Below are 115,343 nucleotides of genomic sequence, written 5' to 3' on the forward strand. Positions count from 1 at the left end.
CCTTACGAATCTACACAAGGAAATTGGAACAGCTAAAGATAATAGAACAAGTCCGATACACGATTGGTATAGATTTACGGCAGGATTCTCGTACAAGTTAGTAGATAAGATAATTTTAGAAGAGAAGCTAAATAGCAAATCTGTTATATTTGAGAGTTTTGCAGGATGCGGAACAACTTTGGTATCTGCTCAGAAACATAGTATACCTGCGGTAGGAAATGAGGGCCAAGAATTATTGATTGACATTATAAATGCAAAATTAAATTGGAATGTTTCTCTGGATAATCTGGATTTTCACTTTCGTGAGTTATTCAAACTTATAAACGATTTTTCTAAGAGTTATACTTATCATAAACTTTTAGAATCTCTGTACACAAAAGAAAATTTATTTCAACTTTATGTTATTAAAGATTACATAAATTCTATTGATTCAGATGTAAGAATTTTTCTTAAGTTGGCACTTACTCAAACCTTACATAAGGTTAGTATTCATCCAATAGCAATACCTTATATTTCAAGGAGCAAATATCTTAAAAGTGAGCTAAACGCATACGCGACGTTTTGTATAACTGCTCAGAAAATGATAGTCGACCTTGAAAAGTTTAGAGGTATCGAAAGGAGTTCGTTCGTGTATCACCAAGATTCGAGATTATTAAACCCAAGTATACCTGATAATCATTGCTCAATTTGTATAACGTCTCCTCCTTACCTAAATAATTTGGACTATGGGGAGGTATCTAAAGTTTGTTCACATTTTTATGGAATTACAGATACATGGAATGATATTACAGAAAATGTCAGAAAAAATCTAGTAACAGGTGCGACAACACACTATAAAGACGATGATTTTGAATTTGCAAAATGGATTGAGCAAGATTTTTATCTTCAGAATAAGCAAATTGTAGATGAGTTATTGCCTGATATTCAAAGAATAAAAGAAATTAGTTATACTAAGAAAGGTAAAAAATCATTTGATTTACTAGCTCTGTATTATTTTGAGGATATGTATAGGGTTTTGGTGGAAATGAGGCGTGTTTTAAAGCCTAGAAGTAAGGCTTTTTTGGTTTTGGGTGACTCTGCTCCTTACGGTATTTATATTGATACCACTAAAATTCTAGGAGAGATTGCTTTGAATATAGGTTTTGAAAACTATGAAATTGTTAAAATTAGAGAAAGAGGTACAAAATGGACATCTCTAAAACACAGGCACAGTTTGACTTTATCGGAAAATATATTGATTTTACGCTAGGTTTATGAATATTACACAACGAATGATAATACCATTGCTATCTGATGAGGATGCAGGCAGAGATTATTATAAATGGTCTTTCGTATTTGTATATTCTTTAGAGAGCATCAAAGATTTATATTTACTTGTAAGAGAATATCCTAATGAAAACCTCAAACAAATCACAATTAGATTTAATGAAAAGCTGACAACATCTGATAAGTGGAATGAACGTAAAGTACTGGAGTACTTAAATGCACTTGTAAAATTTGATTTAGTAATAAAGGATGAGAGTGGATATAGCTTAGCCTCAAACTTATTTATAAACTCTAAGCTTTTCGAGCCACTTACTGAAAGTGATTTTAATGATTTACGTTCGGTTTTTTTTTCCTATTTTCGATTTAGAGAGTGTTCCTCTTTTTTTACTAATATTGGTAATTTAGAATGGTTTAATTTTGAATTATTTTCCAAAAAAAACTTTTTAAATGATTCCAAGCCCTTGTATTACTTTAGTGATAAGCATAAGGCAACCAATTGTTTCTTATCAGACGTAAATGGAAATGTTTTAAGTTATGTTCTGGAAAATGAAGCTGCGATGAGATTTTGGGATGTTTTTGTAAAATGGGGTGTATCTCTAAGGGTTCTAGAGCGTTTCAATATTAATAACATCATAAATCATGGGATGCCAAATGAGGTATCGATTTGCTATTTTATTAATGAACCTGTTAATTTTAATTTATGTGAATTTATTATTAATAATTTTACGAGTAGACATATTTGGATACCTGAATTGATATATAAGGTTGCTCTGAATTACAGATTTTCTGTCGAAAAAATTAAAGAGTTAATAATCAGAGAGATTACAAGTAATAAAGATTTAACTTTTGAAAGAACATCTGAAATTTTTCTGATAAAAGGGAAAAATAATATTAAGCGAATAAATTCTGCGACTTATTTATTCCCCAAATTAAATAATAGTTTTATTTCACATCTAATTATACGAAAATGATAGACTTTCTTCAACAAAAACGTGAATTAAACACCGAAGATAAATATAAGGTTTTTAATTTAGAGTCAAATCCTTTTCCAAAATCTGGGACAGCTAATATAAATGAATCAACCGAAAGAACAATAGGGCTAATGCCCGTTGATAAAAATGTTCTGAATAAGCTTATAGATTTTATCGGAGATTCTCTGTATTCTGAAGACACAGAAGACCAGAAACTTATCGGGACGATTTCTGGAGATTATGGTACAGGAAAAACTCAGCTTTTACTTTTTGCTAGGTCATTGATTTTAAATGAACCCAAAAAATCATATGTGCTCTACATTAATAATCCTGGCACTAAGCTTTCTGAATTAGTGGGTTCTGTAATTGAAAATATAGGTCATGAACAATTTAAGAAATTTATTTGGGGCCAAATATTAGAGTCAATTAGTAAAAATGAAGAATATATTAAAAAATTAAATGTACTTCCTCTGAGTAAACAACAATCACTTTTCGAAGACAATAATAATGCAATAAATCAGCTTGATATAGAGAGTACCGTAAGTTATAAATTATTTATAGATAGATTTATTGGGCTAGTTGAGAATAAGAGTACAAGGAAATTATTTGAAGAAACACTAAAGCCTATTGTTTTGGAAATTCTTCGAGTTAAGAATGGAGATGATGCAGTTATTGCAAATTATTTTTACCAACTAATTGTTGATGAGTTTGGAGTTAACAAAACTTGGGAAAGTTTAACTTCTGGAAGTGGCATAGGCCTTGATAAGAAAGTTGTAAAGTTATTGAATGCTATAATATCTATTGTGAGAGACCAAGGATTTCAGAGGTTTTATTTATTGGTAGATGAATTTGAAGATATCACTTCTGGTCGATTAAGCAAAAAGGAACAAGATAACTATACCCAGAACTTAAGAACATTGATTGACAAAGAGAGACGTTGGTGTGTACTTTTTGCTATGACAAGTAATGCACTTGAAGATATTGCCAGATTATCTCCTCCTTTATATGATAGATTAACTGATAGGAAAATTCTAATTCAAAGGATAACAAATGAGCAAGCTAGAGTTATTACATATAGTTATTTAAGTACGGCACGGAAAGATGAAGCAGACTCTATAGTTGACTCCAATATGAATTTGTATCCATTTACAATTGATGCTATTGATGAGGTGAACAATAAGTCTCTGGGTTCTCCAAGAATTTTCCTAAGAAGTATGTATCAAATACTTGAAAGAGCCGTAGAGTTTAAAAGTACTATTAAGCTAATTGATAAAGATTTTATAACAAAACACCTAGACTGGATATAGAATGATACCTGAAGACTTTAAAATTAAAGTAGCATTAGATACAAATGTGTTAGCATATTTAATTGATAATACCTATCCCAATTTAACTAAATTCATTAAGAAGTTGTCTGAATCTGATTTTATTGAGTTAATCTGCTCAAGATTCTCGATATATGAATTTATAGGTGTTAGAAAGCTTGAAAACTATCTCCGAGAATTCGTTGCTCATAGTCATCAACAAAATGGTGTTGTTAATTTTAGCTCAGCTTTAAAATATAAAAATGATTTCAATTTCCCAGAATTACCATATTCTTCTGTTTCAAATACTGTAAGGGATAGTGTTGAAAATGAATTAAATAAGCTTTTGGATGACTTTGGAATAACCTATGAGAACGTCGACATTCATGCAGGACTATGGAATCCACATAAAGATTTGGTACTACTATCTAAAATATCAAAAGAAGATAGTCTATTGATTCTTTCATGCTGTTATCCTGAATTAATGAAGAAACAAGATTATGTTGTTTTTTTTACAAATGATAATCAGATGAAGAGAGCAATCGATGAAAATATTGTCACTGATGTTTTTGAGAGTAACGCTATAGCTCGACCACAAACTATATTATTAAGTAATATCGTAAGTGGAATAGATAGTGATTTAACTAAGACTACAGAAAACGATGGGTTACAAATCGATGATATAATAAAGTCATTCATCATAGAACATGTACAAAAAAAATGTAAAAATCTTTTTCTAGGTTCTATTACAAAGCCATCCAGTAGGTTTAACGGAGAACTTCTATGCTTTAAAATATCCTCGGATACTATTACCTTACCTAATGATGTATTTTTATCGATATTGGATGTTGAAAACTTAAAGTTTTATCATCATAACCAAAAATTTAAAGATTTTCATTGTGACGGAAAATCGATTGATAATTATCCTGCAACTTTGAATAATAATAGTATTGTATCAGTTAAATATATTATTCCACAAGTCAATACTGATAATCAACAAGGCAATACTTATAATCAATATGTAAAAACAGGAAATTATGTTTTTCTACATCCAGACAATTGATTTTTGTAATTTAATTGGAAAAAAATAATAATACACAATTCTATTCTAATAATAGAAATTAGAGATGTGTCAATCCTTTTATTTTAAGTTAACTCTAAATGAAGTGATTGACACATTTCTTGGTTCAAGAGAAATAAGAAAATTTATTTTACCCTATTCGAAATACAATTTTTAAAAACTATATCTATTTTTAAAGTTTTGATGATTTCTATTTCTTTCAAAATATCTTACATCATCTTGGTAAAGCTGATGATTTCAGAATGTAAGGTACTACTGTCCTAGCGCAGCTACCATTGATAGTTATCCCCCCATTTATAAACAAGTCTACCATCATACAAGTAACCATACTCAGTGGTCTTATTGGTATCTATTTTATAAGCGTAAATATCGTTCCCTGCATAAACAGCTAAAACCGTATTGGTATCTACTCCATATTCATTGTAATTGTACATATATGATGCAGAAAATGGTTTTGTATCGTATACCCAGACACCATCCGATCGATATTTATATACGATTGTACCGTCCTCTAAAAAACCTATTGCCATAGGATGTGATACAAACTCTTGAGCAGACTTACCATCTTTTTGACCATATACACTTCTACCTTGATTACAAATACCATATCAGAGGTGGGCTAAAAGGCATCAACCTCGATGCCAATAACAACCTAACCAATAGCCTATTTAGCTATAAGCTCGACTACGAAGAAGACGGTACATACTACGACGGAAATATCAGAAACCAATATTGGAAAAGTAATATCGACGGTATCCAAAGAGCCTATCAATACAACTACGACGGAGCTTCTCGTATCACCGCTGCCACTTATGGAAGTACCAAAGCAGGAGAAAACTATGCCCTAAACAATGTAAATTATGATGCCAATGGCAATATCAAAACTCTTTCAAGAAATGGAGCAACGAATACCAATTATACCAGTTTTGGCAATGTCGATAACCTAACTTACACCTATCAAACCAATTCTAATAAGCTCCTAAAAATTCAAGATGCCACCATTGGCAATCCAGACTTAGGCGATTTTAGAGATGGTACTAATACCGATAATGATTATGAATATTGGGAAGATGGTAGTCTGAAAAAGGATAAGAACAAAAAGATAGCCTCTATCACTTACAATTACCTCAAACTCCCAAAAACAATAACATTCGACAACGGAAGAACTATTACCACCCAGTATGATGCACAAGGCTCAAAACTCAAAAAAATAGATTCTAATGGCGAAACAACCGATTATGAAGAAGATGAGATTTATGTAAATGGCAGTCTCTACCAGATTTCGCACGACGAAGGACGTATCAACGCACAAGGACAGTATGAGTATAATATCACAGACCATTTAGGTAATCTAAGAGTATCACTCAAAGATTCCGCAGGCATTGCCGTACCTCTTCAAAGCCTATTCTACGACCCGTGGGGCTTGTCGATGAAAGGGATGGCAATTACACGAAATCCTGCTAATTTCAATAAATTTCAATTCTTAAATAGGGAAACGCAATTTGAAACAGGCTATATAGACTTGATGCACAGGCAATTTGCCCCCCAAACGGGACGTTTTACCTCTCAAGACCCCGTAATAGAAGGACAAGAACACTTATCATTGTATCAATATAGTTACAATAATCCGATTTTACGGTCTGACCCTGATGGTGATTGTCCTTTTTGTCCTGCTATTCCTTTCTTACCTGAAATTGGTGCAGGTGCAATTGCTGTAGGAGAATATATAGCAGGCTCTACTTTAGGTTTAGGAGTGGGAGCAGGTTTAACCAAGTTAGCAAACTCTGGTGTATTAGCATGGCGGAAATAGTGTTGTGCCATATTATGCTCAAATGAAGGCTAAACAAGCCGACAAAGGTGTGCATACGTCACATTTGCAGACTGTGCCAAAGCTTGGAACTTGTCAATGTCGTAAAACAAAGCTCTCTTCTAAATATTACTGATATGCAAACGCCCGCCAATTGCGAATTGGTGGGCGTTTTTGTATTACTAAAGGTAAATAAATTAAAAACTTAATAAACTAAAAGCTACCATTGACTAACCTTCAAAATATACTTTTAAAAGAGAAGAGGACTTAATCTCAAACAATTTATTAATGCTAATAGGTTTTTGGATAAAATCTATAACACATGGATATATTTGGGCTCTGAGTTTATCGCTTTCATCAATAGAAGACGATACAATTATTACATATATTTTACATGATAAATTATTATGTGTGATGTACTCTAAAACACCCCATCCATCTAACTCGGGCATATTTAAGTCCAAGAAGATAATATGTATATCCTCAGAGTGGTTATTTTCTGATATGTACTCTACAATACCTTTTCCGTTTAAAAATTGATTAGGTGATGGAGTAATTTCAGCTTTTTTCAATAGTAATTTATGAAGAAGTTGAATGGCACTATCATCGTCGACAATTGAAAAATGTATTTTAGTAGAAATAGTGTTGAAGTTTGGAGTGGTATTACGCTCCATATCTTGAATTATGTACGTTTTTTGTGTAATGTCCTTAATTATTTGATCTATCTCAAAAGCTGAAGATACAATGTGTTCAAGACATTTGTTTAGCTCTCTTGGATTATCGAAACCATCCTGAATCAACATGGCTAATCCCATCAGTCTAGAAAGTGGTGCTCTTACTACATGAGATTGAATCCAAGCAATTTCTTTTAGTGATTTATTTTGAATTTCGACAGCCTTAAAATACTTATTCCGTTCTGTGATATTGTGTGCAATTTCAAATATTAGGTTTTGCCCACCTACATTCAACATACAACAATATACCTCCATATCGAATATTTGACCAGTAGACGTTCGATGTTGTACCTCAAATTTTTGACGTTCTAATCTACTTAGTACTTCAAATTTACGTGTAAGATCATCGTGTGAAATATTTACATCAAGGATATTAAGTTTCAGAAAATCATCTTTCCCCCAACCGTAAAATTGAACGCAGGCCTCGTTGGCGTCGATAAACTGTCCGTTGTCTGGATTAATCAGATACATTATCGATGCACTATCTTGAAAGATGCTTCTGAAGCGATTTTCACTCTCTAATAATGCTCTCTCAGTATTTTTCCGCTCAGTAATATCTACAATTATGGCAATAAAAATTGGACTACCGTCGATTTCGATGTATTGTAAATGAACCTCTACATCATACTTAGTCCTATTTTTTCTCAAGTGTATTGTTTCAAAGATAAGTTTATCTTTTTGATGGTTTTTTAATGGCTCTATCAAGGAAAGAAACTGCTCATGACTTATCAGAGGTTTTAGATCAATAGGAGTTAGTTTTCTTAGCTCTTCTAATGTATAGCCTATATTGGCTTGAGCAGCTTGATTGACATCAATAAACTTTAAAGTATTCGCATCAAAAATAAAAATTTCATTTAGTAGATTTTCAAAAATATAGCTAAACTTAGAAATCTCATTTTGAGCAAATTTTTCTTTTGTTATGTTTTTACTAAACACAGCAACACCGACAACCTCTCCATTCACAATAATTGGGTTCATGGAAATTTCTAAGTAGAAGATTTTATCAATGGTAGGAACTGTGTCGTTAAAGTGTAAAACCTTATTTTGTAAAACTTGATAATACCTATCTCGCCAAAGATTTTTAAGGCTCTCAGGCAAGCAATCTAAGATATTAGTTCCTTTCTCTAAACGATATCCAAATGAGTAGAGAAAATCTCTATAAACAATCTCATTGGCATAGATTATTTCGTAGTCTTTGTTAATTGACCAGATACTTTCAGACGAACTATCAAGTATTGCTTTCAAATTAGCCTCACTATCTTTAAGAGCCTTTTCAGTTAATTTTAAATGCGTTATCTCAGTACTTTGACCACCTATTCCAACTATTAGGTTATTTGCATCTCTTATAGGAAATTTGACTGTCAAAAAAAGTTTATGATTCTCGCCTTGAGTAACAATGTCTTGAACACTCAGTGTTTTTTGTTCATCAATCACTAGTTTATCTAATTCAGAAAATTTCTTGGCTGTTTCATGAGGAAAAAAATCAAAGACAGTACGTCCTAAAGACTCTTCTTTTTTTAGACCAGTAAGTAACTCCCAATTTTTATTAACATTTATGTATCTACCCTCTAAATCTTTTACGTAAATAACAGAACCACTATTTTCTATTATACTTTCTAAAAGTAATTGTCCTTCTTTGATTGTGTCTAGGTCAAATTGTCTGTGTTTTATGTTCTTTAACATTTCGCCTATCAAGGTGAGTATTTGAAAGTCAAAGTCCTTAGTTCGATTAGTAGTATTGAGAAATGTAAGTCCAACAAAACCAATACATGATTCTTCAGCATATATTGGAACAGTAAAGATATTTACGTTATTATAGTTTGTGAAATATGAGTCTCCTATTTGATGCTTCTGAAAATATGATTCTATTTCGCTTATGTTACCATTTTCACCAATATTATAACTATCTAAAGGACGGTCTCCCTTTCTCCAGTGATATTGCTTTCGATAAGTACCATTTTTCGTGTCATAATAAACAACAAATAAACATTCAGCCCTCATAAATTCTCCAACTTTAGCCAATGATTCCTTAATCTTCTCTTCGACAGTATCCAATGAAATATTGATAAATGTTAAGAAGATGTGCATTAGCATCTCTTGGAGTTTATTCGAAAAGTTAAGTTTATCTATCATGACCTTTATTTCAGTAACGTCACGACGGATGCCTTCTATAGCAATAAGATTTCCTTCACTATCTCTTACTGGAACATTTCTTTGCTCTACCCAGATAATACGACCATCCTTTCTTTTCCAGCGAACAGTAACTGGGGATTGTAAATTAATATTTCCATTAATCAATGACTGAATGATTGACTTATCATCCTCATGGACGATTTTTAAACCGAGATTGGGGTCATCATAGTACTCTTTTGGAGTGTAGCCTGTGATTACAGTTACTGATGGGCTTATGTAAGAAAATTTTCTTTCAGGTAAGAGTTCATACCTGTAAATGACGTCTTGTAGATTTTCAGTGAGTCTTCGATATTTATATTCACTTTCACTAAGTGTATCAATAAATTCTTTTCGCTCAGAAATATCTGTTAATGTTGCAAATACCCTATAATCATCCTTGTCATCTGTTAAATACTCTATTTGTGTAGATATGCTCATCCATCTAATTTCTGAGCTTTCTTTGTTTTGTAGCCCAACTACTTTCTCTCGAATTTCTTGTTTTTTAACAACTGCCTGTATGATTGGAAGTTGATTAAAATCAAGTAATTGAAACGTTTCATCTACTATGTTGACATTCAAAACAAGCTCAGTCCAATATTTTATACCTTTGTTCTCTAACCCAAAAAACTTAAATGCACTTTGATTAGCCTTCAGGATCTCAGCGTTCTTATTAAGATATACTACTCCATCTGTCATGCTTTCAAAAATGTTATGATACTCTTGTTCACTAGTTCTGAGTTGATACTCCATTTGATGCCTAACTTTGACATTTTGAATTAAATCTTTCGTCAAACGGAGTAATGCAATTTCATCTGTTTCATAGACCTTTTTTTTCTTATCCGATAGCATAGACAGAAAACCAACAAGACTTGTATCTTTCTTTATAGGAAGTATTAGAATATTCTCAATTTCTAAAAGCTGTAGGCTCTTAATAAGTTCTGTATTAAAGTTAAGAGTTTCTATGTCTTCAACAAATAACAAATCCTCTTCTAATGCTTTCGGAATAAGATGTTCAATGTCAGAAACTTTAAAGGTATCAAGAATCGTGAGGTTTGTATGTTTTTCAATAACTGTTGAGGATGTCCAAGCATTGACCTCTCTGTAGTGTAACTGTGTGTTATCTATTTCGTAAAGTAATACTTGTAGGCAACCTACATAATTACCAATTGTCTCCAAAATCAAATCAACCCCATCATTATTAGAAAAAGGATAATTCATGAATTTATTCGATAACTCAATTATCGTTGTCTGAAAAAGTTCATTGCGTTTTTGTTTCTCTGCAAATTGTATTTGAATTGTAATATCTTTGGCAAGACCAACATGTCTATAAACATTTCCTGCTTGGTCATGTAATGGAAATTTTTTCAAGTTAAACCAACGTTCATTCTTTTGGACTTTAACCCTGAAGGTTTGATTGAATGGAATATAACTAGTTTTAAGGTAATTCTCTTGAGCTTCTTTTAGGGGAGGTATATCATCTGGATAAATGTATTGAGATATATGTAATAACTTACTCTCATGATTATTGATATCTTCAAAGATGTCTTTGAATTTCTTGTTACTATACAGCAACTTATCATCGTTTTCATCTCTTATCCATAAGATGTCGTTCACATTGTCTGAAATCTCTCTAAAATTCTGGAGACTTTCTAAATAAGAATTTTGAATTTTTATCCGCTCCGTTACATCTAAAAATGTGATAATACAAGTATTCATCGCAAGCATAAAGCTTACCTCACATATCTTTATCTCTTTATTTTTACAAGTTATCTGACATTCAAACGGTTGAACAATATGTTCTTTATTCAGTGTTGGATAAATATTTTCATACCAGTTTAGGTCTGCAAAATTGCGGTCAGTATCCGATGGAAAAGCACAATTCAACCAATCTGTGACACTCGAAATATCATCAGAATTATAGCCGAAAAAATTAATGAATTGATCGTTAAAAAAAAGATTATTACTTTCAAGGTTGGAGACAAGCATTGCGACTGGTGCTTGCTGAAAGAGCTGTTTACAGTCGGAAATTGTAAGCTTGTCGGAAAATTGTAATTCCTCATTATGTGGAGAGCGCATTCCTAAATCTTTAACAAATAGAGCGTAGTTCTCCTCAAATTTGTGTAGATATATTTCATGAACTCTTCCTGTGAGAATATACACTGACTCTGGAATATGAATGCATGATTTTGAGGCTATTTCAGAATTTATTTCATCAAAATTAATTCCTCTATAATCCTCAATGAGTTCGTGAAGGTTTTTGTAGTCCTCTTTATTTTTCCAAGCATTAATTTGGAAAAAACTTGACCTATCTTCAATGATTAAGTTCTTATTAAACTCTACGTACTCATAATTTAATATACTCAATTGTTGTCTATAAAAATGGTTAGTCATAACAAAATGGCGGTTTTATTATATATATGCTGAAATTATGTTGTAATTTATAATAAATATAAAATAAGTATAATTAGTGATAGGTGAAAAATTACTGATTGTTGTCATTGAATGGATATGTTCGGAAGATTTCAAAGAAGATTTCTGACTTCCAATTTAAAGCCTACCTGAGTTATTAAGTATCCATCGAACTGACCCGATATTTTATAGAGAGTACATGAAGAGGGTTTGCCAGACTCAAATTTCTTCAAAAGCTTAGCAAATTACGATTACTGTAAATTTGTGATCTTTTTAAAATAAACTTTAAGTGAAAAATATTACGTTTTTAAACGTTTAATCTGTACATATAGTCAAAACAAAAATGTAAAGTCATGCTAACCATTTCAAAAAATCAGCAAAAATTTATTGATTTATTCATACTTGATACATATCATTCATTTTCAGATGAAGAACAGCTTGAACTTGACGATAGTGAAGATGCAGGGGAGAGTAAAATAATCAAACGATAATTAGAAAGTTTTCATAAGCTTAACTTTTCTGAGGAATTACATTATTTAATGAAATCTTGGAATTGGGACGATGGTAATGAAATCCCGACTTTGGTATTAAACCATTCAAAATGCGATTATGGAACGGCTTTAATGGTTTATTGGATGTGTGACCCCGACTACTATTTAGAACATGAGGCTAAAAACAATATTCCTGATTATCAACAAGAGGATTTTGAATTATTGAAAACAATAGAGAATCGATTGCTTAATGGATATTTTATGATTTCAAAAATCAAATTTGACCCAGCTTCTTATGCTTCCGAAAGAGGGCTAGGACATTCTTTGATTCCCAGAGAATTAAAAAAGCCATCAAATGGAGAAGAGTTTGAAAACTTGATAACATTCTCGCTTTTTTAATTTTTTGCTTAACCTACATTGTAAGCAGTATCAGCTTTTAAGTGGTTACACGCTGAATATTCCTACTTGTCAGGACTATTTTTTAGCCTCACTTTCAAATTGTTTGCCAATATTGGCATAATGTTCCGAATTATTTCTTTATTACTTTTCAGGTCTAGGGCTGAGCTTGTGGCTTAAAAACTAGGTTTCCGAAAAATTTTGCTTGTATAGTTTGATTTTGCAGGTTTCATCCAAATATATATTTACTTTGTACTAATATTATGGAGATAAAAACATTTGATACCGACCAAGAAATTCTTACATCGCTTGCTGCAAGTGATGCAAGAGCCTTTGATTTTTTGTATCAAAAGTTTTTTTCAAAATTGTACGCTGCAGCTTATAAACGATTACAAAATCGAGAACTGACCGAAGAAGTCATTCAAGATTTGTTTATTTCCTTGTGGGAACGCAGAAAAAAACTTGAAATCAATACGACTATCGAAGCCTATCTGTTTTCTTCGGTCAAGTATTTAGTCATTGCACAGTACAAAAAGAACAACTTGTTTGAACAGTACTCAAATACCATTTTTCCTGCCGAGGATAGTAATTTTACCGAGCAAATGGTTGCTTTTGATGAATTAAATGAAGCTTATCAACAAGCCTTACAAGCTTTACCTGAAAGATGCAGAGAAATATTTTTGATGAAAAGAACGGGACTATCGCAAAAAGAAATCTCTGAGCGTTTAGACATTTCAGAGAAAACCGTTGAAAACCAAATGACTAAAGCCTTAAAAATTTTGAGAGAAGCCTTGAGCGATTATACAGCTCTTTCTATTTTTTTAATACCTGTATTGCATTAACTTCAAATAGATAAAGCGATTATGTTTTATTGAAAATGTCCCCAAACAAGCTCAAAAGGCTTGTTTTTTGTTTTTTAGCCAACTGATATTTCTCACTTGATTCATAGAAGAAAAATTATTCTTAAAAAAATATTATTTCTGCATAGGGGAAAAAGGTGTGTTGTTTCACTTAGTATTTGAAAGCAAGAATAAAATGAGAATAAACCAAGAAATAATAGAACGTTACTTGAGCGACGAAGCCTCTGAGGGCGAAAGATTCTTTGTTGAAAGATGGTACGCTTCGTTTGAAAATAAACCTGACGGCTTGAGTGATTTAACCGAAGAAGAGCGAGCCGAACTTAAAAATAAAATCAAGGAGGCAATCCAAGAGCAAATTAAACACAAGGAAAAATACCATCCTCCTCGTTGGGTTTGGGCAGTGGCAAGTATGGCGGCTGTATTGGTGATTGTAGTTGGGCTATCGTTTTATTTCCTGCCAAATGACAAGGAAAAAATCAGTAAAATCAAATCGGATATTCCAATTTCCGATTGGGCAAAGTATGAAAACTCTTCTGCTAAAATTCTCAAAGTTGTTTTACCCGATGGAAGTATCGTTTTATTACAGCCCAAAACTCAATTGAGCTACAATCAATCAGACCGACTGTACAGACAAGTAAACCTAAAGGGAGAAGCTTTTTTTGATGTTAAACGAGATGAAACTCGTCCATTTTTGATTTACTCAGGCAAAATGACAACCACCGTTTTAGGTACTAGCTTCAACGTAAAGGCTTACCCAAAAATGGAAACTTTTGAGGTGTCGGTCGTTACAGGAAAAGTATCAGTGAAAAATGAAACAGAAAAAGAGATTATTCTACTACCGAAGCAACAAGTTGTGTTAGAAACCAAAACAGATGAAATGCAAGTAAATGTTTTGCCACCAGATAAAACCTTTTATTGGGAATTGTCATCGCTACAATTTGACGATACCAATATGGAAGATGTCGTAAAAAGCATTGAACACAATTTTAATGTACAGATTGAGCTATCACCAAAACTCCAAAAATGCCGTTTGAGCGGAAATTTTGATAACGTACATCTCTCTACGATTCTTGAAGTCATTTGCCGTTCCATAGAAGCGGAGTACGTAATTGATGGGCAAAATATTTCCCTGAAAGGAAACGGATGTCCATAACCTAGCAAACAACAAATCTATAAAAACCCCTACTGCACTCAAATCAACTTGAGTGAGCTGGGAAAACTATGTCCCAAAAAAAATTAAACAATCTAAATTTAATTAACCAATGAAAAAAATTTTAGCTTTAAAGCATAAGATGCTAACCATTATGAAAATTACGATTAGTCAATGTTTTTTATTTGCTATCTTTTCGGTGATTGCTTTAGGTACTCCGAGCAAAGCCCAGCAAATTCTTAGCAGAGAAGTATCTATCAAACTAACAAATGCAAGCTTAAAGACTGTTTTAGTAGAAATAGAAAAACAGTCGGGCGTACGTTTTGTGTATAGCAATAATACGATTCAACTTGATAAGGATGTAAGTATAGAGGTCAACCGTGAGGCCTTACATTCAGTTTTACCTAAACTTCTTTTCCCTAATCAGATTCGTTATGAAGTGGTAGAAGAGCAAATTATTTTGAAGAAAAACAAAGAACAAGCCAATGTTTTTCCCAGTGAAAAAGAAGTGGTGGTGGAAGACGAAAAAGTATCAGGCAAAATTAGCAGTGAAAAAGGCGAAGCGTTAGTGGGCGTAAGTATTTTGGTAAAAGGCACAGCAAGAGGTACTGTTACCGATGCTGAAGGAAAGTTTAGTATTGTTGCCAATGAGGGAGATGTACTTGTGTTTTCCTTTATTGGATATAAAAAAGAAGAAATCAAAGTTAGTGCCAAACAAGTAATCGCCCTGACATTGAAAGAAGATAATGCACAATTGAGTGAAGTTGTAGTCATTGGTTCACGCTCTACGGTGGCTCGTACCAATGTTGAACGTCCCGTTCCCGTAGATGTGATTAGTGCCAAAGAATTGCAATCGACTGGGCAAACAGAATTGTCGCAACAAGTACAATTTATGTCACCTTCGTTCAATTCAGCCAAAAATGGTATCAATGGCGTTGCCAATTATGCCGACCCTGCATCTTTAAAAGGCTTATCTCCCGACCAAATGTTGGTACTCATCGACGGCAAAAGACATCACCAGTTTGCGGCACTCAACAACAACGTAACCGTTGGGAAAGGAACAGTCGTAACAGATTTAAACGCAGTACCTTCTTTGGCTTTGGAAAGAATGGAAATTTTACGAGATGGTGCCGCAGCACAATACGGCTCAGATGCCATTGCAGGTATTGCCAATTTGGTCTTGAAAAAATCTGTAAACAATGGTACAGCACAAATCCAGTATGGCGTTACTGGCGAAGGGGACGGCGGAGGCTATTCTGTGGGTTTAAACTACGGTTTTGCTTTAGGAAAAAGAGCCTCATTAAATATTACGGGTAATTATCAGGATGTAGCAGGAACAGACCGCTCAGACCCTTACAATCCTCAACCCGTCGCTGGCGGAGCTTATACGGGGATTTATACCAATGTAAAAGCAACGGATGAAGCAGCTTTAAAATCAAGAGGATATTGGGGCAATGGTACTTATGGTTCGTTTCGCCCAACAGCTTATGGAAGTAATGCCATGAAATCGGGACAAGTATTTTATAACCTCGATATTCCTTTAAAAACTGATTGGACGCTGTATTCTTTTGGTGGGTTTTCTCAGAAAGATGTATTTGCTCGTGCTTTTCTTCGTACAGCTTTGCCCACAAGTGCTACGTCTAATGTTGATTTGTATCCCGATGGTTATGTGCCAGAACTGCCCGGTACTTCGGTCGATTACTCTTCTTTTGTAGGCATAAAACGCAAAACTTTTACAGGTTGGAATTGGGATTTTAGTACAGGTTATGGTAGAAACTATTTAGACCAATCGGCTAAAAACTCTTCAAATGCTTCGATGGGGGCGGCTTCTCCCAAAGATTTTTATATCGGTAGAATTTCTTTTGGACAAAGTTTGACCGAAATCAACGCTTCTAAAACGGTGCTGGGTTTATGGAATACCAAATCTGTCAACTTTGCTTTTGGAGCACAATACCGAGTTGATAATTTTGCACTTAGTGCAGGTGATGAAGCATCGTACTTAGTTGGGCCATTAGCCGCTACCAAAAACAAAACGCCTGGTTCTCAAGGAAGGGTAGGGATTGATAAAACAGATGCGAAAAGCGTAAATCGTTCAAATATTGGGGTGTATGCCGATGTAGAAAGTGATATTACCAATCGTTTGTTGGTTGCTGCTGCTTTACGCTATGAAAATTATAGTGATTTTGGTAGTAATATTTCTGGAAAATTGGCTTCAAGATTGAAAATTACAGAAGCATTTTCAATCAGAGGTTCGATTAACAAAGGTTTCAGAGCACCGCTATTGCAACAAATTGCCAATGCTGCTACAACCTCTACGGTGCAGAATGGAATTATTAGAAGTACCAAACAATTGCCTTCTGACGACTCACGCTTAAAACAAATTGGCATTGAAGACCCCAAACCAGAAACTTCTTGGAACTATAATTTAGGTCTTACGGCTACTTTGGGCAAAAATCTTTTATTGACAATTGATGCTTATCAAATAGATATTTCTGATAGAATTATCATTACCGAAAACCTAAATGTAAACAATATTACCGCTTTAAAGAACCTGTTTCCTAATTTTCAAGAAATCACGTTTTTTACCAACGCCATCAACACAGGAACAAAAGGGATAGATGTAGTAGCTTCATACAAACAAAACATTGGTGCTAAAAGTAAGTTTACCGCCAGTGTTGCCCTTACGGTCAATAAAACAGAAATTACCAACATCAAAGCAACGCCTACGGCTTTGCAACAAGATACCAAAGCAACAGTGGTGCTAATTGACACGGTAAGTAGAGCTTTGATTGAAACCAGTCAGCCACATAGCAAAGTATTGGTATCGTTGGGCTATCAAGTAGGAAAATGGAACATCAACTTTAGAAGTTCATATTTCGGAGAAGTGACAGCTTGGGAAAAACCATCTGGACAAAACCACCGCAGCCAAACTTTTGGTGGTAAAAACCTTTTCGATGCCTCGGTTGTCTATAATTTCAACAAGCATTTAAGCCTTACTTTGGGAGGAAACAATTTTACCAATGTGTATCCAGATAAAGTGTTTAGCAATTACGCTTCGTATGCCAACGGGCAAGTACCATATACCAGAAATGCGAATCAGTTTGGATTCAACGGTGCATATTATTATGGTAGCTTAACGATTAGGCTTTAAAAATTGTAGTTTAGACAAAATTCAAAATTTGTCTAAACTACCAACTCATCACTCACCATTCGCAACTTTAACTTACCGAGTACAACTAATATATAAATATTTATCATTTGACTAATCTATTATTACTTTTTATCTGCCTAACCATTGGCGTGCTCCTCAGAAGGCTGAAAAGTTTTTCTGAGGATGCTCCAACCGTTTTAAACACCATTATTATTTATGTTTGCTTACCAGCCATTACACTTCTAAATACTACCGAAATTCATTTTAGTAGCAATTTATTCTTACCGATTTTAATGCCTTATCTTATTTATGCGGGTGCTTTTGTGTTTTTTAACCTGATAGCACCTTTGATAAATATAGATTCAAATACCAAGGGAGCATTGATTTTGACGGCAGGCATCAGCAGTATTTCATTTGTCGGTTTTCCGATTTTCGAGGTGCTTTTTGGCAAAGAAGGTTTACAAACGGGTATTTTAATGAGCCAAGCAGGTTCTTTTGTGGTGTGCGGAACATTGGGGATTTTTACGGCATCTTATTACTCTTCGGCCGATTTTTCGATGAAAGCCGTTGTGTTGAATATTTTTAAGTTTCCTCCCTTTTTGGCTTTTTGTGTAGCAATAATCTTAAATATTTCAAATTGGCATTTTCCTTTATGGAGTCAACAGCTTTTAGATAAAATCGGAAATCCTTTTGGCTTTTTAGCTTTACTCTCTATTGGTTTACAAATCAATTTTCAGAAAAAACAATTAGACTTGAATGCTCTTTTTTATGGGTTGTTATACAAATTAATTTTGGCTCCTCTTATCATTTTTTTAGTTTATATCATCATTCTGGGCGAATACACGCCTTTGGGAAAGCTTTGTGTAATTGGAGCAACGTTAGGTTCGATGAATACCGCCACTATTGTAGCAATAACTTATAAGCTCAATCCAACTTTAGCCATACAAATGGTCAGTATAAGCATCCCACTATCGTTGATTAATGTCGCTATTTGGTATGGACTAATGCTTTATTTTTAATCACTCAATTTCTAATTGTAATAATCATTGTCAAACAATAGATAATTTCCATGAAAAAAATATTTCAAAACTTAACTTTTTGGGTACTTACCGCAATAACAGTTGGGGTCTTGCTGGGGCATTTTGCTCCTGCCATTGCCTTGCAACCTATTTTAGAAAAGCCAATCAAATTCAGTTTATATTTATCTGAATTTGAAATCAAAACCACCTTTAGCGAGTTTCTGAGCAGTATTTTTATCAGTATTGTCAAAATCTTCATTTGTCCTATCATTTTTATCACCATCATGTTGGGGATTATCTCGATGGGCGATTTGAAAAAAGTAGGCAAAGTAGGAGCGAAGGCTCTTTTGTATTTTGAGGTCGTAACAACACTAGCTCTTTTTGTAGGTATTATAACGGCCAATATTATTCGTCCTGGCGATGGTGTGGTGACTTCTGAAATTAAAGGCGGTGACATTTCTAAATATACCAAATCGGCAGAGGCTTTTAGTTGGTTGAAATTCCTTTTGGATAACGCTACCTTACAAGTGCTGATTGTCGCTATTATTTTGGGGGTGGCTTTTAGTAATTACTCAAAACGCAGTGACATTGTAGCTTTTTTGCAACCCATTTCTAAAAAAATATTTTGGGCTTTGCACAAAGTAATGCTTTTTGCTCCAGTCGGTGCTTTTGGCGGCATGGCATTTACCATTGCCAAGTACGGCGTGCATACGCTTTTACCTTTGGGAAAACTGATGGTAACGGTTTACAGTACTATGGCGATATTTGTTTTTGTGGTATTGTACTTTATTCTCAGGATGTACAAAATTAATCTTTTGAAATTCTTGAAATACATTCGTGAAGAGCTTTTGATTGTGTTGGGTACTTCTTCGTCTGAGGCAGCTTTACCTTCTTTGATGGAGAAATTAGAAAAAATGGGGTGCTCAAAGTCCGTTGTGGGCTTGGTCGTTCCTGCAGGTTATTCCTTTAATTTAGACGGTACGACCATTTATTTATCGATGGCGGTACTTTTTTTAGCACAAGTATTTAATGTTCACTTAGATTTGCAACAAATCTTAACGATAATCGGTATTCTTATGATTACTTCAAAAGGTGCGGCTGGTGTTACAGGAAGCGGTTTTATCGTTTTGGCGTCTACACTTTCGGCAGTAAAAGTTATACCTGTGGAAGGGCTAGCCTTACTTTTGGGTGTCGATAGATTTATGTCGGAAGCAAGAGCCATCACCAATTTTATCGGAAATGGTGTAGCAACAATATGGTTAGCCAACAATGAAGGCGAATTTGACCGTGAACAAATGGAAAAAGTGTTTTGAGTTAAGAATTTTTTATAAACCGTAGCGGCAATCCCTTGCGGTTGCCTTTGGTATTGTAATGATTTTCTGGGGCAGTAACCGTAAAGGATTGCCGCTACGAGATATTTATTTTACGAAAATAAAATTACAAACTGGTATATATCAATAAATTATTGATAATCAATTTCTAAAAGGCAATCCCTTGCGGTTGCCGTTGGTATTGTAAAGATTTTCTGATGCGGTAACCGTAAAGGATTGCCGCTACGAACAGACCAATATATTCTTGCGTGCTTGGTCGGTATTAGTTCGATAATATTTTATTTTGAAATGTTTCGACGATGGTTTTTCTAATCGAAGAACTATCTTTATTTTTCGTCGGGTCTCAATACTCAACGATTGCCTTAGCTTATCAAATACTTAGCTTACAGTTTTGAAAACCAATCATTGTTGTACCAATCATTATGAGTCATCAATCCTCGATTAGAAAACAAGATGCTTTAGATTATCACGCTAAAGGTCGCCCAGGCAAGATTGCCGTTATCCCTACCAAAGAAACCGAAACGCAAAGAGACCTTTCTTTAGCATATTCTCCGGGTGTAGCAGAGCCATGTTTGGCTATTGCCGCAAACCGTGAAGATGTTTATAAATATACAGCAAAAGGAAACTTGGTAGCTGTAATTTCAAACGGAACAGCCGTGTTAGGACTCGGAAATATCGGGGCAGAAGCTTCAAAACCTGTGATGGAAGGGAAAGGCGTTTTGTTTAAAATTTTTGCGGATATTGATGTTTTTGATATTGAATTAAACACCGAAGACCCCGAAGAAATTATCCGTACTGTAAAAATCTTAGAACCAACTTTTGGTGGCGTAAACCTCGAAGATATTAAATCGCCAGAGTGTTTCGAGATTGAAGAAAGATTAAGAAAAGACCTTCATATTCCTATCATGCACGACGACCAACACGGTACGGCCATCATTTCGGCAGCGGCTTTGTTGAACGCCTTGGAATTGGTAGGCAAACGCATCGAAGAATGTAAATTTACCATTTCGGGTGCTGGTGCTGCCGCTCTTTCTTGTGCCAAGTTATACTTAGGTTTGGGTGCGAAAGTAGAAAATGTATTGATGTTCGATAAAGACGGTTTGGTATCGAAACAAAGAACAGATTTGAACAAGTACGTTCAGCCTTTTGCCACCGACCGCACAGATATTCACAACCTCAAAGAAGCGATGGTTGGAGCAGATGTATTTTTAGGTTTATCGGTTGGTAATATCGTTTCACAAGAAATGATTAAGTCGATGGCGAAAGATGCTATCGTTTTTGCGATGGCAAACCCAACGCCTGAAATTTCGTATGAAGATGCCGTAGCCGCTCGTGAAGATATTATTATGGCGACTGGTCGCTCGGATTATCCCAACCAAGTAAATAACGTATTGGGTTTTCCCTACATTTTTAGAGGAGCGTTGGACGTGCGTGCTATCGAAATCGACGAAACCATGAAACTGGCAGCCGCAAAAGCCTTGGCAGAATTAGCGAAGAAACCAGTGCCAGACATCGTAAACTTGGCTTATAACGAAAAGAACCTTTCGTTCGGAAGAAATTATATTATTCCAAAACCCGTTGACCCACGTTTAATTACTACCGTAGCTCCTGCAGTGGCACGTGCGGCAATGGGAGCAGGTTTGGCACAAAAACCTATTACCGATTGGGACGCTTACGAATTGGAACTAAGCAAACGTTTGGGCTTGGATAATCAATTGATGAAGTACATTTTCAACCGTGCAAAACGTGCTCCGAAACGGGTAGTTTTTGCTGATGCCGAAAATTTAAAGGTATTAAAATCTGTTCAGCAATCGAAAGACGAAGGTATTTGTATTCCGATTTTGTTGGGCGATAAAAATAAAATCAGAAGAATTATCGAAGAAAATAACCTTGATTTGAACGAAGTACAAATCATTGATACTCGTGCGGCTGAAAACCTTGAACGTTTGAAAGAGTACGGCGATATTTTCTTCAACAAAAGAAAACGTAAAGGTTACAATCAGTACGAAGCCCATAAACAAATGCAAGTACGCAGTTACTTCGCTTCGATGATGGTAGAAACGGGCGATGCCGACTGCGTGATTTCAGGTCTTACTCGTAATTATCCAGATGCTATTCGTCCAGCTTTACAGATTATTGGTCGTGAAGATGGCGTGAAGAAAGTAGCGGGTATGTACATTTTATTGACGAAAAAAGGCCCAGTATTTTTCTCAGATACAACTGTGAATTTCAACCCAACCGTTGAAGACATTGTTGAAATTACAGAATTAACTGCCAAAGCCGTTGAGCGTTTCAACTTGAAACCAAGAATTGCTTTATTGACCTACTCAAACTTTGGCACAGCCAATGGAGAAGATGCCGTAAAAATGCGTGAAGCGACGGCTATTTTACAGAAAAAACATCCAGAAATGATTGTAGAAGGTGAAATGCAAGCACACTTAGCCTTTGATAATGAGTTGATTAAAGAAAATTATCCATTCTCTAAATTAGCGGAAGAAGGAGCAAATACCTTAATTTTCCCTAACCTTTCTGCTGCCAATATTGCTTGTAATTTATTGAAAGAAACCAGTGATATAGAGTACATCGGGCCAATCCTTTTAGGATTACGTAAACCTGTACACGTATTACAATTAGGTTCATCAGTACGCGAGATCGTAAACATGGTAGCCATTGCTGTGGTTGAGGCACAAGGGTAAATAATTATCAAAATTGAGAGGAAGCGTTATGTATCTTAATATTTTTTAACGAAAGCCCACTTTTCGATGTAATGACTATATTTCTTGTAGGGAATTTTTAGTAATTCGTATAATTGAATAGCTTCTACTTGATTGCACATGATTACTTGAGATTGAAGTCAAAAATAAATTCAGTATTATACGATAAAGCGTTTACGTATAGTAGTTATAGTAAAGCCTAATTATACAGAGTAAGATTGTATAATTAGGCTTCACGAAAGTACCACTTCAAAAGAAGTGGTGCTTTTTGTTTGTAATGTTACCTCCAGTTGTGCAGAGTAGTTACTTCTACAAAGTTCTATTAGATGAAATAGATGTATTCTAATAGCATTTGAGGAAACTGTAGTTTAAGGGATTAACTAATTGTTATTCAGTATATTATTTTTAATATCTACTTTTTAATTCTTTATTTATAGCACTGACCTGCTTATAACAAATAATCAAAATGGGGACAAAAGCAAATGGAACAGCAAGGAAAGGAGTAACCCCATCATTGATTGTCTGAAATATAGTAATAATAAACAGCCCAATCAAAGCTCCTGCCAATACTCCTGTACTAAGCGTTATCGTTTTTTTCTTTTTAATTAAGTCTTCTGTCGAAAGCTCGCTAAAATTCTCTTTTGTCATTTTTTTTCTATTTTAACTGTAGTTGTTTTTTATGTTTATTACCACTAGCCACAGCCGCCACTTATTGGATAGGTGTTGCTGCCGTTCTATTATGAATACAAAACGGTGTTTGTCCCAATTTACTACTTAATGTTATTGAGGAAGGATTTAAGCGGTTCACCCAGTTGGCTGTTGAGTAAATAATTGATGTCGGCTTCAACTCCTTCCAATTGCGAAGTATCACTTTGCCATTGTAAAATGTCGTCTTTTGAATTGAGAAATGAATTGTCATCTCCTATAATTTCGTCTTCGTTAAAATGGGTCAATGAGTGACGAACATTGTTGATACCTACCTTTATTATATCGCCAATTCTCTCTTTCATGTGTTCAAACCAATATGATTGATAATGCCAAAAAGCAGACTGCAAAATAATATCCTCTTGGCTGTCTCTTAGCAGGTTGGCAAAGTCAGATAAAAACTGAATATATTTGATGAAACCCCATAAAGCACTATTCAAGGGATGATTGTTACTACTGTCTAACTTATATTTGATACTATTCCTGTCAGAAAGAATATTCCAAAAGTCGACTATTGAGTAGCCGTCTGTCCAACCATCATCAAAAAACCAAAGAAGCTGGTCGATATCCTCATCGTTTTTTACTATTTGATTTAACATGAGAAACCTGTCAAACAAAGACGCAGAATTACTCAGGCTATCACGAAAAAAATATTTTTCGTTTCCATTTTTTGAAACCTGTCGTAATAAAAGTTGCGGTAACGTAAGTGGATAATATTCTGTAAAATACTTATTTACAAACGGATTATGTAAGATAAAATCAATTTCTTTTTCGGTTTCCAGAGGGAGTGGGTTAGGAAAATAATTGGCGATAAGTCCAATTTCTAGAATGCTAAAATAGTCAATTAGAAAATCTATGTTGTCTCGTTCTTCAACTTCAAAAGAGGACTCAATCGGACTGTCCATGTGATTCCTAAGTAAAATTTGTAAACTGACAAACTCATTGTTTTTAATAAGAGTATTTAAAGTTCTAAAACCTTTTGCAGCAGCCCCCTTTTTACGATACTGCTCTATAATAACCTCAAGGTTGATGTCTCTGTTGTCCATGGTAGAATAATTATAAAGCGTTAATTACGATTTGATAAGGGTCAAGATAATCTGCTTTTGGCTTACAAACAGAGGTATGTGATTTGTTATTAATCAAAATGGCAACGGGGTCGCTACAAAATGGCTCATTATGCACTACGATTTCATCATTTGCCCAAACAACCTTATGGGCAATGGTGAACTGTCCTTTGTTTTGATTTAAGTAACTTTGTGTGTCTGCAATTAGGTTGAGAATTGTTTGAGATGTTGGCTGTAAATCATCCAAAACAGGAATAGCAATAAAGCCTAAACCTGCAAGAATCCTCCCAACTGTCGGAAGACTTTCAGTAACTAACTTTTGAATTCGTGCTCCTTTGTGTGCTGGAGCAAACAAAACCATTCTACAGTTTGCAAGCCAAGGCTTATTTTCAGTCTTTGCGTTTAACAACGCCCTGCGAACAATCACAGCCCCTAATGAATGAGCTACTACAACTATTCTCCGATACTTGAAATCATCAGATACGTGGCCTCTCCTGTATCCAAGTCTGTTGGGACTGTTCTCACAAACAAAAGTTAAGAGGCTATATAACGTAATGGCATTATTGTTGGCTTGTCCTTTTAGGCTGTCATAACCATAAAAAATAACATCAGAGTTTCTAAAGTCATTATTTTTTCTAATTAAGTCAGGAAACTCATCCCATGTTCCTGTTGCTTCACCATTAAATCCGTGAACAAAAATTACCAAACTATTAGGGGTGTCAAGTGTCAGAAAAGCGGATGAGTTCTTTCCATATTGGGTAAAAATTGGCGGTGTGTGGCTCATTTATTTTTATTTTTTGACTGTTTGTTCAATAATCTATAGCATACTAGGCTTGGTATTTGGGCAGGTTTCGGAGTACAAAACTGCCAACCAACACTCAACTTGATACCAAGAACAAAGCTTTATTTAAGCACCGAACCTGCCTTTGGACAAACATATTTTAAAAATTAACCGTCCATATCAATTTTGTCTGTTGAGACTATTGGGCTTAAAACTGTTTGTCCAAATTGTGATATTCAATTTTTGCCATATAAGGAAAATAAGGTAAGATTTCTATAAGTTGCTTTGTTTTTGCCTCATCTACATTTTGAAATATTAAGACAGCATCTTTTTTGGTCACTGATATAAAAAAGCTTTCTAAAATATTTTCTTGTTTCCATTGATTTACGAACTCCATTTCCTTTTTTGGCAATTCAGGAGTTGATTTTATAGTATCAATTCCGCTGTCTGATAGAGTGATTAAAACTAATATTCTGTTCATATTATCTTGATTTAAAGTTGTTCTGCAAAGTTAAAATTATACGGTGTGTCCATGGATAAGAAGCTGGAATTTGAAATACAAAAGTTCAGTATTTATCATCTGCCCAATAGTATTTCAAATACTTAATAGCTTATATCAGCCAGTTTTTCATAAATACAATAAGCCTATTGCACAACTCAAATATATAGAAATAAAAATAGATTATCATACTGTTGAGGGGCATAAATTTCAATCGGGGTAATTGCCTAATAATAAGTTCTTTAAAGGTGTGTAAGGACATAAAAATTATTTTGTCTAGTCGACTTTGATAGCTTGATAAGTCCAGATAATTTCTATCGAAAACTCAATAAAGTATTTGATTTATCGCTAAATCAGTGCCTATCAGATAACCATTTAATCATAATAGGAATACTTATAGCTTTTATGAATATGAAGCGAGTGAAAACACGAGGTATTGAAGGTGCAAACAAACCTATAACTTATCGAAATATTTACTTTTTAATAAGAAAACCAAACTGCATTTTTGAGTCTTCACAAGCCTGTTTTTATGATATTCAAACTAAAAAAACAAACCTCCTTTAAATCACTTTAAAAGAGGTTTGTTTTTTAGTTTTCAAGAGTATTTTTAGAAAAAATGCGTTGTGCAACCTACCAATGTAGCGTGATGTGCTTTTATATTTCAAATCTTATATCACACACTTTTGGGATATTCTTATTTTGCAAACTAGCTGCTAACCTAGCATACTATGCTTAGACAATGCCATATTACAAGAATATCTTTTTACAGTAGTCTTATGCAAGACTTTGTCCTATCAGTAGGTGGGTGCTTAGTACAACTCTGTTCCACAGATTGATGGTAATTACAGCCGTTATAATATCTGCAATTTGAGTTTCGCTAAAAAATTGTAAGGCGTTTAAATAGGTTTCGTCAGATAATCCATTTTGATGGATTAAGGTTATCTCTTCCGTTATTGCCAACACCACTTTTTCTTCTTCCGTAAAAATACCCTCGGCTTCTCTCCAGGCATTCAGTAAAAAAATACGCTGATTTGTTTCGCCATTTTTAATTGCGTCTTGCGTGTGAATATTGATACAATATGCACAACCGTTGACTTGTGAAGCACGAATCTTGATAAGTTCTTTGGTCGACTTAGATATGGAACATTTTGAAAGATAGGTTTCTAAACCAATCATCGCTTTTAGTGCATTTGGGGCAGCATCCTTAATGTTTAATCGTTTTTGCATTGTATTATTCTTTTAAAATTGTTCAAGGCAAAATTGGAGAATAAGAAAATGAAAAAACTTAAACTAGTTTAAGAAAGAAGCCTCTTGCGGATTTCGCTTAAATATTCGGGAGTGAATCCCAGATATGAAGCGATTAAGTATTGAGGAACACGTTGCACAAATTCAGGATAATTGTTAATGGCTTGGAAATAAAATTCTTCTTTTGAAAATGAAAAAAGAAATTTGATACGCTTTTGAGCTGCTGCATAAGCCCGCTGGTAAACGAAACGGAAATAGCGTTCCATTATCGGAAATTCCTCTAATAGCCTTTCCTGTTTCTCATGTGTGATATAAAGTATCATAGATTTTTCTACAGCCTGAATATAAAATTCTGTAGAGACTTGACGTTCGTAGGCAAAGTTATCGGTAAGCCACCAGGTTTCTATGGCAAATTCGGTGGTTTGTTCAATGCCTTTTTCGTTGATATAAAATTTTCGCAACAAGCCGTTCAAAACAAAATAATGATGTCTGCAAAGCTGTCCTTCCTCTAATAGGTTTTCTTTTTTAGCTACCTCTTTCGTGTCAAAGAATTTTTTGATTTCTTCAAATTCATCGTCAGAGACTTGTGCGAATTTGGCTATATGTTTTTTAAATATATCCAACATTTGTATTAAAAGAGTTTTTGGTTTTTAGATTGTAGGTAACGGATAGGGCTTTGTAACGAGTGGACTCCCAAGCACAAATACCCAATTTATTATTAAAGTTCATTAGATGCACAACGCTCAAGGTTTGGACGTCAACCCGCCTGAAGCAAAACTCGTGTGCCTATTGCAAAACTCAAATATATAGAAATAAAAATAGAGATTCATCGAGCATCGACCCTTTAATTTAGACTTGGGGAATCTCCTGAAAATATGTATATTAAAGATATGTGAGGGTGTAAAACTTGTTTTGACAAGTCAATATTGATAGCTTGGTAAGCCAGATTCAATAAAGTATTTGATTTATCGCTAAATCAGTGCCTATCAGATAACCGTTTAATCATAATAAGAACACTTATAGCTTTTATGAATATGAAGCGAGTGGTGCCTATAATCGTAGTAATTAGATTAAATATCAAAGATTTTATTTACGGATAAGTCTTAACGTTTCATTCAAAAAAACTTTAATATCATCCAAAAGATGCCTATGGATGCAGTTTACACCCCTATTTTGCAGTTGACAAGAAACTTGTTCTTGCCAAACAACGATTGTAGTTCATTTGTGGTATAAACACTTAAATTTACAACCATGAAAAAATTACGCTACTTATTAGTCTTTCTTATTTGGGGAACAACTTGTTTTTCTCAAGACTCAGAAAAACTTCCTGCAAAACCTTGGGAGGAGATTGTCGAAATAAATTATAATTTTCCGAAAATAACCAAATGGGAAACCAATATTTATGTTAGTTTAGTAGGAAAATACACAAAAGAAGATTCGATAATCATCGGTAATGTTTTGAGAAAATTAGATGCGTTAACAGAAACAATTTCAATTCAATTTTCAAAATCAGAGAAATCAAATTTTAAAATTAATGTTTTAAATACTGTTGTCAAAGATGGCAATAATTATACAACTGGTATTTTTGGGCCTCAAAAACCAAGACAAGGATATACAAGCTGCGAGCTTTATATTTATAGAATTGAGGATATAACGACGGATTTAGAAATTAAAAAATCTTGGGAATCCCGAATAGCCAAAATGTTGGTCGGAGGTAATTTCGCTTATCCACCGATAGAAGAAAAAAGGAATAGTATTTTTAATCCAGTATATATACAGTCAAACCACACTGTTCCCTTAAATGATGAAGACATAGCAATTATTAGAGAAGTTTATAAAAAAGGCTTTGAAGAAAGACTGGTAAAAGCAGAAAATCAATTTAAAGATATCATCTTAAAAAAGATTGATAATGCTAAAATCGAAAGTAGAGATACTTCTTTGTGGTGGGTAAAAAATCCCGTGGCTATTATATTTTTACCTACACTGATTTTTGTATTATTAGGTCTGTTTTTTATTCATAGAATTTATCAATTGGTAAGCGTTAAAATTAAGAAAGACTGGCTTCTGTTCAGTATTCTAACCATAATAGCATTGCTATTATCAGACATAATAATCGTATTCTTTATTTCTTTTTATAATTTTTTAACGATACCTGATGATTATCAAAAAGTCCCTATCATTAGATATGACACTATCAGATCAACTACTCTATCGCTGGCAATTTTATTTCCGTTTCTCTATTTGTTTCGTTTTATTGAGTTGAAAATTCAAAAAACAGTAAAAAACTTATTGGCAAAGACTGGATTAATCTTTTTATCAACGGGATTTTTGCCTTTTGGATGTTTGTTGATTTTCTTTTTTATCTTGAAAAACACACTCAATTACCAGCAAGATTATTTAGGTTTATCTCAAGTATTTTTATTCTTAATGGCAATTGCCTCACTCAGAGCATTAATAGGCTACTTTATCTTTAAGGAAAGAAACTTAATCATAGAAAATGAAACAAAGCTTGCCAATTTGAGAGAACTAAAAGCGAAAGCCGAATTAAAATCGTTACAATCTCAAATCAATCCTCATTTCTTGTATAATTCTTTAAACTCCATTGCCAGTTTAGCACCTGTAGATGCTCAGAAAACCCAAAAAATGGCTCATTCATTATCGGATTTGTTTAAATATTCTATCAATCGAAAAGATAAAAAAACAAGTACCGTTCATGATGAAGTGGAAATGGTAAAAGCGTATTTAGACATCGAGAAAATTCGTTTTGGTGAGCGTTTGCAATTTACGGTAACGGTAGATAATGATTTAGAAAACCATAAAATTCCCTTATTTTTAATTCAGCCTTTGGTAGAAAATGCCGTGAAACATGGGATTTCAAGAAATGAAGGCATTGGTAAAATTGAATTACAAATTGTGAAAGAACAAAATGAGATGAAGATTTCGGTAACTGATAATGGCCCTGATTTTCCTGAAGGTTTATTAAGTGGTCATGGCTTACAAACGGTTTTTGATTTGTTGCGACTAACCTATGGAGACAATGCCACTTTAAATTGGACAAATACGCCGCAAAAAATGATTATTATTACGATTCCAGAAACTTTGTAAAATGAATAAGAGGTATTCCACTATTGTTATTGACGATGAAGCACCAGCCAGATTAGGGTTGCTTAATTTACTAAAAGAATTTCCCGAAACGTTTGATGTTATTGACACCGCTCAAAACGGAACGGAGGCACAGCAAAAAATTGAAGCATTCAATCCTGATATTATTTTTTTAGATATTGAAATGCCTGGTTGTACTGGTTTTGAATTATTGGCACGGTTAAAAACTATACCGATGGTTGTTTTTTGTACGGCTTACGACCAGTATTCTTTAGAGGCTTTTGAAACCAATAGTATCGATTATTTGGTTAAACCCGTTAAATTAGAACGTATTGGGAAGACCGTTCAGAAATTAAAAAATTTTCATATTAAAAGTTCTTCCGATGAGTTTCTAAAAGTTTTAAAAGAGATTACCAATAGAAAAGAGCATAAAAAAATGACTTCTATTACGGTTAAAAAAAACGATAAAATCATTTTTATAAAACTAGATGATGTATCCTATTTTGAAGCGGATAGTAATTATACAAGCATCCATTCAGCAATGGGGACGTTTTTAAGTACAGAAACGATTGCAAGCTTAGAAAACAAATTGCCCGATAATTTTTTACGGATTCACAGAGGAATAATTCTTAACAAAAATTATATCAAAGAAGCCCAGAAATATTTCAACAGTAAATACATCATCTCGCTGAATGATGCTAAAAATTCAAACCTTACCTCTGGAAGAAGTTATTCAGAAAGTATAAAAACGAATCTAGGATTTTTTTGATAATGTCTATTATTGGATGAACTCTGAACGGTTTTTCCAAGTAAAGTGAGATGAAAAAGTTATATTGATTAACCAAACACCATCGTAGATTAATGGAACTAGAAAAAGTAAATCATGATTGGTTTACTTTTTTTGTTTCTCAACCACCTGAGCCTTTCACCAAACCAATTTGGACTTTTCAGAAAACCTCGACATTACGACATCTGCCTAATTTTGTATCATCATTAAAAAACACACAATCATGATAAAGACAGTATTAGTAACAGGGGCTTCGGCAGGAATTGGTAAAGCTACCGCCATTTATTTGGCACAAAACGGCTACAATGTATATGGTGCCGCTCGCAGAATAGAAAAAATGCAAGACTTAAAAAATTATGGTATTAAGCCTATTGCGCTGGATGTTACAAAAGAGGAAAGCACTCTGGCATGTGTTGAGCAAATTTTTCAAGAGGCAGGAAGCATCGATATTTTGGTAAACAATGCAGGTTTTGGCTCGTCAGGTGCTATTGAAGATGTTTCTATGGAAGATGCTCGCTTCCAATTAGAGGTAAATGTGTTTGGAGCAATGCGTTTAACGCAATTAGTTTTACCCAAAATGCGACAAAACAACTATGGAAAAGTAATCAATGTTTCGTCCATTGGTGGAAAGATAGCATTTCCAATGGCAGGCTGGTATCATGCAAGTAAGTTTGCGATTGAAGCTCTGAGCGATAGTTTGCGATTGGAAGTGAAACCATTCGGCATTGATGTAGTTGTGATTGAGCCAGGTGGCATAAAATCGGAATGGGCCGACGTTGCCAATAAGACACTAAAACGTACATCAGCCAATACTATTTATAAAGAAATGGCCGATAGTTTAGAAAAGTTGAATACAAACGGTAATTTCCCTGAACCTATTGTAATCGCCAAACTAATCAAGAAAAGTATTGAAGCTAAAAGCCCAAAAACACGGTATTCGGGAGGCTTTAATGCAAAACAAATTTTGGCTGCTCGGAAAATCGTTTCTGATAAGATACTGGATAAAATCATTATGAATCAATTTAAGGGATAAATACGATGAGAGAGTTAGTTCAGCAAAATATTGTTTTATTCTCCTCTAAAACAGGAGAATTTACCCATGACCCGTTTGTATCTGAACATTGGTTGGTCTTTATAGTATCGGGCTTTTCAGAAATATTTTCACCCGAAGGGGGCATTTCGTACCCAGCTGAAACATTAGTTTTGGTTCGGAAAAATCAATTGGTAAAAACTGTAAAAAAAACCGATGGCGAAAAACCCTTTATGTCTATTAGTATTTGTATTGACCAACAAACCTTGAAAAAATTCAGTGCTGAGTACGACATAAAAGCAGATGGCGTTTACTCGGGTGAACCCAATATCCGAATAGAAAATGATGAGTTTATGAAAGCCTATTTCAATTCGCTGATGCCGTATTTTTCCCAACCCGAAAAACTAACACCTATTTTGGCACAAATAAAAACAGCCGAAATAATTGAAATGCTGCTTCAGAAACCAGCTATGAAAAACTTTTTGTTTGATTTTAGCGAACCTCATAAAATAGATTTAGAAGAATACATGAACAGGTATTTTTCATACAATGTTCCAATTACCCAATTTGCTCAGCTTACGGGTCGCAGTATCTCTTCATTCAAGCGAGACTTTACGAAGACATTCAATGCTACACCCGAAAGGTGGCTACAAAAACGCAGGTTGGAAATGGCCTATTTTCTTATCGCTCAAAAGGACAGAAAACCATCTGATGTCTATTTGGAGGTTGGTTTTGAAAACTTGTCGCACTTTTCAACCGCTTTTAAGAAAGAGTTTGGCGTAAATGCTTCTTTATTGTAGCACAAAAACTTGGTCATTTAATAGCAAATGCTATGGTTTTGAACTTCACAACAAAGAAAAATTGAACTTCACAACAAAGTGTCATGCTGTTTTAATGGCAAACTTTGCATTGTTAATTTAAAACAATCAGCATGAACAATCAAATAGTATTAGTAACTGGAGGCACTGGTTTTGTGGGTATCCACTGCATTTTACAATTATTGCAGAAAGGCTTTTCTGTCAATACCACCATTCGCTCTTTAGCCAAAAAAGAAAGCATCATTGTAGCCCTGAAAGACGGCGGAATCGATGATTTTAGCCGTTTGTCTTTCTACGAAGCAGACCTCACAAACGATGCAGGGTGGACAGAAGCGATGACAGGGGTGAGCTACGTATTGCATGTAGCGTCGCCTTTTCCTGCCCAAAATCCAACCGATGAGAATGAACTTATTATACCAGCCCGAGACGGAGCTTTACGGGTGTTGAAGGCTGCCAAAAATGCTAGTGTAAAACGTGTGGTGCTTACGTCGTCTTTCGCTGCTGTTGGTTATAGTATCAATCCTAAAGACCATATTTTTACGGAAGATGATTGGACAGATGCCAACGTTCCGCTTCCTGCCTATATCAAATCTAAAACCCTAGCAGAAAAAGCAGCTTGGGATTTTATAGAAAACGAAGGAAAAGGCTTAGAACTAACCGTTATTAATCCAGTAGGTATTTTTGGCCCTGTAATTGGCGATATTAGTTCTGCTTCACTAGATATTGCTGTTAAGGGCATATTGAATGGAACGACAACCGAAAGTCCTAATTTTACGATGGGAGTTGTTGATGTGAGAGATGTCGCAACAATACACATTTTGGCAATGGAACATCCTAAAGCCGCTGGCGAGCGGTTTATTGCCAGTGCCGATGGTGTTATGAGTTTTTATGACGTAGCAGAATTGTTTAAAAAAGAAAGACCCGAACAAGCTGAAAACATTGCAACAATGCAACCAACAGCCCAAGATTTTTATATCGAAATGACTAATCAAAAAGCAAAAACAGTATTAGGTTGGCAACCCAAGAGCAAAGAGGAAGCCTTGCTAGCAAGTGTTGACAGCTTAAAAAAATAACTAACTTTGCCAGTATAACTAATGCAATTAAAAAATTGAAATTTAACAACATACAATCCTGTCATTTGGGCCCTGAAATATCGCCTGAACAATTCATACCCGAACATTTTTTCTTGTACTTGCTTCGAGGTTCTATGAAGGCTTTTGATGGGAAAGAAAATTATATAATGCAATCGGGCGATTATTGTATCGCCCGAAAAAATCATTTGGTTCGCTACACAAAGTTTAGAGACGAAGACAATGCTTTTGAAAAAATAATCATCACTTTCGATGAGCCTTTTTTAAAAAACTATTTGGAAAAACATCCAACATCCGTTGGCGTATTTAGCAACGATAACTCTTTTCTGTTTGTACAAGAAGATAAATTAATCAAAAACTTCATTCAGTCTTTAGAGCCATATTATAATGGTAATGACCAAATTAATCAGACTTTTGCCGATGTAAAGCGAGAAGAGTTATTGCTGATTTTATTGAAAAATGACCCTCAATTGGCAGGCGTTTTTTTTAACTTCGGTATTCCTGAAAAAATCAATTTGGAAGAATTTATGAACCGCAATTTTAGGTTCAATATTAGTCTGGAACGTTTCGCCTTTCTTACAGGCAGAAGTCTATCAACTTTTAAGCGAGATTTTCAAAAAACTTTTGGAGCTAACCCAGGAAGTTGGCTCAAGAAAAAAAGATTAGAAGAAGCCTATTTTCAAATCAGTAAACAACACCAAAAACCCAGTGATGTATATCTGGAAGTTGGTTTTGAAGATTTATCCCATTTCTCTTATGTCTTTAAGAAAGAATTTGGTTTCGCCCCAACGGAAGTATTATTAAAAAAACATAAGAGTAAGTAATAGGCTGTGCTGAAATATGATAGAGTATTTAATGAAAAAAACACGGCTTTCTGATTCAGTAGATTCATATTCCACCAAAACAGGTGTATCTGGGAACGGTTAAGATAAAACAACTTTAATCAAACGTATTTTAGGAGAATTGACACCCAACACGGGTGTTATTTACAAAGTCGATAATAAAACCGTTTATATAGACCAAGAGTATTCGTTGATTGATAACCAACTGAATGTTTATGAGCAGGCCCAGCAATTCAACATCTCTGCTTTGCAGGAATACGAAATAAAAGTCCGTTTAAATCGCTTTTTATTTACCAAAGATGACTGGGATAAGTCTTGTAGTGCCTTGAGTGGCGGCGAAAAAATGCGTTTGATACTATGCTGTCTTACCATCAAAAGCCAATCGCCCGATATTATCATTTTGGACGAACCCACAAATAATATAGATATTCAGAATGTAGAAATGCTAACGGCAACCATAAACGAATACCACGGAACGTTAATTGTAGTGTCACATGATGAGACTTTCTTAGCACAAATAAACCTAGAAAGAACCATTGAACTCTGACCAAAAATGCGATTGTCCAAAGAGTAACTATTGCCCTGATAATGGCAAGTATTATTTAATATTATTTAAGCGAGGTTGTTGATTATATTGGAGACTTAATAGAATACCCTTAGCTTGGCACGACTCCCGTATAAACTACTAAATCCGTTATAATTGCTTTTATAATTCTTACCCAATATATCTTATTAAATGGATTGGGAATGATTAGGAAAGTACGTAAATTGCAGCAATCTTGTGGCGAAATTATTAATTACTTTGAGGAGGAAATCAAACAACATAAAGAGCTTTTTGAAGTGAGATAAGTATAGTTTTTGCCTATTAGAACAATGGTAAAAGTAAGAAAACAGATTACGACATTATACAGTAAACACTTACAAAGAAAAACTTTTGTATCAATTTAGGTACATTTTCAGTATAATAAATCAATGATACGATATAAAATATCTAATATGATAACAGATAGAGCCCTGATTATTAGATATTTAAAAAGTGATGCTGTCAGAGTGGTACTTCCAAAAGAACAAGGATTGAGACTTGTCAAGTATATACTTGACAAAATACTCTCTCATATTTGTCAGAGTGGTACTTCCAAAAGAACAAGGATTGAGACGGTTGTTACCATCACTGATGTGAGCAATCAAGTTACGTCAGAGTGGTACTTCCAAAAGAACAAGGATTGAGACTGAATTTTTCCAACTTCATATTTTTCACCAATATCTGGAGTCAGAGTGGTACTTCCAAAAGAACAAGGATTGAGACTCTTGTTTTCCAGTTTCCATTGAATAAACAAATGGTTGTCAGAGTGGTACTTCCAAAAGAACAAGGATTGAGACTTCAAGACCGTTAGCGAAATAAGCGGGGGATTCTGAAGTCAGAGTGGTACTTCCAAAAGAACAAGGATTGAGACTCCTACAGGACAACCCCATTCCACATGGTAAATAGCAGTCAGAGTGGTACTTCCAAAAGAACAAGGATTGAGACCTTCTTCACGAGATTTTCTTTCTGCTGAAAGACGAATGTCTTTTGGTCAGAGTGGTACTTCCAAAAGAACAAGGATTGAGACTTATAAACACATTGTAATTTTTCCAAATAGTTTCAATCAGTCAGAGTGGTACTTCCAAAAGAACAAGGATTGAGACATGTATTTGAATTTAAAGAAGAGGGATGTTGAAATAATGGTCAGAGTGGTACTTCCAAAAGAACAAGGATTGAGACTTTTGCGATGGTTGCCACCAACCCAAAGACTTGTAACGTTGTCAGAGTGGTACTTCCAAAAGAACAAGGATTGAGACATTCTTTAATTACTTCACTATAATCTTCTAAACACTGTGTCAGAGTGGTACTTCCAAAAGAACAAGGATTGAGACTCTTCCAGTAACCTGGACTTGTAGACAGGGTAATTACATTGTCAGAGTGGTACTTCCAAAAGAACAAGGATTGAGACTTCGTGTTTCAATAGATATTGCAGTTTTTCAATATCCTTGTCAGAGTGGTACTTCCAAAAGAACAAGGATTGAGACCACATTGTAAATTTGCGGAAATTGCAAGTTTACCGCAAAGTCAGAGTGGTACTTCCAAAAGAACAAGGATTGAGACATGAATATCGATTTGTCTTCGTGAATTTTTCCAACTTCAGTCAGAGTGGTACTTCCAAAAGAACAAGGATTGAGACAGCTCTACGGTATTTATTGAGTTGCTAGAAGTAGCAACGTCAGAGTGGTACTTCCAAAAGAACAAGGATTGAGACCTTGCACTGAGATAATGACAACATCTTGTTTGCCTGTCAGAGTGGTACTTCCAAAAGAACAAGGATTGAGACTACCAGCTACTCTGGATTCATAAGACACTTTTACAATGGGTCAGAGTGGTACTTCCAAAAGAACAAGGATTGAGACTATCCTTGAGGACTTAATTGCATATCTGGATTACTACCAAGTCAGAGTGGTACTTCCAAAAGAACAAGGATTGAGACTTAAAGCCTTGTGGTAGGAGCATTACTTTAATGCCCTAAAGTCAGAGTGGTACTTCCAAAAGAACAAGGATTGAGACCATACAAGTAAGTATGTTTCTTCATCAAGTCCAGAATAGTGTCAGAGTGGTACTTCCAAAAGAACAAGGATTGAGACATGTCTAAATGGAATTAAGTTTAAATCACCATAGGCAACAGTCAGAGTGGTACTTCCAAAAGAACAAGGATTGAGACTAAATTGAGATATTTGTTTGTAGTCCATTTTTTATGTTTGGTCAGAGTGGTACTTCCAAAAGAACAAGGATTGAGACTTCTGCTTCTGTGACATTTGCCAGACGTTTTTACAAAACTCTGGTCAGAGTGGTACTTCCAAAAGAACAAGGATTGAGACTAAATTGAGATATTTGTTTGTAGTCCATTTTTTATGTTTGGTCAGAGTGGTACTTCCAAAAGAACAAGGATTGAGACCTTAACGACAACCGATAAAGTTTTTTGTCTGCTATTCTGTCAGAGTGGTACTTCCAAAAGAACAAGGATTGAGACAAGTAGTTCCTTTGGATTCTTTATTTCCTCCTCCAAAAGGTCAGAGTGGTACTTCCAAAAGAACAAGGATTGAGACTGGGATTTTTCTAAGATTAAGGCATATCGTTTGTGTGATATGGTCAGAGTGGTACTTCCAAAAGAACAAGGATTGAGACCTCTTCACATAAGCACTGAGATAGGTCAGAGTGGTACTTCCAAAAGAACTAGGATTGAGACTCATTATATACCATTTTAGTAGTGCTTGATGTATCTACAGGTCAGAGTGGTACTTCCAAAAGAACAAGGATTGAGACACTCACAATATACATCGCTTCCTTCAAGGAGAATATTAGTCAGAGTGGTACTTCCAAAAGAACAAGGATTGAGTATCATGAGAGAGATTTATCCGAAAAATCAGATTTCTTAAAATAGTTTTATTTTTACTATTTTTTTTCTAAATTTGGTCAAATAGTAAAATCTAATAATTACCTAGAAACTTGATAGATACTTGTATAAATATGATTTATTGAAGTCTAGCTAAGTGTGTATAGCACTTAGCTAGACTTTTTTGTTTTATGACCTTAAAAATATTATCCGCCCATTATTCACCGTCAATAGAGGCCCTTGAATTGCCTGCATTTCGAGGAGCTGTAATACATACCTTAGGAAAGGAAAACCAACTTTTTCATAATCATCAAGATGATAAGTCGGTGTCTTACCTATACCCTAAAATACAGTATAAGCGTATCGCTAAGTCGCCCGCATTAATCTGTATCAATATTCCCCAAGAATATACCCAACTTTTGTTTGTTCATCCTACAATACCCTTAGTATTGAAGGCACAAACGCTTCATTTATCCTTACAGCAGCTCAAACTTACAGAACATCAACTAGCAATAGGTAAAGTAGAATCCTACAGCCTCACAAGCTGGATAGCCCTCAATAGTGAAAACTATCAGAAATATTTGGCCATGAGCGATGAGCTGAGCAAAACAGCATTTTTAGAAGCCATATTGAAAGGGAACATTATCTCTTTTGCCAAAGGAGTAGGCTGGGAAATCGAGCAGACTATCCAACTAAGAATAGACGACATTCAGCGAGTAAAACTAGTACCCTTTAAAGGCCAAAGGCTTACAGCATTTGATATAACCTTCCGAACAAACGTTTCTTTACCAGAGTACATAGGCTTAGGAAAAGGGGTTAGTTTGGGGTTTGGTACAATTGGAAAACATATATAATCAAGTCTTGATAAATTATGCAAAGTATAACCTTTACATGCGAAGTAATTACGCCGATGTTTCTGGCAGGAGCAGACGGCACTACCCCCGAACTCCGCCCTGCGTCTATCAAAGGAGCATTACGCTTTTGGTGGCGAGCAATGAATGGGCATTTGGTTGTTGATGAAATGCGAAAAATTGAGGGCGAGATATTTGGAAGTACTGAAAAGAGGAGTAATATTATTGTAATATGTGAGCAAAAAAAGCTTGAACCAGTAAATCAATTTAAGCTTATTGCTCACAAGGGAAAAACGTCGGAATCATTCAAATTAAATGAAACGTTCAAAATTACTTTGAAAATCCAAGGTAATATTTGGTTTAATGACTCTGTTATTTTTGATTTTGAAAAATTAAAAGCCCTTTTTGAAATCGTGTGTTATTTAGGAGGACTGGGGAAAAGAAGTCGTAGAGGAAATGGTTGCCTAAAAATAACACACTATGAGGAAGATAATAATTCTAAACAAAGATACAATCAGTTGACCTTTGGGGATTCCTTATTACAAAATCTTAATTTAGTAACATTAAACACAAATAGCACCGAGAACAGTACATACATTATTGATAATTCAAATACCAATGTAATTAACAGTAATTTCTCTAACACTAATCAACCTATTCCCCATATAATTACAATTGAACGAATTGCAAGCAACCTTACACTTGAAGAAAAACGTTTGATGATTAGTAATGCAACCCACTCAGTAATTGTAAATGAGGCTAATCTTAAATCAAAAACGATGAAGACTGAAAAGGGATACACTACTGTTGAACTTCATGATAGATTTGATTTAGATTATACAAGATATTTAGGTGCAGGAAAACCAAGATTTGCATCCCCAATAATAGTAAGTGTTGCACCTGATGAAAGTATTATTATAACTACTCTGAAAACGGTCAAATTAATTAATGAAAGACCAGCAATTATTAGATTGAATAGATTAGATATTCAGGCAGATTTAATAACAGAAATAAAGAACAATCTATGAGCAAGCACCTCTTCCTTTTCACCATTGGCCCCGTACAAACTTTTATTGCTCAGGCAAGGAAAACGCAAGATTTGTATGCAGGGAGTAGTATTTTAGCAGATATAATACACTATGCTCTTGGATATATAAAATGCAATCAAGGGAAAATAATTTCCCCTTATTATGAAGACTTTACATTCTCAACAAAAATTGATGAAACCAATGAACGCTCTTTTCCAAATCGAATTGTAGCCTCATTTGATATAGATAAAGAAGCTGTAAAAAACCTTGGCAATACCTTAGAAGCTTTAGTTAAAACACAATTTGAAACACTTGCAAAAAACAAATTTGACCAAGTTTTCCAAGCCAAAGACAAACCCTTGGGGCTATGCGAACAAATTAAAGATTTCTTGGAAGTGTATTGGGTTGCAGTAGAGTATCAGGAAGACAATTACCAAGAAGCATATCAATCACTTATCAAAAAAATGGCGATGCTCAAAAGCATTCGTCCAATGAAATCTTTTGCAGAAAAAGGACGAAAATGCGATTTGAATGGGGTTTATAATGTGAAAGTATATAGAAAAACGGCTGAGGAAGAAAAAGAAAAGAAATCGTGTGATTACATCAAAAAACATAAGCTGTTTGCCACAGACAATTTTATTATTAAGTCTGATTTTTATTCAATTAGCCCTAAACAATTACAAGCTGGAGAAGGGTTAAGTGCTATTTCTTTTTTGAAAAGGCTTTATAAGAATAACCCAGACGAAGAAAAGGCTTTTCCATCAACCGCTAAAATTGCTTTACTTAATCTACTGAATGACGCTACAATTGCAGGATTAGTAAAGGAATATAAACAAGTATTCAAGAAAGGTCATTTTGACGAACAATTATTATTTGACGAATTAACAGAGGAAAAACTTATAAAAAAAGGGATAAAACTAAAAGACGAATATTACGAATCAGAAGAAACGCTTCAAGAAGCTATAAGGCAATTAAATAAGCTTAGAGATAAAATTGTAGAAAGTGCTAAAAAGGAAAACGATAGCGAAAAAAATGGATATGCGATGTCAAAATACTACGCTATTCTTTCTTTTGATGGCGATGATATGGGAAAAAAGTTAAGTAGTTTATCTTTAATAGAGCAAAATGAATTAGCTAAAAAATTATCCAAATATTCAGATGAACTAAGAAAATACATTGATGACCGTAAAGGCAAGACTGTGTATGCTGGTGGAGATGATTTTTTAGCATTAGTAAATCTTACCTATCTTGAGGAAGTACTGAGGGCGGTCAAAAGTATCTTTACTGATATATCGGTTTCTATCGCCATTACCATTGCTCATTATAAAACCCCTTTACAAAAAGTACTTCTACTCAATCGAAGTTTATTACAAGAAACTAAAACATATTTTAAGGAAAAACGCAACGACTTTGATATATCCAAGAGTGGTACAGGTATTTCTTTTGTTTCTCCAAGTGGCGTATTAGGTACAACATATATTAAGGGTAAGGAGGATACAGAAATCTTCTTTAGGTTGCTCTGCAAATTTCAAAATAAAGATTTAAGTCCAAGTATATTATTTAAGTTTGAGCAGTCCATAAAGAATATCATTGGCACAGAACTCACCTACGAAGCATATCAAACACAGTTAGCCATTTTGCAATCAGAGCTTAAAAGGCTTACACTACGCTCTTGTAATAAAACTAACGAAAATAAGGTTCTTGAGCTTTTGCAAGATGCGTCGGGTAAACCTACTGGATTGCCTACATTTTTAAGCAAGCAAGCCAAAGAAATAAAGGCAAATACTTGGACTATCGACACCGATAATTTTTTTGGATTTATTAAAGTTGCCACCAAAATTGCACAAGAAATCAGCTAACTATGAAATACTTACACGTTCAACCACACGACCCCTTATTTTTTAGAGATGGTATGCCTTTTGGCATGGGTGAGGATTTATGGATTCATTCCTCTGTGATGCCTGCACCGTCGGTTTTTTGGGGTGCGATGTTTACTACATTATATGCCACAGATAAAGTAAGCTTAAACGACAAGGATAAACTTAGAATCAAGGCTGTTTATTTATACAACCACAACACCAAACAAGTATATATTCCTGCTCCTTTGGATATATTTGTTGATGACAAGAAAAAGACACATAGCCAAAGCTTTATCCAAGCTGATTCGTTTGTACACAATGCTTCTTTACCCAATTTTATTGCTCCAATACATGACCATGAAGTAGAACAAGCCGAAGGGTGTTTTATACCCTTGACTGATTTACTCAGGCATTATCCTTTTAAAGACAAATACCCCTATATCACATTGCTTGATACCAGTAGCTTTAGTAAGTCCTATAAAAAACTGGGTATCAAGCGAAATAAGCAAACCCTTACTACCGACGACGAAGCTATTTATCGCATTGAAATGATAGAATATGGCGACGATTGGGGGTTTGTAGTAGCCTATGAATCTGAGGAAGATTTACCCCAAAAAGGTTTTTTTAAATTAGGTGGCGAAGGAAAAGTTGCTCAATATCAAGAAATTGCAGAACCTTATTACATTCATGTTTTCAATGAAGAACAAAAGGCAATAGTAGATGAGTTTGATATTTGTAAAATTTATATCCAAAGTGCAGTTGTATTACCCAACAGCTTTTATGAGGATTTAGGCATAGAAGCAGCCGTCATCGGTAAACCAATAAATATTGGTGGTTTTGATGCCAAACTACGAGAACCTAAAACAATGGAAAGAGCTATACCTGCTGGTAGTGTATTGGTTGCAACAAATGATAAAAACCTATCAATAGAAACATGGACACAACTGATACAAAAAAAGCTTAATCACTCCAGCTTTAACCACAATGGATTTGGCTGTTTTCAAGTACTTCCTATTTATGAATTTAACTAAACAGACAACATGAGCAAGATTGATAAAAACCAAAAACAATATAAAGAAGCGATAAGCTCAAAGCAAACGGAATACAGCAACTATATTTACGTATTTGCTTCTACCTTAAACCAGATGGTCAATTATATTCCTTGGAAGAAATATAACTTTAAAGAAGCTTTTGCTTTGACGGTTACGGATAATACCGAGTTTGATAATGAGAAATGGAATGAGTACTTAGAAAAAGTAGTTAGCCAAAATACAGAAATTCAGTGTAAGAAAGCAGTGCCAATTGAGATAGAACAGAAAAAAGCATCTTCAATTGAAGATATTAAAATAAAAATATCAGGTCAATTTTCTAATACTACAGATGCTATTTTTTGGAATATTACAGGAGGGCAACGCACCTTTGTTTGGGCAGTTTTTCAATTTCTACAAGAACAAACGGCAAAAGGATTGAGAAAACACGACCGTATTTGTTATTTGGAAGGAAATACCAATCGTTTAGTTATCATGCACCCCAGCGGAGTAGAGATAGAAAAGAAGAATGCCAACTATGATAAATATGAAGTAGATGAAAGTATGAATATTAAATCTGCGTTGAATTTAATGGGATTTGATAGTAAACAAGCTGATGAAACATCCAATTTCTTGAAGACTTTTAAACAGTTTGATGAAATGGACTTTTATATCAGAAAATTTCATCCAGAATATAAAAAAAATAAAGCATTTAGAACAGCACTAACAAAATTCAATATAAACGTATCTGAAGAACAGAGAGACAATCCCAAAAATCGTCTGAAGAACTTTGATTCAGTTATTGATGAAATAATAGAGAATACTACCATTTTTACTAAAGATGAACTACTCAAAATTTGGAAAAACTATGAAACCCGTAAAGCTTTTGGTTACATTTTAGAAGACCTTTCAGCTTATCTTATCTTGCAAACACTTCAAAAAGAAGAGTTTAAGTCTAAAGTCGTTGATATGCAAGCAAGTGTAAAAATAAATGCAACTTATTACAATGACAATTCTCAGATTGATGAATTTGACATACTACTTTTAACTAAATCGGGGCAGATAATCAATTTCGAGTGTAAAAGTGGCGGTATGTCTGGTGATAATGCCAAAAGTACCAAGTACTCAACTTATGCTATTGCTGGCGTGTATGGACTGCCCATATTGATTTCTCCGAAAATAGATGGAGACACTATAAATGACGATGTCGAAAGTGCTTATAGAGCGGCTCAAAAAGCAAATTTGAAAACTTGGTGTATTGATACTCTACAAACAGAACTAGAATTAAAACTCAAGCAATTTGAATAAACTTTGGTTTTCAAAAACCTTTATATAATCTTTTTGCAATAACATAAGCCCAACAACACTATGTATCAAAACGCCAAACCCCTATTTTTTATCTGTGAAACACCCTTACACGCTGGCAGTGGCTCAGATTTGGGTATAGTTGATTTACCTATTCAACGAGAACGACATACTTCTTTCCCTAAAATCGAAAGTTCTTCTTTAAAAGGAGCTATTCGTCAGGCTTTTGAAAGTGTTGAAGGAGAAAATACACTTATTACGAATGCTCTTTTCGGGACAGAAGATGCAGGTAATGATGCTCATGCAGGAGCGTTAGCATTTACAGATGCTCGTTTATTACTGTTTCCCGTTAAAAGTATGAAAGGCGTTTTTGCTTGGATTACCTGTTCTAAAGTACTTCAACAGTTTGAGAGAGATATGAAGCTTACAAATACTTTATTTAATATTACTGGTGATTACCAGATGGGTATTGCAGAAGGAGAATGTTTATTGTTAAATCAAGATAACTCTAAACTTAAAATAGGCAACTCAATTGTATTAGAAGAATATGCTTTTACGCATAAATCAGTGTCTTTGGCAGTAGATAGCAAATCGTTACAAGATTGGCTTTCCTCTAACCTACCTACGTCTTGGGAAAATAAGCTAAAAGAAGATATTGTAATACTGTCCAACGATGACTTTACCGATTTTGTAAATCTAAGTACTGAGGTTATTACAAGAATTGGCATTGATAATGATAAAGGAACGGTTAAAAATGGAGCTTTATTTACCGAAGAGTTTTTACCTGCTGAAACAGTGATGTATAGCATGGTAATGGCAGCACCTATCATGGTTGATTCACAAAAGAAAGATGAGCATGGGAAAACTGTAAAAGACCTTACAATTGAGGAGTTAGACAAGACGGAAGAGTGTAAAAACGAAACTGACCTATCTAAAAAAGTAATGAATGCGTTTGTTAAAAAGCTACCAAGTATTTTCCAAATTGGAGGTGGTGCTACATTAGGAAAAGGAATTGTTAAAACAAAAAACTCTAACACTTAAAACTTACAAACTATGACAACAGTAAAAGGAATAGAGCAAGGACGTGCTGATTATGCTTATAAATGTGTCAATCAAGTATTGAGTTTAGATACATTTGTTTTTGAAAGCAAATCAATAAATTTTTCTGATTTATTTAAAAAATCATACAACGATAAATTCGAGAAAAAGCTTGAAAAAGATCAACAAAACAAGAATTTATTAGATGCTTTCTTAGAAGATACAGAAACTAATCTTAACAATTGGAAAGATGAAAAAGATAACTTTAAGGCTGACTTAGTAAATTATTACCATAAATATGGAAAAGAATATAAAGCTTATTCTCGAAAAATTCCAATGTTGATTAAAACAAATGGACTTGGAGCTACTTTTGCCTATATGAAGGCAAAAGGGAAATCAAATGGAACACCTTATCATTTGTTATATGAACAAACGCAAGCATGGATACAAAGTAGAACTTACTTAGACGGCTACATTCAAAAAGATATATTAAAATCAATTGTTGAGTTGGATTCTAATAAGTATCGAGCCTTAACAAGTGAAGTGATTACGCTATTCGGCTGGCTTAAAAGATTTTCGGAAGGTTTAATTGAAGGGGAAGATGATGGAAACTAATGAAGCACTAATTGAGAAATCAGGAAGTCAACTAAAGTTTATCGTTGATGGCTATCCCAACATTTACCTTTTTGATGAAAAATATTACGATTTTTCGCAAGTTGATTTTAATGAACTATTTGAAATCCATCACTTTGGGGATTTTATTTATAAAATACTTCAAAGTGGGAAAGAGTTAAAAAAAGTATCAAAAGATGTATGTATCGACTTTATCGAAAATAGGAACAACCAATACTTTTTGAAGGAAAAAGGTATTAAAATGCCTAAGAATTTCAACTTTTCAAATACAAATTTAAACCTTCCTTTTGTAGCTTTCCTAAATCAAAAGTCTGGTATTAGGCTTTTACAGAATGGTAATGAAATTGAGAAATATGACGCTAATTCTGTTGTTAATACTTGTTTAATTTCTGAAAACAACATTTCTAACGATTTAAAAGAAAAGAAAAAAGATGATATTGTAGAAGCGATAGAAAAAGACCCGTTAAGTATTTTTAAAGTTGGCTTGAACTATGATAACAAGCAAATTACCATTGAAAGTATATTTTCAAACCAACGACTACCTATTGATACATTAGAACTCATAGGCAATCTTGATTCTGATAATTTTAGTTTGGAGTTGAACAAAAAGCCATATATAATTAAGCAAAACGGTAAACTTAAATTTCAACTTGACATTAAAAAATTGGATGGATGGAACAATTATGGCTCATTCATCGACTTTAACAAGATTTGTGAACGTCATTTAAAAAATGTAAAATCCATATTTGGCAAGCAATTTATTGAAAATTCTTTCAAACCCGACTGGCGAGTAATTGTTGGTTTAGGCACTGATAGTGTGTACGAAACAGGTATCACCTTACACCATGTTTACGGTTTTCCTTATATTCCTGCCAGTGCAATTAAGGGAATTACGAATCATTATGCCCAAGATTGTGGTTACAAGGAAAAGGAATCAACGAAAGGGACTTACGAGAGTATTTTTGGAACAACTGAAAAGCAAGGAAAAATCACTTTTTTTGATGCAATGCCTTTAACTCCTCCCAAAATAAAACCCGATATAATGAATGTACATTATCCTGATTATTACGGAGAAGGGAAAGCCCCAACAGATACACAAAATCCGAATCCAATTTTCTTTTTAACCGTTGAGGATACAGAATTTCAGTTTATCTTGGGTTGTAAAGATAAAGAAAGTGATGAAAGTAAAGATTTACTGAAAACAGCTTTTGAATGGATGAAAAAGGCATTGTCTGATAAAGGCATTGGTGCAAAAACAGCTGTAGGCTACGGATATTTTAGTGAAACCTAACTCTATACAAATAACCTTACACTTTCGTCCTTATCAATTGATTTTTCATCAACTGTCGTTAATTATAATGCCAAAAATCAACAAATGACAAAACTATTATTATTCGGTGCAACAGGGAATTTGGGAAAAGAAATTGCCAAAGCTGGAGTCAAACAGGGGTATGACGTAACCGCTGTTGTTAGAAATAGAACTAAGGCAGAGAAACTAACAGACATCACCGAGAGGGTGATCGTTGCTGACATTACCAACCCAAGTGCATTGACTAATATTTGTGATGGTTTTGACATCGTTATTTCGGCATTAGGAAAAAGCGTATCTCCCAACGATAATAGCAAGCCATCATTTCATGATATTGACCTTATTGCCAATTCAAATATTCTTGACGAAGCAAAGAAAAGTGGTGTGAAAAAATTTGTTTACGTTTCTGCATTTCATTCAGAAAAATATTTGCACTTAGCCTATTTTAGGGTTCATCATGAGTTTGCAGAACGGCTGAAAGTGTCTGGCATAAACTATTCCATAATTAAACCACCTGCTATTTTTAGTAGTTTTTTAGATATGGTTGATATGGCAAAAAAGGGGTATCTTTTTACGATTGGAAAAGGCGATAAACAAACAAACCCTGTTTATGAAGGCGATTTGGCTAATGAATGTATTAGTGCTATCAAAGAGGAAAATGTTACGAAGGAAATAGGAGGGGAAACGATTTATACAAGACGACAATTAAATGACATTATCCAGAAGGAAGTTTGCCCAACAAAAAGCACGAAAAATATTCCTTTATGGCTTTTCAAAGTTACGTTACCAATACTAAGAGTATTGGCACGAAATATGTACGACAAGTTTGCATTTTTTGCGGCTGTATTACAGGAGGATACTATTGCTCCACAAGTTGGGCAAATGAAATTTGAGGAATATATGAGGCTGAAAAATAAAAACTAACCTAAGCGAAAAAGAGATGTCGTAAAGACTCCATGTTGAATGTTGTTACTTGCTTTTTGAAATAATTAGCTATATTTGAATTTTACAAATATACCGATGAGCTCAATAACAATAAGACAGTTTTATGAAGGAATTCTGGGAGGTAATAATCCAGATTTAGATAATATTTTGAGTGCTAATATCAATAAAGACATTGGGCATTTTAATGTTTTTGATATAGCCGAAATGTATAAAGTGGCTAAAGGTAAACCCGAAATGCCTTACAACAGAAGGACTTATTACAAGATAAGTTTAATTGCTGGTAAGAATAGGGTAGAATATGCCGATAGAACCATCGAAGTACTGGAGTACGGAATTTTATTTGCAACGCCCAAAATACCATACAATTACACTCCTCATGACAACAATCAAGCAGGACATTTTTGTGTTTTTACTAAAGAGTTTTTGGCTAAATCAAAAATAGGAATAGATATAGACCTACTTCCTATTTTCTCTAATCAAAGTGAGTTTATTTATCAAATAACGAAGGAACAGTTTGAGCAAGTTGATTCGCTTTTTGGTAAAATGCACGCAGAAATTAATTCTGATTACGAATATAAATATGATTTGTTGCGTAATTACTTGATGGAGTTGATTCATTATGGGCAAAAACTAAAGCCTATTACTCCTGTTGGAAATAGCAAAACTGCTTCTGCCAGAATAACATCGTTATTTATTGAACTGTTAGAGCGTCAATTTCCCATAGAGAACACCACGCAAATGTTAGTACTAAAAACCCCCAAAGAGTATGCAGATAATTTAGGCATACACGTAAATCATCTCAATAGGGTACTGAAAGAAACTACAGGGAAAACCACTGGCGAAATCATTGCCAGCAGAATAAACCAAGAGGCGAAGGCATTACTCAAACAAACCCATTGGAATATTTCTGAGATTGCTTATACTTTAGGTTTTGAGGAAGTGGCTCATTTTTCTAATTTCTTTAAAAAACACAGCGAAAAGTCTCCTTTGACTTTTAGAGAGTAGTTGTTTGATTTTTGCAAACAATGCTTTGATTCTTACAAAGTGTTTTTATCTGGCTATTTGCAACTTTGCATTGTAAACAAAATCAAAAAACAATGACAAATAATGCAAATAAAATCGTCTTACTAACAGGCGGTAGTCGTGGACTTGGTAAAGAATCAGCACTTCAATTGGCAAAGAGTGGCTTTGATGTTATTATCACTTTTCAAAATAATCAAGCAGATGCTGAAAATGTAGTAAATGAAATCAAAGCACTGGGAAGAAAATCGTCTAGTCTTCAATTAGATTTGGGAAATGTGGCTTCATTTGACGGGTTTGTTTCAGCATTGAAAGATATTTTGGACAAAGGCTTTGGCACAACTAAAATTGATTCATTGGTCAATAATGCAGGAACGGGCTATTACGCTTCTATCGAAGATACCACAGAAGCGGGCTTCGACGAAATGGCTACTACTCATCTGAAAGCCCCTTTTTTCCTTACCCAAAAATTACTTCCATTCATTAATGAAGGCGGGAGTATCGTCAATACTTCTTCGGGTTTGGCTCGTTTTAGCTATCCAAACTATGCAGCTTATGCCATCATGAAAGCAGGCATTGATTCATTAACACGTTATCAAGCATTAGAATTTGGTGCTAAGAAAATCAGGGTTAATTCAATCGCTCCTGGGGCTATTGCTACTGATTTTGGTGGTGGGGCTGTCAGAGACAACCAAGCTTTAAATGATATGATTGCAGGCAATACAGCATTAGGAAGAGTTGGCTTGCCCGATGATATTGGAAGTGTTATTGTATTTCTATGTTCGGAAGAGTCAAAATGGATCAATGCCCAAAGAATTGAAGTATCGGGTGGTATTCATATTTAATGAATGGGGTTCAGTGCCAAAGTATGTTGGGTACTGAACCCCATTCAACATTCATCTATTTCCCAATTAATAAAACAGTACTTTTAAAAAGTAATAGGGCCATTTACGCAACATCGCAAAAGGAAAACCCAATGCAAGAAGAAACAACAAGTAATTGTATTTTATGCTGTGGTTTCTCTATAAAAAAAGCGTAGTTGTTTTACTCTCTTTTTTACTAATTTATTCTTCATTGGTTCAAATGTGGCGACAATCTTACCTTTTTCTTTCACAGAAACCACAAAAGGTTGCTTTAGTTGATTGGTCAGATGGTAAATAGACAACAGTTCTGCAATATCTTCGTGCCATGAAGCCATTCCATAAAGAGATGGAAAGGGGGTTTTCTTGAGTGCATCATATACTTCTGAAGCAGCTGAAATAGGTTGAGTTTTGCCACTTCTAAAACGTGTATTTTCCAGTAATGGATTGGTGAACTTTGCTATTGGTTTATTCATTTTACTCCAGATATCTCTGGTAAGTGCTGTAGGTATTTCCAACGAGTCTTTTTTGTCTGGATGTGCGGCAAGGTTCAAAACGGCATCCACAACATGTGTAGCCTCATGCAGTAAAACATATTGGATGGCATCTAATTTTCCTGCATCTATTAGTATTTCAAATCCTGAATTTGTAGGATTGTTAAAAATGGTTTTTTCTTTCCATGTCGCCCACTCAGAAATGGTTTCGTTGAGAATGCCTGCTCGAAAAGTAATATTAAATTGTTTAATAGCATCACCTGCTTCTATGGGCGAAGTCAAAGCCGTATTGGGCATATTGTCCATAAAACTAATACTCTTCAAATGCCCTTTCAAGACCTTTTTATACAATGGAGGTAATATAGCAAAGGCTTGCTCAACTTTCTCTTTTTCGAGGGCTGTCAATACATGGTTTGAAGGCTTCATTCCAGCTTCAATAAACATGTTAAATACACTTTCGGGAGCTTTCAAAATACGATTTTTAGGAAAGGTATTCTCATCAGTTTTGGTGGACTGAGCCGTAAGTTTATTCAATAATAAAGAGAAAAAAAGTACAATAATTAGGTTTTTCTTGAGCATATAAATAATGACTTTAATTACTGAGGAGGAAATATATAAGGATTTGAGTCAATTAAAAACTACTGATTTTCGACATCTAAGCGTTTCAAAATAACCGACCGCAAATATGCTTCATGGGTATCGCCCCACTGCCCCAAAGCTGCAAGTATTGGTATTAAAGTTTGTCCAAATTCGGTAAGACTATACTCCACTTTGGGCGGAACTACAGGGTATATTATTTTAGAAACCAAGCCATGATCTTCTAATTCTTTCAACTGAATATTTAATACCCTTCGGGTCGCATCGGGTATTTTGCGTTGCAGTTCGCTGGGGCGTTTGTGGCCTTCATTGATAAACCATAACAAACGGATTTTCCATTTGCCGTACAGCACCTCGCCAATCAAATCGAGACCGCAATTGAGGTTTGGTAAAATTTTTCTTTCATACATAAAACAAAAGTAAACCACAGTTCCAAAATGTGCAATAGGGGATAAATTTATCCCTATGTGAATCGTATTTCCGTAATTGTTTCATGTCTATGTATGTCAGAAATTTGTACAAAAAACAACAGAAATGGGACAACAATTTAATTTCAACAATGAATTATCGGGCAAGATTGCCTTGGTAACAGGCGGTACAAAAGGTACTGGAAGAGCCATTGCAGAAAGGCTTTTTCAAGCAGGTGCAACGGTTATTATTACCGCAAGAAACCCTCCCGAAAAAGAAAACAGCAATTTGCATTTTATTCCTGCCGATTTAAGCAATGCAGAAGATGCACAAAAAGTAGTCAGCGAAGTGCTATCGACTTATGGGACACTAGATATTCTGGTGAACAACCTTGGTGCTTCAGTAACACCTGCTGGTGGTTTTGCTGTATTAACTGATGACGATTGGGTGTCAACCCTACAAGCTAATTTGCTTGCTCCTGTTCGACTAGACAGAGGATTTTTACCACAAATGTTAGCTAAAAAAAGTGGTGTTATTATTCACATAGCTTCTATTCAAGGTAAGCTACCGCTATATGATTCTACATTGCCCTATGCAGCTGCAAAAGCAGGATTGATTAATTATAGCAAAAGTTTATCAAATGAAGTTACCCCAAAAGGAGTTCGTGTCCTAACAGTTTCGCCTGGCTGGATAAATACAACAGCATCTAAAGCTTGGTTGGGCGAGATTGCAAGAAATGCCAATAGTACCGTAGAAGAAGCTCAGCAAAGCGTAATGGATGCCTTGGGCGGAATTCCTTTCGGTCGCCCAGCCGAACCCGAAGAAGTGGCCGAATTCGTTGGCTTTTTGGTTTCTCCAAGAGCCAATTATTTAACAGGAACAAATTATGTCATAGATGGCGGCACAGTACCAACTATTTAATCATTTAAAAATCAAGAATATGAACTTACCAAATGTAATTGTAGCTTTAACAAATGCTCAAAACAGTTTTGACAGTGTGGCTTATGCCAATTGTTTTTCGGAAACTGCCGTAGTTTTTGACGAAGGAAAAACCCATAAGGGTAAAACGGAAATCCAACAATGGATTGAAAAAGCCAATGAAGAGTACCAAGCCGTTATGAAACCTGTGGAATATGCCGCAACAGAAGAAGTCCTAAAAGCCGAAGTTTCGGGTAATTTTCCGGGTAGTCCCATTGTATTATCCTACCATTTTAAATTACAAGACGGACTCATTGAGTCTTTGAAAATTACGGGCTGATAAAAATATAAGATAATGTGCTACTGATAAATAGCTGAAGTCCACGCTTCAGGTATTTATCAGTTTTTTTCTTAACTCATTCTGGATATTTCGAATTGTTCCCTCTCTATCTTCTCTCAAGGCGTTCATAAGTTCATTTTTTATCCCAGGAGGATTATATTTTGAACCCCACAAGCCAATTTCTATCACAACAGGTACTAAATCTATCCCTTTTTCGGTAAGAGTATAAACAAACTTCGACTTTTTATCCTCGGCAACCTGTTTTGTTACAAAACCGTTGTGCTCCAACATACTAAGGCGGTCAGCCAAAATATTCGTAGCAATCTTCTCTTTTGAATTGAGAAAATCCCCATAAGTCGATTTTTCTTCCAACATCATATCACGAATGATGAGCAACGACCACTTATCTCCAAAAAAATCTAATGTATAGCTAAGCGGACAGTCTGAACGCTGTTTTATTTCCTTCATAAAATGAATATGAAAAATATTTTAAATTTTACTTGCAATTTGCAAGTAAATAATTTTACCTTTGTTTTACTTTTAAATTGCAAGTAAAATTATAGAGGATATTTTTAAAAACAAAATGTATGTCTTTGGTAAAATCATTAGAATGGCGTTACGCTACCAAGAAGTATGATACTTCCCGACAATTGAGCGATGAACAATATGAAGATTTGCTTTCATCGGTACAATTAGCTCCTTCGTCTTATGGCTTACAGCCCTATCGTTTTATAACGGTGACAGACCCTATCAAATTAGAACAAATTAGCAAAGCAGCTTTTGGTCAACCGCAAATTACTACTGCATCCAAAGTATTGGTAGTAACTGTGGAGACGAATATCAGTAACGAAACTGTCAAAAACTATATTGACAATGCAGCAATTGCACGCAATACTGACCGTAAAAATCTTGAAGCCAGAGAAGAATTTGTCAATGCCCGTTTAGCCTTATTATCCTCTGACCAAAAAATTGAATGGGCAGAAAAACAGGCATTTTTAGCAATTGGAATTTTGGTAAGTGCCGCTGCCGAAGCAGGTATTGATGCCTCACCAATGGAAGGATTTGACCCGAAACAAGTAGATAAAATATTGGGATTAAAGGAGCAACATTTAAAATCTACCTTACTTTTTGCCTTAGGTTTTCGCTCTTCAGAAGACGAATTTGCGACTATTCCGAAAGTACGTAAAACCAAAGAGGAGCTTTTTATAACCGTTTGATTCAATGCCATGAGTAATTCAAAAATCATTATCCATGCGGAAGTTCCCGTCAAGTCAGAGCATTTTGAAGAAATAAAAACACTGTCATTAGCCACGTTAAAACCTACATTACAAGAACCTGGGTGTGAAGTATTCTATCAAACAGTAAAAGCGGATGCTCCTAACACATTGGTATTCTTTGAGGTATTTAGCTCAAAAGAGGCACTCGACCTGCACATGGAGGCAGATTATACAAAAGCCTTTTTTGAAGGATTGAAAGATAAAGTTGCTGGCAAGCCAGTAAGTACAATGCTAAAACAATTATAAATTCTAAAAATGAACGTCAGTAGAAAAACAGCACTCGTAACGGGTGCAGGGTCTGGTATTGGCTATGAGATAGCTAAACTATTAAAAGAGCAAGGCAATACGGTGATTATTGCAGGTCGTAATGCAGATAAAATCAAAAAGGCAGGTGAAACTTTAGGCGTTACAGCAATAGCCTGTGATGTAACAAAAGAAGCTGATATTGAAGCCCTTGTAACAAAAATATCCGCTGAATTTCCTGAGCTAAGTGTATTGGTTAATAATGCAGGCGTTGCCAATCTTTATAAAGTAGGTGAAAATGCCAATGCTTACCAGAAAGCCAAACAAGAATTTGAGGTGAATTATTTCGGTCCAGTATTACTCACCGAAAAGCTTTTACCAGTGTTGAAAAAACAAGCAGAAGCAGCCATTGTCAACATCACCTCCAATGTTACTTTTCATCCGCTTGTTGTACTACCAACCTATTCGGACACCAAAGCAGCATTGCACTCGCATACCGTTGCTTTAAGACACACTTTGGCGAAAGATACCAACATTCAAGTGTATGAGGTAATGCCTTCGCTGGTGAATACCGAAGCAACCAAAGACATGGGTGGAGAAAATGGAATGCACCCAAGTGTTGTGGCTCAGGCAACATTAAACGGTATTCAAAACGACCAATTTGAAATCTACGTTGGCGATACAGAAGCTCAACGCAAGGCATATTTTGCTGACCCAATAGCGGCTATTCAATCATTTAATAACGGATTATAAAATCAAAAACAAACTAATAAAATGAATATCAATAACAAAACAGTTTTAATCACAGGTGGTGGTTCTGGCATCGGTTACGAAACCGCTAAATTATTAAGCCAAAAAGGTAATAAAATCATCATTATCGGTAGAACAGCCGATAAGTTACATCAAGCAGCAGCTTCGTTAACCAATACCATCGCCATTCCTTGCGACATTACCAACGAAGTGGACGTTGATAAATTGGTTGCCGAAATAAACGCTAATCATCCAGAGTTGAGTGTCTTAATTAATAATGCAGGAAAAGCATTTGTATATACGCATGCTGAAACGGCGGATGCAGTAAGTAAAGCGAGACAAGAAATGGAAACCAATTATTTTTCATTGGTTAGCCTAACAGAAAAGCTGTTACCGCTATTAAAAAAACAGCCAGAAGCGGCTATCGCTAATGTAACCTCTATCGTTGCTCTTTCGCCAGCTGCTGTGATTCCGACTTACTCAGATAGCAAAGCCGCCGTACACTCTTATACGTTAGCGTTGCGTCATGCTTTGGCTCAAGATACCAATATCAAAGTATTTGAGCTAATGCCGCCAACAGTAAACACGGAGTTTTCAAAAGAAATTGGAGGCGAAGAACACGGTATGCCAGCAAGTGAAGTTGCGGAAGGCTTAATTCAAGGCATTGAAAATGACCAATATCAAATTGGCGTTGGCATCACGGTTGGGTTTCTCAATGACTTCTTCCCGACAGAAGAGCAGGCTTTTCAGGCTATTAACCAACGTTAAAATTTTAATTTTTTAATAAATCACTTTGACACTTTACGATTATGAACACAAAATTAGAAATCGACTTATCACAACTTGATTTTATTCTTGATAAAGCCAAAGAACAAAGCATTGCTTATTTAAAGAACATTTCAAACCGTTCAACATCAAAAGGTGTCAAAGTTGAAATCTCCAATCAATTGGCAGAAAATGGTCTTGGGACATTGGATGCACTTCGATATTTTAATGAAAAATTTGAAGAGATAATTGTTTCAGCTTCAGGGCCAAGATATTGGGGATACGTAGTGGGTGGGTCAACGCCAGCTTCTATCGTAGGCGATTGGCTTACTACCATTTACGACCAATGTCCATTTGTGATAGAAGGACATGGCGATACTTCTGCCCAAATTGAACTTGAAACAATCCATTTACTATTAGACCTTTTCAATCTCCCCAATGATTTTATGGGTGGATTTGTTTCGGGAGCTACTGTCTCAAATTTTACAAGTTTGGCCGTGGCAAGACAATGGCTTGGAAAACAGTACGATAAAGATTTTGCCAAAGATGGCATTTCAGAATCCATCAAAATCTTTGCTGCCACGCCACATTCTTCGGTAGTAAAATCTCTAGCCATGTTAGGAATCGGAAGTAACAACTTTACTCGAATAAAAGTGGAAGAAGGCAACCGAGAATCCATAGATATGGAAGATTTGGAGCGACACATTCAACAACTAAACGGGCAACCGTTCATTCTCATTGCCAGTGGTGGCACCGTCAATACGGTAGATTTTGACGACTTTAAGGCGATTGCCGCACTAAAAACGAAGTACAATTTTTGGTGGCATATTGATGCAGCCTTCGGGGCTTTTGCTGCTTGCTCAGATGAATACAAACATTTAGTAGATGGGTGGGAATTTGCCGATAGCATCACGATAGACTGTCATAAATGGCTGAATGTTCCTTACGACAGTGCTGTGTTTTTTGTCAAAGAGAAATATAAATACTTGCAAGTTGACACTTTCCAAAACTCAAATGCTCCTTATTTAGGAAATCCACTTGAAAACTTCAACTATACCAATTTATTACCCGAAAATTCAAGAAGACTGAGGGCATTACCAGTTTGGTTTTCTTTGATGGCTTACGGTAAAAAAGGCTACAAAGACATCGTGAGCAATAGTATTGCGATGGCAAACCACTTTGGTGAATTTATAGAAAACTCAAATGACTTTGCTCTTTTAGCACCTGTTAGGTTAAATACAGTCTGTTTCACACTCCAAAATCAAGCGGATAATGCGACGTCTGTTTTCTTGAAAAAGCTAAATGATACGGGAAAAGTGTTCATGACTCCCACCGTGTATAATGGTTCGAGAGGAATTAGAGCCTCTTTTGTTAATTGGCGAACAGCTTTGGAAGACCTTGAATTAGTCAAAAAATTGATGATTGAACTTATTGAGCATTAAAATATTATGGAAAAATCTTTAACAGAAAATCTTATAGCCAACAGATGGTTGCAGTTTTTCATATTACTATCTGCACCCTTACTGACGGTCATAGATGTGTTTATTGTAAATATTTCTATTCCATCTATCAAGACGAGCTTAAATACCACCGATGCACAAGTCGAACTTGTCATCGCTTCGTACCTTTTGGGTTATGCTTCCTTAGTAATTACAGGTGGGAGAGCTGGGGATGTATGGGGCAGAAAAAAAGTATTTATGTGGGGCATGATGGCGTTTATTTTGACTTCATGCGTTTGTGGAATGGCATCAAGCCCAGAAATTTTAATTATTGCTCGATTTTTTCAGGGTATCAGTAGTGCATTTATGTCACCACAGGCACTCTCTTACCTTCAAGTACTTTTTCCTGATGTGAAAGAAAGAACAAAAGCAATCGGTTATTTAGGTATTACTCTCGGTACAGCTTCTACATTAGGACAGTTCTTAGGGGGCTATTTTTCCTCCATAGAAACTTCAATTGAGGGCTGGCGGTTTATCTTTTTTATTAATTTACCCATTGGATTACTCGCTTTCTGGGCTTCGGGCAAATACCTTATCGAAATAAAATTGACAAGTGACAAAAAGTTTGATGTATGGGGTGTAGTATTGATTATTCTGGCACTCTCTACTTTCACGTTTTCGCTCACCGAAGGGCGAGAATTAGGTTGGCCTTGGTGGATTTTTATGATGTTTATCGTATCGCTGCTTACCTTTTATCTATTCATCAAAGTACAAAGAAGACGAATGATTCTCAATCAAGAACCTCTTATTGATTTAAGTTTGTTTCAGATAAAAAGCTTTTCAGTCGGACTTTTAGCGGCTGTTTTTTATTTTATGATGCACACTTCTTATTTGTTAATCTCTACAATTTTTATCCAAAATGGACTGAAAGTTAATCCTTACGAAACAGGTTTATTTTTTGTTGCTTTCGGCGTATCGTTTATGCTATCTTCTTTTCTTTCGATTAGACTGGTGCAACGGTTTGGGAAACTTCCGGTGCAAGTAGGTATTTTGTTGATGATTCTCTGTTTTATCATTCAGGTAAATTTGTTCAATATAAATGTAAGTCCCGCCATACTTTATGTCGTTCTTTTTATGACTGGTTTCGCAGGTGGATTTGTATTGCCTTCGTTGATTAACCTTACTCTCAAGGATGTTCCCAAGCAATTTGTTGGAGCTGCTTCTGGTGTTTATAATACTTCACAGCAGGCTGCTTCTACGATGGGTATTTGTTTTGTGGGAGGTGTTTTCTTTTATTCTCTTTCGGTAAATAGCGACTTCGTAAAAGCATTTCATATTGGGTTATATGGCGAAATAGCCTTGTTGATATTGGTATTTATTATGCTTTCAGTATCACCCAAAAAATTAAGTAATTGAAGACAGGATAATTTAAAATATAAAACAGGAAAATGATAACTAACTCAAGCCTTCACTATCAAATAATCAAGGGAATTATTGACAAAGGTTTCGCTCCTACCGTTGATGACCTTTCAGAAATTTTTAACATAAACTCAGAAGAAGTAGTAAAAGGACTCTACGAACTTCAAGATTATCACGGAGTTGTATTGCACCCAAACGAACCAAAATTTGGGCTATACACCCGTTCTCATTAGCTCCTACCAATTTTTATGTTCAATCCCCAAAGGGTCAGTGGTGGGCAAATTGTGCTTGGTGCTCGTTGGGTGTTGCGGCATTACTCAACGAAGATGTAAAAATAACGACCACAATTGGTGCTGAAACTAAACAAATTGAAATCAATATTGTGAACGGCGAAATACAGGAAAAGAATTACTTTATCCACTTCCCTATTCCAATGACAAATGTTTGGGACAATGTGGTTTATAGTTGTAGCAATATGTTAGTGTTTGAGAACGAAGAACAAATAAACAATTGGTCAGTCCGTCATAATATTCCCAAAGGCGATATTCAGCCTATTGAGAAATTCTTTGAATTTTCAAAAAAATGGTACGGGAATCATTTGAATCCCGAATGGACCAAATGGACAATTGATGAAGCAAAACATATCTTCAGAGCATATGAACTGAAAGGGAATATTTGGAATTTAGGTGACTTAAAGGGGAGGTTTTAGTTGGATAAACTAAAACCCAAAACCAAGTACTCCTTTCTCTCATGAAATCCATATAAGATTTTATGCAGGCTCTTTTTCTCCTCTAATCACCTTTTGTCTGTGCATTTCTCCCCACGAAACAAGAGCCGAAAGTACGTCTTGCAAGGTATCTGCATAAGATAATAGCTCATATTCTACTACCACAGGTACACCGATATCCACTTTTCTTTTTACGAAACCATTTTCTTCAAGGTCTTTTAGTACACCTGAAAGCACCTTTGCCGATATGCCATCTATGGTTCTTTGTAAGTCATTAAAGCGGGTATGCCCGTCTTTTAGGGCAAGAATTACCCGCAAAGTCCATTTGCCACCTATTACATACATAGCGTCTTCAAGGGCTTTGATAGAGTTTCTACATTTTTCTGTGCTAATTACGTTTTCCATATTTGTATAGTTAACTAACCTAAAGGTTACTACTTACCTTATGTATAGTAGTAACTTTTGGAAAGCAAATGTACATAGCTTTGTGGCATCATTAAAATAAATTATCAAGAAATGTCAACAAAAAAAGTACTTCACATCAAAGCAAGCATCAATGGCGATGCCTCAAAAAGCAATCTGCTATCAAATGCAATCATTGAAAAGCTCAATAATACGTATTCAGAATGCACGATTGAAACCCTAGACTTATCCAAAAACCCTCCGCCTTTTCTTACTGCTGAAATGCATCAGGCATTTTTTACTCCGAAAGAGGCACGTAGCCAAACGCAGACAGCAATTATTCAGCCTTCCGAAATCGCCATAAAACAAATCAAGGAGGCAGATATTGTAGTGCTGGCAGTTCCATTCTACAATTTTAGTATTCCTGCCAGCCTAAAAGCGTGGCTCGACCAAATTGCTCGTGCTAATGAAACTTTTAGCTATGCAACAGGCTCTCTACAGGGTTTATTGATGAATAAAAAAGTCTATCTGGCTATTGCATCTGGTGGTATATACACCGAAGGAATGATGAAAGCCTATGATTTTACGGAAAACTATTTGCGTGCTGTTCTCGGATTTATGGGCATGACCGACATAAGCACTTTTCGCCTAGAAGGTATTGCTGTGCCAAATTTGGGCGAACAAGCAGTTACAAAAGCATTGGAAGCTGTAGAGGCTTTCAGTTTTTAAAATCTTAACCAATTGGGTAGTATCGGCTTGGCTGTTGATAACAACACCGCCAAGCCGATGAATATCATAGATAACATCCAAAAGTCATTCTTATATATTAAGACTATGGGCTTAAAGTTGACTTTCAAGAATTTAGTCTGGTACATAATTTTTATTTTTAACTACATTTTTTAACTTTGAATACATATTTTATTCATAATGTAAAATAATATTCAAGTTGTATGACAAAACACTCCTTACTTGCTAAGAAATTTCAGATTTTTACCATTTGTAGTCACGATGGAACACAATTGGGCATACCCCTTTTTAATTCGGTTATTAGTGCGGGTTTTCCTTCACCTGCAAGCGACTATATCGAGCTGGAGCTAGATTTTAATACCCTTTTGGTAGCTCGACCGTCGTCTACATTTTGTGTCAGAGTATTGGGCGAATCTATGATGGATGCTCATATTCATACAGGCGATATTTTGGTGGTTGACAAATCCTTGCGTGCCAAGTCGGGAGTTATTGTCGTGGCTATTCTCAATGATGAGTTTGTGGTAAAAAGATTAGAGATAAAAGGGAGGCAATATGTATTAGTACCCGAAAATCCATCGTATAAAACCATTGAGGTAGGGGCAAACGATAACTTTGAGGTATGGGGTGTGGTTACGTATGTTATTCACAAAATGCTATGATTGCCTTGGTAGATTGCAATAATTTTTACGCTTCTTGCGAAAGGTTATTTGCCCCTCAGCTGAGAAATAAACCTATTGTTGTTTTGTCCAATAACGATGGCTGTGTAATAGCACGCTCGGATGAAGCGAAGGCTATGGGTGTCAAAATGGGTGTGCCAGTTTTTCAGATTAAGGGTTTGATAGAACAACAACAGCTTGTTGCTTTCAGTAGTAATTATGTCCTTTATGGCGATATATCTAATAGGGTAGTGCAGGTATTGACACAGTTTACAGACGAGATAGAAGTATATTCGATAGATGAGGTATTTCTAAATCTTCAAGGTTTTTCAAACTTCGAGCATTATGCAGCTCAAATACGTGCAACTGTTAGGCAGTTGGTGGGTATTCCGACTTGTGTAGGCATTGGTTCTACCAAAACATTGGCCAAAATCGCCAATCGGTATGCCAAAGAAAATCATAAAGATACAGGCGTGTGGGTACTAGACACACCAGCAAAAATTGAACAAGCACTTAAAGGTACTGCTATTAAAGATGTTTGGGGAGTAGGTCGGCGATATGCCAAACTACTTGAAGCAGATGGAATACATACGGCTTTTGATTTTGCCCAAGCAAGTGAACATTGGGTAAAAGCCAAAATGTCGGTAGTGGGTCAGCGTATGCTTTACGAGCTTAGAGGAATATCATGCCTAAGCTTAACATTGATGTATGAGTCAAAACAAAATATCTGTACTTCACGGAGTTTTGGTGTGGTGCTTACTAATTATAGCCCACTATCTGAGGCAGTGTCAAACTTTGCGGCGGCTTGTGCCTTCAAGCTCCGAAAACAACGAAGCGTTGCCAATTTTGTACAAGTATTTGTCACGACCAATCCTTTCGCCAAAAATGAAAAGCAATATTTTAATTCTATCACCATTACCCTACCTGTTGCCGATAGCGATTCACGGGTAATTATCAAAAACGCCCTGATGGGTCTATCCAAGATTTATCAAGATGGGTTTAAATATAAAAAAGCAGGTGTTATTGTGTCGGGTATTATCCCAGAAGATGAATACCAATTGGCCCTATTTTCACCCATGCCCGATGATAAGTCAAAGAAAGTGATGCAAGTGCTAGATAGCATTAACCATTCAAACGGACAAAATAAACTAAAACTGGCAGCACAAGGATTTGATAGAACTTGGAGACTGAAAAGTGAGAAAATGTCTCAGCGGTTTACCACTCGATTTGATGAGTTGCTGGTGATAAATATTAAATAATAAAAAGGTTGGAAATAGCTAAGCTTTTAACGCCAAAGGCTATATACCAAAGCTGATTTAACACAAAAACCCCGATTTTGAGTTTGCGGTTATCTCTTACTGAAAAGTAGATAGGTTTTCTTTAGTCCTCCCAACTGAGTTACTTGTCGTAAAAACCACTATTTGTTTGGTTTCTTTGGGGTTTGCCCTTATTTTTAATAGTCAATCAACAAAACATAGTGTTACATGAAAAATACTTTACGATTTGGACTTGCCTTGGCCTTGTTGAGTACCCAAGCACTTGCTCAGTCCTTCAATAATTTACCTGTTTTGACCCAAAAACCGCCTCTTCATGGCAGGCATTGGATGGCCGTAACAGGAAAACCTTTGGCCGCTACGGCTGGTGCTATGACTTTCTCGAAAGGAGGAAATGCCATAGATGCAGCTTGTGCAATGCTAGCTGCCACTTGTACAATGTGGGATGTATTGAGCTGGGGAGGCGAAACCCAAGCCCTTATTTATAACCCCAAAACCAAAAAGGTTATTGCTATTAATGCCCTAGGTGTTGCCCCAACAGGAGCAACTGCCGATTTTTTCAAAAATAAAGGCATGAAATATCCCCCTGAGTTTGGTCCATTAGCCGCAATTACGCCAGGAACTCCAGGTGGGCTCATGACTATTTTGGCCGAATACGGAACTATGTCGCTCAAAGAGGTATTGTCACCAGCTATGCAAATGGCCGAAGGCTATCCGATAGAAGCCCAAACGGCTAATTCTATCGAAAAAGCCAAAGAACAAATCAAACAATGGCCTTATTCTAAAAAAGTATTTTTACCACATTTAGGGGCCAAATATGAAGCCCCCGAGGCAGGAGAGATTTTTGTACAAAAAGATTTATTGGAAACATTGGGCAAGCTAGTCAAAGCTGAGCAACAAGCTCTTGCCAAAGGTAAATCTCGCAAGGATGCTATTTATGCAGCTTATGATGTTTTTTATAAGGGCGAAATTGCCAAAGAATTTGTAAGAGGTTGCCAAGAACAAGGTGGCCTGATTACCGAACAAGATTTGGCCAACTGGAAAGTAAAAATCGAAGAGCCAACCATGACAACCTATCGAGGTATCGAGGTGTACAAATTACAACAATGGACACAAGGCCCCGCTATGCTTCAAACTTTGAACATTTTAGAAAACTTCGATTTGAAAAGTATGGGCTATAATTCTACTCGTTATATTCATACTTTGTATCAGGCGATGAATTTGGCTTTTGCCGATCGAGATTTCTATTATGGCGACCCTGCATTTGCCCCAGAAGAACCCATGAAAGGTTTGCTTTCTAAAGAATATGCCAAAGAACGCAGCAAGTTGATTAATCCCGATGCCAACGACCCTAAGATTGGCCCAGGCGACCCGTATCCTTATGAAGGTAAAATAAATCCGTATCAAGATATACTGAAAACGTGGATGGGAGCTAGTACTTTTTTGCCCAAAAACAATGCTGTATATACAGCACAGTTCGAGGAGGAGTTTACCGCTGGTACTACTTCAGTGGAGGCCGCCGATGCCGAAGGTTGGGTGGTTTCGATGACACCTAGCGGCGGATGGGTGCCTGCTTGTATTGCAGGAAAAACAGGGGTAGGTATGAGCCAACGTATGCAGGCATTTGTACTAGACCCCAAAGAGAACCCCTTTAATGTGGTAGAACCTGGCAAACGCCCTCGTGTAACACTTACGCCAAGTATGGCACTCAAAGACGGAAAGCCTTATTTGTCATTTGCAAAGCAAGCAGGCGATGAGCAAGACCAACTGCTCCTTCAATTTTTCTTGAATATGGCCGAATTTGATATGACTGTTCAGGAAGCTTGCGAAGCCCCAAGTTTCAAAACTATGCAGATGTATTCTAGCTTTGGAAAACATGAACGTATCAATGGCGGATTGACCCTCAATGAAGCAACACCAAGCTGGACACGCAAAGATTTGGGCAGAATGGGATACAAAATCAATTATCAGGAACGTACCAGTGGGCCTATCAATGCAATTTATTTTGACTGGAAACATGGAAGTTTTTGGGGTGGCTCTAGTAATCACGGCGAAGACTATGGAATAGGTTGGTAATTTACTTCCTGTGTTGTTTTGATAGAATATCCGTTAGAAGTCGTTGGATGGCTTTTGGCGGATATTCTGCTTTGAGGGGCATAACCCTATTCTTAGAACAAATCAGTAAGCATAAGTAGGATAACAAGGATAAAACTTGAAAGTTTTTTGTTTAATTTACTTTTCTGTAATGATTATGTTACATATTTATATTTACCTCACCCAATTTTGATGATGCTTTTAACCTATATTGATACCCCAAACGACAAAACTTCTGTCGTCCTGACATGTCGCCACTTGGTACTTTTCAGTTGGTTTTTGTTAGGATTTTGCCAGGCCAAAATTCTTTTTGCACAAACGCCATTTGCCCATTGGAACAAAGAAGAATTAGTACTGAACAATGGCTATGCTCAGCGTACGATTCACTTGCCCAAAGGTTCAAGTTCTTTTGGTACAACTCATTATAAGCCTGTTAAAGGTGATTTTAACTATTTTGAAAATACCAATCCAGAGTTTAGCTTTGAACTCAATCACCAAGGTTATTCGGGCTTGGATTTGTGGACACTGGTAGATATTCAAATTGCCAAGGATACCCGACAAGGCAATGGTGCTATGGTCAAACTATTGAGTGCCGACAAGCTTGTAGAAGTAAGTTTACAATATCTGCTATATCCGCATCTGCCCATCATTCGCAAAAATATTTCTATTAAAAACCTATCAGACAATACCATAACCCTAGAGTCGGTCGATGTCGAAAAATTGTCCGTTACGCATTATTATGCCACTACATATAGTTGGATATGTCATGATTATGGACGTAGGCGTTCTATAGGCCCTTATGATGGCAATATGCAAGATGCACTTTTGACCATACATAATAGCGATTGGCAACAGGGGATTGTTGTTGGTAACGAAGCCTCTGGCATACTCAAACATACTTCTGCTTTTTGGGAAGAAAGAGCAATATGCAGTGGGCTAACCCATAAAGATGGGCGTTATCCTTTTCGTAAATACCTAAAATCGGGCGAAAGTTTTGTGTCTCCGCAAGTATTCACGGTGGTTTATAATAACCAAAAAGACCCTGACGAAATTTTGAATACGATTGTTCCCACCTTTGTAACCAAGCACCTGGGTATTCGCTTTTCCGAGCTTGCTCAAAAGCCAACGTTTGTGTACAATACTTGGGAGCCATTCAACAAAGCCATTGATGAAAAATTGGTAAAAGAATTAGCCAAAAGTGCAGCAGATGCAGGCATGAAAGAATTTATTATCGACGACGGCTGGAGCGATAATTATGGCGATTGGACAATCGATAAAACCAAGTTTCCTAATGGGTTAAAACCACTTTTCGATTATATCAAATCATTAGGAATGAAACCGGGCCTTTGGGTAAGTGTGGGTAGTGCCTCTACCGAAAGTCGAGTTTATAAAGAGCATCCAGAATGGTTTGTTTTGGACGAAAAACAACAACCATATAATCTACATTGGGACGACTCTACTATGGTAACAGCATGTTTTAGTACTGGCTGGAAAGACTATATCAAAAAGGTATTGATGAAAATGGCACTCGATTACGGTCTTGAATATATGAAACTAGATTTTACGGTAGTAACGAGTCCATATAAATTTGGGCATAAAAATGCAGGATGTTTTGCCAAAAACCACCCCAGCCATCACGACAGAGAAGAATCTTATTATGTCAATTACGAAGCTGTTTGGGAATTATTTGATGACCTGCATCAAGCCAAACCCGATTTGTTTATCGACTGTACTTTTGAAACAATGGGCGGTTTACAGATGATAGATTATGCCATGTTAAAGCACGCAGAAGGCAACTGGCTATCTAATTTTGCAGGCCCCCCACAAGAAAATGTAGATTTAAGAGTCCGAAATATGGCTTGGTGGAGGTCGCCTGCCATGCCAGCTACCGCATTGGTGATTGGTAATCCAGCCATGCAAGACGAGGGTTGGGAAATGCACATTAAATCATTGGCAGGGGCATTGCCCATCATGCTTGGCGACCCTCGAAAACTCCCCGCAAAAGATTTTAAAACCTACCGAGCCTATGCCGATTGGTTACAAAAAATGGAAAATACCTATCAATTTATGAGTTATCGACAAGATTTAGAGGGCTTTGACGAACCCAAAGAAGGATTATGGGATGGCTTTCAACGCATCAATACAACCACTAGGGCAGGAGGAATCATTGGCGTTTTTAGGCATGGAAGCCAAGAAATAGAACGCCGAGTTTTTGTGAAATATTTAAAACCTGAAAAATATTATAAGATAAAAGAGGGTATTTCGGGGAAAGTTATCGGCTTGATGACAGGAACAAACCTCGCACAGTTAGGTTTTACCATAAAACTTCTCCAGAAATACGATGGAAGACTTTTGGAAATAGCCGAGGTTTCAAACAAATAGACAAGCAAGGAGGGATTTATATTATTCCATTGGGGGTATCAGCAACACCCTCGCCACGTCCTATTTAGCAAATGTATTTATTTACTAAATAGGAAAAAATCAAACAGGTCATTACAAAAAATATTTTACATAAAAATGAAATTATCTGAGTATATAAAAAAGAGAAATGGAGTACCAATCGGACATTCAAAGTCTCTTCAAGATAATTTGCAAAGGTCGCTTGGGGCCAAAAACTTTTCAACCTTTTGGCATTTTTGGAATCCAATTTTTGGATATTATTTAGGTACAAAAATATTTAAGCTATTAAAAAAAGACTCTTCCTAGCGAATTGGCCGTGATTTTAACTTTTATTTTCTGTGGTTTAGTTCACGATTTAGTTACTACTTTACTAAGAGGTAAACTTTCGTTGTTTTTTGCTGTTTGGTTTCTTTTCATGGGAGCAGCAGTTACGGTTTCAAAGTATACTAATTATGACCTATCTACTAAAAAATGGCTTTTTAGAGCCTTTGTCAACTTGTCAATAATTGGGTTTTGTTTATTCCTGACCAATTATTTGAACAGTATAGTACATCAGCGATAAATTAAGTTCACGTCTTTTGAGAAAAGACGAATAAAGGCATATAATTTAGTTAAAAAGTTCTTAAGAAAATTATTAGGAATAATAATTTTCTTTTTAAAATCTAAATTGACTTATTCACATCACTGCAAACAACACCATGAAAAAAGTTTACAAAGTATTGTTCTCCTATTAGGTGTTATTTCATTTTGGGGGTGTATAGCTACAATCAATGGGCGATAGTTGAAGGTAGAATGTATTTGAAAAGGGAAGTTACTCTTGTATTTGACCCCCAATAAGCCCGACTACTTCCCGTTCTTGACCCATACCCTTTTTGTATTGATTCTTTAGTTAATATAAAGAGTAAAAAAATAAATACATATATGCAATTATATGGTTGCGTATATGTATATTTGCAACCATATAGTAGCAAATAAAAAAATGCAAACAAGACGAGATATTTTTCAGGCGATTGCCGACCCAACAAGACGGGCCATTATTATGCTTTTGGCAGTGGGTGCTTTGACACCTAATGCTATTGCTGAACATTTCAATTCAAGTAGGCAGGCCGTTTCAAAGCACCTTCAGATTTTGACAGAATGTGAAATCCTGAGACAAGAGCAACAGGGTAGAGAAATCCACTATCACTTAAATGCCGAAAAAATGAATGAAATTGAAAAATGGCTAGAGCAGTTTAGGCAGTTGCTCGCCCAACGATTTAACCAACTGGATAATGTATTGGAACAACTCAAATTAAATAAAAAATGAAAAAAGCCTTTTTATTCAACTTCGATGTTGATAAACAAAACAATCAAATCAAAGTAGAACGGTCTTTCAATGCACCTATCGATTTGGTATGGGCGGCTTGGACCGATGCCCAAATCCTTGACCAATGGTGGGCTCCACAACCTTGGGTAGCCAAAACCAAATCTATGGACTTCAGAGAAGGGGGGCATTGGTTATATGCTATGGTTGGCCCCGAAAATGAAGAGCATTGGGCAAGGGTAGATTATATCAAGATAGTACCAGAAAAGTTTTTTTCGGGGTACGACGGCTTTGGCGATGCCGATGGAAATCTTAATCCTACACTTCCTAGAAACAAATGGGAAAACAGTTTTGTTGAGCAAGGACAACAAACAACGGTAAATATCTTGCTGATGTTCGATACTTTGGATGACCTAGAAACAATCATTTCGATGGGCTTCAAAGAAGGTTTTGAGGCAGGACTCAAAAATCTTGACCGATATATTGCCTCTCAGTTTTATCTCAGAAAACAGAACAAACCCAACAACAGGGCAAGAGTTTCGACTTACTTAAACTTTCCAGGGAATACAGAAGATGCCTTTCTTTTTTATAAGTCTGTATTTAAAACAGAATTCATCAATGGAATTCGTCGCTTTGACGATATTCCTGCAGACCCTAACCAACCGCCAATGGCAGAATCTGTTAAAAAGATGGTATTGCATGTTGAATTGCCGATTCTTGGTGGACATATATTGATGGGTACAGATGCCCCCAAAGAATTTGGAATGACAGTGAGCAAAGGAAACAATATTTATATCAACCTAGAGCCTGAATCAAGAGAAGAAGCAAAAAGACTCTTTGATGAACTTTCGGCCGATGGGAGTATCCAAATGCCCTTGCAAGATATGTTTTGGGGAGCATATTATGGGAGCTTCACAGACAAGTTTGGTATTAGTTGGATGATACATTTCCAAAATAAAGAATAACATGAAAAAGGATAAAGTTATATTTTGGTCGGCCACTATCGTGATTGCGTTATTGGAGGGTGTTATGCCAGCATTGACCTCACATACCGAATTAGCTAAACAAGGCATAAGGCAATTAGGATACCCCGATTATTTTGGGACTACTCTGGTTGTTTGTAAAATAGTAGGGGTACTAGCCCTTACCATTCCCCAAATACCCCCAAGGGTCAAAGAATGGGCGTATGCAGGGTTTGTATTCAATTTTGTTTTTGCTACTGTTAGCCACCTCAGTGTAAATGGTGTCAATGCACTATCATTTTTTCCTTTAGTAATTTTGGGAATCTTGGCTGTGTCGTATATTTACTATCATAAGTTATCAATAGCAAAAAATAGATAACTATTTGATTTCAGTGATATATCGACAAGAACCCGTTTAAACTTATTGTAGGGTAGAAAAACAAAAGTAGTAATAGCTTTTGTATGAAAAGATATGGTTGATAAAAAAATCCACCCATTTGCTGAGTGGATTTTTGCTTAATCATAATAGGTATTGTTTAGTGAAATTTTAAAGGTTAAGAAGCATTATAATGACTTTTTATAAGTAATGGATATTAAATATCTGATTTTGGAGTAGGCTGTCGTAATTGAATAATTTTGCATAGAGGTTATCTTGAAAAACTTCTTGGGCTAAGGTCACGGTCTTTTTGTATCTTATATATCAGTTGAGTATGAAGAAACCTTTCTTTCCTTAATTTATTATTTAAGATTCTGATTTTGCTACTGCTTAGCCAAATTTTTAATTTTTTCGTCATTTATTGTAGCTATCAGTAAACCTTTCTCAAATTTGTCTATTATTTCATAGGTTGTTGCTCTCAAAGAGGTAAGTTCTTTTTCGGTATAGACTAACGATTTTGAGAGCCTATCTTTAGAAGATTGAAGTCGCTCGTATTGGTTTCTACTAACACAAGGAAGAAGGTTTATAAAAATGAGTGATATACAGCCACTGATTAATATTTGTGTCATAATACCAATTAAATTTTACTTGATTGTGAGGTAAATTCGATAGCTATTATCAATAGTAACTTCTGTTCAGAAATGCCCTCGATTTTATGCCCTTACGTTGTCGCTATTTTCTGGTCTTTTGTCTTTTTTCATTTGGCTGATACTGTAAGTGAGGTGATGGATATTACCATCTAGCTCATGAGTAGATACTTGAATCTGTTTCATAAGCCAATTTATATTTAGGGGTGTACCATGATAGTTAAGCTCTATTAGCCCCAAGATTCTAGCAACCGATGAGCGAATATCGTGTGACAAAGTCCATAAAATAGACTCGTAAAAAGTGTATTGCGTTTTAATTTCGGCCTCTAAAGACTTTTGATAAGAATTATCGTAAATGATTTCATACCAGCAGTTTGAGTTGGCCAGTTGTATGAAATTACAGAAAACGTTAACATCCTTAATAGTACCATTGGCCAGAATATGTTGAGCTTCGTAATAAAACCTTTGTTTTTTTTGTGATTGATGACTAATCATTTGTTGGTTAATATTTTGAAGGTGCATGCTCTTGAATTCTTTGTTATTCCATCCATAAAATTTTTCGCAAGCATGGTTTACAGCTACAAATTGCATGGTATTGCCATCAACGATATACATCATTACGTTGGTTTCATGGAAGAAAGGATAGATAAACTCTAAAAAATCTTCAATAGTGTGTTTGGAAATAACCTTATTATATGAATCAGAGAATTTTTTATCAGTCATAAATCAATTGGTTAAACTATTTTTTGAAACTTCAATTCTATTATCAATAGAAAGCTAAGACGTATATTACCCAAAGGTGATAACCCTTCGTCTAAACGTTCTTGATTTTTCTGACAAACCTTACATCATAGAATAGACTACTTTACGCTCAAATCTTAATAATGACTCAGTGCTTCAGTAGCATTCAAAATACCATCAAATGAATACAGCAATGTTACTGCATATTTCACTTTTGTTTTTCTCAATACCGTGAATAAACATTTGTTGCGTATCTTTGTTTTCTTTTTGATGTAGTCTTTTTTAGACTAATGTTTATGTAGCAATGTCCTTATTTTGAGTCAGTTACATGAATTCTTTGGACTTGTCGCAAGAGTTGATTCGTTGGATTTTAGTACCCGTTAAGTTTTGTAAAATGTTAAAAAACAAAAAGTTATTTTGAGTATATGCGTTTTTTTTATAAATTTGACCGACTAATATTAGTCTAAAAAAGACTAAGAAAAGAGTTAAATTAGTTGGAAATTAGACCTTTAATTTCCTATGATGACTTATTCCTTCCTTCTTAAAAACATTCAAAACTCTATTGGAGTTGTTTACGTATCAATTAATCTTGACGATAAAGAGCATCTTTTAAAAACTCCTTTACGTATTTCAAATGAAATGTGGGATAGCCAAAGGCAATCTCCCAAAAATATTTATTTAAAATTCAGTAAGAAGTTAAATGTATGCTTAAACCGCTTGCGTGTAGCATTTGCGATTTATGTAAAAGAGTGCCAAGTTGGCAAAAAGAAAACGTCGATTGTAACGCTAACTCGGATTATAAAGAAATGTACAGCCCATGAAAGTTATCATTATCCCAATAATAGCTTGTTGTTTTACATTGATAATTATTTACAATCTCGACGACACCTGCTCAATGAGTCTACTTACAGACGATACCTTGTATTTATTCGATTCTTAGAAAGGTATGAAGGGTACATTTGTAAAAATTTATTTATTGAAGATATAAATTCAGCTTTTGTTAAAGATTTTTTAGACTTTGGAAGAAAAGAACTATACAGTGATAGCACCCTGTTTAGAACCATATATTTTGTAAGAACTATACTTAATTACTTGGAAAAGCGAGGGATTCGGACATACGTATATGAGCTAGAGTTGCCCAAAGAAAAGAAAGTACAAAAATTAGTTACCCTTTCAGAGGATGAACTCATCAGAATCAAGAGAATGATAGTTCCTGAAAATTTAAAGGCCGCAAGAGACTGGCTCATAATTAGTTGTTATACAGGACAAAGAATATCTGACTTTATGACGTTCAATTCAGATATGTTTGAATTGATCGAAGACATTCAATGTATTGCATTTGTGCAACAGAAAACCAGTAAAAATGTATTATTGCCATTACACCCAGCTATACAAACCATAATAACTAAATATGAGGGGCGATTTCCTCCCAAAATTTCCTTTAATACTTACAATAAAAAAATTAAGGAAATTGTCAAGTTAGCTGGAATAATCAAACTTGTTAAAGCCAGAAAGCGGAAGGGTTTTCGTGTTTGTGAATCCTATATTCCAAAGTGGGAGGTTGTATCTAGTCATATAGGAAGGAGAAGTTTTGCTTCCAATTTTTATGGTAAGATTCCCACTGCATTGCTTATGGAAACAACAGGGCATTCATCCGAGCAAATGTTTCATCATTATGTTAATCAGGTGGATTATGAGAGAACCAAATTTTTAAGCTCTTATTTTGATGAAGCCTACAAAAGAAAATTTTTAGTAACTTAATTGAAAGGCATTCTACTTCAAGCCTTTTGCCACTTGCAATACTCCACAAAATATACAATCCCCTTCAGATAGTAGTGTTTATAATGAAAATAAGATTATCCTTTTGCTTAAAAAGCTAAGGATACTATAGCATTGTATTGCCCAAAAATCACAGAAGAATTTTGTAGTTTATATCATTTTTTTAGGGTAACATCTTTACTACAAGATAACCAACGATATATTTCTAAAGATTAATTTAATTGTTAGTTATCAGGTTAGAACAACTAACGAGAACGCCTCAAATAGAGTTAATAAAAGAAAAATGCCAGGATCTTATGAATACCAGCCTTCACGTGCTTGTTTTTTCTATTAGCAGGCGAATTAATTCGTTTGCTAATAGAAAAAAAGTAATTTTAAAAGCTAACTTGGAGAAATAGATAATGGAATTAAAAACCGTTGTTACTTTTATCAGCGTACAAATTATTCTAAACACACTAAAACAACCATCACAATGAGAAAAAGCCTCTTTATCCTTTGCCTATTGATTATCAATTGTAGTTTTGGACAAACCAAACAAACCCTTACAGACGAACAAAGGCTCAACAAATGTATTGCTGAAACTCCCTCTAGTTCAAGCCAAAGACCTAAGCTAGTGAAGTATACTTATAAGTCTTCTAAAGTTTCAACATCTAGTAAATCATTTTTTCTTCCACTGGACTTTTTGTTCTGGATTAAATCAGACAAACTAATAAAATTTACCAACAATTCATCTATTTGAATGACTTGTTTATGAATGAAAGCTTCTGTAAATGATACGCCATCAATAGAAGTAAGAATGTCAATTCTTAAAGGAGGATAACCAATTTGATTAATAATATTTTCTTTAAGGAAATCTTCTTTTTGAAATCGTAGCGATGAAAAGCCAAATTCTGTCAAGACTATCAACATTTTACTGGCATTGATTTCTGAAATGTTAATCCAAATATCTAAATCACCTGTATAGCGTGGTTTGCCGTGAAATGCCATTGCATATCCTCCAACTACTAAGTACTCCACTTGATATTGATTCAAGAGAGATATAAAATCTTCAAAGTCTGGTTCAAGTGTCATTACTTCATTTTTTTTTGAGAAGAAATAGTTTTATCCATTCTTTGAAAAGGTTTTAGGTTTTGATTCACCAGAAAGGTAACCGCTGCTAAACGCTCTTGAGGTGTTTTACTTTGCCAAAAGCTAAAGTCTTCAAGAGACTGATTATGGTTTTTTAAATTAGTTTGGTTAAAAACCATGGCTATTTTTCTTCGCATAATTCTTTATATTTGATAAACAAAGATACAAAATTTACCAAGCTGTTTCAATCCTTGCTTGCCTTTGGGTTCAAAGTCAGCGTACAAATTATTCTAAACACACTAAAACAACCATCACAATGAGAAAAAGCCTCTTTATCCTTTGCCTATTGATTATCAATTGTAGTTTTGGACAAACCAAGCAAACCCTTACAGACGAACAAAGGCTCAACAAATGTATTGCTGACAATACCAATTACTTTACTTTCGACGGACAAAAACCCAATGGGAAAGGATGGACAATCCTTGAAAATCTTTTTGCCGAAAATCAATTTGTTGCTTGGGGCGAATACCATAATTCGCCAATGCTTTCTCAGCTGACAAGCTTTGCTTTGGAAAGTGCTTCAAAAAATGGCTATAAAACTTGGTGTGTTGAAACAAGCCCGTTTGTGGCATCGGAATTAATGAAAATCGCTAAAACCAGTAACCCTTTAGAAACGATTTTAAGTTTTTCAAAAGACAACCATATCAGACCTACCTTTCCTTTTTTTGACAGCAAGGAAGACATACAGATGCTACAAACTGCCAGCAAATTGAATTATACTATTTGGGGAATCGACCAAGAATTTCAAATGACATTTCCGTATTGTATCAACCAACTCTATAGTGGCGTTCCGAGTTCGTTAAAACAACAGTACAAACCCGTTGCCGATAGCCTATTGGCCAAATGGTGGATGCCCAAAGGCAAGCTCTTGGATAGTTTGACTAAAGTAGTGAAGTCGCCAAGTTTAAAACAATTAGCCAACGAAATTAAAATCTCAAAAGAGATTTATTACGAAGGTGACAATGCCAAAAGAGCAAGCCTGATGAAAAGTAATTTCTATAAATATTATGATGCCTTGAAGACTAAAGATGAAAAAATATTTTTCAAAATGGGAAGTAATCACTTAGCAAGAGGAATGAATTTGATAACAAAAGTTTATGATATAGGAAATGCTGTTTTTGAAATAGCAGAACATAACAAAACTAACTTCACTAATGTGTATTGTATGGTACGATACACCACCGACAAAGGAAAAATTATTGATGATTTTGAAAGTGATGACAATGAAAATCCCAAAGTGTTTTCAAAATTATACGATAAAGAAAAATGGGTTTTGGTAGATATCAGAAGCCTTAGACCTAGAATTAAATATGATGGTTCGCTGACACTTGATACCTACCGCTTAATTGAAAAGTACGACTTCGTTTTAGTTTCATCAGAAGTTATGCAGTAGTACTACTTAGGCGGTTTGGGTATATGATTTATCCTCAGGCATTAGCGAGTAGTATCAAGACAACACAGCTAGGCCTGAGGAAAATCTATCAATCTTGTTATTCAGTAGGAGGGGGGCATCAACTTTTACCCAATGATAAATCATGCTCAATTGTTATTATAAAAGAACTTATCGACTATATTTTGTAGTTTGGAAGCTTAAATAAGCCTAATTGAAAAACAAAAACTAGAAATAGAGTCAGTGAATTTGATTTGGAACTTGCCCAACTCTTATAGTCAAGAGCTGGGACATTATTCCTTACCAACACCCCTGTTTTTTCATCTGATAATCGTGTTGTTTTTGTTAAATAATCTCCTTATTTCCATTTATTTAGACACTTCTTTCCTAGAAGGTTGTAGTCGGGTTTCTGAGTGTACCAATGGTGTCTTGGCAGAGTACCTTTTTAGTTGTTAAATCTGAAAATTCCCTGTATTTCGTTGACTGTCAGTGGCCTATCGTAAAACTTGACATCATCCAATTTACCATTCCAGAATCTTATTTTTTGAGCATGGGCTCCTAAACGGAGATACACCCCCAATGTATAGTCTGGATTACCGCCATAAGGAGAATCGGCCACTATGTTGCCATTGATATAGATACGGATACGCTCAGTAGCCTTCACAATAGCCAAGTGTTGCCACTGATTTGCTAGTAAAGAAAAAGGAGGGACACTCGCTGTATTACCTGAAATGCCAGCATAATAATTATTGGTTGAATTGGCATCCTGCTGAATCACCCAACTCGTATTGTAAGCATGATTGTTATCCATGATGTCGGCATAAGTATTTTGTTGAATATCAGCAGGGTTAACCCACATCATAATCGTGAAATTATTATAATTGAACCAATCACCAAGCCCAATACTTTGATCATTACCATTAAAAGAATAGGCCTTGTTTTGGCGGTTAAGCCTATCTGGTACAAGAGTAGCATTATTATCTTGTGCATGTCTATTGTTGTTAGACACATCATTTGTGTTGCCATCAAAAGGATAATGAGCAACCAGTCCATTCTCTGCACATCCTCCAATTTCGGCGTTAAATACAGTACCTTGGTAGGCAGTAAAACCACCGTTAGTTTCTGGCGTAAGCAAGATAGTTTGTTGGCTTTTGTAAGTAATATTGGCTGTTCCAGAAATTATATTTGAAGCAGCAATACTGTAATTGCTTTGCTTTACTTTACTACCCGTCGAAAAATTACTCGTTGAATTTAAAACCAGTGGTGTGTAACAATGGCTAATGGTTACGATAACGGGCTTGGTTTCAATTGGGCAACTTGTCGAGGTAGCTCTGATATAATAAGTGCCAGAACTGGTAAGACTCGTTGGCGACGGTAATACCCGCAGGCTATCGTCCAAATAACTAATGACTGTCCTTGGTGGCAACAAGCTTCCACTAATTATTGCGGGGTTGGTTAAATCAATTGTTGCGGGAACATCAACGGGTACTGGATTGGTAATCGTTAAGGTAGGTTTCGCCACTTGTACTACATTTATAGTGGCATTTTGGGGACTACAACCAGAAGACGTGCAAGTAGCTGAATAAGCTCCTGCTACACTAGCTACAAGCTGTTTTCCACTCAGGCCATTAGACCATGTAACCGTACCGAAGCAGTTGGTTGTAGTGAGTGTAACTGAGCTTCCCGTACAAAAATAGACAATTGGTTGATTATCATTTATTTGAAAAACACTACTACATGGAATGGCGATACAAGCGTTACCCGAGTAAGATGAGTTACTAACACCAATGCTTTTCACTCTAAAACAATACCGCTGGCCTCCAAGTACTCCATTTATAACAACAGATGTATCTGTTGTGGGTATCTCACTTTGATTACTAGCACTCAGTTCTGATATATTTCTGAACGATTGTCCGCCGTCCACTGAATATTCTATCTCTATATGACCAGTTCCCACGGCGGGTGTGCCAAAATACGCCGTTACATTTCCAGCATTACCGTTCAAAGTTAAATTCAAGTTTCTAACTGGTTCGGGAATTACATTCACTTTTATTGGTAAATAAGTATCTCCACATGGGCTCGCACATGCTACATAATATATTTTTGTTTTGGTTAGTGGGGGAGTCAAATACGTCCTACCTATTCCCAGTTCTTTTCCATATCTACCATCGAACCAATGTAAATTATTTTCTCCTCCAGTAAGGCTACAGCCAGATGCCTCTAACAAAGCAGATTCTTTAGGCCTAATCGTTATTTCATTGATAACAGTCATGCCCGAAGGTGCTTCGTAAGTAGAAATCGTAAGATCCCTTAACCATGTGGGGGTACTTAGTACACCATTTCGATTACACACAACCCAATATCCACTTAATTCGTCACTTACTCGGAAACCTGCTCTAATAGAAACAGAAGGAGCAGGAACGGGTGGTTTGTTCCAATCTGTATACCACTCAATTCTTCCATTAGTACAACCTCCAATATAATCAAAACGTACAGTAGTCCCAAAACAATTAGAATGGCTTGTACTTGTATAAAGCATTGGGGGGGGATTAGGACCAACCGACCAGCCTACCAGTCCATAATTATGGCTAAGACATCCATTATCATTACGTAATCTGTAGGTAAAATATAAAGCACCATGTTGATTGTGCATGGAAGCGTCAACCGAATAACTTTTTGCATTACCAGTTCCTAAATACGTTCCATTAGGGGCATACCATTCTACAGTCCAAGGCGACGAATAGCCAAGTTGCATTTCCACTAGGCCTGGTGACGTTAATCCTCCTCCTATGGTATAAGCTGGTGGTACTATAGAAGGTTTTGAATGCACATTTATTTCTAAGTACCCCGAAATGGCCATTGAGCTGTCTGACAGATTTTGTACCACAAGCTGATAGTTGCCAGAATTTTGGGAGGTAGCATTGATAATTACCGCAATAGAACTATCTCGCAAATCGGGCTGCCAGAATGTATCCTTCACCCAATATAGCCTTGTATTGGGTGACTTACGAACATTACTGGTAAGTACGACAGAATCTCCTTCGCAATAAATTTGTTTGATACTCCCTATCTGAGGACTAGTAGGAGTATTCTGTGCCAATATAGAGGCCGAGTAGATAGATAATAATAAAAGAACGAGTTTTTTCATGGGATTTGTTTATACAGCATAGAGTAAACGAAAATGTTACACAAGTCGCAGTTTATATAACCTCGTATTCATCTAACTACTACTTTTTCTTTCTCTTTTCTAGTGCCAATACCTTTTTTTCTAAAGCTATTGTATAGAGTGTAAGTTCTTCTATCTTACGTAATAACGTAGCTTGCATTTCAGCAAAGTCAATTCCATTTTGGGTTACTTCTTCGCTAGAAGGAACATCGGGCAGGTGCTTGTGTAGAGTAATATATTTTTCTACCGATTTGAGCGAGGGAAGCTTGTAGTTTTTATCAAAAACATAGTCGGCCCAGTAGGTAGAACCAAGCACCGCAACTCTTACTTTTTGAGTTAAGATACCCTTCGAAACATATAATCCATAGGGGTTTCCTCTTGGAATACTCACCCCTCTACCAATCACAGCGGCAGCAACAGTAGTAGTAGCAATGGTATCGGTAAGTGACCATATTGAAGCACCCGAAGGAATAGCTGGTACTTGTGCTAAAATTACATTGCCCTGTGCATCCAAAGTTAAGGTTTTGCCTGTCACGGTACTGGTTGTTGTAGAAGAGTTGATACCAGTGAATTTAAGCCCGCTTCCATTCCCTTCTGAATCAACTATTACTTGCCGTTTGAATGTTAAACTATTTTGCCCATAGATTACATTGCTTAATATGAGCACAGATAGTGCTAGAAGATATTTTTTCATTTTTAGAAACAGTAAAGTGTTAATAATAGGACTTACAAGTACGCATTACTCAAAGGGTATTTTTTGAAATTTAACCTTCAACTATTTAAGTAATAGTATAGCTTTGGATAGGATTTGTTTTTTGTTATAAGGGGCTGATGAAGAAAGTATTATGCCGATTGCTACTTAATAGCTTTTTTACGTCTTCGTGCTAATGTCAATTTCAGGCCATTGGTCAAACTCACACTCATATCATCCAAATTAGTGGATTGAATGTATAAATTGTTGACGAGATAAGAGCGGTGAATTCTCACAAAACCTTTCTCTAAAAGCTGAGTTTCAAAGTACTTCAACGTATGAGAACTCATGTATCCTCTTTGACAACGAAAGCTAAAACGAGTATAGTTTTTATCTCCCTCCAACATAATAATCTCATCAGTAGCTATTTTCATTCTTGTTTTGCAATCGAGGACTAAGTATGATTTTGCTTGTTGTGTCATCGTATTTTGAAAGGATTTTTCTTTGTAGAAGCAATCATATTTATACCCAAATCATTATATACCCATGCACACCATATATCAGTACCTATCAATAATGGAGATTTCCCATCTATGTAGCTCTTTCTTATTTCTACTATATTTTTGAGAGGTGCCCAAAAGCTATTTTGCTGTTTCATTATTTAAGGGTTTTGGTAAGGTTTATTTATTCTAAAAAGGCAGTTAGTCAAAAGCTTTAATAGGGTGGTGTTGCAATGAATTTGCATTACAAAGTTGAAGATTTCCAGAGAGTTTTTCCCTCATTGTAAACCACGATTTTTTCTCATGGTTTACAATGAATTGGGCCTCATGGTTTACCATGAGGAATAATTGAATTTTAGGATAGTTGTTGGCAGAAACTATCATGATCCCAGTCAACTGTCAGGCTTGAAACGTTATCGTCATCATCAAATTGGAAGATAAAGATATGGTCATTTTCAAATTTCAAGCCTTTCGATACAATTCCTGCAAAATCTTTGGCTTGTGTTCCAAAAATATTGACCTTACAAACAATCGTATTATCCACTGTCTCAAATGTGTCTATTGTATTATCTATGTCGGGAAAACAGTCCATTAATGCCATCCAAAGTGTTTTACCCAGCTCAGCTACTGTCCCTTTTCCTCCATCTCCCAACGGACTAAATTCGATAGTGGCATCAGGTGCGAAAAGTGTGAGCATTCTTGAATATTCATGTTCTTGATAGGCCGAAAAAAACTCAACGCAAGTTCCTTTTCGTGTTAGCTCTTTGAAGCTTTCTTTCACTATTGTATTTTCCATGATATTATCTATTTAAGTTTTTGAAAAATTCCTATTTGATTAGCATTTTTTTGTGTAAACATATTCCCTTTAATCGAAACCTGAGAATATAGCACGTTTCCTACTTGTGTAGAATCATCTGAATTTGCTTGGCATTTTTCAGAGAGAATATTCCCGTCAAACTGATATTCATGAATTGTTGCACCATAATAAGCTTTTCTGGCTAAATCATAATGAGCCATCGCTACTACTGGATACTGCACAATACGTAGATATTGGCCCTTGATTTTTTCTTTTACTCCTTTTACATATTTTTCTTTCAATACCCAAACACCCTCTAAAGCAGAATTTTTTAAAGGAACGAGGCTTGATATACGTGCAAATTTTTCTATGACTTGATAATTTTTGTATTTATCAGAGTTTATTTTTCCCATACTGTTCAAATCCATTTTCATTTGCTTTATAATCCATTTTCGTCGATTGGCCTACGTGTGTAGTATCCCACGAATAAAAATCATGTCCTTCTATATATTTGCCATCAATGATTTCAAAAGTTCCTCCACACGCACCTCCAAATAACTTACGATTGGGGCGATGGTCGTCAAAATAAACACACATCCAATATAAATACTTTCACTACCTTGCGTCGATTGTCGCTACTCCATTCTGTAGCATCGCCATATTTGAAGGCTTTAAGAAGAAAAACTCCATTCAAATACTTTTCAGTATCACTAATCAAAAGAAATGTAAATAAGCTAAATAAGACTACTTTCATAATATCTGTTGTTTAGTTGATAAAACAAAGGTCTGGTAATAGTCTTACTTATGATTGTAAAAAAACGACATTTAGCTAATTTCGGAGAGGTATTTAGCTAATTCAACGTTTCTTTTTAAGTACACAGAAGGCGTTTTACCAGTAAATGAGGTAAAATCTTTGATAAAATGAGCTTGGTCGTAATAGCCCATCTGAAAAACTAAATCGTGCCAATCACTAATATTCCATTTTTGAGTTGCCAATACGCTACATACGTACCCAACTCTACGTAAACGGGCATAGTATTTTGGGCTAACCCCTACTTTAGTTAAAAACTGACGCTCAAACTGCCTTTTTGATACATATAAATCATCCATTAAGCTGTTGATATTGATAATACCTCTTTTTGCTATAATCAAATTGGCGGCGTAATCTGTTCGGTCTGGGCTACAAGTACCACTCAGAAGCCTTTTGTTAAGAAATTGTATTAAATAACTAATCCGCTCTTCAAGACTTCGAGCATCTTCAATTTGATGTTGCAAGGTATCTATTTCTTTGCCTAGAACCGCCCTTACATCGTAGCGTTCATCGGTAAATTCATACATTTCTAACTTAAAAAGTGTAGCAAGTGCTGCAGGTCGAAATACAATACCAACTAATCCAATAGACTGACTGATTTTTAAAAAGTAATTTTTAGAAGCTTGTCCAGTAATAAAAGATTGAGATATTGGCAGAAAACTCTTATTAGCAGATGCTACTTCATAAACCGTCTTGTAATTAAATACAACCGAAGCATAACTACTAGGAGGGGATTCTACTATAACAGATTCTGAAGAATCTAACATCATCTCCCAGACGTAGAAACACTCAACGAACGGTCGAAGATGATTAGGAGGATTTATCTTTTTATAATACAACATAGCTTAGGAATTTATTTTAGACAAAACTCCTAAAAAGTTTGAAAAAAAACACTCATGGTTTACCATGATTTTCAACGCCATCTCTTTGTTATTCAGTATTTTGTTTTGAATTTCGTTAAGGTATTTCTGTTTATACCTCACGAATATAAGGATATTGTGATATGCAAAATTTTCGATATTTAATATGTTTTACAAAATATATAAAAGCAATCATCTGGATTGTTACTCTATTTATCATACTAGAGGTAAAAGCTCAAACACAGGTATCTGACAATATCATTGATACATTTAGAAAGAACATCCACTCTTTGGAAAAACAGAAAAATGGATATGTAAAAGACACTAGTTTGGCTGTTGCTTATGCAAGTATTGCTCGGATATTTGTAGATGAAAGTGCTGATAGCCTCATGTATTATCAGCGAAAAGCAGAAAAATTAGCACAGAAAACCCAATACCCTAAAGCAATCGGTCTTGTAGAGGTCTGTAAAGGTGTATATTACCGAGAACAAGGCTATTATGACGAGGCTATAAAATCGTTTAATAATGCCCTACTTATTTGGAACAACAATGATGTGTCGGAAAAAGCCCATACCTATATTGGTATGGGTACTGTATATACCTATGCAAATCAATACGATAAGGCAATCGAATATCACAAAAAATCATTGGCCTTATTTCGGTCTATTAATGATTTAACAGGTATTGTTGATAACCTTGCCAATATAGGTAATGCCTATCTTGAGAACGGTTTTCCCGCTAAGGCACTTCCTTATTTTAAATCATTAGAAAAGCGATATAGAAGCCTTCAACAGAAAGATATTGAGGATATTGCGGGACATAAATGTGTTAATTATATTAACTTATGCACGACGTATTTACGACTCAACGATTACGTAAACGCAATATCTTATGAAGATAGTGTTTTCTATTATTGTAGAATCACTAATGGAATAGCCGAAAAGCAATACATACTTACAGAGTTCTCTGAATACTTTATTAGAGTAGGAAAATTGACCGAAGCTTTACAAACATTACGTACATCAGATACGCTCACCGATTTATTAATGTCGGAGGAAAAAAAAGCTAAAACCCAATACTTAAAGTATAAAATTTTCAAGGGACTTACCATAGCAGATTCGGCTTTGTATTATTACGAAAAGTACAGTCAACTGAACGAAAAATTCAAAAAGGAGGAGGCCCTAGAGGAAATACGATTTGAAGTAGATGCCAAAACCAAAAAAATCGAAGAACTCAATTTTAATAGTCAAAGACAAAAACAGCTTGGCCTGTCTGTCTTGTCTATGATTTTGATTATTTCATTAATTTATTTCTACTTCATTAATCAAAAGTTACGGAAGAAAAACAAGGCCATAACAGAAGCATTATTACGTGGACAAACAATAGAACGTAAGCGTGTGGCAGCAGACTTACACGACACCTTGGGCTCTACGATGTCCTCCCTTATCTGGACACTCGATTCTATCAATACCAAAAAGCTCCATCAGCAAGAATTAGAAATTTTTGAGACGTTAAAGAAAATGCTAACAAATGCCTACGATGAAATACGTTTGCTCGCTCACAATCTGCTCCCCGAAGAACTAGAACAAAAAGGACTGGTCTCTGCTTTACGATATTTTGTTCGGAAGATTAATCAAAATTCAACGATTAAGTTTGAGCTGGAGTCTAAGGGTGAGTTTAATAATATGGACAAGAAAATGGAGTTTGAGCTTTATAGTATTTGTCTCGAATTGGTCAATAATATAATAAAACACTCTAAAGCGAGTCGTGCTTCAGTTCTATTATTGAAGGACTCTAAGCAAATTATACTCAAAATTGAAGACAATGGAATAGGTATTACTCAAACCAATAGCGAGGGACGAGGATTAAAAAATGTAAAAAATCGAGCCGAAAGCCTAGGGGGCAGTTTGAAGTTTTTAGGGATTAGTCCGCACGGCACACTAAGTGAAATACGGATTCCGATAACTAAATAGGGTTCTTTTATGATTGGATACCGCAAACAACACCTGTATAAGCCATAATTGAACCATAAATAATTAGTCAACCAACCCGTTTTGAATGGCAAACTTTACAAGCCCAATCACATTTTTTACATTCACTTTCTGAAATAAATTTCTTCGATGTGTTTCAACAGTGGATAAACTGATAAAAAGTTTTTCGGCTATTTCGTTGCTAGAATATTCCAGCGAAATCAGACGTAGTACCTCTATTTCTCGCTCTGTCAAATGTTGTATTGTGCTTGGATGATGGTTATTATAATCTTCGTCATCATCAGCAGCTAATTCTTCAATGACGGCTTGGCTAAAATATTTTTTTCCAGACATAATGGTATCAATTGCTTTTTCAAGCTCCTGTCGTCCTGATTTTTTTAGAATATAACCACTTACACCTAGTTTTATGGCCTGTCTAATATGATGGGCCTCTTCTGACATCGTAAGTAAAAGTACTTTGATACGCGGGTGTTGCCGTCTCACTTGTAAGGTCAATTCTAAGCCATTTACAAATGGTATATGAAAGTCACAGATAATCAAATCTACTTCATTGTTTGCCAGAAAATTCAGTACTTGCCTGCCGTCAGTGATACTACCCACTAGTAAGACAGAACTCATTGTATTTAACAATAAGGCTAAACTATCAAGTATAATCTGATGATCATCAACAAGCAATATTTTGCATTTAGAATCCATATATATTGTAAGTGGTCGAGATAGTTGAAGATAGAATAATATGATGATACTTATTAGCACTTATCTCGCAAATGTAAAAGTTTAGTACTCTTAATTACCAATATCAAAGCCTATTTCTTTGGTTCTTTATCTATATAATTATTAAACGGTCGTACATATTCAGGTGCTCTTTTTATACAAAAAGTACAATTAAAGAAGTGTTTTCGGTTAGAATAGTACAATTTTTGGCCAGAAAAACACTTGAAAACTCAAAAAAGTAATATTTTTCAAGTAATTGATTAATGGTAATGGATTGTAATTTACTGATTAACAGTGATTTGTATTTTTGGTAGTGCCTAAATAGGTGCAACTGGTCATACACATAATATGAAAATAGGTCTAAAGTAAATGAAGCTATCAAAAACCAAGATTTGAGGCGATTGGAGCATATTTCAACTCTGACAAGAACCTTCACTAATAAGAATACTTTTGTCAAGGGGATTCAAGTAAAAACTTTTTTTTATTCAAAAAAAAACAATTTTTGTTTTGGAACGAATGGTTTAAATCATTTACCTTTGTACTTGTTATGCCAAGACAAAAGAATTTCGACTACGACACTAAGCTCATTGAAGCCCGTGACCTTTTCTGGGAAAAGGGGTATAATGCTACGTCTCTCAACGACTTGGTAGATACGCTAAAGATTAACCGAAGCAGCCTTTATCTTACTTATGGCGACAAACATGAGCTTTTTTTGAAGTGTTTAAATAGCTATTTACAACTCAAAGAAAAAGAATACAAAGATGCCACTAATAGTAGCGAAGACCCAATAGAGGCCATCAGAAATGTTATTAATGCGGTACTCGATGTTATTTTGCACGATACCAAAACCTGTATGTTTGTCAATTCTACATTTGAGTTGGCACGTATAGACAAGGATGTGAAAAGAATGCTGAGCAAACAAACATTAATAGCCGTAAAATTGGTTGAAGACCTTCTAAAAAAGGCTCAGGAAAATGGACAATTGAGTGCCAATACAAACCCTAAAACTATGGCTTTTTATATGATAACAAATGTGGTCTCGATTTGGCAAACACAGATTTTGTTTAGCAATGAAACACTTACTCGCCAAATGGCAGATATTTTATTGAATACCATAGTAAAATAATTTTTTTTGCCCCTATTTGGAACGATTGGTTTAAAACGATTTTATTATAAAAAACACTTCATTTCTTATTTATTTTAATTATTAAAAACAAAAAAATGCAAAAAGTAAAACTGAACAATGGTATAGAAATGCCCTTGATGGGCTTTGGTGTATTTCAGATACCCGACCCAAGTGAATGCGAAAAAAGTGTGATTACAGCCATTGAGGCAGGATACCGCCTTATTGATACCGCCACACTTTACCAGAATGAAAAAGCAGTAGGTAATGCCATAAAAAATAGTGGTATAGCAAGAGAAGAGCTTTTTATCACTACCAAACTTTGGATTCAGGATACGGGCTACCAGAAAACCAAAAAATCTTTTGAACAATCCCTAAAAAAATTGCAGGTAGATTATCTGGATTTATATCTTTTACACCAGCAATTGGGCGATTATTATGGCTCATGGCGTGCTATGGAAGAGCTTTATAAAGAAGGCAAAATTCGTGCTATTGGTATCAGTAATTTTTTTCCTGACAGAGCCATTGATTTGGTAGTTCACAATGAAATTACACCTGCGGTTAATCAAATAGAAGTGAATCCTTTTTACCAAAGAAAAGAAACGATTGAATTTCACCAAAACAATAACATATTGGTGCAATCTTGGGCATCTTTTGCAGAAGGACAAAAGGATATTTTCAACAGCAAAATATTGTCTTCAATTGGTGCCAAATACAATAAATCCATAGCACAAGTAGTATTGCGGTGGCTGATTCAACAAAATGTGGCCGTAATACCAAAGTCGGTTACGCCATCAAGAATCTTTGAGAACAACGATATATGGGATTTTGTACTTTCCGACGAGGATATGCAAGCAATTGTTGTATTGGATACCAACAAAAGTGTATTTTTTGACCATCGTGAACCTGATACCGTAAAATGGCTAGCAAGTCTTCAATACGAGGAATAATAAAGCCGTAGGCAATAATCACCTAACCATCATACTTATTTATTAATAATGCCAGCGTAAACTCGCCCCGCCAAGTCCAATGACCTGACTAGGCGGGTTTTATGCTAAATAGATAGGGCTAAGTATTATGCTGCATCAATTACCCCTAGGTTTAGTAGGAAGAACAATCTACGAATGGCTTTTGTAGACAATACCTTATAGGCAAGATGATAAACAACATGCTATAAAAGGTCAATAGCAATACCAAATGCCTATCTTTTACCTTCCCTAAAAAAACCTATTTATATCCCACAAAGGAGTTTTAGCTACATCAAAAGTCGTTTTGGATAAATCTGTCTTTGAAAGTTGTTGCAATTTTGTATCAACAAAAAAGACAGACAAATGGAATTGAAAAATAGCACAATCTTGATTACAGGTGGTACAAGCGGCATAGGGCTGGCGTTTGTAAAACAACTTACTGAACTAGGAGCAAATATTATCGTTACTGGACGTAGCCTTGAGGCTCTTAGGCAAACCCAACAACAGTTTCCCAGTATCCATATATTTCAAAGTGATGTGAGCAAGCCAAAAGATATTAAGCAGCTTTATAATGATGTTATACGACAATTCCCTGAATTGAATATTATCATCAATAATGCAGGAATAATGCGATTGATAGATTTGCAGCATACACGCGATGATTTGGACAGTATTATTAGCGAGATTACGACCAACCTTGCAGGTACTATTCAGATGGTACACCAATTTTTGCCACATTTGCTACAGCAAAAATCATCGGCAATCGTCAATGTTTCCTCTGCTATTGCATTTATGGCATACTCCTCAGCACCTATTTATAGTGCTTCAAAAGCGGGGGTTCATGCTTATTCAAAGGTATTGCGTATGCAACTTGAGCATACCAGTGTAAAGGTGTTTGAGGTAATACCACCAGGGGTTAATACCAACCTCCAAAATGATTGGGTATTACAACCCAACCCACGCCAAATGATGAGTGTAGACAAAATGGTGAGTATTGCTGTTGAAGGATTGCTAAAAAATCAATTAGAAATTAAACCAGTTTTAGTGAAAGCAATAGAAGTAGCAAGCAGAGTTGCTCCTGCAGCTTTGATGAAATTTGGACATAGGGAGTTTGAGAAATTTAAGCGGAACAATCACGAGAAAGAAAGATGAAAAAGCTAATTTTAGAGGTCGTTATAGGCTGAAAACAAAGCCAAACAGCTATCTATCGCTTGGATTTTTGAGGTTATGTAGGTTTTTGGCTATATAGGAATAGAATTCAAAAGAGTTTATAATAAACAGTTAACAAGCGATAACTATAATGACTATAGGATTTTCCTGTATACCAAGCACAAATCAACTCCTCTATTTTCCCCTCAGGGGGTATTGAAAGGTACAAAAAACCATAACGGTGATTGGGTTATGTGCTTGGATGTCATTATTTTAGATACTTAAATATTGATTTATCTATAAAAAAACTATTTTCTAAAATGATAAAGAGCATACTTTCATTAGTGCTACTGGTAATTTCAGTGGTGCTAAGTATCAAGCACGGCTGGGATACATTCCATTACAAAAAGAATCCCGAAACGATAAGAATGATGTCGGAATTGGGTATCACCGATACTTTTGTTCCGTTCTTCGGAATAGTAACTTTTGTTATAGGTATCTTGCTACTGATTCCCAAAACGTATTTCTTAGGAAATGTTATCAATGCAATGTCTATTGTGCTGATTATGGCGTTGGCACTGAGAGCCGAAAACTATAAAATGGCATTGATCGAAATACCCTTCTTGGTAATGCCTTTGGTAATGATATGGCTGAAATATCCTTTCAAAAACTAACGTGATTTTATGGCAAATACCAAACCATATAGAATACAATCTATAACAGAAATACACCGATTGATGGGGCTTCCAAAACCTCATCATCCACTTATAGGTATCATTGATTTGACAGGGTTAAAAAACAATTCGGGTATCGATACCGTATTATTTGACTTGTATGTTGTATCGCTGAAAAGGGGCTGCGACAAACTTCACTACGGACAACAGAGGTACGATTTTGATGAAGGGTTAATGGCATTTATGTCGCCAGGGCAGATACTGCGTGGCGAAGAAAACGGTGTGCCTTCACACTTGGAAGGTTGGATGTTATTTATCCATCCCGATTTTTTGTGGAATACATCGCTTGCCAAAAAAATAAAACAATACGAGTTTTTTGGATATTCTGCCAATGAAGCCTTATTTCTTTCTGATAAAGAAGAAACCATCATCAATGCCATCATCCAAAATATTCAAAATGAATACCACTCAAATATTGATAAGTTTAGTCAAAATATTATTATTTCGCATCTTGAGACTTTACTGAATTATGCCGAACGTTTTTATCAGCGTCAATTTATTACACGAAAAATTTCTAATCATCAAATTCTTGACCGATTGGAAACATTACTTTCAGATTACTTCAATAGCGATGACTTAGTGACAACTGGCTTACCAACAGTGCAGTATATTTCGGATACCCTCAATGTGTCGCCAAGTTATTTAAGAAGTTTACTCAAAACCTTGACTGGACAAAGCACTCAGCAACATATACACGAAAAACTGATAGAAAAAGCCAAAGAAAAACTATCGACTACTGATTTGTCGGTTAGCGAAATTGCGTATGATTTAGGGTTTGAACATTTGCAATCGTTTTGTAAGTTGTTTAAAACAAAAACTAAACTTTCGCCTTTGGAATTTCGGCAGTCGTTCAATTAAAATTAACTTTTATTGCCCTGTATATCAGCACTGTATCTTTAGCTGTACAGTGTTGATAATACAAAGAAAAATGCTGGAATATAGCTATTACCTCAAGGCCAATAGCTATTATAATATGTTTGGTACTAGCACTTCAATCAAACTAAGCTTATTTGGCTATAACAAGGGTACTACAAAAGCAAATCCTGAAAGGCAAATACATTTTTCAGGAATCATACAAAGGATATATTGCCAATCAAGTTGACGAAAAATACTATTTGGAAGTATCAAACCAATAAATCATTTATTAAATAAAGATTAAGGTAAAAACAACAACTCGTATAGATATAGAGCGTTATGAGAAAATTACTATCGGCTTAGCAAAATAGATTTGAAAAACTAAACTACTCGGCTTATATTTGTCCAAATATATATTCGCTCTTTGCTATAAGTTTCACGATGAACAGTAGTATTTTTTCCCCAGAACCACTAAAAAAAATATTTTCATACTTTATCATAATCCTATTGATTGGTTGTTTTGAGAATATAGCATTTTCTCAGGTATCATTCAACGAGGTAGCCTTCCGAAATATGACAGAATCGGAAAGGTATCGGTTTGTACACGATTATCCGTTTTGGAAATTGGTAGAGGTAAAACAATTAACAACTACCCTCGATAAAATGAGGGAAATTGCCGAAACTAACAAAGATTATCATACTCAACTGGCCTTACAATACTATACCTTTCTAGTAGCAGCAAATGTGGGATTTAAAATCCCCAATGGTAAATCATTCAATGATGTTTTGATTGATATGCAAAAACTTGCTACCCAAAAAGGCTATGAAATAGAAGCTCTAGCAGCATCTTTTTACCTAACCAATAGCCTATATTTGGGTAAAAAAATTGCGGTTGAGCAGTATTATGTAGATGAACAACATTGTTTAGAAAAAATACAAAGCATTGGTTTTGAGAAATTTCGTGATTATAATGTGGTAGCAATACTGTTTGATTTTAGCAAAGGACTTTGGGATCTAGGAGACCTCGACAAGGCGTACCAATACCTGCATATAGCCGAACGTTTTGTAGAACCTACCACCGAGGGAGGTTTTTATTATACTCAGGTATATAGCTATCTACAGGCTTATTGGAAAAGTAAAAATGATTACAATAAGTCGATTATGTATGCCAAAAAAATATTGAATTTTCATCAAAACCTCCACCCAGATTTGCCCGAACATAAGCACTGGAACTATTTTTGGCGACACTTTTCTTCGATTGATATTGCTTCATTGCTCATCGACCAAGGGAAAATTGAGGAGGGTGAGTTTTATGCCAATAGTGGCTATAAGCTTATCAAAACCCAATTATCTACCGACACGACTGTGTCGAAACAGGCCGAATATGATGCCTTGATGGTGCTGATTCCTATTAAATTAAAATTGGGTAAAACCAACGAAGTAAGTTCTTTGCTCGATCGAGCAACTGCCATCAAAAATAACCTAGAACCCAAAGGATTGCTTGACTATTTTAAGCCTTTGAGGTTATACAAATATTCGGCAGAATACAATGAAAAAAAAGGGAATAATGTAACTGCATTGCGTTATATGCACCTTGCCCAAGCACTAGAAGATAGCCTCGATAGCCGAAATGACTTGCAAAAAGTGTCGCAAATGCAGCTACGATACGAGGTCGAAAAATATGCCGAGCATCTCAAAATGATAGAAAATGAAAAGCAATTACAGAAATACCTACGCAATGCTGTTATTGTTATTTTGTTGCTGAGCCTTGTACTGGTGTATGTCAATCACCAGCGTTTGCAGCAGAAACACCACCAAAAAGAAAAAGAGCTAGAAACGGCTCAGAACGAACTCCAATTTCAGACCCACCACTTCCGAAAAATGTCGGAATTAGCAGAAAATCTCCGTCGTGAAAATGAAAAACTCTCTACCAACGGTACTCAGAGCGAGTACCTACAGCAGCTTATTACATCGACTATCCTAACAGAAGAGGGCTGGACAAACTTTAAACGGATGTTTGAAAAAGTATATCCTGGTTATATCCAAGCACAAAAAGAAAAATACCCCGACCTCACCAATGCCGAGACCCGATTGTTGATGCTTGAAAAACTTGATTTAAGTGCTCAAGAAATGGCCGATATGATTGGTGTAAACAAAAATACAATTCACCAAACAAGGCTACGTTTACGCCGTAAGATTAGTGATAGAACATGATGTGCTATATGTAATAAACCCAGAAAAGTAAAAGGCTTTGGACGTAAAGTTGTAGAATATAATGATAAGCTTTGGAATGAATATAAGTTGGGAAATCGCAACACTAGGTAACATCCACAAGTTTAATCAATCCAGCAATAGTTGTGTGCTTAGGGTTTTATGATGAGGCAAAAGATAGAAAATAGTAAAACAAATTTCTATTTTGAACTTATTGAAAACTAACTGAATAGAAAGACAACAAAACGTATTGCTGTTTTTTTATTACAAAATTTATAGGGTAGAGTACCGTGATTTCAAATAAATTGTCATTTATTTGAAGCTATAAACCTTAAAACAGCTACTTCTGCCGCCCAATTATGGATTTTATTCAACATCTAACTGGTAAAATTATCTTAACCGACGTTGAGAAAGAAAAAATTAATAAGGCATTCAAAACCGAACGCTATACCAAAGGAACGGTTTTGATGATGCCCGGTACAAGTTCGCAAAAAGCAACTTATGTCGAAAAAGGATTATTACGGACTTTCTATAGCCACAACGATAAGGATATTACACATTTCTTTTTTGAAGAAGGCTTTGTTTCTATGAATATTGATAGCGTTTTTTATAACCAACCTACACCTTACGGAACAGAAGCATTGGAGGATGTTATTCTGCGAACTATTCAATATCGTGATTTTATTCAATTGTCCGATACCATACCTTGTCTGAAAGATTATGTTTTTCTTACATCTGTTCACATGGTCAAGCAGTTTTCAGATAGGTTATATTCTTTACAGTTTCATACCGCACAAGAACGCTACACCGCTTTGCTCAATGATCATCCTTCTATTTTGATGCGAGCTCCATTGGGTCATATTGCCTCTTATTTGGGCATTACCCAACAAACCCTCAGTGTGATTAGGGCTAAAACCAAGTAATTATTGCTGTTTTTTGTTTGGAAAAGGAAATGAAAAGCAAGTTCCTTCAAAATCGAAGCATTTTTTAATATAGATTAAAAATTCCCATTTTTCTTTTGCTCAACTTTGTCACATCAAAAGTAAACGCCATAACGATGGAGACAAATTTAGACAATGGTATTCACTGGGTTTACATTACCGACGAGTCGGGAATGGCCACTGTGTTTCCTCAGCTAAAAGCTAAGCTAGTAGGAAAAGAGCTGCATCATGTTTCGGTAGTATATTATGCTCCGACCAAGGTTTTTCATTTTCAACGAGAGCTTGAGATTTTGCTCAGGCATTATCCAACAGTATTGTTTGTGTATTTTATAATAGCCGAAGTTGCTGATAACTTTTTTCAGGAACATCCTGAATTAGAGTCAATTATTAACGCCAATACAATGACATCCATGGAGTTTGTGGTATGCGGAAGCGATGCCTTTTGTCTGAAAGCGACAGAGCTATTACATTTTTTGGACATTCAACAAATTACGATTCAAAATCCTTTATTCATATAAAAAATCCCCCAACCAATGAAGTACGCTAATATTTATCTCGGTGTGCTTACAACGTTGCTATTGGCAAGTTGCAAACACAATGAAACTACAAATAAAGAAAATCAATCGCAGGCTATTACCATAAATGTAACCAACCTCCAAGCTTCCAAAATTAATAAAGAGGTGTCGGTAAGTGGCAATGTCGATGGTAGTACAACCGTCCGTTTAGGATTTTTGGTGGCAGGCCGCATCAATTTTATTTCGAGCCGTGAAGGACAAAATATAGGGAAGGGGCAATTAGTAGCCACAATCGAGCCTACTAACTATAACATTGCCAAAGAGTTGTCGGATATACAGGTTAACCAAGTAACAGACGAGTACAATCGGCTTAAAATTATGCGTGAGCGTAATAGCTTGTCGGAAAGTGATTTTTCAAAAGTGAATTTCACCCTACAGCAAGCCAAACTACAACAACAATTACAGCAAAAAAATCTATCAGATACCAAATTGTATTCGCCTATTAGTGGTGTTTTAATCAAGAAACTAGGTGAAGTAGGCGAGATTATTGGTACAGGAACACCCTTATTGGTAATTTCGGATATTCGGAAAGTAAAGGTGCTTGCGTATATACCAGAGGGTGAATTACATCTTGTTAAGCTCGGCCAATTAGCTGAAGTAACGATTTCGGCATTAGATAAAACCTTTAGCGGACGAGTAACCGAGGTAGGCTCAGCTGCCGATGCCACATCCAGAGCATTCACGATTAAAATAGAAGTAGACAACCCCCAGCTTTTGATTCGCCCAGGTATGATTGCCGAAGCTCGTATCAATACCAATACCTCTGGCGAAAGTATTTTATTACCCTTGGAAGTTATTAGCCACGATTTAGATAACCAAGAGTTTGTGTATGTAGTAGATAAGGCTCAAAACAAGGCATTCAAACGCAAAATCAGTGTTGGTAAAATCATTGGTAACCAAGTAGAAGTAATACAGGGGCTCAATGTAGGCGATGCTGTAGTAACTGCTGGCCAAAACAAACTTACTGATGGTTCTCTAATCTCAATTAAATAATGGCATTATGAATATTATACAAGCAGCCTTAAAATATAAGCACGTAACATTGTCTGTTTTGTTACTGTTATTTGCTATCGGGGTCAATTCTTTGCTAAATATGCCTCGTCGTGAAGACCCCAAAATTACGATTCGTCAGGGCTTGGTAATTGCCTATTTTCCGGGGGCTAATTCGGCACAGGTGGAAGACCAAGTTACCAAAAAACTCGAACAATATTTGTTTCAATATGAGGAGGTTAACAAAACCAAAACGTATTCTACTACCAAAGATGGTATTGTAGTTGTCAACGTAGAACTAACCGAAAGCGTAAAGTTACCAGATATATTTTGGAGCAAACTTAGGCATCAGCTATTGGTATCTAAGCAGTTGGATTTGCCCGAAGGCGTAAAAGGCCCTATTGTCAATTCCGACTTTGGCGATACCGAGGCTATGGTAATTGCTTTGGAAGGAAATAAGGCAAGCTACGCAGAACTAAAAACGTATGCTCAAAAACTAGAAGATTACCTCAGAACGATTCCTGCGGCATCTAAAATAAAACGTGTTGGCGAACAAAAAGAACAAATTGTGGTGGCATCAAGCTCTGAAAAACTATCACAGTATGGGGTAAGTTTACAGCAAGTAGTAAGAGTATTGCAGTCGCAAAATAGTATTAATGCTACAGGTTCTGTCAAAACCGAACAAAGCAAAGCTCCGCTTTATACCAATGGTTTTTATAATACCGAAAATGATTTAGCTAATCAAATAGTAGGGGCATCGCAAAGTGGCTCAACGGTAAAAGTGAGCGATGTTGCCACCCTAAAACGAGACTATGCCGAGCCTCAAAGTACTATTACTGTAAATGGTAACAAAGCAATTTTACTTTCTATCCAAATGCACGAAGGTAATAATATTGTGAAATTTGGAGATGAAGTAAACAAAAAGATTGAAGCCGCAAAACAAATACTTCCTTCTGAAGTAAAAATTACGACGATCGTCAACCAGCCTCATTTGGTAGACGAAAACGTTTCGCACTTTATTCATGAATTTTTTCTAGCCATTGTATCGGTTATTATTGTAGTAGTATTGCTATTGCCACTGCGTATTGCAGCTGTAGCCGCCACCGCCATTCCAATGACTGTAGCCGTGACGTTTGCTATTATGCACGCTTTGGGTATCGAGCTACACCAAGTATCGTTAGCAGCTTTGATTTTGGTACTCGGAATGGTCGTCGACGATGCTATCGTAATTGCAGATAATTATGTCGAGCTGCTCGACGAAGGCGTAGAACGCTGGACCGCCGCTTGGCGTAGTGCCAGTGACCTTGTCGTACCAGTATTGGCAGCTACCATAACCATTATAGCATCGTTTATGCCAATGGTAATGTTGAATGGCTCGGTAGGCGAGTTTATTTTTGCTTTGCCCATTACGGTGGCGGTAGCTTTAGCATCGTCGTTTGTAGTAGCTATGTTGCTCACTCCCATGTTATGTTATATGTTTATCAAAAAAGGGCTACATCAACCTACTGAAAAGGAGGAGAAAAGCAGAAAAAGCCTTTTAGATTATATGCAAATTGGCTACAACAACCTGTTGGAATGGTGTGTGAAACATCCAGCAATCACAATTATTGGCAGCCTTATTCCTATTATTTTGGCGGGCTTGTTGTTCAAAGCGGGTGTTCGACAATTATTCTTCCCTGCTGCCGAACGCAACCAATTTGTCGTAGAACTTTGGATGCCAACTGGCACTAAGCTCGAAAAAACAAATCAGGCTATTCTAAAAGCAGAGGCTTTGATTAAAGGCGACAAACGAGTATTGTCTTATGCAACATTTACAGGAACAGCCGCCCCAAGATTTTACTATAACTTTTCGCCTGAGTTTCCGACTACCAATTATGCTCAGATTTTGATTAATACTACTACCGACAAAACAGCCGAAGAATTGGCTACCGAGCTGAGTAACAAAGTAGAAACAGCTATTCCCGAAGGAACAACCTTTGTGAAACTGATGCAACAGGGTTCTCCATTGAAAGCACCTGTCGAGGTTCGGGTCATTGGCGATGATATAAATCATCTCAAAGACCTCTCTAATCAAGTTGCGGCTATTATTAAAAAAGCACAAGGAAGCAAATTTGTAAGAAGCGATTTTGGCGAAGATTACTATGGCTTTGGTATCAAGCTCAAGCAAGAAGCCAACCGACTAGGTTTTACCACAACCAGTATTTCGCAAACAGTATATACAGGCTTTAGCGGAGCGGCTATTTCGACCATGTACGAAGGCAATAACCCTGTTGATATTGTATTGAGACTGGATGAAAATAGCCGTAAAGACATCGACGATTTACAAAATACCTATATGAAATCGCCAGTAACAGGTGCTAATGTTCCATTACGACAAATTGCCGATATTGTGCCACAATGGCAAGCTGGCAAAATCATGCACCGCAACGGCGTAAGAACCCTAACCGTACAAAGCGAATTGGCCGAAGGTGTTTTGCCTGCTGAGTTAGTCAAGATTATTCAGCCAGAAATCAGCAAACTTCAATTGCCAAGTGGTTATCGTATCGAGTACGGTGGTGAAGATGCCAACAAAAAAGAAACATTTACCCAATTAGTAACCGTATTGATGGTGAGTTTGGTATTGATATTTTTTATTCTACTATTTCAATTCAGAAATTTGAAAGAATCGGTAATTGTTATGTTAACCATTCCATTGAGTTTGTTTGGGGCTATTTTGGGGTTGTATGTTACAGGTAATAATTTTAGTTTTACGGCCTTCATCGGTTTGATTTCGCTATCGGGTATTGTGGTTCGGAACGCTATTATTTTAGTAGACCACACCAACGAGCTAATGAAACACGGCATGGGTATTCGTTCGGCTGCCATTGAAAGCGGCAAACGTCGCTTGCGTCCTATTTTTCTAACAGCTATGGCTGCGGCTATTGGGGTAGTGCCTATGATTATTTCGCATTCGCCTATGTGGGCTCCTTTGGCAAGTGTGTTGGCTTTTGGGGTAGTATGGAGTATGCTAATGGCCTTATTGTCGGTACCAGTACTCTATATTGGCTGGATTAATGCCCAAGACAAAAAAGATATTTTAACGCAACAAAACGCATAGACCGATATGAAGTCGTTCCTAAAAAATATAATTATGTTGGCGATTGCTTGCTCATTGAGCAAGCAACATGCCACTGCCCAAGCACCCACGTATTCTTTACAACAGTTAAAAGAGGTTGCTCTAAAAAATAATCATATTTTGGCTGTTAAACAGTGGCAAATTGCTGAGAGAGAAGCCAAAATTAAAGAAGACGAAACCAAGCGTTATCCAACGGCAACGCTAAACGGTAATTATCAATATAACTTTAATTTGGCCAATATTACGATTCCTGCAGGCTCGATTGGTATACTGCCATTGAGTAGCACTACACAAGTACCGCTGCCTAACGTAGACAAGAATATAGAAATAGGTAACAAAAATCTGTACAATATTGGTGTAACGGCCTATCAGCCTATTAGCCAGCAAATTAAAATCAAAACGGGCTTGGAAGTAAACCGTATGGATGTGGCTATTACTGAAAAAGAAAAGCAAAAAATTGCCCTACAAATTAGCCAAGGGGTTGAGCAATTGTACTACGGAACACTAATTGCCCAAAAACAACTCGAAGAGGCTCAGGCCAAATTGGCGGTGGCACAAGCCAAACTAGGGGATGTCGAAACGGCTATTGCTGCTGGTAAAACTATCGATGTTAATCAGGCTGGTTTGATGGCTAATATAGCCGATGAAGAACAGAATATTTTAAAGTTAAGTATTCAGACACAAAATTATAAGTCTGATTTAGTAAAATTGACGGGTATTGCCGAGGAGGATTTTAACCTACAAGAATTACCGTTGGTATTAGAAGATATAACGGGTATTGAAAGTTTTAAAACCTCAGTGTCTTCCAATCCCGATATTCAGATTGCTAGCCTGACCAAAGAAAAAGCTGACTTAGGTATTAAAGCTGCCAAACAGAGCACTCTGCCCGATTTTGGGGTAGTAACAGGGTATGCTTATCAATCTGGGAATCCTATTTTGCCAAGTCATAACCCTTTTGTGGGGCTAAACCTCAAATGGAATATCCAAGATTTATTCTCTAATAAGCACTTACTCCAACAACGTGAAGCACAAGCGAAACAGGCCGAAGAGTATATCTTGAATCTTCAACAGCAGGTCAATAGCGATATAGAAAAAGCTTATCGCAAGGTCAACCAAAGCAAGGCGTTGATTGCTGTTGCCCAAAAAGTATTGGAGTATCGTAGCAAAGAATTGAAAGTTCAGGAAGACAAACAGCTGGCTGGGCTAAACCTAAAAACGGATATGCTGAATACCAAGGCACAAGTAGCCAAAGCCAATGCCGACGTTTATGCAGCACAATTGGCATATACCTTGGCCGTGTCTGAATTAAAGAATTTGATTGGACAATAAATAACTTGTGGTTCGTTCAGAAAATCTGAATACAGAATATTTTCAGGATTTACCCAACGTTGGCATTATGGGATTTTCGTAAAAAAGAAGCTGTGATAACTTCCCATTAACTGGCGAATTGATTCGTAGTTAATGGGAAAATACTAGTATATATCCCCCAGAACACTTCTGAAAATCTTGATAATAATTAGTATTGTAGAGCTTTTAAAGCTGTTTTCATGAGTGTTATTGTTAGGTTTATTTTCTTCTCCACCAAAGCAAAAAACCTGTAATAGCCAATACCCCTGGTGTAAGTCCAATAATAACATACAATAGCTGGACAAAAATACCACCATAATTTCCGACGTGCAATGGATAAAAAAGAGCCTCTAGCTTTTCGCCAAAAGCTAACTCCGAAAAGCGTTTAATATTGATGAAAAGCCCTGTTTGTGCATCAAAATTAACCCTATTGCCTCCTGCAAATAAGGGGTTTTGGTTCTGGAGTCGGCCTCTTACGTTAAATTTTTTGTTAGGTTGAGTTGGCAAGTACACATAATTAGGTATCAAATCAGGCATTTTTGACAATGCCTCTTTATACATTTTATCAAGCGATACTTTTACCAAAGTATTAGGCTGGGTTGGAATAACTTCATTGTGCCAAGTGTCTGCTTCAAAAGCAAATAGGTTCATCCAGAAGCCCGTAAAAAAGATAATGGCATTGAGCAAAAGCGACCATACTCCTATGATTCTATGCAAATCTGACGAAATAGTTCTCCAGTTTTTGGTTTTGACACGCACTTTGAAGGTTAACACTTTCCAAATAAACTTTCGGTATACCAACGCCCCTGTAAGCATAGACAAAAGCATGATAATACCCATCGAAGCCGCAAAGGCTGCCCCAGGCATACCCCAGTGAAAAGAGAAATGAAACTGAAAACACCATTCTAACAAATCTAGCCGCCAGTCGTCGCTTCGGCCATGACGAATAATTTGTCCTGTATATTGGTCGATTCTCAGTAAGCCTAGGTCGTAGGTCAACAATTGGGCGTCGTTGAGATACAGCCTAAAACAATAAGCCTGATTAGCAGGAGCTTCGGGATTTATCCACGAAAGACCATCTAAATTAGGATACTGTCGAGTAATAATCTGATAAATACTGTCCAAGGCTATGGGCTTAGACTTTACAGATACAGTATTAATATCGGTATAAATAGAGTCTTCTAGTGTATCCTTAAATACTAATATTGAGCCACTTAGCCCCAATAGCAACAGAAAAATACCCGTTGTTAATCCTAACCATTTATGGACACTATAAAGTTTACGATATAATTTCATACAATTTTTTTTAAAATTAAAGGAGTTGATAGGAGAGGTGAAACTTCTGGTTTAGTTGTGAATTAGTGAAGAGCGATATTATCCTTTTGATTTTTCGCCAAACTATCTTTGTAAAAACTCACTAATTAACAATTCACCATTACTAAAGAGCCAATGGCGAACCACAAAAATAGGCTAAAATGCCTAGATTTCAATAGTTGATGTCACCAGTCTCTACGGTAAAAACCTCAATCTTACAAGAGAAAATGCCCTATTATAAGCATCCATGACAAATATATTTCCTTTTTGAAAACCTGTTGCACTTGTTTTTAGCCTACATTTGCCCCATGAAAATATTCTCAGTCATATTCTCTTTGTATATTATTTTGCTTGCATGTCTGCCTTGCGGAGATGCCAGCGACTGTACAAAGGTGACTGATACAAACCAATTTTCATTTTACCAAACTGAACATTCGGGACATACTGATGATGCTGAAACCTGTTCGCCTTTTTGTATCTGTGCCTGTTGTGGCACAAACATCGCTTTTAGTTTTCAGTTTCCTGTGGTAGCTCCCGACGTTGAGTGTCCATTTCGTCCCGAAAAAGCAACAATTGCGTACCAAAATGAGGCTTGGATTTCCAACTTCTACGGTAATATCTGGCAACCACCCAAAATCTAATTTTCCCAACTTTATGGCCACTGTTCCCAGCTGATAACGTATATCAGCATGGTTAGCTATTTGTGGCATTCCATAAGTTTTCAACTATTAGATTTTTATAAAATGTTAGATAAAATCATTGCATTCTCGATAAAAAACAAATTTATCGTGGGCTTATTTACTTTGGCTTTAATCTTAGTGGGTGTATATAATTTAAGCCGACTACCTATCGATGCCCTGCCCGATATTACCAACAATCAAGTACAGGTTATTACTACCGCTCCGACTTTGGCAACCCAAGAAGTTGAGCAATTTATTACTTATCCTATCGAACAAACGATGAAGACGATTCCCAAAATTGTAGAAATGCGGTCGTTTAGTCGTTTTGGTTTGAGTGTAATTACCTTAGTTTTTGAAGAAAATGTAGATATTTATTGGGCAAGACAACAAATCAGCGAGAAGCTCAAAGATGCCGAACGGATAATTCCAAAGGGTATCGGGATTCCAGAATTAGCTCCTATTAGTACAGGGCTGGGCGAAATTTATCAGTATGTTATTTTTGCTAAAAAGGGTTTTGAAAATAAATACGATGCCTCAAAACTGCGTAGTATTCAGGATTGGCTAGTAAAACCCCAGCTTTTGGGAACGGCTGGTATTGCCGAAGTAACTACCTTGGGTGGTAATCTGAAGCAATACGAAATTGCGGTTCAGCCCGACCGCCTCAAAAGTATGAATATTACAATTACCGATATTTTTATGGCTCTTGAAAAAAATAATGAAAACACAGGAGGAGCTTATATTGACAAACAGCCTTATGTATATTTTATCAGGGCTTTGGGGATGGTTAAAAATATCGCTGATATTGAAAAAATAGTGGTCAAAAATAATAATGGTATTCCTATTCTTATTCGAGATGTAGCCAAAGTACAGGAAGGTGCCGCCTTGCGATACGGTGCTGTTACCAAAGACGGAAAAGGGGAAGTAGTTGGCGGTATGGTGCTAATGCTCAAGGGCGAAAATTCTTCGGCAGTGGTAAACCGTACCAAAGCCAAAGTAGAACAAATCCGTAAGTCGTTGCCTGAAGGTGTCGCTATCGAGCCTTTTGTTGACCGTACCAAACTGGTTGACAATGCCATTGGTACTGTCGAAAAAAACCTTCTTGAAGGTGCTCTCATTGTTATTTTTGTATTGGTATTGTTATTGGGTAACTGGCGAGCGGGCTTAATTGTAGCTTCGGTGATTCCTTTGGCACTACTTTTTGCTGTTATTATGATGAACCTCTTTGGGGTAAGTGGTAATTTGATGAGTTTAGGAGCAATAGACTTTGGGCTGATTGTGGATGGAGCAGTAATTATTGTCGAAGCCGTGATTCATCGCCTTCACCAAAACAAAGAAGGGCGGTTAGACGCTCAACAAATGGATAATGAAGTATTGCACGCCGCCACCCAAATACGAAGTAGTGCTGCTTTTGGCGAAATCATTATTCTTATTGTGTATTTACCTATTTTGGCGTTGGTAGGTACAGAAGGTAAAATGTTCAAGCCAATGGCTCAAACCGTTTCCTTTGCTATTTTGGGAGCGTTCATTTTGTCGCTTACTTATGTGCCAATGGCTTCGGCTCTGTTTTTGAGCAAAATGATTAGTCATAAAAAGAATATTTCCGACAAAATTATTGATTTTGTGTATCGCTTTTATCAGCCTATTTTAACAAAAGCTTTACAGTACAAAACCTTTATTTTGAGTATCTCTTTTGTTTTATTTCTGGGAGCTTTTGGGGTATTTAGTCGTATGGGAGGCGAGTTTATTCCTACGCTAGAAGAGGGCGATTATGCCATTAATTTCAGAAGTGCCAATGGCAGTTCTTTGAGCATGAGTATCGAGATTTCGACCAAATTAGAACAAATCCTAAAAGCAAAATTTCCAGAAGTAGTAGAAGTTGTAGCCAAAATAGGGTCGGCCGAAATTCCTACCGACCCTATGCCTATCGAATCGGGGGATTTGATTATTATTCTGAAAGATAAATCTCAATGGACAAGCTCCAAAGATTTCTATCAGTTGGCCGATATGATGAAAAAAGAAATGGAACAAATTCCAGGGGTATCTTTTGAAGTATCACAACCTATTCAGATGCGTTTTAATGAATTGATGACGGGGGTAAGAAGCGATATTGCTATCAAGATTTTTGGCGAAGATTTAGAAAAATTAGCCATAACCGCCAACAATGCTATTGGTCTTATTGGCAATATCGAAGGTGTAGCCGACATCAAAGCCGAGCAAGTAACTGGAATGCCTCAAATAACGGTACGTTATAATCCCGACAAAATGGCTCTTTATGGCCTCAATGTTGGCGACCTCAATAAAGTTGTACGCACTGGTTTTGCGGGTGAAGCCACTGGAACAGTGTATGAAGGCGAAAAACGCTATGACTTGGTTGTTCGTCTCGACAAAGATTTCCGTCAGGATATTTCTAATGTAAAAAATATCTTTATCAGTTTGCCATCGGGCAATCAAATTCCACTTGAACAAGTAGCCGATGTGAATTTTGAACAAGGCCCCGCTCAAATAAGTCGTGAAGATGGTCGTCGCAGAATAGTAATTGGTCTCAATGTGCGTGGACGAGATGTAAAATCGGTAGTAAATGATATTCAAGCGAAATTAGATACCCAACTGAAGCTTCCAGAAGGCTATTATATAACTTATGGCGGACAATTTGAAAATCTCGTCGAGGCCAATAAACGCCTTTCTGTGGCTGTTCCTGCGGCTTTATTACTGATTTTTGTATTACTTTATTTTACTTTTCATTCTGTCAAACAATCCCTTTTAATCTTTTCAGCGATTCCACTTTCGGCTATCGGAGGCGTATTTGCACTTTGGTGGCGAGGAATGCCCTTTAGTATCTCGGCAGGTATTGGGTTTATTGCACTTTTTGGAGTGGCAGTACTCAATGGTATTGTATTGATTGGCTATTTTAACCAACTCAAAACAGAAGGTTGGGACGATACTCTGGCTCGTATCAAAGAAGGTACAAAAGTAAGGCTTCGCCCCGTAGTTATGACGGCCGCTGTAGCCTCGTTGGGCTTTTTGCCAATGGCTCTGAGCAGCGGTGCAGGGGCTGAAGTTCAAAAACCTTTGGCAACAGTGGTTATCGGTGGACTCATTACTGCTACCTTACTCACCCTGATTATCCTTCCGATTTTATATTTATTACTAGAAAAAGGGATAAAGTCTCCTTCAAAAATAAGTACTCTTAAAGTTTTTGTACTACTATATTTCATTGGTAATAGTACTAACGTATTCGGGCAACAAAACCTTAGTTTATCGCAAGCAATTGAAATAGCTACGCAAAAGAATACGCTCGTTCAGGCCAGCGAGCTGGCCGTGAAAGTACAAAATCAGCTAAAGCCAACGGCTGTAGAATTACCCAAAACAACTATTAATGCCATGTTGGGGCAGTACAATACCAAAAGTTTTGACCATAATTATAGTATCTCTCAAGGATTTAGTCCTTTCCAAATTCAAGCAAAAAAGCGACTCATCAACGAGAATATCAAGTACAGCGAACTCAAATTAGCTGCAACCAAACACGATGTTACTTTTCAGATTCGGCAATCATGGAACATGATTCTGTACTGGTCAGCTATGAATCAAGTATTGCAAAAACAAGAAGAATACCTGCAAGGATTGGTGAATGCTACTGCTTTGCGGTTCAAAACAGGCGAGAGTAATTTATTAGAAAAAACAACCGCCCAAACCAAACAGCAAGCTTTGGTACAGCTAAGAAAGCAAAATGACGGATTGATTATAAGTGAAAAAATTAAGCTAAAGCACCTTCTGAATTTACAGGAAGATTTTGTTTTGGCTGAAAGTAGCTTTCTGCCTTCAAAAGCCCTTTACACAGATTCGGTTTATATTCGTCAGAATCCTGTGCTTCAAATTGCTATTCAACAAGTACAACTTGCCCAAGCTACTCAAAATCTTGAAAAAGCCCAGAAAAAACCTGAATTTTTGGCTGGGTATTTCTTGCAGTCACTTATTGGCAACCAAGAAATGGCAGGAAAAACAACTCATTACAATGGTTTGCCACGCTTTCAGGGTGTCAATTTGGGTATAAATATTCCTCTGTTTAGCAAGGCAAGCAATGCCCGTATTCAGGCAACTAGCACCGAAATATTGGTACAACAAAAAAATGCTGAATATCTCAAAAATCAGCTCAGCAGTCAGTTACTACTACAGCTCGAAGAACAGAAAGTAAACCAGTCTTTGATAGATTATTATGTTCAAACGGCCTTGCCTAATGCAACACTGATTGGTAATAATGCCCAAAAAGCCTTTCAAAATGGCGAAATAGGCTATGTCGAATATCTACAGGCTTTAGAAACTGTACTAAGTATTCAGCAAAATTACCTGAATGCCATCAGCCAATTCAACCAAAATAATGTCAATATTCAATATTTGTTGAACAATTAAATTTTTGAAAAATGACTCTCAAGTATCATAAAATAACAAAATATATGACGATATTACTTGTTCTTCTAACAATGTTATCGTGTAATAAAAGTACAGAAGCTACCGCAACCGAAGAGCATCATGAAGGCAAAAAGGGAACAGTTGAGCTTACGCCAGCTCAGGTAAAGGCTTCTCAGATTGTTTTTGGGAATTTTGAGCGAAAAAACCTCAGTGAGGTAATTACCGCCAATGGCTATACCAAGCTACCCCCTCAAAATCAGGCAGATGTATCGGTTTTTATGGCAGGTATTATCAAAACAATTACAGTAATTGAAGGGCAATACGTAAAAAAAGGACAAACATTGGCTACATTTCAAAGTGTAGAATTTAATAATTTACGATTGCAAAAGGCAAAGCTAAAAGATGAATTGCAACAAGCAAAATCCTCAATGGATTATTTAAGTGCTGATTTTCGCCGTCAAAAAGAATTGAGTAACGAACATGTTACTGCCCAAAAAACGTTTCAGAAAACCAGTGCCGACTTTGAAGCGTTGAAAAGTAAAATCGAGAATTTGACACAGCAAATCCAGATTGTAGAACAAACTATATCGCTAAGTGGCAATGAAAATAAGGCAACAATAGCCATTACCGCACCTATATCGGGCTATATTACGGCTGTAGAAGTAAAGATTGGCAGTAGTGTTTCGCCCAATACGTCTTTGTTTTCTATTGTTGATAATGCGAAAATGCACGTCGATTTGTTGGTGTATGAAAAAGACCTTTTTAAAATAAAAATTGGGCAAAATGTTCGTTTTGTGCTTACCAATCAAGGAAATCAGGAAATCTTGGGAAAGATTTTTAGCATTGGAAAGGCTTTTCAGAATGAAACAAAATCGGTGGCTGTTCATGCCGATATTAACAACAGCAAGGCAGGACTAATATCGGGTATGTATGTAAGTGCCTTGATTGATATTGGGAATAATGATGTAAATACACTTCCTATCGATGCCGTTGTAAAGGCTGAGGGCAAAGAGTTTATTTTTATCCGAGAAGAACATGACGAGAAAAATGAAAAGGAAGCCCACGATGATGGTATTCAGTTTAAGCGAATTGAGGTAAAAACAGGTACAACGCAATTGGGTTTTGTACAGGTTACTCCTCTTCAGGATATACCTGATGGGGTAAAAATTGTTATCAAAGGTTCATATTATTTACAATCATCTATTGCCAACGCCGAAGGCGGCGATGACCATGGACATTGATTTATGGAGTTGTGAGTTAGTGAACGAGTAAATAAAGAGATAAGAAGTTTATGGATTGATAATGAATAGATTGTGTGCTATGTGATGAGAATTTGCGTATTACAGCCTGTTAAGGCGTTGATTAGAAGTTTAAAATAATTGTTTAAGAACCTTTAACTCGCTAATTCACAACGCACACAATCACTCATGATTCCCGCTACCTAAAATAAAAAAATATGAAACATCAGCATATTTATGACAAAGATGGCAAACAGCTTTGTTGTACCGAAGAAGAAAAAATTAACCAAATGGCAGCTACTACCCTGACCCATAATGCCAGTTGTAGCTGCTGTGATGGCGACGAGCATCATGAGCATCAGCATGATGATGACGAGCATGACCACGACCACGACCACGACCATAACCATAACACTGGTAGCACTAGTACTATCCAAATGTTTTTTCCAGCAATAGCCAGTTTTGTTTTATTGCTAATCGCTATTGTGATAGACAATTACTATCCACAATCGTGGTTTACAGGCACGGTACGAATAGCTTGGTATGGTATTGCTTATATGCCTGTGGGTTTTCCTGTACTCAACGAAGCCATACGAAGTATTGTTAAGGGCGAAATATTTTCAGAGTTTTTACTGATGAGTATTGCCACAGTAGGAGCTTTTGGCATTGGCGAATATCCCGAGGGAGTAGCTGTCATGTTGTTTTATTCCGTTGGCGAAGTATTTCAAACGTTGGCAGTAAGACGTGCGAAGGCAAATATCAAATCGCTGTTAGACCAGCGTCCCGATGAAGTAACCATTTTGGAAAACAACCAGCCCAAAACTATTAAAGCAATTGCTGCCAATGTAGGCGATATTATTCAGCTAAAAGCAGGAGAAAAATTAGGTTTGGATGGCGAATTACTTTCTGATTCTGCCTCTTTCAATACGGCTGCACTCACTGGTGAAAGTAAACCCGATACCAAAACCAAAGGCGAAACCGTACTAGCAGGTATGATTAACCTCAATACAGTAACACAAGTAAAAATCACGACTGCCTACAAAGATAGTAAGCTTTCAAAAATTTTGGATTTGGTTCAAAATGCCACAGCCCAAAAAGCTCCAACAGAATTGTTTATCAGAAAGTTTGCTAAAATCTATACGCCAATGGTCGTTTTTTTGGCACTGGCAATTTGTACATTACCCTACTTCTTTGTCGAAGATTATATTTTTAATCAGTGGTTGTACCGAGCTTTGATTTTCTTGGTTATTTCTTGCCCTTGTGCCTTAGTAATTAGTATTCCTCTAGGATATTTTGGAGGTATTGGTGCTGCTAGCAGACATGGTATTTTGTTTAAAGGAAGTAATTTTCTGGATATTATTGCCAATATCCAGCAAGTCGTAATGGATAAAACAGGTACAATGACCGAAGGTATTTTCAAAGTTCAGGAAGTGGTAATAAAGCCTAATGTCAATAAAGATGAAATTCTACAAATGATAAATGCCTTGGAAAGCCAAAGTACACATCCAGTAGCTACGGCCATTCATGATTTTGTAGGAAAAATAGACAACGGTATCGTTTTGGAAAATACGGAAGAAATAGCTGGGCAAGGGCTTAGGGCCAACATCAATGGCAAAGAATTACTGGTTGGTAATTTCAAACTATTGAATACTTTTTCTATTGATTATGATATAGACCCAGCTTCCATTGTTTATACCGTCATTGCTATTGCCTATAACAAAGCATTTGTAGGATACCTAACCATTGCCGATAGCATAAAGGACGATGCCAAGTTGACGATTGACCAGCTAAAAGCATTAGGGGTAAAAACAACGATGCTGAGTGGCGATAAAACCAATGTAGTAAAATTTGTGGCTGATACTTTGGGTATTGTCAATGCTTTTGGCGATTTATTGCCCGAAGATAAAGTCAACAAAGTGAAGGCACTAAAAGCCACTAACGAAACAGTATGTTTTATTGGCGATGGCGTAAACGATGCCCCAGTAGTAGCACTCAGCGACGTAGGAATTGCAATGGGTGGATTAGGGAGCGATGCCACCATCGAAACTGCCGATGTGGTGATTCAAGACGATAAGCCATCTAAAATACCAATGGCAATTAATATCGGCAAACAAACTAAGAAAATCGTTTGGCAAAATATCACCATGGCTTTTGCCGTAAAAGCAATTGTATTGATACTTGGTGCAGGCGGACTAGCCAATATGTGGGAAGCCATTTTTGCCGATGTCGGCGTAGCATTATTAGCAATTCTCAATGCCGTTCGTATTCAGAATATGAAGTTTTGATACAGATATTGGTTACACACCCATTGAATTAGGTATTTAACATTATTTCCTATTAACTGGCGATTTCATGTGCCAGTTAATAGGAAGTCGTTGAAAACAATCCTGAAAATTCTGGTTTCGAGCTGTTTTAAAACAGAATTAAACACCTTTTAAAATGTTGTATCCTAAAAATATACCAAGGTGATTTTGTTGTAAATTAGTAACAAGTAGCTATTTCTCTTATGGCAAGTTGTTAGTTCTGTATTGTTTCTTCTTCCCAAAGTCTAGTCTGAATAACTCTTCTCGTTGTCGATTAAATTGTACGTATGGTAGAATAATTCAAAAAAGTAAAAAGTTTCCTGCTTGTTTTGTTGTTACAAAAGCCCTTGAATACTATTTCAAGCAAATAAGTATGGCTCTAAAAGGCTACTGAGGCTTATTATTCACTCTCTTCCCCACAACAATATTGTATGAAATATACTATAGTTTTTTTATGCTTGCTGATTACCAATATTTTTGGACAAACTCCCAACAAAACGCATGAAATCAAAGGTTTGGTAATGGACGCATCTACCAAACAGCCTTTACCTTTTGCCTCTATAACGGTTTATAAAATAGTAGATACAAAAGAAACACTGATTGGTGGCGTAAATACTCCTGAGTCTGGGGTATTTGTATTGGGAGGCTTGCCCGCGGGGAATCTTATAGTGAAGGTATCTTTTATTTATTATAAAACAGTATCTCAAGCTATCATGGTGAATACCCCAAGCCTTGATATGGGTACAATAGCTTTGAGTCCAGATAACACTGTTTTACAGGAGGTTGAGGTAAAAGGAGAAAAAGAAGCCGCCAGTTTTAGCATGGATAAAAGGGTATTTAATGTAGCTAAAAGCTTGACAAGTATAGGTGGTACAGCCGAAGCTTTGCTGAGAAATGTACCTTCAATAAGCCTTGACGAAAGTGGTAATGCCAGTATCCGTAATTTGGCTACTACTATTTATATCAACGGAAAACCAACGCAGTTGACGCTTGCCCAAATTCCAGCTAATCAAATAGAATCAGTAGAGGTAATATCTAATCCTTCTGCTCGGTATGATGCCTCTACATCGGGTGGTATTGTTAATCTTATTTTAAAGAAAAATCGTCAGGCTGGATACAATGGTAGTGCTAGTGTGGGTATCGGAAATAATGCAAGGTATGATGCTTCAATTAACTTGGATTATCATCAAGACAAGTGGACTTTTAATGTGCTATATAACCTTAATGCAACCAAAAATCCGCTTAATAGCTATGTGCAAAGAACAACTTTTGCCGAAAATGTACCATCAACATTTTTTAACCAAAATACATTAACCAATTTAGATAACTTATTTCAGAACGGACGCTTGTCGATAGAATATGCTTCTGATAAGCATAATACCTTTACTTTGGCAGGAAATATGGTAGGAGGGGCTTTCAACACTATTGCCAATCAAAGCTATGATTACAAAAATGCTCAACAAGTTATCACCAGTTTTGGAACAAGAAATACCGTACCAGCCAATAATTATACCAATGTTGGGGTAGAGTTAGACTGGAAACATAGTTTTGCCCAAAAAGGTAAAGAATTGTCGGTTATTACCTCTTTTACCCGAAACAATGTATCGAATGCCGCCGATTGGTTTACAACAAGTTTGAATGCTGATGGCTCAGAACAAGTTAATTTTCCTGAAACCGACAAAATTACGGGTCGTCAGATTGGTTCACAGTATTTATTTCAGGCAGATTATGTAAAACCACTTAACGATTCTAGCAAAATTGAGATGGGAGTGAGGTCGTTTACTTACCAAAGAGATATTCAATATTTTTTTAACAGATATAATACAAAAACGCAGTCGTATGATTTTTTGGAAAGCTATTCGCAGGATGGCACTATTCTCGAAACCATCAATGCTGCTTATTTTTTGTATAGCCAAAAATTAAAAAAGAATATTAGCTTACAAGCAGGCTTGCGATTAGAGCAGTCATTTTTGCACGGAACATCCCGTTTTGACAACTCTACGTTTGGCTACGATTATCCATCAGCAGGTGGTAGCAACTGGCTGAGGGCGTTTTTCCCTTCGTTTTCAGTCTCTAAAAAACTAGATAACGATTCAGAACTAGGCTTAAGTTTGAGCCGAAAAGTAGGCCGACCTAATTTTAGGCATTTATTTGTCGGTATTCAAGCAAACGACCGCCAGAATATAACGGTAGGTAATCCTAAAATACAACCCGAGTTTATCAATGCAGCCGAGTTGAGCTATAACAAAACTTTTGGCCGATTGAGTTGGCTATCAACAGCTTATTATGTTTATGAAGACCATACCATCAAGCCTTTTACACAACCTTCGGCTACCGACCCAAGTATATTGGTAACAACTTTTGTAAATACCAAAGCAGATATTCAGTACGGCATTGATAATACCTTGAAATACACCGCTGGTCCATTTTCGGTAGTTGGTAATCTTAATGTATATCATTTCCTGATTCAGTCGGTCGACACACAAAACGAGATGTTCACTTATCGTTCAAAATTGACATTGTCGTATCGTTTTCCAGCCAGTATTGTAGCCCAAGTAAATATGAATCGTGATGCCAAATCGCCAACTTTGCAAGGATACCGTTTGGCTGTTCAGGCTGCCGATTTTGCTGTACGCAAATCGTTTATGAAAAACAGAGCAAGTGTGGCATTTACCATCAATGATATTTTTAATTCTCGAAAATATATTTCTATTTATGAACAAGGCAATACCTATCAAACAACCATGAATAGAAGAGATGTACGATTTTATAAAATAAGCCTACAATTACCAATAGGCAAGCCCAATGCGACATTCCGTAAAAAAGATCGAGGTTTAGATAAGCCAGATGTAGATTTTGGAAGCTAACAAATTGTGATAAAAAAGCTGAAAAGCCTTTATGCTGAATGAAAGTATAAAGGCTTTTTTAGGTAAAAAGAGATATCTACGCCAGATTATTGGAAGAAAGTCATAATTGTACAAATAATGGTAAAAATTAAAGCAACAATTGAGCCAATTTAATAGAAACTTTACGGCTTTCATTTTAAACAAATAACTATTATGCAACCAGAAAAATATTTAAGACATGTCGTGATTTTTCAGTTTAAAGAAACCTCGTCCGATACTGCGATTCAGCACGTAGCCGATACCTTTTATGCTTTAAAAGACCAAATTCCTCAGATTGTAGCCATGGAATGGGGTATCAACAATAGTCCAGAAAACCACCATCAGGGTTTTACACATTGTTTTGTACTGAGTTATTTGTCAGAGGAGGATTTGGCTAGCTATCAGTTACACCCAGCACATATAGCTTTTCAGGAGGTGCTACAGCCTCATTTGTCTAAGGTGTTTGTGGTAGATTATTGGGTAAAATAATGGATATGAAAAGTAGGTGATTGGCCCTTAGGAAGAATTTAAAATAAAGCCTTAGGCTGATATTTCAGCATACAATACCTTGGTTACTAGAGGTTTGATGCTTTATTTTGCATATTTACCAAAAACCTTTCCAAATCTTGATAACATCATTGATGATAGCTGTTTGTGTTTTACTACGAATTCTATCCAATCCCTTAGGCAATGTATATCAAAAACAATTGACGGCAAAAGGGCATAACCCTTTGCTGGTGAACTTTCTAACCTATTTCTTTTTATCAGTAGGATGTGTCGTTGGGTATTGGGTATTGCCCACCCCACATTTGTATACAGGCTTTTGGGGTTATTCATTGTTAGGAGGAGTGGTTGGGGCAATGGGCAACGCCTTACTTGTCAAAGCACTAGACAAAGGCGAACTTTCAGTGTTGGGGCCAATCAATGCCTATAAGTCTGTTATTGGTATGCTAGCGGGTATATTTGTACTCCACGAAATACCCAATATATGGGGTATATTAGGTATTATCACCATTATTTATGGAAGCTATTTTGTACTAGATAGTACCACCGAGAAGTTTTCGTGGAAATTATTCCAGAAAAAGGAGATTCAATTTCGGATAGGAGCTATGATATTAACGGCAATAGAGGCCGTTTTTGTCAAGAAAGTCATACAGGCATCTTCTCCGCCTATAGCCTTTATAAGTTGGAGTGTTTGTGGTGCTTTTTTTTCGTTTATCTTACTCGGTTTTTCTAATACAGACCTCAAAAAAAGCCTTACAACCCTTAACCCCTCCATTTTTTGTAAATACCTCTTGCTTACAATTTGTGTTGGCACAATGCAATTTACCACCAATTATACCTTCAAGCATATTTCGGTAGGTTATGCCTTGGCTCTGTTTCAGCTATCTGCCATAGTTAGTGTATGGCTAGGGCATACTGTTTTTCAGGAACAGGGCATTGGCAAGAAGCTATTAGGAGCTATCATTATGGTAGTTGGCTCATTGATGATTCTTTTACTAAGAAATTTTCCCTGAAAATCAAACAAAAATGCCAAAAGGTATATTTAGGATTGAGTGTGTTTTTTGATTTTGAAAATAGGCAATATGCTCAGGCTAATCTAATAGATTCTTCTGTTGAAGGAAATCAAAGATAATTTTATCTACTTCCGAAATGATAGCTTTATCTGAACAATTTAACCACCTAACTTCTGCTATTTCGGCACTGGCTTTTATTTCTCCTACATAATTGGCACTATAACAAGTCATTCTAACGATAGTACCTTCTGGATGTCCGTGAGCTTGGGCTTCAAAAATACCTACCAATTGTAGTGTTGTGGTGTCAAGACTTACGCTAAGTTCTTCCCTAATTTCACGAATTAAAGCTTGTTCATCGGTTTCGTTAAGTTCTCTTTTTCCTCCAGGCAAATAGAATTTATCTTTTCCATAAGATTTGGCCGAAAGGATAGCCTTATGCTGGATTTCAATCCAAGCTAATTTATCAATAATATTCATTGTAATGATTAGTTTTTGAGTAAACCTAAGATGCAATCCATGAAAGTAAGAAAATATTCTATCATGTTTGGAATATTTGTTGTAGAAACTTCAAAACTCATTTTAGAATAAGTTTAAATACCCAGAAACAGGATTTTTAGGGGGCTAGAATTTCAGGATTATATTCTGTTAGCGAGTGGATTGGTACACCAGCTAACAGAAAAAAGCCTATTTGTCAATTATTTTTGAATAATATGCGTAAGGTTTCCCGAATCAAAAAAGTACAAAGTACCCAATAAATTAATGGTTGAAAAACGAGCTATTAGGTTATTTCCAACCACCACTTCATGTCCGCCCAATATCGTGATTTTATCGAGCGAGGTTGGTACTCTGCCACAAGTCCAAGTATTGGTATCGTGCCAATAGCCCGACCGAACACTTTGTATAGGAAACAGCCCTGCAAAATTATTGGGTACAGCCACTTGGGCTGAAAAAAGAATATTATCGTATTCATCTTTGATTTTTGCCCTTATTCGGTTGCTGCTAGGAAGGGTATATCTATTTTGTCGAGAAATAACTTGAAGGCCAAAAGGGTCGTTGCTCCAATGAATTTGTGGGAAGGCATTAAAAGTAGTGAGCGAAATAGATGAAATAGTAGCACATTGACTTTGAATAAGTGGTAAGTTTTGGTGAGCTAAAGGAATAGCATTCTGGAAAAAGCTACTATTCAGTGATTTATTCCATTCATTGGCTAGTACAACAATTCCGTGTCCTTTGAAATGGACAGAATCTATGGTACGAATATTAGGGCCAACCAACGAGTCGGTAAAGGGGCCTACAAAGGTATTTGGCATATAATTAGGCTGTGTGTTTCCATTTAGGCCAATTATATCATTTTGTGCATCAATCACAGGCTGCCAGTTGCGAGAATTGACGAGGGCTAGTCCTTTGAAACGAGTAGCACGCGATACCACCCATGCCAAGGACGGATGTCGTGCATGTATCCTACTTTTTTGGATAACCAGTTTAAGTTTTTGCCCATAAGTATTTCTATCTGTCTGAAAGAGGTTGTCGCTTTCTCCCTGATGCCATAGAACGGCCCTCATCCCAAATTGAGCTGCATAAAAACGAAGTGTTGAACGTAAGTTGCCATAAGGTAGCCCTTTAGGAAAAGTAATAAACTCTTGTGGGGTAGCAGTGGTATCTTCGGCGGTTGTAGCCCATGAGCCAATACCCGAGCCAGACCATCCAGCATTGAAAAAAGCAATAGGAACATTTAGTTTTTTGGCCAGCGAATCGCCCAATACACCCCAACACCAAGCACTATTGCCCATTGGCGACATTCGGAATGTAGAGTCGATATTTTCAAAAATAGGCAGTGGTAAATTGGTATTGCTATAAGTAGTAGAAGCACCATTAAAATAATTGACAGTATGTACCCTGTCGTCGGTAGAGCTAGGGCCAAAGATATTTTGGCTTCGTAGCTCACTGTCACCAGTAGCATTAGACTGCCCCGCTACTACAAATAGCTCGCCAATACCTACTCGTTGTAAAGTGTCGATACCAATAATAGTATTATCTTTTAAAGCTCGTACAATTAGGTCGTACCAGC

96 protein-coding genes, 1 pseudogene and 1 CRISPR repeat array (2 of these 98 running past the window's edge) are annotated in these 115,343 nt (G+C 36.0%); of the genes and pseudogenes, 70 read left to right on the forward strand and 27 right to left on the reverse strand.

Translation table 11 applies throughout. The annotated features are described in order from the left end of the window. The 4 genes in view from FLEMA_RS0107135 to FLEMA_RS0107150 are tightly spaced (at most 4 nt apart) and all read left to right on the forward strand, a layout consistent with a single transcriptional unit that may run on beyond the window. Positions 1 to 1,249 carry the 3' portion of a class I SAM-dependent methyltransferase gene (locus FLEMA_RS0107135; protein ID WP_044171041.1) on the forward strand. 8 nt of this gene lie to the left of the window's left edge, so 1,249 of the gene's 1,257 nt are visible here — the last part of the coding sequence; its start codon lies beyond the left edge, outside the window; the stop codon is at positions 1,247 to 1,249. Between the two features lie 4 nt (positions 1,250 to 1,253). Continuing rightward, positions 1,254 to 2,237: a hypothetical protein gene (locus tag FLEMA_RS0107140; protein WP_026994872.1), complete on the forward strand. Its 984-nt coding sequence runs from the start codon at positions 1,254 to 1,256 to the stop codon at positions 2,235 to 2,237. Continuing rightward, the gene (locus FLEMA_RS0107145) at positions 2,234 to 3,544 is read left to right on the forward strand and encodes a BREX system ATP-binding domain-containing protein (RefSeq protein ID WP_026994873.1); all 1,311 of its coding nucleotides are present in this window, start codon (positions 2,234 to 2,236) and stop codon (positions 3,542 to 3,544) included. Before FLEMA_RS0107140 ends, FLEMA_RS0107145 begins: the two co-directional genes overlap by 4 nt. Position 3,545: 1 nt before the next feature. Continuing rightward, a complete protein-coding gene (locus FLEMA_RS0107150) occupies positions 3,546 to 4,604 on the forward strand; it encodes a hypothetical protein (protein WP_026994874.1) in 1,059 nt (352 codons plus the stop codon). Positions 4,605 to 4,891: 287 nt separating this feature from the next. Here FLEMA_RS0107150 and FLEMA_RS77100 read toward each other — a convergent pair whose 3' ends face one another. Beyond that, positions 4,892 to 5,152: a hypothetical protein gene (locus FLEMA_RS77100; RefSeq protein WP_026994875.1), complete on the reverse strand. Its 261-nt coding sequence runs from the start codon at positions 5,150 to 5,152 to the stop codon at positions 4,892 to 4,894. A gap of 5 nt (positions 5,153 to 5,157) precedes the next feature. Between FLEMA_RS77100 and FLEMA_RS0107160 the strand changes: the two genes are divergently transcribed. Further along, a complete protein-coding gene (locus FLEMA_RS0107160) occupies positions 5,158 to 6,432 on the forward strand; it encodes an RHS repeat domain-containing protein (protein WP_026994876.1) in 1,275 nt (424 codons plus the stop codon). 227 nt (positions 6,433 to 6,659) lie between these two features. On the opposite strand, the gene FLEMA_RS67805 is transcribed toward FLEMA_RS0107160, so the two are convergent. Then, positions 6,660 to 11,726 (reverse strand): PAS domain S-box protein, encoded by a 5,067-nt coding sequence (locus tag FLEMA_RS67805; RefSeq protein ID WP_044171044.1) that lies wholly within the window; start codon positions 11,724 to 11,726, stop codon positions 6,660 to 6,662. Between the two features lie 371 nt (positions 11,727 to 12,097). Between FLEMA_RS67805 and FLEMA_RS76910 the strand changes: the two genes are divergently transcribed. From FLEMA_RS76910 to FLEMA_RS0107205, 8 genes and pseudogenes are all read left to right on the forward strand, one after another. Then, positions 12,098 to 12,235 carry a hypothetical protein gene (locus FLEMA_RS76910; protein WP_159102661.1) on the forward strand — a complete coding sequence of 46 codons (138 nt, stop codon included), beginning with the start codon at positions 12,098 to 12,100 and terminating at the stop codon, positions 12,233 to 12,235. 39 nt (positions 12,236 to 12,274) lie between these two features. Continuing rightward, a pseudogene (locus tag FLEMA_RS0107175) lies at positions 12,275 to 12,634 on the forward strand (DUF4274 domain-containing protein); the annotation flags it as partial. A 260-nt stretch (positions 12,635 to 12,894) separates the two neighbouring features. Further along, positions 12,895 to 13,473 carry an RNA polymerase sigma-70 factor gene (locus FLEMA_RS0107180; RefSeq protein WP_026994878.1) on the forward strand — a complete coding sequence of 193 codons (579 nt, stop codon included), beginning with the start codon at positions 12,895 to 12,897 and terminating at the stop codon, positions 13,471 to 13,473. 193 nt (positions 13,474 to 13,666) lie between these two features. Continuing rightward, complete coding sequence (locus tag FLEMA_RS0107185; RefSeq protein ID WP_026994879.1) at positions 13,667 to 14,644, forward strand: FecR family protein; 978 nt, start codon at positions 13,667 to 13,669, stop codon at positions 14,642 to 14,644. A 109-nt stretch (positions 14,645 to 14,753) separates the two neighbouring features. After that, positions 14,754 to 17,792, forward strand: a complete 3,039-nt coding sequence (locus FLEMA_RS0107190) for a TonB-dependent receptor (RefSeq protein WP_026994880.1) — start codon at positions 14,754 to 14,756, stop codon at positions 17,790 to 17,792. A gap of 107 nt (positions 17,793 to 17,899) precedes the next feature. Further along, complete coding sequence (locus tag FLEMA_RS0107195) at positions 17,900 to 18,811, forward strand: AEC family transporter (RefSeq protein WP_026994881.1); 912 nt, start codon at positions 17,900 to 17,902, stop codon at positions 18,809 to 18,811. Positions 18,812 to 18,861: 50 nt separating this feature from the next. Beyond that, positions 18,862 to 20,124 carry a cation:dicarboxylate symporter family transporter gene (locus tag FLEMA_RS67810; RefSeq protein ID WP_044171048.1) on the forward strand — a complete coding sequence of 421 codons (1,263 nt, stop codon included), beginning with the start codon at positions 18,862 to 18,864 and terminating at the stop codon, positions 20,122 to 20,124. 440 nt (positions 20,125 to 20,564) lie between these two features. After that, positions 20,565 to 22,838 (forward strand): NADP-dependent malic enzyme, encoded by a 2,274-nt coding sequence (locus tag FLEMA_RS0107205; RefSeq protein WP_044171050.1) that lies wholly within the window; start codon positions 20,565 to 20,567, stop codon positions 22,836 to 22,838. Between the two features lie 423 nt (positions 22,839 to 23,261). Here the strand turns inward: FLEMA_RS0107205 and FLEMA_RS0107210 are convergent, their stop codons facing one another. The 6 genes from FLEMA_RS0107210 to FLEMA_RS0107235 all read right to left on the reverse strand — a co-directional run bounded on the left by FLEMA_RS0107210 (position 23,262) and on the right by FLEMA_RS0107235 (position 27,776). Then, the gene (locus FLEMA_RS0107210; protein ID WP_026994883.1) at positions 23,262 to 23,504 is read right to left on the reverse strand and encodes a hypothetical protein; all 243 of its coding nucleotides are present in this window, start codon (positions 23,502 to 23,504) and stop codon (positions 23,262 to 23,264) included. Between the two features lie 122 nt (positions 23,505 to 23,626). Then, positions 23,627 to 24,607, reverse strand: coding sequence for a hypothetical protein (locus FLEMA_RS0107215; protein WP_026994884.1), 981 nt, complete (start codon positions 24,605 to 24,607; stop codon positions 23,627 to 23,629). 10 nt (positions 24,608 to 24,617) lie between these two features. Further along, positions 24,618 to 25,409, reverse strand: a complete 792-nt coding sequence (locus FLEMA_RS0107220; RefSeq protein WP_026994885.1) for an alpha/beta hydrolase — start codon at positions 25,407 to 25,409, stop codon at positions 24,618 to 24,620. 205 nt (positions 25,410 to 25,614) lie between these two features. Further along, positions 25,615 to 25,887, reverse strand: a complete 273-nt coding sequence (locus FLEMA_RS0107225; protein WP_026994886.1) for a hypothetical protein — start codon at positions 25,885 to 25,887, stop codon at positions 25,615 to 25,617. 792 nt (positions 25,888 to 26,679) lie between these two features. Then, positions 26,680 to 27,132 (reverse strand): carboxymuconolactone decarboxylase family protein, encoded by a 453-nt coding sequence (locus FLEMA_RS0107230; protein WP_026994887.1) that lies wholly within the window; start codon positions 27,130 to 27,132, stop codon positions 26,680 to 26,682. A 68-nt stretch (positions 27,133 to 27,200) separates the two neighbouring features. Further along, positions 27,201 to 27,776, reverse strand: coding sequence for a Crp/Fnr family transcriptional regulator (locus tag FLEMA_RS0107235; protein ID WP_026994888.1), 576 nt, complete (start codon positions 27,774 to 27,776; stop codon positions 27,201 to 27,203). 625 nt (positions 27,777 to 28,401) lie between these two features. Between FLEMA_RS0107235 and FLEMA_RS75975 the strand changes: the two genes are divergently transcribed. From FLEMA_RS75975 to FLEMA_RS0107335, 18 genes are all read left to right on the forward strand, one after another. Beyond that, positions 28,402 to 30,255, forward strand: coding sequence for a sensor histidine kinase (locus tag FLEMA_RS75975; RefSeq protein WP_052354002.1), 1,854 nt, complete (start codon positions 28,402 to 28,404; stop codon positions 30,253 to 30,255). Position 30,256: 1 nt separating this feature from the next. Then, positions 30,257 to 31,021, forward strand: a complete 765-nt coding sequence (locus tag FLEMA_RS0107250; protein WP_026994889.1) for a LytR/AlgR family response regulator transcription factor — start codon at positions 30,257 to 30,259, stop codon at positions 31,019 to 31,021. A 241-nt stretch (positions 31,022 to 31,262) separates the two neighbouring features. Beyond that, entirely contained in the window at positions 31,263 to 32,072 is an 810-nt protein-coding gene (locus FLEMA_RS0107260; RefSeq protein ID WP_026994890.1) for an oxidoreductase, read from the forward strand. 5 nt (positions 32,073 to 32,077) lie between these two features. Further along, complete coding sequence (locus FLEMA_RS0107265; RefSeq protein WP_052354003.1) at positions 32,078 to 32,869, forward strand: helix-turn-helix domain-containing protein; 792 nt, start codon at positions 32,078 to 32,080, stop codon at positions 32,867 to 32,869. Positions 32,870 to 33,000: 131 nt separating this feature from the next. After that, entirely contained in the window at positions 33,001 to 33,960 is a 960-nt protein-coding gene (locus FLEMA_RS0107270; protein WP_026994892.1) for an SDR family oxidoreductase, read from the forward strand. Between the two features lie 35 nt (positions 33,961 to 33,995). Next, a complete protein-coding gene (locus tag FLEMA_RS0107275; RefSeq protein ID WP_044171051.1) occupies positions 33,996 to 34,802 on the forward strand; it encodes a helix-turn-helix transcriptional regulator in 807 nt (268 codons plus the stop codon). Positions 34,803 to 34,920: 118 nt separating this feature from the next. Next, positions 34,921 to 35,367 (forward strand): ATP-binding cassette domain-containing protein, encoded by a 447-nt coding sequence (locus tag FLEMA_RS0107280; protein WP_262486533.1) that lies wholly within the window; start codon positions 34,921 to 34,923, stop codon positions 35,365 to 35,367. 497 nt (positions 35,368 to 35,864) lie between these two features. Beyond that, positions 35,865 to 38,247: a CRISPR direct-repeat array (repeat unit 37 nt; unit sequence GTCAGAGTGGTACTTCCAAAAGAACAAGGATTGAGAC). 186 nt (positions 38,248 to 38,433) lie between these two features. After that, on the forward strand, positions 38,434 to 39,096 hold the full coding sequence (locus tag FLEMA_RS67820; RefSeq protein ID WP_044171053.1) for a CRISPR-associated endonuclease Cas6: 663 nt from the start codon (positions 38,434 to 38,436) through the stop codon (positions 39,094 to 39,096). 17 nt (positions 39,097 to 39,113) lie between these two features. Then, positions 39,114 to 40,121 (forward strand): type III-B CRISPR module RAMP protein Cmr1, encoded by a 1,008-nt coding sequence (gene cmr1 / locus FLEMA_RS0107290; RefSeq protein WP_026994895.1) that lies wholly within the window; start codon positions 39,114 to 39,116, stop codon positions 40,119 to 40,121. Further along, entirely contained in the window at positions 40,118 to 41,980 is a 1,863-nt protein-coding gene (cas10, locus tag FLEMA_RS0107295; RefSeq protein ID WP_026994896.1) for a type III-B CRISPR-associated protein Cas10/Cmr2, read from the forward strand. Before cmr1 ends, cas10 begins: the two co-directional genes overlap by 4 nt. Before the next feature lie 2 nt (positions 41,981 to 41,982). Further along, positions 41,983 to 43,011 (forward strand): type III-B CRISPR module-associated Cmr3 family protein, encoded by a 1,029-nt coding sequence (locus tag FLEMA_RS0107300; RefSeq protein WP_026994897.1) that lies wholly within the window; start codon positions 41,983 to 41,985, stop codon positions 43,009 to 43,011. A gap of 9 nt (positions 43,012 to 43,020) precedes the next feature. Next, positions 43,021 to 44,316, forward strand: a complete 1,296-nt coding sequence (locus FLEMA_RS0107305) for a hypothetical protein (RefSeq protein ID WP_026994898.1) — start codon at positions 43,021 to 43,023, stop codon at positions 44,314 to 44,316. A 60-nt stretch (positions 44,317 to 44,376) separates the two neighbouring features. Then, complete coding sequence (cmr4, locus tag FLEMA_RS0107310) at positions 44,377 to 45,354, forward strand: type III-B CRISPR module RAMP protein Cmr4 (protein ID WP_026994899.1); 978 nt, start codon at positions 44,377 to 44,379, stop codon at positions 45,352 to 45,354. Positions 45,355 to 45,366: 12 nt separating this feature from the next. Further along, positions 45,367 to 45,966 carry a type III-B CRISPR module-associated protein Cmr5 gene (gene cmr5, locus FLEMA_RS75980; RefSeq protein ID WP_052354004.1) on the forward strand — a complete coding sequence of 200 codons (600 nt, stop codon included), beginning with the start codon at positions 45,367 to 45,369 and terminating at the stop codon, positions 45,964 to 45,966. Further along, a complete protein-coding gene (gene cmr6 / locus FLEMA_RS75985; RefSeq protein ID WP_081681274.1) occupies positions 45,953 to 47,275 on the forward strand; it encodes a type III-B CRISPR module RAMP protein Cmr6 in 1,323 nt (440 codons plus the stop codon). Before cmr5 ends, cmr6 begins: the two co-directional genes overlap by 14 nt. Before the next feature lie 84 nt (positions 47,276 to 47,359). Then, a complete protein-coding gene (locus FLEMA_RS0107325) occupies positions 47,360 to 48,217 on the forward strand; it encodes an SDR family oxidoreductase (protein WP_026994900.1) in 858 nt (285 codons plus the stop codon). Between the two features lie 96 nt (positions 48,218 to 48,313). Then, on the forward strand, positions 48,314 to 49,243 hold the full coding sequence (locus FLEMA_RS0107330) for a helix-turn-helix domain-containing protein (RefSeq protein ID WP_026994901.1): 930 nt from the start codon (positions 48,314 to 48,316) through the stop codon (positions 49,241 to 49,243). Between the two features lie 92 nt (positions 49,244 to 49,335). Beyond that, complete coding sequence (locus tag FLEMA_RS0107335; protein ID WP_026994902.1) at positions 49,336 to 50,103, forward strand: SDR family NAD(P)-dependent oxidoreductase; 768 nt, start codon at positions 49,336 to 49,338, stop codon at positions 50,101 to 50,103. 161 nt (positions 50,104 to 50,264) lie between these two features. Here FLEMA_RS0107335 and FLEMA_RS0107340 read toward each other — a convergent pair whose 3' ends face one another. Further along, positions 50,265 to 51,191, reverse strand: coding sequence for a hypothetical protein (locus tag FLEMA_RS0107340; RefSeq protein WP_044171055.1), 927 nt, complete (start codon positions 51,189 to 51,191; stop codon positions 50,265 to 50,267). A 59-nt stretch (positions 51,192 to 51,250) separates the two neighbouring features. After that, positions 51,251 to 51,619, reverse strand: coding sequence for a winged helix-turn-helix transcriptional regulator (locus FLEMA_RS0107345; protein ID WP_026994904.1), 369 nt, complete (start codon positions 51,617 to 51,619; stop codon positions 51,251 to 51,253). A 124-nt stretch (positions 51,620 to 51,743) separates the two neighbouring features. Between FLEMA_RS0107345 and FLEMA_RS0107350 the strand changes: the two genes are divergently transcribed. Together FLEMA_RS0107350 and FLEMA_RS0107355 are read left to right on the forward strand one after the other, a co-directional pair. After that, positions 51,744 to 52,538: an SDR family oxidoreductase gene (locus FLEMA_RS0107350; RefSeq protein WP_026994905.1), complete on the forward strand. Its 795-nt coding sequence runs from the start codon at positions 51,744 to 51,746 to the stop codon at positions 52,536 to 52,538. A gap of 19 nt (positions 52,539 to 52,557) precedes the next feature. Further along, positions 52,558 to 52,875: a nuclear transport factor 2 family protein gene (locus FLEMA_RS0107355; protein WP_026994906.1), complete on the forward strand. Its 318-nt coding sequence runs from the start codon at positions 52,558 to 52,560 to the stop codon at positions 52,873 to 52,875. A 48-nt stretch (positions 52,876 to 52,923) separates the two neighbouring features. On the opposite strand, the gene FLEMA_RS0107360 is transcribed toward FLEMA_RS0107355, so the two are convergent. Beyond that, positions 52,924 to 53,343, reverse strand: a complete 420-nt coding sequence (locus FLEMA_RS0107360) for a winged helix-turn-helix transcriptional regulator (RefSeq protein WP_026994907.1) — start codon at positions 53,341 to 53,343, stop codon at positions 52,924 to 52,926. A gap of 119 nt (positions 53,344 to 53,462) precedes the next feature. On the opposite strand from FLEMA_RS0107360, the gene FLEMA_RS0107365 reads away from it, so the two are divergent. The 8 genes from FLEMA_RS0107365 to FLEMA_RS76530 are packed head-to-tail and all read left to right on the forward strand — an operon-like array spanning position 53,463 to position 59,477. Next, positions 53,463 to 54,092 (forward strand): NAD(P)H-dependent oxidoreductase, encoded by a 630-nt coding sequence (locus FLEMA_RS0107365; RefSeq protein WP_026994908.1) that lies wholly within the window; start codon positions 53,463 to 53,465, stop codon positions 54,090 to 54,092. 9 nt (positions 54,093 to 54,101) lie between these two features. Beyond that, complete coding sequence (locus tag FLEMA_RS0107370; RefSeq protein WP_026994909.1) at positions 54,102 to 54,398, forward strand: putative quinol monooxygenase; 297 nt, start codon at positions 54,102 to 54,104, stop codon at positions 54,396 to 54,398. A 9-nt stretch (positions 54,399 to 54,407) separates the two neighbouring features. Further along, on the forward strand, positions 54,408 to 55,148 hold the full coding sequence (locus FLEMA_RS0107375) for an SDR family oxidoreductase (protein ID WP_026994910.1): 741 nt from the start codon (positions 54,408 to 54,410) through the stop codon (positions 55,146 to 55,148). 21 nt (positions 55,149 to 55,169) lie between these two features. Beyond that, positions 55,170 to 55,913, forward strand: a complete 744-nt coding sequence (locus FLEMA_RS0107380; protein WP_026994911.1) for an SDR family oxidoreductase — start codon at positions 55,170 to 55,172, stop codon at positions 55,911 to 55,913. A 41-nt stretch (positions 55,914 to 55,954) separates the two neighbouring features. Beyond that, the gene (locus tag FLEMA_RS0107385; RefSeq protein ID WP_026994912.1) at positions 55,955 to 57,352 is read left to right on the forward strand and encodes a pyridoxal phosphate-dependent decarboxylase family protein; all 1,398 of its coding nucleotides are present in this window, start codon (positions 55,955 to 55,957) and stop codon (positions 57,350 to 57,352) included. A 6-nt stretch (positions 57,353 to 57,358) separates the two neighbouring features. Next, positions 57,359 to 58,765, forward strand: coding sequence for an MFS transporter (locus FLEMA_RS0107390; RefSeq protein WP_052354006.1), 1,407 nt, complete (start codon positions 57,359 to 57,361; stop codon positions 58,763 to 58,765). A 32-nt stretch (positions 58,766 to 58,797) separates the two neighbouring features. After that, complete coding sequence (locus FLEMA_RS77105) at positions 58,798 to 59,001, forward strand: hypothetical protein (protein WP_052354007.1); 204 nt, start codon at positions 58,798 to 58,800, stop codon at positions 58,999 to 59,001. Next, positions 58,983 to 59,477, forward strand: coding sequence for an alkylmercury lyase family protein (locus tag FLEMA_RS76530; RefSeq protein ID WP_229359538.1), 495 nt, complete (start codon positions 58,983 to 58,985; stop codon positions 59,475 to 59,477). Before FLEMA_RS77105 ends, FLEMA_RS76530 begins: the two co-directional genes overlap by 19 nt. Before the next feature lie 60 nt (positions 59,478 to 59,537). On the opposite strand, the gene FLEMA_RS0107400 is transcribed toward FLEMA_RS76530, so the two are convergent. Beyond that, the gene (locus FLEMA_RS0107400; RefSeq protein WP_026994914.1) at positions 59,538 to 59,900 is read right to left on the reverse strand and encodes a winged helix-turn-helix transcriptional regulator; all 363 of its coding nucleotides are present in this window, start codon (positions 59,898 to 59,900) and stop codon (positions 59,538 to 59,540) included. A 111-nt stretch (positions 59,901 to 60,011) separates the two neighbouring features. Between FLEMA_RS0107400 and FLEMA_RS0107405 the strand changes: the two genes are divergently transcribed. The 8 genes from FLEMA_RS0107405 to FLEMA_RS0107450 all read left to right on the forward strand — a co-directional run bounded on the left by FLEMA_RS0107405 (position 60,012) and on the right by FLEMA_RS0107450 (position 69,712). After that, entirely contained in the window at positions 60,012 to 60,626 is a 615-nt protein-coding gene (locus tag FLEMA_RS0107405) for an FMN-dependent NADH-azoreductase (RefSeq protein WP_044171057.1), read from the forward strand. Positions 60,627 to 60,847: 221 nt separating this feature from the next. Next, on the forward strand, positions 60,848 to 61,303 hold the full coding sequence (locus FLEMA_RS0107415; RefSeq protein WP_044171059.1) for a LexA family protein: 456 nt from the start codon (positions 60,848 to 60,850) through the stop codon (positions 61,301 to 61,303). Next, on the forward strand, positions 61,300 to 62,559 hold the full coding sequence (locus tag FLEMA_RS0107420) for a Y-family DNA polymerase (protein WP_026994917.1): 1,260 nt from the start codon (positions 61,300 to 61,302) through the stop codon (positions 62,557 to 62,559). Before FLEMA_RS0107415 ends, FLEMA_RS0107420 begins: the two co-directional genes overlap by 4 nt. 225 nt (positions 62,560 to 62,784) lie before the next feature. Then, positions 62,785 to 64,650 (forward strand): gamma-glutamyltransferase family protein, encoded by a 1,866-nt coding sequence (locus tag FLEMA_RS0107425; protein WP_026994918.1) that lies wholly within the window; start codon positions 62,785 to 62,787, stop codon positions 64,648 to 64,650. 147 nt (positions 64,651 to 64,797) lie between these two features. Next, entirely contained in the window at positions 64,798 to 67,050 is a 2,253-nt protein-coding gene (locus tag FLEMA_RS0107430) for a glycoside hydrolase family 36 protein (protein ID WP_229359374.1), read from the forward strand. A 997-nt stretch (positions 67,051 to 68,047) separates the two neighbouring features. Beyond that, positions 68,048 to 68,374, forward strand: a complete 327-nt coding sequence (locus FLEMA_RS0107440) for an ArsR/SmtB family transcription factor (RefSeq protein WP_026994920.1) — start codon at positions 68,048 to 68,050, stop codon at positions 68,372 to 68,374. After that, positions 68,371 to 69,336, forward strand: coding sequence for an SRPBCC domain-containing protein (locus FLEMA_RS0107445; RefSeq protein WP_026994921.1), 966 nt, complete (start codon positions 68,371 to 68,373; stop codon positions 69,334 to 69,336). Before FLEMA_RS0107440 ends, FLEMA_RS0107445 begins: the two co-directional genes overlap by 4 nt. Position 69,337: 1 nt before the next feature. Next, the gene (locus FLEMA_RS0107450; RefSeq protein ID WP_026994922.1) at positions 69,338 to 69,712 is read left to right on the forward strand and encodes a DoxX family protein; all 375 of its coding nucleotides are present in this window, start codon (positions 69,338 to 69,340) and stop codon (positions 69,710 to 69,712) included. 710 nt (positions 69,713 to 70,422) lie between these two features. On the opposite strand, the gene FLEMA_RS0107460 is transcribed toward FLEMA_RS0107450, so the two are convergent. Then, the gene (locus FLEMA_RS0107460) at positions 70,423 to 71,079 is read right to left on the reverse strand and encodes a PAS domain-containing protein (protein ID WP_026994924.1); all 657 of its coding nucleotides are present in this window, start codon (positions 71,077 to 71,079) and stop codon (positions 70,423 to 70,425) included. A 537-nt stretch (positions 71,080 to 71,616) separates the two neighbouring features. Here FLEMA_RS0107460 and FLEMA_RS0107465 point away from each other — a divergent pair. After that, positions 71,617 to 72,858, forward strand: coding sequence for a tyrosine-type recombinase/integrase (locus tag FLEMA_RS0107465; protein WP_081681276.1), 1,242 nt, complete (start codon positions 71,617 to 71,619; stop codon positions 72,856 to 72,858). 642 nt (positions 72,859 to 73,500) lie between these two features. Here the strand turns inward: FLEMA_RS0107465 and FLEMA_RS0107470 are convergent. Continuing rightward, the gene (locus FLEMA_RS0107470; RefSeq protein ID WP_026994926.1) at positions 73,501 to 73,947 is read right to left on the reverse strand and encodes a hypothetical protein; all 447 of its coding nucleotides are present in this window, start codon (positions 73,945 to 73,947) and stop codon (positions 73,501 to 73,503) included. Next, positions 73,947 to 74,141 carry a hypothetical protein gene (locus FLEMA_RS0107475; RefSeq protein ID WP_026994927.1) on the reverse strand — a complete coding sequence of 65 codons (195 nt, stop codon included), beginning with the start codon at positions 74,139 to 74,141 and terminating at the stop codon, positions 73,947 to 73,949. Before FLEMA_RS0107475 ends, FLEMA_RS0107470 begins: the two co-directional genes overlap by 1 nt. A 119-nt stretch (positions 74,142 to 74,260) precedes the next feature. Between FLEMA_RS0107475 and FLEMA_RS0107480 the strand changes: the two genes are divergently transcribed. Continuing rightward, positions 74,261 to 75,397 carry a hypothetical protein gene (locus FLEMA_RS0107480; protein ID WP_026994928.1) on the forward strand — a complete coding sequence of 379 codons (1,137 nt, stop codon included), beginning with the start codon at positions 74,261 to 74,263 and terminating at the stop codon, positions 75,395 to 75,397. 442 nt (positions 75,398 to 75,839) lie between these two features. On the opposite strand, the gene FLEMA_RS0107485 is transcribed toward FLEMA_RS0107480, so the two are convergent. The 8 genes from FLEMA_RS0107485 to FLEMA_RS0107530 all read right to left on the reverse strand — a co-directional run bounded on the left by FLEMA_RS0107485 (position 75,840) and on the right by FLEMA_RS0107530 (position 82,200). Further along, positions 75,840 to 78,542: a LamG domain-containing protein gene (locus FLEMA_RS0107485; RefSeq protein ID WP_026994929.1), complete on the reverse strand. Its 2,703-nt coding sequence runs from the start codon at positions 78,540 to 78,542 to the stop codon at positions 75,840 to 75,842. Positions 78,543 to 78,621: 79 nt separating this feature from the next. Then, positions 78,622 to 79,254: a hypothetical protein gene (locus FLEMA_RS67845; protein ID WP_052354010.1), complete on the reverse strand. Its 633-nt coding sequence runs from the start codon at positions 79,252 to 79,254 to the stop codon at positions 78,622 to 78,624. 161 nt (positions 79,255 to 79,415) lie between these two features. Next, complete coding sequence (locus FLEMA_RS67850) at positions 79,416 to 79,685, reverse strand: LytR/AlgR family response regulator transcription factor (RefSeq protein WP_159102662.1); 270 nt, start codon at positions 79,683 to 79,685, stop codon at positions 79,416 to 79,418. A gap of 421 nt (positions 79,686 to 80,106) precedes the next feature. Continuing rightward, complete coding sequence (locus tag FLEMA_RS0107510) at positions 80,107 to 80,547, reverse strand: nuclear transport factor 2 family protein (protein WP_026994931.1); 441 nt, start codon at positions 80,545 to 80,547, stop codon at positions 80,107 to 80,109. Positions 80,548 to 80,555: 8 nt separating this feature from the next. Further along, a complete protein-coding gene (locus FLEMA_RS0107515; RefSeq protein ID WP_026994932.1) occupies positions 80,556 to 80,960 on the reverse strand; it encodes a hypothetical protein in 405 nt (134 codons plus the stop codon). Beyond that, the gene (locus FLEMA_RS0107520; protein WP_026994933.1) at positions 80,941 to 81,144 is read right to left on the reverse strand and encodes a hypothetical protein; all 204 of its coding nucleotides are present in this window, start codon (positions 81,142 to 81,144) and stop codon (positions 80,941 to 80,943) included. The genes FLEMA_RS0107515 and FLEMA_RS0107520 overlap by 20 nt, the downstream gene beginning before the upstream one ends. Next, positions 81,128 to 81,301 (reverse strand): hypothetical protein, encoded by a 174-nt coding sequence (locus FLEMA_RS76915; protein WP_159102663.1) that lies wholly within the window; start codon positions 81,299 to 81,301, stop codon positions 81,128 to 81,130. Before FLEMA_RS76915 ends, FLEMA_RS0107520 begins: the two co-directional genes overlap by 17 nt. A gap of 71 nt (positions 81,302 to 81,372) precedes the next feature. Further along, complete coding sequence (locus tag FLEMA_RS0107530; protein WP_310587207.1) at positions 81,373 to 82,200, reverse strand: DUF6597 domain-containing transcriptional factor; 828 nt, start codon at positions 82,198 to 82,200, stop codon at positions 81,373 to 81,375. A gap of 308 nt (positions 82,201 to 82,508) precedes the next feature. Here FLEMA_RS0107530 and FLEMA_RS76005 point away from each other — a divergent pair, with 308 nt between their 5' ends. After that, complete coding sequence (locus tag FLEMA_RS76005; RefSeq protein WP_159102664.1) at positions 82,509 to 84,191, forward strand: tetratricopeptide repeat-containing sensor histidine kinase; 1,683 nt, start codon at positions 82,509 to 82,511, stop codon at positions 84,189 to 84,191. Positions 84,192 to 84,254: 63 nt separating this feature from the next. On the opposite strand, the gene FLEMA_RS0107540 is transcribed toward FLEMA_RS76005, so the two are convergent. After that, positions 84,255 to 84,905 carry a response regulator gene (locus FLEMA_RS0107540; RefSeq protein WP_026994935.1) on the reverse strand — a complete coding sequence of 217 codons (651 nt, stop codon included), beginning with the start codon at positions 84,903 to 84,905 and terminating at the stop codon, positions 84,255 to 84,257. Positions 84,906 to 85,470: 565 nt separating this feature from the next. Here FLEMA_RS0107540 and FLEMA_RS0107545 point away from each other — a divergent pair. The 11 genes from FLEMA_RS0107545 (at position 85,471) to FLEMA_RS0107600 (ending at position 98,913) form a co-directional block, all read left to right on the forward strand. Next, a complete protein-coding gene (locus FLEMA_RS0107545) occupies positions 85,471 to 86,049 on the forward strand; it encodes a TetR/AcrR family transcriptional regulator (RefSeq protein WP_026994936.1) in 579 nt (192 codons plus the stop codon). 95 nt (positions 86,050 to 86,144) lie between these two features. Next, positions 86,145 to 86,996: an aldo/keto reductase gene (locus FLEMA_RS0107550; protein WP_026994937.1), complete on the forward strand. Its 852-nt coding sequence runs from the start codon at positions 86,145 to 86,147 to the stop codon at positions 86,994 to 86,996. A gap of 381 nt (positions 86,997 to 87,377) precedes the next feature. Beyond that, complete coding sequence (locus FLEMA_RS0107555) at positions 87,378 to 88,166, forward strand: SDR family oxidoreductase (RefSeq protein ID WP_026994938.1); 789 nt, start codon at positions 87,378 to 87,380, stop codon at positions 88,164 to 88,166. Positions 88,167 to 88,483: 317 nt separating this feature from the next. After that, positions 88,484 to 88,837, forward strand: a complete 354-nt coding sequence (locus FLEMA_RS0107560) for a hypothetical protein (protein WP_026994939.1) — start codon at positions 88,484 to 88,486, stop codon at positions 88,835 to 88,837. A gap of 9 nt (positions 88,838 to 88,846) precedes the next feature. Further along, the gene (locus FLEMA_RS0107565; RefSeq protein ID WP_026994940.1) at positions 88,847 to 89,755 is read left to right on the forward strand and encodes a helix-turn-helix domain-containing protein; all 909 of its coding nucleotides are present in this window, start codon (positions 88,847 to 88,849) and stop codon (positions 89,753 to 89,755) included. A 570-nt stretch (positions 89,756 to 90,325) separates the two neighbouring features. Next, a complete protein-coding gene (locus FLEMA_RS0107575; RefSeq protein WP_144080055.1) occupies positions 90,326 to 91,966 on the forward strand; it encodes a helix-turn-helix transcriptional regulator in 1,641 nt (546 codons plus the stop codon). Positions 91,967 to 92,322: 356 nt separating this feature from the next. Then, complete coding sequence (locus tag FLEMA_RS0107580) at positions 92,323 to 92,886, forward strand: Crp/Fnr family transcriptional regulator (RefSeq protein ID WP_044171064.1); 564 nt, start codon at positions 92,323 to 92,325, stop codon at positions 92,884 to 92,886. 134 nt (positions 92,887 to 93,020) lie between these two features. Next, positions 93,021 to 93,422 (forward strand): hypothetical protein, encoded by a 402-nt coding sequence (locus FLEMA_RS0107585; RefSeq protein WP_026994943.1) that lies wholly within the window; start codon positions 93,021 to 93,023, stop codon positions 93,420 to 93,422. Between the two features lie 15 nt (positions 93,423 to 93,437). Next, a complete protein-coding gene (locus tag FLEMA_RS0107590) occupies positions 93,438 to 94,472 on the forward strand; it encodes an efflux RND transporter periplasmic adaptor subunit (RefSeq protein ID WP_026994944.1) in 1,035 nt (344 codons plus the stop codon). A 7-nt stretch (positions 94,473 to 94,479) separates the two neighbouring features. Beyond that, positions 94,480 to 97,566 (forward strand): efflux RND transporter permease subunit, encoded by a 3,087-nt coding sequence (locus tag FLEMA_RS67860; RefSeq protein ID WP_044171066.1) that lies wholly within the window; start codon positions 94,480 to 94,482, stop codon positions 97,564 to 97,566. Positions 97,567 to 97,572: 6 nt separating this feature from the next. Further along, on the forward strand, positions 97,573 to 98,913 hold the full coding sequence (locus tag FLEMA_RS0107600; protein WP_026994945.1) for a TolC family protein: 1,341 nt from the start codon (positions 97,573 to 97,575) through the stop codon (positions 98,911 to 98,913). Between the two features lie 237 nt (positions 98,914 to 99,150). Here the strand turns inward: FLEMA_RS0107600 and FLEMA_RS0107605 are convergent, their stop codons facing one another. Then, the gene (locus FLEMA_RS0107605; protein WP_026994946.1) at positions 99,151 to 100,227 is read right to left on the reverse strand and encodes a PepSY-associated TM helix domain-containing protein; all 1,077 of its coding nucleotides are present in this window, start codon (positions 100,225 to 100,227) and stop codon (positions 99,151 to 99,153) included. A 326-nt stretch (positions 100,228 to 100,553) separates the two neighbouring features. On the opposite strand from FLEMA_RS0107605, the gene FLEMA_RS0107610 reads away from it, so the two are divergent. The 7 genes from FLEMA_RS0107610 (at position 100,554) to FLEMA_RS0107640 (ending at position 113,275) form a co-directional block, all read left to right on the forward strand. Continuing rightward, entirely contained in the window at positions 100,554 to 100,886 is a 333-nt protein-coding gene (locus tag FLEMA_RS0107610; protein ID WP_144080056.1) for a DUF6660 family protein, read from the forward strand. 102 nt (positions 100,887 to 100,988) lie between these two features. Beyond that, positions 100,989 to 105,332: a CusA/CzcA family heavy metal efflux RND transporter gene (locus FLEMA_RS0107615; protein WP_026994948.1), complete on the forward strand. Its 4,344-nt coding sequence runs from the start codon at positions 100,989 to 100,991 to the stop codon at positions 105,330 to 105,332. A gap of 71 nt (positions 105,333 to 105,403) precedes the next feature. Next, a complete protein-coding gene (locus FLEMA_RS0107620) occupies positions 105,404 to 106,573 on the forward strand; it encodes an efflux RND transporter periplasmic adaptor subunit (protein ID WP_229359381.1) in 1,170 nt (389 codons plus the stop codon). 215 nt (positions 106,574 to 106,788) lie between these two features. Next, a complete protein-coding gene (locus FLEMA_RS0107625; RefSeq protein ID WP_026994950.1) occupies positions 106,789 to 108,855 on the forward strand; it encodes a heavy metal translocating P-type ATPase in 2,067 nt (688 codons plus the stop codon). Between the two features lie 449 nt (positions 108,856 to 109,304). Then, positions 109,305 to 111,740, forward strand: coding sequence for a TonB-dependent receptor (locus tag FLEMA_RS67865; RefSeq protein ID WP_052354015.1), 2,436 nt, complete (start codon positions 109,305 to 109,307; stop codon positions 111,738 to 111,740). 192 nt (positions 111,741 to 111,932) lie between these two features. Continuing rightward, positions 111,933 to 112,247 carry a Dabb family protein gene (locus FLEMA_RS67870; protein WP_052354016.1) on the forward strand — a complete coding sequence of 105 codons (315 nt, stop codon included), beginning with the start codon at positions 111,933 to 111,935 and terminating at the stop codon, positions 112,245 to 112,247. A 137-nt stretch (positions 112,248 to 112,384) separates the two neighbouring features. Further along, positions 112,385 to 113,275: an EamA family transporter gene (locus FLEMA_RS0107640; protein WP_026994951.1), complete on the forward strand. Its 891-nt coding sequence runs from the start codon at positions 112,385 to 112,387 to the stop codon at positions 113,273 to 113,275. Between the two features lie 78 nt (positions 113,276 to 113,353). On the opposite strand, the gene FLEMA_RS0107645 is transcribed toward FLEMA_RS0107640, so the two are convergent. Further along, positions 113,354 to 113,752 (reverse strand): NUDIX hydrolase, encoded by a 399-nt coding sequence (locus tag FLEMA_RS0107645; RefSeq protein WP_026994952.1) that lies wholly within the window; start codon positions 113,750 to 113,752, stop codon positions 113,354 to 113,356. 218 nt (positions 113,753 to 113,970) lie between these two features. Then, a protein-coding gene (locus FLEMA_RS67875; RefSeq protein WP_026994953.1) for a sialate O-acetylesterase crosses the window boundary here: on the reverse strand, positions 113,971 to 115,343 show its 3' portion. Its footprint extends 298 nt past the window's final position; only the last 1,373 of its 1,671 coding nucleotides appear in the window; its start codon lies off the right edge, out of view; its stop codon occupies positions 113,971 to 113,973.

The organism is Flectobacillus major DSM 103 (assembly GCF_000427405.1).
Lineage (GTDB): Bacteria > Bacteroidota > Bacteroidia > Cytophagales > Spirosomataceae > Flectobacillus > Flectobacillus major.

What these genes read in the sequence shown, in the direction of transcription:
- FLEMA_RS0107140 (WP_026994872.1), top strand. Translation starts at nt 1,254, where the DNA reads ATGAATATTACACAACGAATGATAATACCATTGCTATCTGATGAGGAT.
- FLEMA_RS0107145 (WP_026994873.1), top strand. Translation starts at nt 2,234, where the DNA reads ATGATAGACTTTCTTCAACAAAAACGTGAATTAAACACCGAAGATAAA.
- FLEMA_RS0107150 (WP_026994874.1), top strand. Translation starts at nt 3,546, where the DNA reads ATGATACCTGAAGACTTTAAAATTAAAGTAGCATTAGATACAAATGTG.
- FLEMA_RS77100 (WP_026994875.1), bottom strand. Translation starts at nt 5,152, where the DNA reads ATGGCAATAGGTTTTTTAGAGGACGGTACAATCGTATATAAATATCGA.
- FLEMA_RS67805 (WP_044171044.1), bottom strand. Translation starts at nt 11,726, where the DNA reads ATGACTAACCATTTTTATAGACAACAATTGAGTATATTAAATTATGAG.
- FLEMA_RS76910 (WP_159102661.1), top strand. Translation starts at nt 12,098, where the DNA reads ATGCTAACCATTTCAAAAAATCAGCAAAAATTTATTGATTTATTCATA.
- FLEMA_RS0107180 (WP_026994878.1), top strand. Translation starts at nt 12,895, where the DNA reads ATGGAGATAAAAACATTTGATACCGACCAAGAAATTCTTACATCGCTT.
- FLEMA_RS0107185 (WP_026994879.1), top strand. Translation starts at nt 13,667, where the DNA reads ATGAGAATAAACCAAGAAATAATAGAACGTTACTTGAGCGACGAAGCC.
- FLEMA_RS0107190 (WP_026994880.1), top strand. Translation starts at nt 14,754, where the DNA reads ATGAAAAAAATTTTAGCTTTAAAGCATAAGATGCTAACCATTATGAAA.
- FLEMA_RS67810 (WP_044171048.1), top strand. Translation starts at nt 18,862, where the DNA reads ATGAAAAAAATATTTCAAAACTTAACTTTTTGGGTACTTACCGCAATA.
- FLEMA_RS0107205 (WP_044171050.1), top strand. Translation starts at nt 20,565, where the DNA reads ATGAGTCATCAATCCTCGATTAGAAAACAAGATGCTTTAGATTATCAC.
- FLEMA_RS0107210 (WP_026994883.1), bottom strand. Translation starts at nt 23,504, where the DNA reads ATGACAAAAGAGAATTTTAGCGAGCTTTCGACAGAAGACTTAATTAAA.
- FLEMA_RS0107215 (WP_026994884.1), bottom strand. Translation starts at nt 24,607, where the DNA reads ATGGACAACAGAGACATCAACCTTGAGGTTATTATAGAGCAGTATCGT.
- FLEMA_RS0107220 (WP_026994885.1), bottom strand. Translation starts at nt 25,409, where the DNA reads ATGAGCCACACACCGCCAATTTTTACCCAATATGGAAAGAACTCATCC.
- FLEMA_RS0107225 (WP_026994886.1), bottom strand. Translation starts at nt 25,887, where the DNA reads ATGAACAGAATATTAGTTTTAATCACTCTATCAGACAGCGGAATTGAT.
- FLEMA_RS0107230 (WP_026994887.1), bottom strand. Translation starts at nt 27,132, where the DNA reads ATGCAAAAACGATTAAACATTAAGGATGCTGCCCCAAATGCACTAAAA.
- FLEMA_RS0107235 (WP_026994888.1), bottom strand. Translation starts at nt 27,776, where the DNA reads ATGTTGGATATATTTAAAAAACATATAGCCAAATTCGCACAAGTCTCT.
- FLEMA_RS75975 (WP_052354002.1), top strand. Translation starts at nt 28,402, where the DNA reads ATGAAAAAATTACGCTACTTATTAGTCTTTCTTATTTGGGGAACAACT.
- FLEMA_RS0107250 (WP_026994889.1), top strand. Translation starts at nt 30,257, where the DNA reads ATGAATAAGAGGTATTCCACTATTGTTATTGACGATGAAGCACCAGCC.
- FLEMA_RS0107260 (WP_026994890.1), top strand. Translation starts at nt 31,263, where the DNA reads ATGATAAAGACAGTATTAGTAACAGGGGCTTCGGCAGGAATTGGTAAA.
- FLEMA_RS0107265 (WP_052354003.1), top strand. Translation starts at nt 32,078, where the DNA reads ATGAGAGAGTTAGTTCAGCAAAATATTGTTTTATTCTCCTCTAAAACA.
- FLEMA_RS0107270 (WP_026994892.1), top strand. Translation starts at nt 33,001, where the DNA reads ATGAACAATCAAATAGTATTAGTAACTGGAGGCACTGGTTTTGTGGGT.
- FLEMA_RS67820 (WP_044171053.1), top strand. Translation starts at nt 38,434, where the DNA reads ATGACCTTAAAAATATTATCCGCCCATTATTCACCGTCAATAGAGGCC.
- cmr1 (WP_026994895.1), top strand. Translation starts at nt 39,114, where the DNA reads ATGCAAAGTATAACCTTTACATGCGAAGTAATTACGCCGATGTTTCTG.
- cas10 (WP_026994896.1), top strand. Translation starts at nt 40,118, where the DNA reads ATGAGCAAGCACCTCTTCCTTTTCACCATTGGCCCCGTACAAACTTTT.
- FLEMA_RS0107300 (WP_026994897.1), top strand. Translation starts at nt 41,983, where the DNA reads ATGAAATACTTACACGTTCAACCACACGACCCCTTATTTTTTAGAGAT.
- FLEMA_RS0107305 (WP_026994898.1), top strand. Translation starts at nt 43,021, where the DNA reads ATGAGCAAGATTGATAAAAACCAAAAACAATATAAAGAAGCGATAAGC.
- cmr4 (WP_026994899.1), top strand. Translation starts at nt 44,377, where the DNA reads ATGTATCAAAACGCCAAACCCCTATTTTTTATCTGTGAAACACCCTTA.
- cmr5 (WP_052354004.1), top strand. Translation starts at nt 45,367, where the DNA reads ATGACAACAGTAAAAGGAATAGAGCAAGGACGTGCTGATTATGCTTAT.
- cmr6 (WP_081681274.1), top strand. Translation starts at nt 45,953, where the DNA reads ATGATGGAAACTAATGAAGCACTAATTGAGAAATCAGGAAGTCAACTA.
- FLEMA_RS0107325 (WP_026994900.1), top strand. Translation starts at nt 47,360, where the DNA reads ATGACAAAACTATTATTATTCGGTGCAACAGGGAATTTGGGAAAAGAA.
- FLEMA_RS0107330 (WP_026994901.1), top strand. Translation starts at nt 48,314, where the DNA reads ATGAGCTCAATAACAATAAGACAGTTTTATGAAGGAATTCTGGGAGGT.
- FLEMA_RS0107335 (WP_026994902.1), top strand. Translation starts at nt 49,336, where the DNA reads ATGACAAATAATGCAAATAAAATCGTCTTACTAACAGGCGGTAGTCGT.
- FLEMA_RS0107340 (WP_044171055.1), bottom strand. Translation starts at nt 51,191, where the DNA reads ATGCTCAAGAAAAACCTAATTATTGTACTTTTTTTCTCTTTATTATTG.
- FLEMA_RS0107345 (WP_026994904.1), bottom strand. Translation starts at nt 51,619, where the DNA reads ATGTATGAAAGAAAAATTTTACCAAACCTCAATTGCGGTCTCGATTTG.
- FLEMA_RS0107350 (WP_026994905.1), top strand. Translation starts at nt 51,744, where the DNA reads ATGGGACAACAATTTAATTTCAACAATGAATTATCGGGCAAGATTGCC.
- FLEMA_RS0107355 (WP_026994906.1), top strand. Translation starts at nt 52,558, where the DNA reads ATGAACTTACCAAATGTAATTGTAGCTTTAACAAATGCTCAAAACAGT.
- FLEMA_RS0107360 (WP_026994907.1), bottom strand. Translation starts at nt 53,343, where the DNA reads ATGAAGGAAATAAAACAGCGTTCAGACTGTCCGCTTAGCTATACATTA.
- FLEMA_RS0107365 (WP_026994908.1), top strand. Translation starts at nt 53,463, where the DNA reads ATGTCTTTGGTAAAATCATTAGAATGGCGTTACGCTACCAAGAAGTAT.
- FLEMA_RS0107370 (WP_026994909.1), top strand. Translation starts at nt 54,102, where the DNA reads ATGAGTAATTCAAAAATCATTATCCATGCGGAAGTTCCCGTCAAGTCA.
- FLEMA_RS0107375 (WP_026994910.1), top strand. Translation starts at nt 54,408, where the DNA reads ATGAACGTCAGTAGAAAAACAGCACTCGTAACGGGTGCAGGGTCTGGT.
- FLEMA_RS0107380 (WP_026994911.1), top strand. Translation starts at nt 55,170, where the DNA reads ATGAATATCAATAACAAAACAGTTTTAATCACAGGTGGTGGTTCTGGC.
- FLEMA_RS0107385 (WP_026994912.1), top strand. Translation starts at nt 55,955, where the DNA reads ATGAACACAAAATTAGAAATCGACTTATCACAACTTGATTTTATTCTT.
- FLEMA_RS0107390 (WP_052354006.1), top strand. Translation starts at nt 57,359, where the DNA reads ATGGAAAAATCTTTAACAGAAAATCTTATAGCCAACAGATGGTTGCAG.
- FLEMA_RS77105 (WP_052354007.1), top strand. Translation starts at nt 58,798, where the DNA reads ATGATAACTAACTCAAGCCTTCACTATCAAATAATCAAGGGAATTATT.
- FLEMA_RS0107400 (WP_026994914.1), bottom strand. Translation starts at nt 59,900, where the DNA reads ATGGAAAACGTAATTAGCACAGAAAAATGTAGAAACTCTATCAAAGCC.
- FLEMA_RS0107405 (WP_044171057.1), top strand. Translation starts at nt 60,012, where the DNA reads ATGTCAACAAAAAAAGTACTTCACATCAAAGCAAGCATCAATGGCGAT.
- FLEMA_RS0107415 (WP_044171059.1), top strand. Translation starts at nt 60,848, where the DNA reads ATGACAAAACACTCCTTACTTGCTAAGAAATTTCAGATTTTTACCATT.
- FLEMA_RS0107420 (WP_026994917.1), top strand. Translation starts at nt 61,300, where the DNA reads ATGATTGCCTTGGTAGATTGCAATAATTTTTACGCTTCTTGCGAAAGG.
- FLEMA_RS0107425 (WP_026994918.1), top strand. Translation starts at nt 62,785, where the DNA reads ATGAAAAATACTTTACGATTTGGACTTGCCTTGGCCTTGTTGAGTACC.
- FLEMA_RS0107440 (WP_026994920.1), top strand. Translation starts at nt 68,048, where the DNA reads ATGCAAACAAGACGAGATATTTTTCAGGCGATTGCCGACCCAACAAGA.
- FLEMA_RS0107445 (WP_026994921.1), top strand. Translation starts at nt 68,371, where the DNA reads ATGAAAAAAGCCTTTTTATTCAACTTCGATGTTGATAAACAAAACAAT.
- FLEMA_RS0107450 (WP_026994922.1), top strand. Translation starts at nt 69,338, where the DNA reads ATGAAAAAGGATAAAGTTATATTTTGGTCGGCCACTATCGTGATTGCG.
- FLEMA_RS0107460 (WP_026994924.1), bottom strand. Translation starts at nt 71,079, where the DNA reads ATGACTGATAAAAAATTCTCTGATTCATATAATAAGGTTATTTCCAAA.
- FLEMA_RS0107465 (WP_081681276.1), top strand. Translation starts at nt 71,617, where the DNA reads ATGATGACTTATTCCTTCCTTCTTAAAAACATTCAAAACTCTATTGGA.
- FLEMA_RS0107470 (WP_026994926.1), bottom strand. Translation starts at nt 73,947, where the DNA reads ATGACACTTGAACCAGACTTTGAAGATTTTATATCTCTCTTGAATCAA.
- FLEMA_RS0107475 (WP_026994927.1), bottom strand. Translation starts at nt 74,141, where the DNA reads ATGCGAAGAAAAATAGCCATGGTTTTTAACCAAACTAATTTAAAAAAC.
- FLEMA_RS0107480 (WP_026994928.1), top strand. Translation starts at nt 74,261, where the DNA reads ATGAGAAAAAGCCTCTTTATCCTTTGCCTATTGATTATCAATTGTAGT.
- FLEMA_RS0107485 (WP_026994929.1), bottom strand. Translation starts at nt 78,542, where the DNA reads ATGAAAAAACTCGTTCTTTTATTATTATCTATCTACTCGGCCTCTATA.
- FLEMA_RS67845 (WP_052354010.1), bottom strand. Translation starts at nt 79,254, where the DNA reads ATGAAAAAATATCTTCTAGCACTATCTGTGCTCATATTAAGCAATGTA.
- FLEMA_RS67850 (WP_159102662.1), bottom strand. Translation starts at nt 79,685, where the DNA reads ATGAAAATAGCTACTGATGAGATTATTATGTTGGAGGGAGATAAAAAC.
- FLEMA_RS0107510 (WP_026994931.1), bottom strand. Translation starts at nt 80,547, where the DNA reads ATGGAAAATACAATAGTGAAAGAAAGCTTCAAAGAGCTAACACGAAAA.
- FLEMA_RS0107515 (WP_026994932.1), bottom strand. Translation starts at nt 80,960, where the DNA reads ATGGGAAAAATAAACTCTGATAAATACAAAAATTATCAAGTCATAGAA.
- FLEMA_RS0107520 (WP_026994933.1), bottom strand. Translation starts at nt 81,144, where the DNA reads ATGTGTGTTTATTTTGACGACCATCGCCCCAATCGTAAGTTATTTGGA.
- FLEMA_RS76915 (WP_159102663.1), bottom strand. Translation starts at nt 81,301, where the DNA reads ATGAAAGTAGTCTTATTTAGCTTATTTACATTTCTTTTGATTAGTGAT.
- FLEMA_RS0107530 (WP_310587207.1), bottom strand. Translation starts at nt 82,200, where the DNA reads ATGTTGTATTATAAAAAGATAAATCCTCCTAATCATCTTCGACCGTTC.
- FLEMA_RS0107540 (WP_026994935.1), bottom strand. Translation starts at nt 84,905, where the DNA reads ATGGATTCTAAATGCAAAATATTGCTTGTTGATGATCATCAGATTATA.
- FLEMA_RS0107545 (WP_026994936.1), top strand. Translation starts at nt 85,471, where the DNA reads ATGCCAAGACAAAAGAATTTCGACTACGACACTAAGCTCATTGAAGCC.
- FLEMA_RS0107550 (WP_026994937.1), top strand. Translation starts at nt 86,145, where the DNA reads ATGCAAAAAGTAAAACTGAACAATGGTATAGAAATGCCCTTGATGGGC.
- FLEMA_RS0107555 (WP_026994938.1), top strand. Translation starts at nt 87,378, where the DNA reads ATGGAATTGAAAAATAGCACAATCTTGATTACAGGTGGTACAAGCGGC.
- FLEMA_RS0107560 (WP_026994939.1), top strand. Translation starts at nt 88,484, where the DNA reads ATGATAAAGAGCATACTTTCATTAGTGCTACTGGTAATTTCAGTGGTG.
- FLEMA_RS0107565 (WP_026994940.1), top strand. Translation starts at nt 88,847, where the DNA reads ATGGCAAATACCAAACCATATAGAATACAATCTATAACAGAAATACAC.
- FLEMA_RS0107575 (WP_144080055.1), top strand. Translation starts at nt 90,326, where the DNA reads ATGACAGAATCGGAAAGGTATCGGTTTGTACACGATTATCCGTTTTGG.
- FLEMA_RS0107580 (WP_044171064.1), top strand. Translation starts at nt 92,323, where the DNA reads ATGGATTTTATTCAACATCTAACTGGTAAAATTATCTTAACCGACGTT.
- FLEMA_RS0107585 (WP_026994943.1), top strand. Translation starts at nt 93,021, where the DNA reads ATGGAGACAAATTTAGACAATGGTATTCACTGGGTTTACATTACCGAC.
- FLEMA_RS0107590 (WP_026994944.1), top strand. Translation starts at nt 93,438, where the DNA reads ATGAAGTACGCTAATATTTATCTCGGTGTGCTTACAACGTTGCTATTG.
- FLEMA_RS67860 (WP_044171066.1), top strand. Translation starts at nt 94,480, where the DNA reads ATGAATATTATACAAGCAGCCTTAAAATATAAGCACGTAACATTGTCT.
- FLEMA_RS0107600 (WP_026994945.1), top strand. Translation starts at nt 97,573, where the DNA reads ATGAAGTCGTTCCTAAAAAATATAATTATGTTGGCGATTGCTTGCTCA.
- FLEMA_RS0107605 (WP_026994946.1), bottom strand. Translation starts at nt 100,227, where the DNA reads ATGAAATTATATCGTAAACTTTATAGTGTCCATAAATGGTTAGGATTA.
- FLEMA_RS0107610 (WP_144080056.1), top strand. Translation starts at nt 100,554, where the DNA reads ATGAAAATATTCTCAGTCATATTCTCTTTGTATATTATTTTGCTTGCA.
- FLEMA_RS0107615 (WP_026994948.1), top strand. Translation starts at nt 100,989, where the DNA reads ATGTTAGATAAAATCATTGCATTCTCGATAAAAAACAAATTTATCGTG.
- FLEMA_RS0107620 (WP_229359381.1), top strand. Translation starts at nt 105,404, where the DNA reads ATGTTATCGTGTAATAAAAGTACAGAAGCTACCGCAACCGAAGAGCAT.
- FLEMA_RS0107625 (WP_026994950.1), top strand. Translation starts at nt 106,789, where the DNA reads ATGAAACATCAGCATATTTATGACAAAGATGGCAAACAGCTTTGTTGT.
- FLEMA_RS67865 (WP_052354015.1), top strand. Translation starts at nt 109,305, where the DNA reads ATGAAATATACTATAGTTTTTTTATGCTTGCTGATTACCAATATTTTT.
- FLEMA_RS67870 (WP_052354016.1), top strand. Translation starts at nt 111,933, where the DNA reads ATGCAACCAGAAAAATATTTAAGACATGTCGTGATTTTTCAGTTTAAA.
- FLEMA_RS0107645 (WP_026994952.1), bottom strand. Translation starts at nt 113,752, where the DNA reads ATGAATATTATTGATAAATTAGCTTGGATTGAAATCCAGCATAAGGCT.